We start from the raw sequence: 114,150 nt of genomic DNA, 5'->3' as shown, positions 1-114,150 counted from the left end.
GCGGTTATTTCTTCAGGCCTCGCGACCCACGTCGTGGCAACTGTCAAAGACGCAGCATGGAATGGATTCTACAGATCCGAGGCGAAAAAATCCGCTCACTTCGTCACAACTCGACAACTCCATCGGCACTCGGTCGCGCATCATCTGGCGCCGGCCGGCGCCGGATCCTGCCGATCGCCTCCCCGAGTCGAGCCGCCTGGAGGTGCTACACTGGGCTCCTCATGCGCACGTCCCCTCTTCTGTTGTTCGTTCTTGCCTCGATGGCCGTCGACGCCACCGCGGGCAGCATTGTGGTGGCTGGCGGGATCGCTGCCGGACCCTGGCTGGCGCCCTATGGCGTGCTGCCACCAGCGATCGTATATGACGCCTTCGGCCGTTGCCTGGCGCCGCTGAAATGTCCGGACTACGAGCAGATGCGACGTTTTCTCGAGCGCTACGAACGCAACTACGGGTCGCGCTCGGCACCCGACAAACCGGTGCTGGGCGTTCCCGTGCCTTTACGCGACGTGCCGCCGACGCCGGCAGCGCATATCCAGCCGGCTTACCGCGCCGTCAGCCAGATCCGTCCGGAATTCGAGCACACCGGCAAGCAACTGGATACGCGAGCCGGAATAGCCAAGGACAAATAGTCGTCATTCCGGCAGATGAAGGGCGAAGGTGGACAAGCCTTCGCTCTTGCCACAGCCGGCCGAGGGCCGGAGAAGGCGCGGAATCGCCGACGATGGAGAGCAAGAGGGTGAGACGAAAATTTGCTGCCGCGGGAGCCGTCGTACTGGACGGTTTTCTGGAGCCGGCGAGATGAATCCCGTTCTGCAAGCGGCACTTGGTTACCTTTCCTTCCTGGCTCTGGCCTGGAGTCTTTCCAGCCAACGGCGCGCCGTGCCTTGGCGAACCGTCGCCGGCGGTATGGGCCTGCAGTTCGCGCTGGCCTGGCTGATCTTTCACCTGCCCACGGTGCGGGAGGTGTTCGCCTCGTGCAATGATGTTCTGCTGGCCATCGCGGCAGCCAGCCGCGAGGGAAGCAGCCTGGTTTTCGGATTTCTCGGCGGAGCCCCGCTACCGTACGTGGAAACCGTGCCCGGTGCCAGCTTCGTTCTCGCCTTTCAGGCTCTGCCGGTGGTGCTGGTCATGAGCGCGTTGTCGGCGGTGCTGTATCACTGGCAGATATTGCCTTTCCTGGTGCGCGGCTGCGCGGCGGTGCTCGAGAGAATACTGGGCGTCGGCGGGGCGGTCGGCATGTCGAGTGCGGCCAACGTCTTTGTCGGCATGGTCGAAGCGCCGTTGTTGATTCGTCCCTATCTGGCCGACGTCAGCCGGGGCGAACTGTTCGTCATCATGACGGCCGGGATGGCTGGCGTCGCCGGCACGGTAATGGCACTGTACGCCAGCATTCTCGGCCCGGTCATACCTGACGCCCTGGGCCACATCGTCGCCGCCTCGTTCATCAGCGCTCCGGCGGCGATCGTTTTTGCCGTGATCCTGGTTCCTCCCGAGGGCGGACCGACCGGACGGCACTTGCGACTGCCGCGAACCGACCACAGCACGATGGAAGCCATCACCCGCGGTACCGGCGAAGGCGCTACGTTGATGATCAACATTGTCGCCATGCTGGTCGTCCTGGTGGCGCTGGTGAGCTTGCTCAACCAGTTGCTTGGTCTTCTGCCGACGGTGGCTGGCGGCCCCCTGTCGTTACAGCGCCTGCTCGGCTGGTTGATGGCTCCGCTGACCTGGATGGCAGGAGTTCCCTGGGCCGAGTCGGCAGTCGCCGCTTCACTGCTGGGAACCAAAACGGTGCTCAATGAACTGCTGGCCTACCTCGACATGGCGCGCCTTGCTCCGGAAGCGCTGACGCCGCGCAGCAGAATCATCATGACCTATGCCTTGTGCGGTTTTGCCAACCTGGGCAGTCTCGGGATACTGCTTGGTGGAATGTGTGCCATGGCACCTCAGCGGCGTGCCGAGATCGTCGAACTTGGACCGCGGACCCTGATCTCCGGAACGCTGGCGACGCTGTCCTGTGGTAGCGTGGTCGCGATGCTGCTCTAACACCAGCCGCCGGATCTCAGTCCTGAGCGCTGACCCCAGCCGACTCGAAGCTGGCCATCTCGTTGAGAAAGGCGGCGGCGGCGCGCACCAGTGGCCAAGCCAGCGCGGCGCCGGTTCCCTCGCCGAGGCGCAGGCCGAGGTCGAGCAGCGGTTCGGCCTGCAGGGCGCGCAGTTGTGCCAGATGGCCGGGCTCGGCCGAGCGATGACAGAACACGCAGTAATCCCGAATCGCCGGCGCGATCCGCATGGCAACGAGGAGCGCCGAGGTGACGATGAACCCGTCGATTAGCAGCAAGATGCGACGCTCGGCGGCGGCGAGCATGGCGCCAGCCATCATGGCGATCTCGAAGCCACCGAACTCGGCGAGCACGGTCAACACGTCGGCCTCCGGTGGCAAGGCGGCGCGTTGTGCCGCCTGAGCCAGCAGTGCCCGCTTGCGTGCCAGACCGGCGTCACCGAGGCCGGTACCGCGCCCGACGCAGTCGGCCAGTGGCGTACCGGTGAGCAGGTGAGTGAGCAGCGACGCCGCGGCCGTGTTGCCGATTCCCATTTCGCCGAAGCCGATCGCCCGGCAGCCCCGGCCGGCGAGGTCGCGCGCTATGGCCACGCCGCGCGCCATCGCCGCATCGCGTTCGAAGGTGGTCATCGCCGCCTGCTCGAGATAGTTGCGCGTTCCAAAAGCGATCTTGGCATCGACCAGGCCGGCGCGCGGGCCGAAGTCGTGCGCGACACCGGCGTCGATAACCAGCAGTTGCAGGCCGCAGTGGCGAGCGAAGACGTTGATCGCGGCTCCGCCAGCGAGGAAGTTTTCGACCATTTGCCAAGTCACTTCCGGGGGAAAAGCTGAAACGCCGGCATGCGCGGCACCATGGTCGGCGGCGAAAACCAGCAGGTGCGGTTGCTCGAGACGCGGCGTCAATGAGCGCTGAACCTGACCGATCTGCCGTGCCAGACCTTCGATCTCGCCGAGCGAACCGAGAGGCTTGGTCTTCCCGTCGATGCGCTCTTGCAGGCCGGGAACGGTGGTGATTGGCGAAATGGAAAAGTGCATCGGCGGCGAGTCCGGAAAAAGACGCCGATTATACGCATCCCGGCGCATGCTAAGCTTCGGCCCATGCGAGAACTGATCATCGGCGGCGCCCGTTCGGGAAAGAGCCTGCTGGCCGAACGCCGGGCCGGCGAGAGCGGCCTGCGGGTCGTATACGTCGCGACGGCGCAAGCGCTCGACGGTGAGATGGCGCGACGTATCGCGCAGCATCGCGAACGTCGATGTGCCGACTGGCAGTTGGTCGAGGAGCCGCTCGAACTGGCAGTGGCGCTGCGCCGGCACGCCGCGCCCGGGGTTTGCCTGTTGGTCGATTGTCTGACTCTGTGGCTGTCCAACCTGCTTTTCGCCGGTGACGCCGCAAGCCCGGCGGAAGCCGGTCAGGCGCGACGCTGCCCGCTGCTCGAGAGGGCGATACGGGATCTGATCGAAACACTGCCGCAACTGCCAGGGCAGGTGATCCTGGTATCGAACGAAGTCGGCGCCGGCGTCGTGCCGATGGCGGCACTGTCACGTCTGTTCGCCGACGAACAGGGGCGGCTCAACCAGCGCGTTGCGGCGCTGTGCGAACGCGTGACGCTGGTAGTCGCCGGGCTGCCTCTCAGCCTCAAGGTGTCGGTTCCCGGTCAATGAGATCGGTGTTATTGTTGGGCACCGCCTGACAACTTTGCCAAACGAGGAGTCCAGACCAATGTACAAGCGAATCATGGTTGCCGTCGATGAGAGCTTCATGACTAGCCAGGTCATGGAAAGCGCGATCAGTCTGGCCAAGGCCACCGGCGCCAGGATGGCCATCTGTCACGCCATCGACGAAACGATTCTCGCCCAGCGCGAAGTGGCGATGATGCTGCCGAACAGCGTCGGCAAGACCGAAGCCAGGCTGCGCCTTGGCGCGCAGGGCTTCCTCGGCCGCTTGCTGGAAGCAGCGAAGGCAGCCGGCATCGACGCGGAAGTCAAGCTCGTCGAATCGGAGGAGAAGCACGTATCGGACATGTTGATCAATGCGGCGGCCGACTGGCAAGCCGACCTGCTGGTCGTCGGCACCCACGGCCGGCGCGGCATCGAGCGTTTCTTTGTCGGTAGCGTTGCCGAGCGCCTAGTACGCAAGGGTCAGACTTCCTTGCTTCTGGTGCGCGGTGAAGACCCGGACGAGTAGTCCGCCCGGGCGCGAACCGCGGGGGGCGTGTGCCGGCCACACGAGTTGGCAACGACCCACCGCCGTGGCGCCGCTCGATGTGACGATGGCAAGGCCTACCGGGTCGCCGCGTCCACGACCACCAGTGCGGTCATGTCCACGACCCGACGAACCGTCGAGGTCGGCGACAGAACGTGCACCGGGCGCGCCACCCCGAGCAGGATCGGGCCGACGGCCATGCCGTCGCCACCGGTCATCTTGAGAAGATGGTGGGAGATGTTGGCCGCGTCCAGATTCGGCATCACCAGCAGATTGGCCTCGCCGGACAGCGGCGATTCCGGATCGGCCTGTTGGCGGATGGCTTCGGAAAGTGCACTGTCGGCGTGCATTTCGCCGTCGATTTCCAGATCGGGTGCCTGCGCACGAATGATGTTCACCGCGGCGGCCATCTTGCGCGCGGAAGCCGTCTGCGACGAGCCGAAATTGGAATGCGACAGAAGAGCCACCTTCGGCTTGATCCGGAAGCGACGAACGGCTTCCGCCGCCATCAGGGTGATCTCGGCAAGTTGTCCGGCATCGGGATCGGCATTGACGTGCGTATCGCAGAGAAACAGTGCGCGGCCAGGCAGCAGAAGGTGGGTCATGGTCGCCAGCGTGTTGCACCCCGGTGCTTTGCCGATGATCTCGTCGACTTGCCGCAGGTGGTGGCCGAAACGGCCGGAAAGACCACAGATCATCCCGTCGGCGTAACCCAGGCGGACCAGCATGGCGCCGATGATGGTGTTGTTGTTGCGCAGCCGAGTCTTGGCGATGTCGATCGTTACCCCCTGTCGCTTGCGCAACTGGTGGTAGGCCGTCCAGCATTCCTTGTAACGGCTATCGCTGTTCGGGTCGACGAGGTCGAAGTCCTTGCCGATTCGCAGCTTCGAGCCAATTCTTTCGAGGCGTGAGGAGATGACGTCGGGGCGGCCGATCAGTATCGGTCGCGTCAGTCCCTCGTCGAGAATGGTTTGTGCCGCGCGCAGCATCCGCTCCTCCTCGCCATCGGGATAGACGATCGACGTCTTGCGCCCGCGCTTGGCCGCCGAGAAAACGGCGCGCATGCCGACACCGGTGCGATAGACGAACTCCCTGAGCCTTTCCCTGTACGCCGCCAGATCGGCGATTGGCCGCGTCGCGATGCCCGATTTCATTGCCGCTTCAGCGACTGCCGGTGCGATGGTCGTGATCAGGCGCGGGTCGAAGGGTTTGGGAATCAGATACTCCGGCCCGAACGACAACTCCTGTCCGGGATAAGCCATGGCCACTTCATCACTCACTTCCTGGTGCGCCATGGCTGCCAGCGCCCTGACGCAAGCCATCTTCATCGACTCGTTGATGCCGGTCGCCCCGACATCGAGCGCGCCGCGAAAGATGAACGGAAAACACAGAACGTTGTTCACCTGGTTCGGATAGTCCGACCGCCCGGTCGCCATGATTACGTCGGGGCGGACCTCGCGGGCGAGTTCGGGCATGATTTCCGGGATGGGATTGGCAAGGGCGAAGACGATCGGCTGCTCGGCCATGCTGGCGAGCATCTCTGGCTGCAGAAGACCGGCCGCCGACAGCCCGAGAAAGACGTCGGCGCCGACTAGCGCCTCGGCCAAGGTTCGGGCGCCGGTTTCACGAGCATAGCGCGCCTTGGTCGGCTCCATGTCGGCCTCGCGCCCGACGTAGATCACCCCTTTCGAGTCGCAGACGATGATGTTTTCGCGCCGAACGCCAAGCTCGCACCACAGGTTGAGGCAGGAAATGGCCGCCGCACCGGCGCCCGAACAGACCACCGTTACCTGCCCGATCTGCTTGCCGGTGACTTGGAGGGCGTTCAGGATGGCGGCCGCCGAAATGATCGCCGTGCCATGCTGATCGTCATGAAAGACCGGGATGGACATCCTCTCCTTGAGCTTGCTCTCAATATAGAAGCATTCCGGAGCCTTGATGTCCTCCAGATTGATACCGCCGAGCGTTGGTTCCATCGCGGCGATCATGTCGATCAACCGGTCGGGGTCGCTTTCCGCCAGTTCGATGTCGAACACATCAATCCCGGCGAACTTCTTGAACAGGCATCCCTTGCCTTCCATCACCGGTTTCGCCGCCAGCGGGCCGATGTTGCCTAGCCCCAGTACCGCCGTACCGTTGGTGATCACGCCGACCAGGTTGGCGCGCGAACTGTAGAGGCTCACCGATCCGGGGTCGTCGACGATCGCATGGCAGGCGTAGGCGACGCCCGGCGAATAGGCCAGCGCCAAGTCGAGCTGGTTGCTCAGGGCCTTGGTTGGCTGAACGGCGATCTTGCCTGCCGTCGGGTAACGATGATACTCGAGAGCTGCTTCGCGAAGATCGGCCTGAGGTTGGTCGCGTTGGTCGTTTGCCATGGTGCCTCCTGACGCAGTGTTCATCAACGTAAAAACGCGACACTCTAGCCGACTCGCGCCGTTTACACAAAACTGATGTTTTTCGGATAGCCCTGACGCATGACCCGGCCGAATCCCAGGTCTGTCCCGGTAGCATTCGGCTTGGCCGTTTGCGCGGTCATGCGTCGCGGATGCTAAAGCGGCGATCGCCCGGCAGACCGAGCGCCAAGCTCCCGGCCGTAGTCGATTCATGCCCTGTTCGGGCGATGGCCGCCGACGGCCGGCATGGGCTAGCGCGCGTTGTGGTCCGTCGCCTTTGGCCTTGCCGTTCGCCAGCTTGAGTTAGAATGCCAGCTGGCCGGCAGCCTGAGCGGCTATCGATCGACGTCGATCGCTTCTGGAGAAACGACATGCAACCGCAAGCCTTCGATCTCAATGACATCGTACACGAGCCCTCCGACGAACAGCTCGACGCACTTATGGAAGCCGTCGCCGTGGCAGCGCGCCGGCATTCGCAGTCGGCGCGCGAACAGTTGATGCTCCGTTTGCGGGCCGAGATCATGGCCATCAAGCTGCCCAGCTGCCGCGTGAAATGACCGTCGGCGACAAGCCGCGGCTGATCGTCGTCGCCGGTCCGAACGGTTCAGGCAAGACTTCGATCACGCAGCAGTTGTTGATGCACGAGTGGATGGGTGGGTGCGTCTATGTCAATCCCGACTTCATCGCGCGCGACGAGTTTGGCGACTGGAACTCGCCCGAGGCGGTCATCAAGGCCGCACAGCGAGCGACGACCATTCGCGAGCACTGTCTGACGACCGGCCTCAGCCTGGCTTTCGAGACGGTCCTCTCGGCGCCCGACAAGCTGGATTTCCTCGGCCGCGCCAAGGAAGCGGGATTCTTCGTCAGACTCTTTTTCGTCGGCACCGACGATCCGTCGATCAACGCCAAACGGGTGGCCATGCGGGTGATGGAAGGCGGGCACGATGTCCCGATTCCGAAGATCATCGCCCGTTACACCAAATCGTTGGCCTACTGCTACTTTGCCGCCTGGCTGGCCGACAGAACCTACGTCTACGATAACTCGGTGGACGATGCGCGCGCCCGACTGTTGTTTCGCGCCTCGCAAGGACAGTTGGTGAAGACCTATGGCGAGATCAACCCATGGGCCAGGGAAATCGCGCAACGGCTGCTGCCGGTAGTGTCCGAGGAAACGCCCACGGCACCGTGATCCGCTGCCGCCGCCCCGAGTTGCTGGTAACCCGGGCCATGGCCTCAGGCCGGCGGCGCATTCTTCGTACGTGGTGCCGCCTCGGGTCCGTTGCGCACCAAAGCATAGTCCGTACGGCGCACGCCGCGCAAAAGCATTTCCGTCTCGTCGGTGGCGATTCCTAGAGCCTCGAGGCTTTCCGCGGCCAAGCGCAAACTGGCCTCGAGCGTTTCGGGGAAAGCCTGGCTGACGCCAACCCGGTGCAGTGCGTCGCAGGTGACGAGGTCGCGGGCGCGAGCGACGATCGTCATTTGCGGTACCTGCGCGCGGATCAGCGCCGCCGCACGAACGGCCGCTGCCCCGTCGTCGATCGTCAGGACCACCAACTCGACGCGTTGCAGTGAGGCATTGCCTAGCAGCTTCGCGTTTGCGATGTCGCCGTAGAACACCGGGTGACCCTCGCTGCGCCATCGGGCGACGAGAACGGCGTCGGTATCGAAGGCGACGTAGGGGATGCCGCTGCTGGCCAGAATTGTTCCGACCGTATGACCCACGCGGCCGTAGCCGGCGATCACCACTCGGGGTTCGGCTTCGTCACCCTGCGCCTGGTAGTCGAAGCGTTCATGCACGCCGCTCGGCGGCGGTGCCAGGCGGCGCGCCAGCTGGTAGCCGATCTTGGCCAGCAGGGGCGTCAGCAGCATGGTCAGCGAAATCACCGCGACGGCCATCACGAAGACCTGATCCGGTATTACACCGAGGGCCTTGGCGGCGCCAAAGACGACGAAGCCAAACTCGCCGCCCTGGGCGAGCATGAAAGCCACCCGTATGGCAGTGCTACGGCCGCTCCCGAAGGCCAGGCACAAGACGTATAGAACGGCGATCTTGAGCGTGATGACGGCGAGCACATGCAGGCCGAACTCGACAGGATGGCGCGCCAACTCACCAACGTCCACCGACATGCCGACGGCGACGAAGAACAGGCTCATCAGCAAACCCTTGTGAGGCTCCATCGTCGCCTCGATTTGCAGGCTGTAGCGCGAGGTCGACAGCATCATCCCCATCAGAAAGGCACCCAGTGCCATCGACATGCCGGCGCGATCCATCGCCCAGGCGGCGATGAAAACGGCGGCCATGGCGACCAGGAAAAATGCCTCGCGGTTGTTCTGGCGCGCCAGGTAGTCGAGCACGCGGGGTACGAGGTAGCGGCCGCTGAGAACGACCAGCCCGACCATCGCGGCGGCAGCGCCGATCTGCTCCCACAACGGCAGTTCCTTAGGCAATGGACCGCTGTCGGCAAGCACCGGAACCAGCGCCAGCAGTGGCACGACGGCGAGATCCTGCATGAGCAGAATGGAGAAAGCCGTTTGCCCGTGCCGGCTGGCGATATCGCCCTGGTCGCGCAGCAACTGAATGACGAAGGCGGTGGACGACAGCGCGAAACTGGCGCCGATCAGCAGCGCCGTCGACCAACTCGCCTGAAAGAGCCGGAAATAAGCGGCGATGACCAGCGCCGAGACGACGATCTGCAGCGAACCGAGCCCGAACAGCGTACGCCGCAGATCCCACAGACGGCGTGGTTTCATTTCCAGGCCGATCAGGAACAGCAGCAGCACGACGCCGAGTTCGGTGAACTGGCGCACGCCGTCGACCTCGGTGGTGACGAAAGGCCCCGGTGTATGCGGTCCAACGATGACGCCAGTGACCAGTAGCCCGAGAATCGATCCGAGGCCGAAATGCCGGAATACCGCAACCGCGATCGACGCCACGAAGAGCAGCAGGACCGCCGAGTAAACGAAGGAGTGAGGATCCATAGTGCGGCCAATAGTAGCGCGCTTTTGCATTTTTCGCCTCGCACAGCGGTCGTCTCGCGTGCATCGCAACTCATCGGCCAGGGCTGGCCGATGGTAGCGTTACGCCGCGAAGAGAGGCGTCGATGTCTCCAAGCCGCTCAACAGCCTCGACGTTTCAGTGTTGGGCGCCAGTGCCTGGAAGCGGTGGTATTGGCCGACGCTGAGTCAGAGGCCAGTCGCGTCGCTGCTCAGGGTCCAGTTACCGCCGACGAGCGGGCGCACGACGTCGAGCGGAGAAGAGAGAAGCGGGCTCGGTTCCAGCAGGTCGGCGTTCAAAAGAACGCGTTGGCCGTACGGTACAGGGAGCGCTAGCCGGCCGACAGAGAAACTCTCCCTTTACCGCGCCACTCGTAAGAAAATCCACGCCTCCTCGAGCCTCCACAACGAGCCGGAAACACGCCATCGGCGCGATGCGCCAACAGCGTGCGGGAAATCCGCGCCCTACGTCGAAACTCTTGCTCTGCTTGGTGTTCTGGTGCCGCTGGACGGAATCGAACTGTCGACCTTTTCATTACGAATGAATTGCTCTACCGACTGAGCTACAGCGGCACGGGTTGGGTTGCTACCCGATGCAGAGTCGCGATTATAGCAGTCGGCCCTTTCTCTGCAAACACCCAGGATCTTGATTGTTGGCAACCAATGGAACTGTCCGCTTCCGTGGCACATGACTTGTCCGATTTCCCTGTCTCGAGCGGTGGCGGCGGATGGCGCGCGCCAGCTCGGTTACCCCCTCGGCGCCAGTTCCCGCGGCAGTCGGTCCTTTAAAATCCCAGCGCTGACCAGTCATTTGGCAGAACCCGGACAGCTTACCGGTTCCCGACACGATAGTTGGGCGGCGCTTGACTAGCGCTCGTCGTTATGTCATTTTCGACCGCCGTTGTTGGGGTGGGTAGAGGGACGATGAGACTAGGACCATGGCGTTTCGCCTGCGCCGTGCTTGCCCTGACCGTGCTCGGGGTGGGTGCCCTGCGGGCGGAGCCGAGAAACTTGGCTGACGGGTTTTCGGGGCTGCCCAAGGGGGCGTTGCTTGTCGTCATGCCGCCGGACATCGAGTTGCTGTCTTTGTCGGCAGGTGGTGTCACCGAACCGCGGGCGGATTGGACGGAAGCCGCGCAGCAACACGTTCACAGCGCGCTAAGCGCGAAGGCTGCCGTGCTTGGCCTTGAGGTCCGGAGGCTGGCCGAGGACGAAGCCGACGCCCTGGCTGAGGTCAATACGCTGCAGGCCGCGGTTGCTCGTTCGATCGCCATTCATCACCTGGGGGGCCTCAACCATACGTTGCCGACCAAGGAGGGCAAACTGGACTGGTCGCTCGATGAGGCCGTGTTGCCGATTCATGCCGCAACGGGTGGCGACTATGCCTTGTTCATCTGGATGCGTGACAGTTACGCGAGCGCCGAGCGCAAGGTGGCCATGGTGGCTTTGGCGCTGCTTGGTGTCGGCATCCCGGGCGGGATTCAGGTCGGCTACGCCTCGCTGGTCGACCTGCGTAGTGGCCAGGTGCTCTGGTTCAACCAGATCGCGCGTCGTACGGGCGACCTGCGCGAAGCCGAGCCGGCGGCGAACGTGGTTTCCGCGCTGCTGAACAACTTTCCGACCACGCAATGAACCGGCGGCGCCTGCTCGCGGCCGGTGCCGCCTGCTGTGCCAGTGCGCTGACGCACCGGGGCTGGGCGGAGACGACGTTCGACTACGAGGTTCCGGAACGTCTGACGCGACCCGAAGTGGCTTCCGACGAAGGTGGGCTATGGGCGATGATGGAGCGCGAAGAACGGAAGCTGCGGCGGAGCCCGTTCGTCGTTTCCGACGCGAAGCTGACGACCTACCTGCAGACGGTGGCTTGCCGACTCGGTGGCGAACATTGCCCGGATATCCGGGTGCATCTGGTGCGCACTCCCGTGTTCAACGCCAGCATGGCTCCCAACGGCCTGCTGCAACTGGGGACGGGCCTGCTGCTGCGAGTCGAGAACGAGGCGCAGTTGGCGGCTATCGTCGGACATGAAATCGGCCACTACCTGCAACGCCACTCCGTCGACCGCTTGCGCGACATCCGGGCGAAATCCGCTTTCAGCCAGTTTCTCGGGCTTTTCGGGCTGGCCGGTGCCGTTGGGCAATTGGCCGTGCTGGCCAGCGCCTTTGCCTACAGTCGGGATCACGAGCGCGAAGCCGATCGCATCGGAGCGTTTCTGATGTATCGAGCCGGCTATGACGTGGCGGAAGCGGCTCGGGTTTGGGGCAACCTGCTCGACGAACTGAAAGCGGGACAGGGGCAGGGTCCGGAGTGGCGCAATCCGTTGTTGGCCACGCATCCCGCACCACCCGAGCGCCGTGAGGCGCTGGCTCGCTATGCCGAAGCGATGCCTGGCGGCAGCGACGCCAATGAGGCCTTTGTCCTGAACACGCAGCGCTTTCTCGACGACTGGCTGCAGGACGAGGTGAAAAGAGGGCAGCACGCGGAGAGCCTTGCCCTGTTATCGCGACTGATGGCCCGCCAGGACGCCACAAGCCTGATGCACCTCTATCGCGGCGACGTCTATCGTCTGCGCGGCGAGACGGGAGATCTGGAACTGGCGCTGGCCGATTACCGCCGCGCCAGCCAATCGACCGATCCTCCAGCGCAGGCTTTTCGAGGCATCGGCCTGGCCAGCCGTCAGCTCGGTCAGCAGGCCGACGCGGTCGAAGCGCTCGACCGCTATCTCGCGCTCGCGCCCAACGCACCCGACGCCGCGCTGATCAGAACCTATGTCGCGGAACTCCGTCAATGAGCAAGTTGTGCGTCGTCGCGCTGGTCGTGCTGCTCTCCGCCTGCGCCAGCGTCAAGAAGATCGAAGCCGGCAGTCGCGCCCTCGGCGATCGCCTGACGGTCGATATCTCGGGCAACTGGAACCACCTGGATTACCCGACCATCAAGCCCGCGCAGATATGGACGATGGAAGGGGTGACGGTCGACGAGTTCCTCATCTACAGCGGCGTCAAGGACGGCCAGGCAATGCATCCGGGGAATCCGGTGGGCAGCCAGAAGAAGGACATCGTCTTCCGCAGCCGCATGCAGATCGAAGAAGTCGTTGCGATGTTCGAAGGCGTAATGACCCGCGATGGTTCCAGCTTCAAGCTGCGGCAACTCGAACCATACCCCTTCGGAGGCGTCAAGGGTTTTCGCTTCGAGTACGAGCGAACCCGCAAGGTGGATAACGTCCAGCAGCGAGGCATCGGCTTCGGGGCCGTCGACCGTGGCGAGCTTTTTGCAATGATCTACCAGGCGCCGCGGCTGACATTTTTCCCTCGCCACAGAGACCGTGTCGAAGCGATCGCCAAGAGCGCCGTCATCAAGACGTCGCCTTGATGCCATTCTCGCCAATGCCCGGGAACATGGGACCGACTGCCGAGGCGATGCCGTCACGCGCTCGAGCCTGGGCGAGGAAGATCGAGGGTTCCGCCATCCGTGCTTCGGATGTCCGGTGAACAGCAGCGATTCGATCGACGACCGCCGCTACACGCGGTAGGAGCCGGTGTAGACTTGGTGCATCGCCATTCTGGCGCGTCGCGCGCGAACCTGCCATGCTCAAGCGAATCAGCGTTCAACAACTTACCCTCGGCATGTACCTGAAAGGCTTTTGCGGTTCCTGGCTGGATCACCCTTTCTGGCGTACCTCCTTCGTGCTCAAAGATCCGCAGGACATCGAAGCGATTCGTGCCAGCCGCATCGCGGAAGTGTGGATCGATTGCCGCAAGGGGCTCGACGTGGCACCGGACACGGCGGTCGCTTCGGCCACCGAATCCGACGCCGAGGTCAATGCCGAACTCGATGCCGCCGCCTGGGAAGAGCGGCAGACCGAGCGCGTTCCGAGCACAGTCGAGTTTTCACGGGCGGCAAAGATCGTCGCCAAGTCGCGCCAGGCCGTTACCGCGATGTTCGAGGAAGCGCGTATGGGGCGGGTCGTCGATACCAGTGGGGCGCAACGCATGGTTGACGAAATCGCCGACTCGGTCAGCCGTAACCCCGGCGCGCTGATCAGCCTGGCCCGTCTGAAGACGGCCGACGATTACACCTACATGCATTCGGTCGCCGTCTGCGCGCTGATGATCGCCTTGTCCAGGCAGCTCGGGCTCGACGAAGGCCAGACGCGCTCGGCGGGAATTGCCGGCCTCCTGCACGATCTGGGCAAGGCAGCGCTGCCGCTCGAAGTGCTCAACAAGCCCGGCAGGCTGACCGAAGAGGAATTCGCGATCGTCAAGTCGCACCCCGAAGAAGGACACCGGATGCTGCTCGAGGGCAAAGGCGCCGACGCTGTGGCGCTCGATGTCGTTCTGCACCACCACGAGAAGGCCGACGGTTCGGGCTACCCGAAAGGCTTGGCCAGCGGGCAGATCAGCCTGTTCGCCAAGATGGGAGCGGTGTGCGACGTCTACGACGCGATCACCTCGAACCGGCCTTACAAGGCTGGCTGGTGCCCGGCCGAATCGCTGCGCCGGATGGCCGAATGGAGCGGCGGGCATTTCGAGCCGAAGATTTTTCAGGCCTTCGTCAAGAGCGTCGGCATTTATCCGATCGGTTCGCTGGTCTTGCTGAGCTGCGGCCGCCTGGGCGTCGTCACCGAGCAGAGCGACAAGTCGCTGCTCCAGCCGCGCGTCAAGGTCTTTTTCTCGACCCGTTCCAACGCTCGCCTCCTGCCCGAGATCATCGACTTCGCGCGCCCGCGCTGTCCTTTCAAGATCGTCGGCCGCGAAGACCCGGCCAAGTGGAACTTCCCCGATCTGAACGAGATCTGGTCGGGCCTGCCGGCCGCTCCCTCGTCCTGACTCGCTGCCCGTCGGTGAGCAACGGTTATTTGTGGTAGCTGCGGCTACCGCTGCCGGCGGCGCGCGTGCTCGAGGCCGCGGCTTCGCGGTCGAATAGGCTCCATCCCTGGTACTGTGCATTGCCAAAAAGCGCGATCGCCAGCAGGCCGGCAATCCAGTTGGTTTTGATCATCTCAATCGTCCTTCGTCCCGAGGTCGCTCTCGCTCCAGCGCCGAGCTTCGAGCGCGTTGCGCCGCCAGCGAGAGACGAGCGGGAAAATGGCCAGAAAGACCAGCAGCAGCACGAAGTTGGACCACGCCGCCGGATTGCGGACGACCTCCAGCTTGTCGACCACGGCCATCGCGTTGTCGGTTCCCAATTCGTACTCGACGACGAGGTAATAGGTCCCCGGCGGCACGTCCTTGAAGACCATCTCGTCGGACCGCGACCCTTCGGACCAGCTCTCGCCCTCGTCCACCCCCTCGTAGTGGCTGACTTCCTGTTCGCCGTGGTAGGCGTCGCCACGATTCTTTTCGATCAGCGTCGTGTCGAGCGACAACCAGTTGTTGCTGACGTCGGTGGCGTGCCTGACGAGCAGCGCTCGGGCGCGCCTCTCGAGGACGAACTCCTGGCTGGTCAGGGTCGCTTCGTCGTTCTGCGGCGAGAGCACCATCTGCTGGCGAAGCACCAGCTGTGAAGCGAATATAAAGGCAAAAGCCATTTGCACGATGGTTGCCGCCAAAGCGAACTGCCAGAACAGGCGACACGTGCGACGATGCGTTTCCGTCAGCGGGTTCGGCTGGTTGGCATAGACGCCGGTCTGTTGCGGCGGCGACGCCTTGATCTGAAAAGCTGCGCCGACCTCCGCTGCCGCAAGATATTCGGCGCGCGACCAGCTCGCCTCCTTGGCCGTCACTTCGCGCGACAGCATCAAGGGCGGGCAGACATAGTCGTCCACCGCGCAGCTCTCGCCGACGCTGACTCGCCAGTAGAACTCGCCGACGACATAGGTCACCTCGGCCTGGCCGCTGTTGAAAAGCTTGAACTCCTTCCCCTCGTACTTGAACTTCGCCTGCCCGCGGCTGACCGACGGAGGGTTGGCGAGCGTGCGCGCGAAATTCCAGTGACCCTGATCCTCGATCAGCCAGGCGAAGCCGTCCTGCGCGTTGAACAAAAGATATTCCGACCACACGTAGTCCTGGCCGGCCGAGCTCGTGCTGCGGCGCAGGAAACCGATCACCAGCCAATCGACGCCCTGCAGGCGGCCCTGGCTGCCGAGCGGCAGCCAGGGCGTTTCGCGCAGCGCCTGCGCCGCCCTCATAAGCAGCTTGACGTTCTCATTATCGACGCCGACGATCGAGCCGCAGGCGTCGCAGGCGATGCTTTGGATGGCCGGCGAATGGATTTGCAGCGGCGAGGCACAGTGCGGACAGGCGAAAACCCGCGCGCCGACCTGCGGCACCGCGTCGCCTGACGGCCCGGCCACCGCTTTCAGATTTTCCAGCTTGAGGTCGGCGAAGCTCACCGGCTGGCCGACGAACACCAGCGGTGGCGTTTCGCTGTAGTCGATGGTCGCGAAACGATCGGCACTGCGCAGGTCGACCGTGTTGACCTCGTAGCCGGCAGCGACGCGGAACGGCAGCTCGCCTTCGCCGGCGATGCAGCGTGCGGTTTCGAGGTCGGTCACCGTGAAGCGCCGGCCGTCGATGTTCACCGCCATCTCGGGCGCCAGATCGGCGAAGGCCGGCAAAGGCTGGCGGACCTCGACCTGGGCGCTTACGATGTACTCGCCGGCCGCTTCGGCCAACCACGCGCTGCGGCCATCGTCGAACAGGATGTGCCACTCGTTCCAGAAGCCGGCATCGTAGTGCAACTGGATACGGCCGACCACGAGGAAGTGCCGGCCGCGGAAAGTTCCCTGACTAGCGATCTGGAGGCGCGAGGTGTCTTCGAGCAGGTCGGCCATCCGGCCGAGGTTCTTCAGATCCTCGCCGCGGCGCAGCAAAGTGCTGCGACAGAAATCGCAGACGACGTAGATCGACGTCGCCGCGCGGAAAAGGACTGGCGCGCCGCAGGACGGACAGGTGGCTCTTTTCACGACGGGCCTGTGGCCGAGGGCGCCAGCGCCGCGGTGTCACCCGGCACGCCGGGTCAGATCAGCCTACCCAGCAGTTCGGCCTTCTTGGCGTCGAACTCGGCCTGCGAAAGGACGCCTTTGGCGACCAGTCCGTGCAGCTTTTCGAGCGTCGCGACGATTTCGTCGGTGTTCGCGGCGGCCGCCGGCGACGCCGGCGCAGCGGCCTGCATGCCCTGCGTCATCGCCGCACCCATCGCCTGGCCGATGCCCAGTCCGGCGCCGAGACCGGCACCGATACCGGCCACACCACCCTCGTTCTGCGCCGCCAGCGGAATGCTGTTCGCCACCTGGTACTGCGTGTAGCGTCCAAGGTCGCCGATCATGTTCATGCCGATGCGCGAATCGAGGACTTTCTGCAGTTCCTCCGGCAGCGAGACGTTCTGTACGACGAAACTGTCGAGCGCCAGCCCGTAGCGCTCGAAGACGGGTCCCAGCCTGTCCTTCAGGCTGCGGCTGAACTCGTCCTGGTTGGCCGCCATGTCGATGAAGGGAACGCCGGATTCGCCGAACAGATCGGTCATCGAAGCGATTACCAGATTGCGCAACTGACCGTCGAGGTCGGCGACGGTGTAGCGTTCGCGCGTCCCGGAAACCTCGCTGTGCAGCTTGCGCGGGTCGGCGATCTTGTACGAATAGATGCCGAAGGCACGCATGCGAACCATCCCGAATTCCTTGTCGCGGATGGTGATCGGATTCGGCGTTCCCCACTTGCAGTCGAGCTGCAGGCGGGTAGAGAAGAAATAGACGTCCGACTTGAAGGGCGACTCGAACAGCTTGTCCCAGTTTTTGAGATAGGTGAGCACCGGCAGCGTGCGTGTCGTCAGCTTGTACAAGCCAGGTCCGAAAACGTCGGCGATCTGCCCCTCGTTGACGAAAACGGCCATTTGCGACTCGCGCACGGTCAACTGGGCGCCGTACTGGATTTCGCAATCCTGCATCGGGTAGCGCATGGCGAGAACGCCGTCGCCCTCCTCGGTCCACTGGATGACATCGATGAATTGTTTTCTGATGAAGTCCATGAGGGCCATGCCGTTCTCCTGAAAGGAAGCGTGGGTGGGGGCGCGGTGGCCATCAGGCAGGCGCGCACCGCGGGGGGTGATCAATAAGTCATGCAGGCGGCGTTGATCAGGCCGACACTGAGGGAGACGACGGCCAGAAATACGGCCGGTGCGGTCTTGCCGGCGGGGATGTCCTGGTTGAGTTGCGGCAGCGTCAGCCGGGCCGCCAGATAGGCCAGGATCTGGATGACGCCGGCGATCGCCCCCCAGGAAGCGAGGTCGACCAGTGTATCGCTATGCGCGATGACATTGGCCACCGGCATGGCGAACCCGAATAGCGCGCCGGCCAGGCTGATCGCCGCGGCGGTGTTGCCGGCACGGATCAAAGCCACCTCGTGGTAGGGTGTGACGTTCAGGTAAACGAGCAGAAACAGCGCCAGCAGGACGATCGCCACGGCAAAGTAGGCGAGAAAGGCGGGCAGCATCGTCAACAGGTGCGTGGGCATGGATAGTCCTCCCGTCGGCAGGCGCACTGGCAGCGGATCAAGGGGAAGCGGCAAAGCGTGCCAGCCCGTCGAGGATCAGATTGTCCACCAACTGGCATGGGATCTTCAAGTGGCGCACCAGCCGCCCGGCCGCCCCGCCGGTCAGCAGGCAGCGCGCGCCGGGCTGGCCGGCAATGATGGTATACGTCCGCTCGATCGCCCCGAGCTGTGCTTGCAGGCAGCCGCTGGCGATGGCGTCCTGCGTATTGCGCGGCTCGCGTTGGAAGGCGCCCTCGACGAAGGGCAGTTGGGCCGTATGATTGGCCAGCGCCATGCGCATCAGGTCGAAACCGGGAAGAATCAGGCCGCCGCGAAATAGCCCGTCGGCGTCGAGCAAGTCGATGGTCGTTGCCGTTCCGGCACTGACCACCAGGCAGGCCTCGGCGACCATCGCGCGCGCGCCGATCAACGCCGCCCAGCGGTCGGCACCGAGCTGCGCCGGACAGTCGTAGCTGTTGCGTACGCCACAGGCGGCAGCACTGGGGTGCAGAAAAGTGATCCGAGTGTGGCGTGGCGCCAGCAAGGTGCTAAGCGTTTCGCCGACCGCCGCTCCCGCGACGTTGCAGATCACGACCGGCGAATCCGCCGGCCACTCGTCGGCCGCCTCGCTCAACCAGGCGACGTCGGCGGTCGCCAGGACGCCGCTGTCCAGCCAGCCGCCCGCGTGGTGCACGCCCCACTTGAGGCGGCTGTTGCCGACGTCGATGGCGACGATCATGCGCTACGCAGCGACAGGTCGCCGGATAGGCAGCGTTCGACGCCGACCGGCGTCCGCAGCAGCAGTGCGCCGTCGGTGTCGGCTCCCAGGCAGATCCCTTCGCGGTCCACAGGGCCACCGTCGAGCAGGCGCACCCGACGATCCTGCCAGACATGATGCGCCTGCCATTCGTCACGCAATATCGGGAAACCGCCGGCCGAGAAATCGTCCAGCACGGCCGCCAGCTCGCTCAGCAACCGCGCCAGCAGCCGATGGCGGTCAGGCAGCGGCGACAGCGCCTGCGACAGCGCGGCCGGCGGATGCCGCAGCGGTTCGTCGCCAGCGGCCGGCAGGTGCAGGTTAAGGCCGATGCCGATCACCGCCAGCAGGCTCCCCGGCTGGGTATCGAGTTCGACCAGGATGCCGCCGAGCTTGCCGCCGTCGAGCAGAATGTCGTTCGGCCATTTCAGGCCGATGCGCTCGACGCCGACACCCTCGAGCGCGCGCGCCACGGCGACGCCGACCGCCAGCGACAGGCCCGCCAGTTGCGCCACCGGACATGTGAAACGCCAGAGCAGCGAAAATGTCAGGCTGGCCTCGGGCGACGACAGCCAGCTTCGGCCGCGCCGGCCACGCCCGGCGGTCTGCTGGTCGGCAACCAGCAGCGTACCCGTCGTGGCGCCCTGGGCGGCGCGTTCGAGCAGCAGCGTACTGGTCGATACGCATTCCGGCAGGGCTTCGACGGTGAAGCGGCGTGCGGCCGCGCCGAGCAGGCGGTACACTCGGGCGGCGTCGATCCGGCAGGAAGATACAGGGTCGTTCATGGTTGGCTCATCGGGCGCGGCTGGCGCGATTATCGCCGATTATCGTGGCAGCAGTGCCTCTCGATCGTCGGCCGCACTCGCGCCGTCGAGTCCGAGTTCCTGGATCTTGCGGGTGATGGTGTTGCGGCCGATGCCCAGCGAATGCGCGGCCTCGATCCGGCGTCCACCGGTGTGGACCAGCGCGCGGTGGATCAGCACACGTTCGAAAGCGTGCGTCAGCTTTTCGTGGACGTGCCCGGGATCGTTGCCCAGCAAGCGGTCGACTTCCTGCGCCAGGGCGTGTTCCCATTCACCGGCCGCTGGCGAGGGCACGACGCCGCGCAGTTCGGGCGGCAAGTCGGCGACTTCGACGAGTTGGCCGGGAGCCATCACCGTCAGCCAGTGACAGAGGTTCTCGAGCTGCCGGACGTTGCCGGGAAAATCCACCGCGCACAGATGCCTCATTGCCGTATCGGACAAGCGCTTGCCTTCGACGCCCAGTTCCTGGGCACTCTTCTGCAGAAAGTGGCGGGCGAGGATCGGAATGTCCTCGCGCCGCTCGCCGAGACTCGGCAAGCGGACGCGGATCACGTTCAGGCGATGGAAGAGGTCCTCGCGGAACAGGCCCTGGCGCACGCGTTCCTCGAGATTCTGGTGCGTTGCGGCGATGATTCGCACTTTGGTTTTCAGCGGCGAGTGTCCGCCGACCCGGTAGTAGTGACCGTCGGACAGCACGCGCAGCAGTCGGGTCTGCAGTTCCGCCGGCATGTCGCCGATTTCATCGAGGAACAGTGTCCCGCCCTCGGCCTGTTCGAAGCGGCCTTGCCGTTGCGCCGCGGCGCCGGTGAAAGCGCCGCGTTCGTGACCGAACAGTTCGGACTCGAGCAGGTCGCGCGGAATCGCCGCCGTGTTGATGGCGATGAACGGCTTGTCGGCGCGCGGACTGTGGCGATGTACGGCGCGTGCCACGAGTTCCTTGCCGGAACCCGACTCGCCGGTGATCAATACGGTGGCGCTCGACTGGCTGAGTCGACCGATGGCCCGAAACACCTCCTGCATCGCCGCAGCCTGGCCGAGGATTTCCGGCGTCAGCCCCACCTCGTTCGGCGCACCACTCTGGTGCAGGCTCTCACCGATAGCGCGCCGAATCAGTTCCAGCGCCTGATCGACGTCGAAGGGCTTCGGCAGGTACTCGAAGGCGCCACCCTGGAAGGCGGAAACGGCGCTTTCGAGGTCGGAATAGGCGGTCATGATGATCACCGGCAAGGCCGGGAAACGATCCTTGAAAAGCTGCAGCAACTCGAGCCCCGACTGTCCCGGCATCCGGATATCGGACACCAGCACCTGCGGCGGCTCCGCTCCGGTGTCGAGTTGCGCCAGCGCTTCGGTCGCCGAAGCGAAGCTCCGGAACGGGATCTTCTCCCGCGACAGCGTCTTCTCGAGCACCCAACGGATTGATTTATCGTCGTCAACGATCCAGACCGGTTTCATCGATTCCTCAGCAGGCTTGGCAATGGTCAAGGGCTGTAAGCAAGAAACCGGCCAGCCATCTCAGGCAAGCGGCAGGCGAATCGTGAAACAGGTGCAGCCCGGCCGGCTGTCACAGTCGATCGTTCCCTGGTGTTGCTCGACGAAGCTCTGGGCCAGCGTCAGCCCCAGGCCGCTGCCACCTTGACGACCTGACACCAGGGGATAGAACATGCGTTCGCGAATGTCGTCGGGAATTCCCGGTCCGTCGTCGATCACCTGCACTTCGAGCGCCAGGCGGTGGCGGCGCTTGAACAAGGTCATCTGACGGGCGACACGCGTACGCAGCGTGATCTGACCGCGGACGGCGAAGCTGCCGTCCGGCTGCCGCTGGATCGCCTGCGCCGCGTTGCGGGCAATGTTGAGGAAAACCTGGATCAGTTGTTCGCGGTCGCCGACCAAATCCGGCAGGCTGGTATCGTAGTCGCGACGAACGGTCAGGATGGTCGGGAACTCGGCGGTGAGCAGACTGCGCACCCGCTCGAGAATCTCGTGGATATTCACCGGGCCCGGCTGCATCGGACGATGCGGCGACAGCAGGCGGCGCATCAGATCCTGCAGGCGGTCGGTCTCCTTGATGATGACCTGGGTGTACTCGCGCAGACTCGGGTTGTTGAGCTCGTGCTCGAGCAACTGGGCGGCGCCGCGGATGCCGCCCAGCGGGTTCTTGATCTCGTGCACCAGGTTGCGTATCAGTTCGCGGCTGGCGTGTTGCTGCTCGACCAGGCGCTCCTCGCGGGTTGCCCGGAGTTGCTGGTCGATCGGCCACAGCTCGACGAGCAGACGGGCGGTCGGCGTGTCCGTCGGGTTGACCGTGCAATTCAGTTGGCGCAACTCGCCGCCGGCGACGCGCAAACCGATGTTCTGCCCGGTGTATGCCCAACCTTGGTGCAAGGCGCTGTCGAGCGCGGCGAGCAGGGCCGGCGGGCATTCGGCGACGCTGGCCAAGGGGCAGCCGGCGAAAACCCGGCCGCTGATTTCCAGCAGGTTCTCGGCGGCCGGATTCAGATAGCGGATGGCCAGGCTATCGTCGAGCAGGACGACGGCCGACGATAGCAGGTCGAGGCCGCCGAACGGGTTTTCCGAGGTTTCGCTCACCGCCGGAGCGCCTGCGCGGGTCGTCGGCAGTCAGCGCAGATTGCCGATCTCCTTGCGAATGGCTTCGATGTTGCGCTGGTGCACGGCGAGCTTGTCTTTGTACGGCTGCAGCCGCTCCTGCACCTTGCCGCCGCTGATCGCGCCGCCCTGCATGCGCTCGTTCGGCAGCACCACGGCTTCCTGTTCGGCAAGCTCCTTCTTCGCCTGCTCGGCATTCGCCTGCTCGGCGGCCAGCTCGGTTTCGAGAATTCGCCGGCGGTCGGTGTCGCGCGCCTTCTGCGTCTGATCGTCCACCTTCGGGAAATTCCCCGGCGTCGGGGTCGACGAGGCCTTGGGCGCCAGTTTGGAGGAGGGGGCCAGATTGACCGGATCGAGAATGATCTTGCGGCAGTTCTTGGTAGGCACGTTCGAGTAGGTGACGCGCCCATCCACTTCGCACTTGAAAATGTCCTGCGCCAGGGCCGGCCATGCCGGCAGCGACAACAGCACGAACGTCATGCCCAGGTCTCGTCGTTTCATCGTCGTCCCATTTCCTATTGGCAACTCGAGCCGCCCATCGAGCGGCCGCCGCGCTGGCGTACGCCGACTCTCCGATCAGACGGCAGTGTATTGGATGACCGAAACGAATACAAACGCCCGGCAGGCGCGATCGGCAGACAAAAAAAAAGGGACGGGCGGTGCCGTCCCTCGTTTCGACGCTGCCCGCTCAGCAGCTATAGTACAGGTCGAACTCGACCGGATGGGTCGTCATGCGCACCCGGTTGACCTCTTCCATCTTCAGTTCGATGTAAGCGTCTATCCAGTCGCTGGAGAAAACGCCGCCGCGCGTCAGGAAGTCGCGGTCCTTGTCGAGCGCGGCGAGGGCTTCCTCGAGGCTGGCGCAGACGGTCGGGATTTTGGCATCTTCTTCCGGCGGCAGATCGTAGAGGTTCTTGTCGGCCGGGTCGCCGGGGTGAAGCTTGTTCTGGATGCCGTCCAGGCCGGCCATCAGCAGGGCCGAGAAGCACAGGTAGGGATTGGCGATCGGGTCCGGAAAGCGTGTCTCGATGCGTCTTGCCTTGTCGGAAGCGACGTGCGGCACGCGGATCGACGCCGAACGGTTCTTCGCCGAGTAAGCCAGCTTGACCGGCGCTTCGTAATGCGGCACCAGGCGCTTGTAGGAATTCGTTCCGGGGTTGGTGATGGCGTTCAGGGCTTTGGCGTGCTTGATGATGCCGCCGATATAGAAGAGCGCCAGTTCCGACAGGCCGGCGTAGCCGTTGCCCGCGAACAGGTTCTTGCCGTCCTTCCAGATCGACTGATGGACGTGCATCCCCGAACCGTTGTCGCCGACGATGGGCTTCGGCATGAAGGTGGCGGTCTTGCCGTACTGGTGCGCGACGTTATGCACGACATACTTGAGAATCTGCGTCCAGTCCGCACGCTTGACCAGCGTGTTGAACAGGGTGCCGATCTCGCACTGACCGGCGGTGGCGACCTCGTGGTGATGCACCTCGACCGGGACGCCGATAGTTTCCAGCGTCAACACCATCGCCGAACGGACGTCGTGCAGGCTATCGACCGGCGGGACGGGGAAGTAACCGCCCTTGACTCCCGGACGATGGCCGGTGCCGCCCTCGCCTTCCGACTTCTCGCCGTTCGTCCAGGCCGCTTCCTGCGAGTAGATCTTCAGATTGCAGCCCGACATGTCGACGCTCCACGATACCGAGTCGAAGATGAAGAACTCGGGCTCCGGGCCGAAGTAGGCCGTGTCGCCGATGCCGCAGGCTTTCAGATAAGCCTCGGCGCGCTTCGCCACCGAGCGCGGATCGCGGTCGTAGCCCCGGCCGTCGGCCGGGTCTACGACGTCGCAGGTCATGACCACGGTCGTCTCGTCGAAGAAGGGATCGATGTAGGCGGTGCTCGGATCGGGCATCAACTGCATGTCCGAGGCCTGAATTCCCTTCCAGCCGGCAATCGACGAACCATCGAAGGCATGGCCGTTCTCGAACTTGTCCTCGCTGAAGGCGCTGACCGGCACGGTGACGTGCTGCTCCTTGCCACGAGTGTCCGTGAAGCGGAAGTCGACGAACTTCGCCTCGTTGTCCTTGACCATCTTGATCACGTCTTGCGGGCTTGTCATTGCGGAGTCTCCAGAACAGATGCCGGGGCAACCGGCGACAGTAGAAAATAGGTGCGCGGGGCAACTAGCAGAAATCGTGCCAGACCATTCCCGGCCGGGTTTTCATTGTGCCACAAGCCTTCCCGGCGTTCTCGGGGATTTTTGCCGAGCACCACTTTGGTGCGTGGAAAGTCCCGCCGCACCGTGGCGGTGCGAAGGCCTTCCGCCCGGCGGCGGTGCGAACGAAACAGGCATTCTATGTTCTATACTCTCGATTTCGCCGCCCCTTACTCGAGGCAATTCGCCAAGCGCCATGGGAAAACTGACCGATCTCCTCAAACTCGCGCAAGATCGCGCCAGCCAACTGGGCCTGCCCTATGCGGGCGCCCTCACACCACAGGAAGCTTACGCCGTCTGGCAACTGGCGCCCGGTGCCAAGCTGGTCGACGTGCGCACGCGTGCCGAGTGGGATTGGGTCGGGCGAATCCCCGGCGCCATCGAGATCGAGTGGCAGAGCTATCCGGACAACCGGCCCAACGCGCATTTCCTCGCCCAGTTGAAGAAACAGGTCGATCCCGAATCGTTGCTGATGTTCGTCTGTCGCAGCGGCGTGCGCTCGCACCAGGCCGCCGCGCTCGCCAGCCAGGCGGCCCAGCTCGCCTGCTACAACGTGCTGGAAGGTTTCGAAGGCGACAAGGATGCCCGTGGCCAGCGCGGCAACGTCGGTGGCTGGCGCCTTGCCGGGCTGCCGTGGCACAACTGAAGCGAAGCGTTTGCCGCCGACGGCGCGGCGGCCCTTCCGACACCGTTTCGAGTCCCCATTCATGCAAACCGCGACCATCCGTTTCGATACCTTCAACCAGTTGCCGGACGAAGCCTGCCATCGGCGCATCCGCGCCGCGCGCGAACGTCTGGGCAAGCGCGCCGTTCTGCTGTGCCATCACTACCAGCGGGCCGACGTCTATCAGTACGCCGATCTGACCGGCGACTCGCTGAAGCTCTCGCGCCTCGCGGCGCAGGCCGAGGCGCAGTACATCGTTTTCTGCGGCGTGCATTTCATGGCCGAAGTGGCCGACATCATGTCGGCACCCGAGCAGATCGCCATCCTGCCCGATCTGGCGGCCGGCTGCTCGATGGCCGACATGGCCAACCTGGCCAAGGTCGAACGCTGCTGGCGCGAACTCGGCGAAGTGCTCGACGTCGAGCAGCAGGTGACGCCGGTGACCTACATCAACTCGGCCGCTGACCTCAAGGCTTTCTGCGGCGAGCACGGCGGCATCGTGTGCACCTCGTCGAACGCCGGAACGATCGCCGGCTGGGCCTTCGCGCGGCGGGAGAAAATTCTCTTCTTTCCCGACCAGCACCTCGGCCGCTGGACCGGCTACCGGATGGGCATTCCGCTCGACGAGATGATGGTCTGGGACCCCGACCTCGAAATGGGCGGCCTGAGTGCCGAACAGATCCGGCGCGCCAAGCTCCTGCTCTGGAAGGGGCACTGCTCGGTGCACCAGATGTTCCAGCCGGCGCACATCCTGCGTTTCCGCAACCAGCATCCGGACGGACTGGTCATCGCGCACCCCGAATGCCGCTTCGAAGTCTGCCAGCAGGCCGACCATGTCGGGTCGACCGAACACATCGTCCGCACGATCAAGGAAGCGAGCCCCAACACGCGCTGGCTGGTGGGCACCGAACTCAACCTGGTCAACCGGCTGGCCGAGGAGGTCAAGCCGGAAGGCAAGATCGTGCAGTTCATGGCGCCGACCGTGTGCATGTGCTCGACGATGCAGCGCATCGACCCGCAGCACCTGGCCTGGACGCTCGAGAACCTGGCCGACGGCACGGTGGTCAACGCGATCACGGTGCCGGAACACGAAAAGGGGCTGGCCAAACTGGCGCTCGACAGGATGCTCGCCGTTTCCTGAAGCGACTTTCCCGGCCCGCGCATGTCCGACGACTACCTCCACCGTTTCCTGTTCGACGAGCTCGACATCTGCGGCGCCGTCGTCCGTCTGGGACCGGCCTGGCGGCAGATGACTGAGCGGCGCGCCTACCCCGCGCCGGTGATTCGGCTGCTCGGCGAAATCAGCGCCGTCACCGTTCTCTTCGGTAGCCAGCTCAAGCAGCCGGGGCGGCTGACTCTCCAGTTGCGCGGCAACGGCCCCGTCTCGCTGCTGCTGGTCGACTGCGATGAGCAATTGCGGTTGCGCGGCATGGCCAGGTGCGCCACGCCGCTGGTCGGCGAGACGCCGCCCGAACTGCTGGGCGACGGCCAACTGCTGCTCTCGCTCGACCTGCCGTCGCTGCGCCAACCCTACCAGAGCATCGTTCCCCTCGCCGGCGAAAGCCTGGCCGAGATCTTCGAGCACCATCTCGAAAAGTCGGAACAACTGGCGTCGCGCTTGTTCCTCGCCGCGTCGCCCGAGTGCGCGGCCGGGCTTCTGCTGCAGAAACTGCCCGCCGCCGAGACGCGCGACGCGGACGGCTGGGCGCGCTGCACGGCGCTCGCCGCAACGCTGCAGGCCGCCGAGCTGCCGTCGCTGCCGGCCGAGCAACTGCTGCGGCGCCTCTTTCCCGAAGAAACGATACGTCTCTTTCCGGCCCGGCCGGTCGCTTACCACTGCCCCGAGGACTGGGAAAAGGTGCGCTCGATGCTGCGCGCACTGGGCCGCAGCGAGGTCTACGCCGCCTTGCGCGAGCAGGGCGAGCTCGTCATCCAGGACGAAATCTGCCAGCGCGAGTACCGTTTCGACGCCTCGGCGATCGACCGGCTGTTTGCCGGTCCGGCGACCGACCTGCCGCCGACCGTTCACTGACCGGCGGGCGGTGGGCGGTGTCCTCGGACCCTTTACGGCGCGCAGGCCGAGCGGTTCGCCATGGACCACCCCCCCACCCATAGGCCATCAATGACGTCGTCCGAACGCCGGCTGGAAGAAGATTTGATCGCGCAGCTCGAGGAGCTGAAATACGGTTACCGCGAAGACATCCGCGACCGCGCCACGCTGGAAGCGAACTTTCGCGAGAGGTTTCAACAGCTCAACCGTGTCAAGCTCACCGACGAGGAGTTCCAGCGGTTGCTGGAGGAAATCGTCACCCCCGATGTCTACGCCGCGGCACAGACGCTGCGCAGCCGCAACAGCTTCACCCGCCAGGACGGCACGCCGCTCAACTACACCCTGGTGAACATCGGCGACTGGTGCAAGAACACTTTCGAAGTCGTCAAGCAACTGCGCATCAATACCGACAACAGCCATCATCGCTTCGACGTCATCCTGCTCATCAACGGCGTACCGGTGGTGCAGATCGAGCTCAAGACGCTCGGCATCAACCCGCGCCGCGCCATCGAGCAGATCGTCGACTACAAGAACGACCCCGGCAACGGCTTCACGCGCACGCTACTGTGCTTCATGCAGGTGTTCGTGGTCAGCAACCGCGACTCGACCTACTATTTCGCCAACAACAACGCGCGGCACTTCAGCTTCAACGCCGACGAGCGCTTCCTGCCCATCTACCAGTACGCCGCGCCCGACAACGCCCGGATCAGCGGGCTCGAACCCTTCGCCGAGGCCTTCCTGGCCAAATGCACGCTCGGCCAGATGATCAGCCGCTACATGGTGCTCGTAGCCAGCGAGCAGAAGCTCTTGATGATGCGGCCCTACCAGATCTACGCCGTCAGGAACATCGTCGAGTGCATCGACAAGAATCTGGGCAACGGCTACGTCTGGCACACCACCGGCAGCGGCAAGACACTGACCAGCTTCAAGGCGTCCACGCTGCTCAAGGCCAACCCGGCAATCGAGAAATGCCTCTTCGTCGTCGACCGCAAGGACCTCGACCGGCAGACGCGCGAGGAATTCAACCGCTTCCAGGAAGGCTGCGTCGAGCAGAACACCAACACCGGCGAACTGGTCCGCCGCCTGCTTTCCGACGACGCGGCCGACAAGGTCATCGTCTGCACCATCCAGAAACTCGGCCTGGCGCTGGACGAAAACAGCCAGCGCAACAGGAGCCGCGAGAAGCGCGGACTGGCCACCTACACCGATCAGCTCGAAACGCTGCGCGACAAGCGCATGGTCTTCATCTTCGACGAATGCCATCGCTCGCAGTTCGGCGACAACCACCGGACCATCAAGGAGTTCTTCCCCAAGGCCCAGCTCTTCGGCTTCACCGGCACGCCGATCTTCGAAGAGAACGCCAGCTACAAGCGCATCGAGGGTGAGGTCCAGACGCTGCAGACCACGCAAGACCTTTTCCAGCAGTCGCTGCACGAGTACACCATCACTCACGCCATCGAGGATCGAAACGTTTTGCGCTTTCACGTCGATTACTACCGGCCCGACGGCAAGAACCCGCCCAAGCCGGGCGAGACCCTCGCCAAGCGCGCCATCGTCGACGCCATCCTCGCCAAGCACGACACCGCCACCGGCGGACGCCGGTTCAACGCCATTCTCGCCACCGCTTCGATCAACGACGCGATCGAGTACCACACGCTCTTCGCCAGTGCCCAGGCCGAGAAGCGGCACGCCGACCCGGCCTTCGTGCCGCTCAATATCGCCGCCGTCTTTTCACCACCCGGCGACGTGAGCGCCGACGTCAGGCAGATTCAGGAGGACCTGCCGCAGGAGCAGGAAGACAACCAGCACGACCCGGAGACCAAGAAGAAGGCGCTGCGGAAGATCATCGCCGACTACAACGCCCGCTTCGGCACCAACCATCGCATCGACGAGTTCGACCTCTACTACCAGGACGTGCAGCAACGCATCAAGGACCAGCAGTTCCCCAATGCTGACCTGCCAAGGAAGGGGCGCGAAAAGCTCGACCTTACCATCGTCGTCGACATGCTGCTCACCGGTTTCGACAGCAAGTACCTCAACACGCTGTACGTCGACAAGAACCTCAAGCACCACGGCCTGATCCAGGCCTTCAGCCGCACCAACCGCGTGCTGAACGACAGCAAGCCCTACGGCCACATCCTCGACTTTCGCGGCCAGCGGGACGCGGTGGACGCCGCCATTGCCCTCTTCTCCGGCGCCAAGGCCGATCAGGCGCGCGAGATCTGGCTGGTCGACCAGGCGCCGGTCGTCATCGACAAGCTCAAGGAGGCCAGGCAGGCTCTGGAGTGCTTCATGCAATCGCAAGGCCTCTCGGGCAAGCCCGAAGAGGTGGCCAAGCTCAGGGGAGACGAGGCCCGCGTCGCCTTCGTCAAAGCGTTCAAGGAGGTGCAGAAGCTGCAAACCCAGCTCGACCAGTACACCGACCTGACGCCCGAGCAGGAAGCGGTCATCCAGACCATCCTGCCGAGGGACGAGTTGAACGCCTTCCGCGGCCAGTACCTGGAGACCGTGCAGCGCCTGCGCGCGCAGCAGGTCAAGCCGGGGGGAGCGAGGAACGAGGAGATCGACCAGCTCGACTTCGAGTTCGTCCTCTTCGCCTCGGCCACCATCGACTACGACTACATCATGAAGCTCATCGCCGACTTCTCGACCAAGAAGCCCGGCAGGGCGACGATGAGCCGCGAACAATTGGTCGGCCTGATCGCCGCCGATGCCAAGTTCATCGACGAGCGCGACGACATCACCGAGTACGTGATGAGCCTCAAGGCCGGCGAAGGCCTGGACGAGTTCGCCATCCGCGCCGGCTACCAACAGTTCAAGGCCGCCAAGGCCGCCCGCGAGCTGGCCGAGCTCGCCACCCGGCACGGCCTGCCCGCGGCGGCGCTGCAGAGCTTGGTGGACGGCGTGCTCGATCGCCGCATCTTCGACGGCGAGCAACTCACCGAACTGCTGGCGCCGCTGGAACTGGGCTGGAAGGCGCGCACACGGAAGGAGCTGGCCTTGATGGCCGAGCTGGTGCCGCTGCTGAAGAAGCGTGCCGGGGGGCGAGAGATTTCCGGTCTGCAGGCTTACGAGGACTGAGGCGTGGCAAAGCAGAGCAAGACAACGGTGGTGCCGAGGCTGCGGTTTCCGGAGTTTCGGGAGGCAATGGCATGGGAGGTTACTCCGATGGGACGCCTGATGAATCTGGAGTACGGAGAGTCATTGCCGGAACACTGCAGGCGTCCCGATTCAATCCCAGTAATGGGATCGAATGGTATCGTGGGATACCACGATGAAGCCCTAGTCAAAGGCCCCGCGATTGTTGTCGGACGAAAGGGATCTGTCGGCGAAGTTAATTGGGTCGACAAAGAGTGTTTTCCGATCGACACCACCTATTATGTCGAGAATAGGCAGCCATCAAGCACGTTGATGCAATTTCTGTATCGACTACTTCAGCTTGCCAAACTGGATCAGCGGCGTGATCCGGGTGCGGTGCCGGGCCTAAGTAGAAACGTGGTGCATTCTCTCCAAACCGCGATTCCAGGACGACCTGAGCAACAAAAGATCGCCGACTGCCTGAGGTCGCTGGACGAGGTGATTGCCGCTCAGGGGCGGAAAGTGGCGGCTTTGAAGACTTACAAGCAGGGTCTGATGCAGCAGCTTTTCCCCCGCGAAGGCGAAACCGTCCCCCGTCTCCGCTTCCCCGAGTTCCGCGATGGGCCAGCGTGGCGTGAGACGAGATTGAATTCACTTGGCGAGCTTGTCTCGGGACTCACGTACAGCCCAAACGACGTGCGTGATAGTGGATTGTTGGTTCTGCGCTCTTCGAACGTCCAGAACGGCGAGATCGCAATCGACGATAACGTGTACGTCACTCCAAGTATCAAGGGTGCGAACCTCGCTAGGCCGAACGACATCCTGATATGCGTTCGGAACGGATCAAAGGCGTTGATTGGCAAGAGCGCCTTGATTCCAGAAGGGATGCCTCCCTGCACACATGGGGCGTTCATGACGGTGTTTCGTGCGAGCGCCCCGCATTTTGCATTTCACCTCTTGCAGTTGGCGTCATTTCAGAAGCAGGTTGCAGTCGATCTCGGTGCAACTATCAACTCGATCAATGGAAGCCAACTCCTGAAGTACCGCTTTATCGTTCCTGAGAAGGACGAGCAGAAGCGAGTAGCAGAGTTGCTATCGTGTTTGAGTAGTTGGATCGGCGCTGAATTCAAGAAGCTCGCAACATTGAAGGCCCACAAGAAGGGCCTCATGCAACAGCTATTCCCGCAGCCGGAGGAGGTCTAGCGCATGGCTGTCACGCCCTTCGCCGATCTGCCCGGACTCGCGCAACACGTCCGCACCGAGCTAGAGAAAAGGAAGTTCGCCCTACTCTACGCCCACAACGGCACCGGCAAGACGCGGCTATCCGTGGCGTTCAAAGACCTGGGCAAAGACGGCGATTCGCGCGACACGCTGTACTTCAACGCCTTCACCGAAGACCTGTTCACCTGGGACAACGACCTGGAGAACGATCGCGAGCGGGTGCTGAAGATCAACAGGGATTCGCGCTTCTTCGCGGGCCTGGGCGAACTGGAGATGGACAACCGCATCCGCCCGCTGCTCAGCCGCTACGCCGACTTCGATTTCCGCATCGACACTACCCAGTGGAAAGTGAGCTTTTCGCGCGACGTGGCTACCGCCAGCGCGAGGACGATGGTCGAAGGCATCAAGGTCTCGCGCGGCGAGGAGAACATTTTCATCTGGTGTTTCTTCCTCGCCATCGTGCAGTTGGTACTCGACGGCGCCGAAGCCTACAAGTGGGTAAAGTACGTCTACATCGACGATCCGATTTCTTCGCTGGACGAGCACAACGCGATCGTCGTGGCCAACCATCTGGCGCAGTTGCTGCTGAAAGCCAAGAACCCGCCCAAGACGGTGGTCTCCTCGCACCACACCTTGTTCTTCAACGTGCTGGGCAATGAGTTCGGCAGGAAGGCGCACCGCCATTTTCTGAGCAAGGGGACTGGCGAGACCTATCTGCTGCGCGACACTGGCAACACGCCGTTCTTCCACCATGTCGCCGCGCTGCGCGAGCTGTGCGAAGCGGCGACCTCGGGCGAACTGCGCACGTATCACTTCAACATGATGCGTGCCGTCATGGAGAAGACCGCCAGTTTCCACGGCTACGGAAATTTCGCCGACTGCATACAGCCTGATGAGGATGACCCGGACAAGACCCTGTACACCCGCGTGGTCAACATCATGAGCCACGGCAACTATTCGCTGTACGAGCCGGCGGACATGATGGACGAGAACAAGGCCATCTTCAGGAAGGTACTGAGCGATTTTCGCAAGCAGTTTCCGTTCAATCCGATGCTATTCGACGACCCGAACAACGAGGCACCGGCCGTATGACCGAATTGATCCTCTACACGACTGAAGACGGGCGCAGCCAGATCAAGCTGCGGGCCGAGCAGCAGACGGTTTGGCTGACTCAGCTTGAAATTGCCGACCTGTTCGATGCCACCAAGCAAAATATCTCGCTGCATCTGCGGAACCTCTTTGAGGACGGGGAGTTGAGCGAGGTTTCAGTTGTCAAGGACTCCTTGACAACTGCCGCCGATGGCAAGCGCTACCGGATACAGCTCTACAACCTGGAAGCCATCCTGGCCGTGGGCTACCGGGTGCGTTCGCCGCGCGGGGTGCAGTTCCGCCGCTGGGCCTCCACGGTGCTCAAGGAGTACTTGCTCAAGGGCTTCGTGTTGGACGACGAGCGCCTGAAAAACCCTGACGGCCGCCCGGATTACTTCGACGAGATGCTGGCGCGCATCCGGGATATCCGCGCCTCGGAAAAGCGCTTCTACCAAAAGGTGCGCGACTTGTTTGCCCTCTCCAGCGACTACGACAAGAGCGACAAGACCACGCAGACCTTTTTTGCCACGGTGCAGAACCTGCTTCTCTACGCCGTGACGCAAAAGACGGCGGCAGAACTGATCATCGCTCGCGCCAACCGGAACGACGCCAACTTCGGCCTGTTGCATTGGCAAGGCGCCAAGGTCCGCAAGCAGGACATCGTGATCGCCAAGAACTACCTGACCGAAGACGAGATCGACACCCTGAACCGTCTGGTGGTCGTCTTTCTGGAAACGGCGGAACTGCGCACCAAGCGCCGCGAGGAAATCCGCATGAGCTTCTGGCGCCAGAACGTGGATCAGATCATCAGGAGCAATGGCTTCCCGGTGCTCACGCATGCGGGCACAGTCAGCCACGAACACATGGAGCGCACTACGAGCGCGCTGTACCTTGACTACGACCAGCGCCGCAAGAAGCAGGAAGCCCGGCAGGCTGACGAGCAAGACGATGCCGAACTGAAGGCGCTGGAAAACACACTCAAGAAACGCCTCAAGCCATGACCGAACAAGACCAGAAACAACTCGGCAAGATCCTCTGGAACATTGCCGACCAGTTGCGCGGGGCGATGAACGCCGATGATTTCCGCGATTACATGCTGTCGTTCCTGTTCCTGCGCTACCTGTCGGACCACTACGAGCAGGCGGCCAAGCGGGAGCTGGGGGCGGACTATCCGACGAGCGACACCGTCGCGGCGAGCGGCGACGCCAAGCCGCCGCTGGCGCTCTGGTACGAGCGGAACACCGCCGACGTCGCCGAGTTCGAGAAGCAGATGCGCCGCAAGGTGCACTACGTGATCAAGCCCGACTATCTTTGGGGCAGCATCGTCCGTCTGGCCAGGACACAAAGCGGGCAACTGCTCGATACGCTGCAAAAGGGTTTCAAGCACATCGAGGAAGACTCCTTCCAGAGCCACTTCCAGGGCCTGTTCTCGGAGATCAACCTGGCGTCCGACAAGCTCGGCCGCAAGTACGAGGAGCGCAACGCCAAGCTGTGCTCGATCATTTCGGAGATCGCGCGCGGCATGTCGCTGTTTTCCACCGACACCGACACGCTGGGCGACGCCTACGAGTACCTGATCGGGCAGTTCGCGGCGGGCTCGGGCAAGAAGGCGGGCGAGTTCTACACGCCGCAGCAGATCTCCAGCATTCTCTCGGCGATCGTCACGCTCGACAGCCAGGCGCCCGAGAGCGGCCCGCGCAAAAAGCTGGCGAGCGTATTCGACTTCGCTTGCGGCTCAGGTTCCTTGCTGCTGAACGTGCGGCAGCGCCTGAGGGCGGCTGGCGGCACGGTCGGAAAAATCTTCGGCATGGAGAAGAACATTACCACCTACAACCTGGCGCGCATGAACATGCTGCTGCACGGGATGAAGGACACCGAGTTCGAGATCTACCACGGCGACACGCTGACCAACGATTGGGACTTTCTGCGCGAGACCAATCCGGCAAAGACACCCCGCTTCGACGCGGTGGTGGCCAATCCGCCGTTCAGCTACCGCTGGGAGCCGAGTGAGGCGATCAGCGAGGACGCGCGCTTCAAGAACCACGGCGTCGCGCCGAGGAGCGCGGCGGACTTCGCCTTCCTGCTGCACGGGCTGCATTACCTGAAGGACGACGGCGTGATGGCCATCATCCTGCCGCACGGCGTGCTGTTTCGCGGCGGCGTGGAGGAGCGCATCCGTCGCAAGCTGCTGAACGATGGGCACATCGACACGGTCATCGGGCTGCCGGCCAATCTCTTCTACTCGACGGGTATTCCGGTCTGCCTCCTGGTGCTGAAGAAGTGCAAGAAGCCGGACGATGTGCTCTTCATCAATGCCGCCGAGCACTTCGTCAAAGGCAAGCGTCAGAACCAGTTGAGCGAAGAGCACATCGCGCGCATCGTGCGGACCTACCAGTTCCGGGACGGGCAGGAGCGCTACGCCCGCCGCGTGACGATGAACGAGATAGCAGACAACGCCTACAACCTGAACATCTCGCGCTACGTCAGCACCGCGCCAGAGGAAGTGGAGGTCGACCTGGCGGCTACACACGCCGAGCTGGTCAGGATTGAGGCCGAGATCCGCGAGGCGACCGCGAAGCACAATGCGTTTCTGCGCGAGCTGGGCCTACCCCTGTTGCCCTAGGAGCCTGTCGGACCGAGGACTGATCGACGGCGCCACCGTGAAAGCCCCGCCGTCCTCGCCATGCTCCCCTGGCGGCGGCGGCAGCCGTCCGACCGCCCATGTGTTTGGCGTGGCGCGAAATCGAGGCGGATGTGGCTCTGCAGCGGCGCGCCGATCAGCCAGCCGACCGGGTTCTGGGCGAGCTTGGCCGGTTGTTCGGCGCTCAGCTCGGCCAGAGCCGGTACGGCCGCCAGCGTTGCGGGCGGCACCGGAAATGCCGGAAGATTGGCCTTTTCCGATGTTTTCAAGGAAGCCTTCAGCTGGCCTCTTTGACTGGCGGAATCTTCCAGCTGCCGTCCAGGAGCGACGGCGCCGTTTCCTTCGGCCAGTACAGGCGCATCATCAGGATGAACTCTCCCTTGGGTGCCGGCAACCAGTTCGATTCCTTGTCCTTGCCCGGCGATTCGTTCTGGATGTAGAGATCGACCGATCCATCCTTGTTCGATTTCAGCTTGTTGCGCTGGCTCAAGGTGTAACGATTCAGCGGATTGTCGACGAAGAAGTAATCGGCGTCGTACATCGTCAGCGACCAGAAGCCATCGACGGGAGGGAGGTGGCCTTTCTCGAAGCGCATGACGTACTTTTTCTCGCCGGTGTATTTCGCGGCGACGTCCGGACCGGTGGACGTCGGGTAGACCGCATCCTGCGGCCGGTTGGCGCCGAGACCGATGGCCGTGACGAGCGCGCGCTGCACGTAATTGGTACCGTACTGGCCGACCTTCGTGGAGAACGCCCAGCCGTCTTCAAGCTTGAAGTCGCCGGCGACGATGCCGGCCTTCATCCAGTCCATGATCAGGTCCTGGGCCGGCTTGGGAGCGCCGGCAAGGCCCTTGGCCACGGCGGGATCGAGCTTCGCCGCGTCGAAATCCTGTCCGGGGACGACGCCGATCTTGGCCAGTTTGGCGACCATAGGCGCATCTTCGGCCGCTGGCGGATTGGTCTTCAGCAGTTCGGCGAAGAGCTTGAAGTAGGCGGCGGCGTCGAGCGCGTCGACTTGTTCCCGCACGGCCGTCTTCATGTCCTGCGCCGGGTCGACCGTCGCGGGTGGCGGCGTGTAGGGTTTGCCGTAAGCCGACAGCGGCACGACCGAGATCTTGTCCTGCAAGGCGTGCACTGCCTTGTAGTCCGCCGGGGTGCCGCTGCTGTAGATGCGCCCGAGAATCCATACGATGCCCGTCGGCGCCTTGTATTCCGTGACGTCGGCGGGCAGTTCGCCGGTCCAGCCCGGTCCGGTGATGGCGTAGGTTTGCGCCTTCGTGCCGGTCGTCCGCTTGCCGGGAACCTGGAACACGTTGGTCCAGCCGTCCAGCATCGGGAAGAGGAAATAACGCCCTTTCATGTCCGGGATGCTCAGGATCCAAGGTTCCTTGGAGACGTCGATCCAGGTCGTCGTGTAAAGCGTGTCGGCATTCGGTGCGGTGACATCCCGGTAAGAGGCATCCGGATAGCTGCGCTTGCGAAGGAATTGCCCCATCGGTGCGCGGTTGTCTTCCGGCGCGGCGACGTTGGTCATCACCCGGCGCGTCATCTCCATGGTGACGAGCGGATAGGCATAGACGTAGCTTTCGATGGCGATGGCTCGCGCTTCGGCCTCCTGTGCTGCCGCTTTCGCCGCCGCTTCAACCGCCTTCGCCTTCGCCTTGGCTTCCATGGCTACCCGGTCGACCTGGGTCTCCGCTTCCTTGCTGCACGCGCCGAGCAGCGCGACGGTGAGCGCAGCGATCCCGGCTGCGGCAAATCGGATTCGAGACGTCATCGTTTGATCTCCTGATGGGAAATGTCGGGGCAACGAGTGGTACGTTGTTGGTTAGTTGCTCGCACTGGGTGCGAGCACGACCGGGGAAATTCTTTCATGTTGGTAAGGGCTTTGGCAATAGTTCCCGCTGGAGTCGGAGTCGTATTCGCGCTTCGAGCGCGATGCAACGAGCTGCCGGTCAGGAGGATCAGCTGGTTGAGGCGGATCCCGAATACGCATCCCAAGCTTGACGGCCAGGTATCCGGCTTCGTACACTTCCGAGGCTCCGTTGGATTTCCTGTCCGCTTTCAGAAGGAAACATGACGACCATGTCCATGCCGCCAGTAGTCGAAGCCTACACGGTGCAGGATTACCTGCATTGGGAAGGCGATTGGGAGTTGATCCACGGCCAGCCGGTTGCAATGGCCCCTTCGCCAAGCTTCGATCATCAGCAGGCAAGCGCCGCCGTATTTCGGCAACTTGACGAATCGCTCGACGATTGCCCGCACTGCCAGGCGGTGTTTGAAATAGACGTGGAATTTGCGCAGGACACCGTCGTCCGACCCGACGTGCTGGTGATCTGCTACCAGCCTGAAAGCGAACGGTTGACCCGCGCTCCTGATCTGATTTTTGAAGTCATCTCGCCCAAGACCGCCCGCCGGGATGAAGTGGTCAAATTCGATCTGTACCGCACGGAAGGCGTGTCCCACTACGTGCTGGTCTACCCGGAAGCGAACAAGGCCAAAGTATGGCGGCTCGTCGAGGGGGAGTATCGCAAGATAGGCGACTTCCACGACGAAACCCACTGTTTCGAACTGTCCAAATGCGCCTTCGATTTCGATTTCAGCCGCCTGTGGAAGCGCAAGAGCGGCCGGGCTTAGACGCCGCCCCGGTGGCACGTCGATGCTCTCGCCCGGCGCTCAAACCGAATGCTCGGCGCGCCATCGACAGCGATCCTGATCCCAGGAAGTCGCCTGATTCGAGCCTCTAATTTGCTGATTTGATGTGGTGGTAAACCTTTCTTTCAGGAGTTCGTGAACATGATCAAGCACTGGATACTGGCCATACCGATCGGCGCTTTCGCGTTGACCGCCTGCGTTTCGCAGCAGACCTACGACAAGCAGGTCCAGCAAACGCAAGAGGCAGTCGCTCTCGAACAGCAGTACCTGACGCTGAGCCGGCAGTTGCAGGCCGAGGTCACCGCCGACCAGGTACAGATCAAGCGGCTCAACGATCGGCTGGTAGTGACTTTCGTCGATGAAGTCCTGTTTGCCCCGGGAAGCGCCGAGCTGCACGCCAACGGCCATTCGACCATCGGCAAGGCTGTTCCGACGCTGGCTACCCTGGGCGGTCATTGGATAAGTGTTCAGGGTTACACCGACAGCGAACCGATCGGACCGGCGCTGCGTCATCGCTACCCGACCAACTGGGATCTCTCCGCGGCGCGGGCGGTAGAGGTCGTTCGCTACCTGCAATCTCAGGGAGTCGATCCCGGAAATCTGGTGGCCGCAGGTTACGGTCAGTATCAGCCCGTGGCGCCGAATGACACCGCGCAGGGACGCGCGAAGAACCGGCGAATCGACATCGTCTTGCGTTCGAAATAGTCGCCACTGTTTCGCCCTCGCTGGCCAGACAGGCGGCGGCGAGGGCAACGGCGGCAATACGGATTTGGCGAGAAAGGAGGGTTGACGATGCCTCGAAAGGGTGCATGGCGGGCAGTTTCCGCCGCTTGGCTGACAATTCTGGCAGCGATGCCCGTACTGGCGCAGGAGCGAATGTTCGACGGGCAGTGGCGTTTCAGCGTCACCCCGTATCTGTGGTTGCCAACGATCTACGTCGATACTTCGCTCAAGGGCCCGGTCGGCATTGCTTCGATCGATACCGCGATGCATTCCAACCCCAGTACGTATCTCAAGAATCTGTCGTTTGCCGCGATGATCAGCGGTGAGGCCCGCAAGGGTAATTGGTCGGTGTTCACCGACTACATCTATCTGCGCTTCAAGGACCAGGACACGGCGATCAGGGCGGTTAATGGCCCGGCAGGAAGGGTCGTCGGTTTCGCCGAAAGGGGTAGCGAGATCGACATCACCGGCAACGTGTGGACACTGGCTGGTAGCTATACGGTCTGGCGCGAGGGTGCGAAACACCTCGACGTCTTCGCCGGCACGCGCTATCTGGGAATGGACGCCGACCTGGATTGGCGTGTCGCCGGAACACGCGGCGTCTTGCCTGGCGTTCAGGGTGGCGCGTCAGGGGAATTCAGCAAGTGGGACGCCATCATCGGTATCAAGGGCCAGATCCCGCTCAGTGGCGATGGGCGCTGGTTCATGCCGTATTACTTCGACGTCGGCAGCGGTTCCGGCAACACGACCTGGCAGGCTCTGATCGCCGCCGGCTATCGCTTCGACTGGGGGAACGTGACGCTTTCGCTACGCAACCTGTCGTACGACTCCAGTGGCCGCCACAATGACAGTGTCGACGCGCGCTTCACCGGCTTGGCGCTGGGCGCGAGCTTTCTATTCTAGGAAGGGAGAAACAGCAAGATGAGGAATGCGCATTACATCCTTCTCGTCGCGGCGGCGGCGGCCGCTGGCTACTCGTGGGCGCAGCAATACCCGGTGCTCGACATGATCGCTGACAGGGTCGTTCAGAAGTACGAACAGTCGAGCTGCCAGCAACTCTGGGAGCAGAAATCGCAGCCGACGCCTGCACGCGAACAGGAGATCCTCCAGAAGCTGCGTGACGATCCGGCAATGCGTACCGAGTTCATCAACCGGGTCGCGGCACCCATCGTCAACAAGATGTTCGAGTGCGGAATGATTCCATGACCATCCGCGCGCCGTCTGAGCGTTTGTCATTTTCTGGAGGAAATCGATGAGTCCATTTCGCCATCGCGTCGGGCGCGCCGCGCTGCTCGTGCTAGGGATCGTCATGGCGGCAGGCGCTGCCGCGCAGTCGTCGCAGGCGGCCAAACCAGCCAAGACCGCGCCGGCCGCGAAGGCTGCCGCGCCGTTCAAACCGATTTTGGAACCGCGCGCCATCGAGTTGCTGAAGACGATGAGTGAGCGATTGGCGGCAGCGCGCGGGCTGGCGTTTACTGCGCTCGTAACCTACGAACACCCGAGTCGGCTTGGCCCGGCACTGGCGTTCACGACGCTATCAGAGGTGTTGATGCAGCGCCCGGACAAGCTGCGCGTCGTCACTCCCGGTGATGGTCCGGCGTCGGAGTTCACCTACGACGGCAAGACGATGACCGCTTATGCGCCGGCTGAGAACATGCTGGCCCTTGCCGACGCGCCAGCCACCATCGACGAGGCGCTCAAGGAGGCGTTCAGCCGCGCCGCGATCTATTTTCCCTTTGCCGACGTGTTGCTTGCTGATCCGTACAAGAACATCGCCGACGGGCTGATCAGCGCCTTCTATATCGGGCAATCGAAGGTCGTCTCTGGAATTCGCACCGAGATGGTCGCGTTCGCCAATAACGAGGTTTTCGTGCAAGTGTGGATCGGTGTGGACGACAAGCTGCCGCGTCGGCTGCGCGCGGTTTACCGCCGTGATCCGCTACGCCTGCGTCACCAGCTGGATATGACCCAGTGGCAGATCGACCCGGTCATTCCGGCGGGGGCTTTCACCGCGGCCAGCCCGGCGGGAGCTCTGGCCATTCCTTTCGACCATCCGGTGAAACCGGCTGCCGGCCTGCAGCCGCCACCAGCGGGGAAGTCACGTTGAGGAGACAGGTATGAAAACGTTCTCTCTTGTTTTGGCCGGGTTGCTCGGTGGCTTGCTGGCCGCCGGCGAGGCAGCCGCCTGGGGTAGCGCCAACCGCTTTGGAGGCAGCACCGAGCACGTTGCCGGCCTGGGCACCGAGCATACCAACGCCTGGGGCGGCAGTTCGGAGCACGCCTTTGGCGGCGGCAGCGAACACACGAACATGTATGGCGGCAGTACCGCCGGGCGTTACGGGGAAGGCGCCGAGCATACCAACGTGTACGGCGGCACGACCGCGGCACGCTACGGCGAAGGTGCCGACCACACGACGCCTGCCGGCGCGACGGCCTATCGTCCACCGGTTCCGCCTGCACCGGCACCTTACTATCCTTACCATCCGCCGGCTGCTGTCCCTTACTATCCGGCTTCGGGATGCTACGGCTGCGCGGCGGCGGCCGGTGCGGTCGTCGGCGCCGCTACCGGTGCCGCTGTCGCCTCGGCGAACGCCACTGCGGCAACCAGCAGCGCCTACTCGTCGGGCTACGCCGCCGGCAGCGCGAACACGGCCGCTTCCTATGTCGCGCCAACGCCCGCCTACGTGATCGGGAACAGCTACGCCGCGTTGCCGCCTGGCGCGACGCTCGTCCAGAAATACGGTACGACGTATTACCTGCTTGGCAACACCTGGTTCATGCCGGCGTATGGAGCGAATGGCGTGTACTACCGCGTCGTTCCGGTGCCCTGACCGAAAGCTAGGGAAGCGGTGTGAGAGAGCCTGGAACTTGGCGTACGTTCCAGGCCGGAACCGAGCGCGATTACGCGCGCTGTTCTGTCTCGCCTGCGGTTCGTTGAATCCTGGGCGATGAGCAGCGGAACCTGGCGATGCCGCGCCGAAAGCGACTTGCCCGGACGCGGCGATAAGTCGTCGAGCAGGTTCAGGAAAACGATTTGCGGCGCGACCCAGATTTCTCGATGACCGTTGCGGGTCGCAGAGACACGCTTTCTCCAATGAGCGTCTCCGTTCCACTGGGCGTCGAGAGCGCGTGATAGTATGGCCCGGCCGATTCCGGATAGCGAGCCGTGGCCTGCCTCCGCTTGCCCTCATGGCCATGAAGTCAAGCTGCTTGCCCTGTCGCTGGTAACCATGGCTAGACGAGCCATGCCCTACGTTGAAAAGCAGGTGATCGTGGAGTTTTCGAACGCCTGTTGGGCACTTCCCAAGGCGCCGCCGTTTCGTTGCGCCAATAGTCTAGGAGGGTGGAAATGCGGATTAATGATGTCGATCTTGCCAAGAAACTGCCGGCCATCGCGGCCGCGATTCTGGCCACGGCCATTGTCCTGGCAGTGGGTCTGTTTGCGCACGCCCTGAAGGCCGGGTTGGAAGCCTCAGAAATTGAGCACCTCCAGCGCGAGGTCCGGCTGATCAACGACGGAATCGCCGCTTTCAATGAAAGCGTTGAAGAAGGTGCCCGCAGGATCGGCCGGGTGTTCGCCGCCGAGTATGACGGACAGTTTGCTCTGGCCACAGACGGAGGAGCGGCCGATGGTGCCAAGTCCGCGCCGCTCCTGCGCATCGGCGAACGGGTCGTGAACGGCGATCACGCGCCGTCGGACCGCTTGCTGGGCAAGACCGGAGCGGTGTCGTCGGTCTTTGTTCTCAAGGGCGGCGAATTCATTCGCGTTGCTACGTCGATAAAGAACGAGCAGGGCGAACGCGCCGTCGGCAGCGCGCTGGCCGCCAGCCACCCGGCAACCGGCAGGTTGCTGGCTGGGCAGGACTGGACCGGACGGGCGACGCTTTTCGGAAAGGAATGGATGGCGAACTATTGGCCTGTCAAAAGCGTTTCCGGCGAAGTCATCGGTTGTCTGGCCATCGCGGTCGATTTCAACGACGGTTATGCCGCTCTCAAGGAACGACTCAAGAAGGTCAAGATCGGCAGTACCGGGTACGTCTACGTCGTCGATAGCCAGCCCGGAAACAACCTGGGCAGCTTCGTCATCCATCCGACTCTCGAGAAGAAGAACGTCTTCGACACCCGGTCCGCCGATGGCCAGGCGATTTTTCGCGACATGCTCCAAAACAAGAACGGCGTGTTGCGGTACCAGTGGCTCAACAAGGAGGCGAACGAATCTGCGCCCCGAGAGAAGATCGCCGCGTACGAGTCCTACGCTCCGTGGCACTGGGTCGTCGCGGCTGGCTCGTACACCGAGGAATTCATGGGTCTTTCCCGCACCTTGCTTTTTTGGGTCAGCGTCGGCGCCGTGGGCGTATTGATCGGGCTCAACATCGCGCTGTTCTTCGTTATCCGGAACCTCGTGACGCGGCCGCTGGCCCGGCTGACGAGCTCGCTGGCCGAACTGGCGTCCGGCAACGGCGACCTTACGGCGCGGATTTCAGTTGCCGGAAAGGACGAAGTCGGCCGTGTCGGCACCACTTTCAACACTTTCCTCGACACTTTGCAGGGAATGGTGAAACGAACGGCGGAAACGGCGAGCGAGGTATCGTCGGCGGCTCGACAACTGGCGGGAGTTACCGAAACCGTGAACCGGAGCATCAACGCTCAGAACGAGGCGGCGTCCAGCACGGCGGCGGCCGTTGAACAAATGGCGGTGAGCATTGCCTCGGTATCCGACGGCGCGGCCGCGGTTCGCGACCAGGCACAACGCAGCCTCGAACAGACCACGCGTGGCAACAGCGAACTCAATGCCGTGGTCAGCGAACTCCACGAAGTGGGCACGGCGGTGCAGCGGATCACTCAAACGGTGCACGGCTTTGTCGAAAGTGTCGCCTCGATCACGGCGCTTACGCACGAGGTCAAGGAAATTGCCGACCAGACCAACCTCCTGGCCTTGAACGCGGCCATCGAGGCGGCTCGAGCGGGGGAGAGCGGGCGGGGGTTTGCCGTTGTCGCTGACGAAGTCCGTAAGCTGGCGGAAAAGTCGACCCGGTCGGCACAAGAAATCGACAAGGTCACTGCCCATCTGGGCCTGCAGTCGGAAGCCGTCGATGGTGAAGTCCGGAAGGGCCAGACGGCTTTGCAAACCGGATTGGAGAATCTCAAGCAAGTGACGACGCGGCTGGATCAGGCGAGCCAGACCGTGAGCACCGCATCGAGCGGCGTCTCCGGAATCACGGAAGCGGTTAACGAACAGCGTTCGGCCGGTGGCGAAATTGCCCAGCACGTCGATAATATTGCCCGCATGAGCGACGAAAGCTGTGCCGCACTTGCCGAAGCAAAGGAATCGGTGCAACGGCTCAACCAGCTCGCCGCCGCGCTTACCGATCAGGTCCGCCGCTTCAAGGTGTAGCTTGGGAGGTCGTTGGCCTGGATTGTCAAAGGGTCGAAAGCGCATCGATGCGTCGATGCCGTGAGCCAGTCGCAGGTCGGTGCGCGTAAGGAGTCAGCGAAGCCTTCCTGTTGCCCGTGCCTGTTCGCGACCTTCATCACCGACAACCCAGGCAAGACCGTCAAGCGCTCACAAGCTTCGGGACGTGAAGACGCCGCTCGAATGTTTGACCCAGGTCGCGCCACTGGGCCGGGTCACCTTGAAGCTAGGCGTTACCTTGGAGGCCTGGTAAGTTCAGGCTAAGTCACGAACCGACCTGGCCGCCCGGCCAGGCCATCCGCCAGGCGCGCGGACGTGACAGTCGTGGGCTGGGCGAGGTCGGGAGGCTTGCACGAAAAATCCCGCAAGACATGGCGTCGAGCGGGGTTGTCGTCATGCGGGACAGGGAGTCGTCGGCGGTCTGACGCAGCGAAGCTCGCTTCGCCCGATCTCCCGGCTCATGGTTGCGTCGTAGTCCGGCTACCGTCCTTGTTCATGTTGTTCATGATCACGCCGGTAACCACGGCGCCCACGGCCGCGCCGACGAGAACGCTGCCGACGTTGCTACCGTCGTGGCGATCGTCGTCACCGTAGTACTCGCGATAGCGACCGGCGTAACCTTCCCGGCGGTAGTCATAGCGGTCGCGCTGGTATTCACGGTGTTGCTGAACCACAGCACCGGCAACAAAGGCGCGCCGCTCGCGTTCATGCCGATTGAGATCGCGCGCCAATTCCCGGCGCTCGATTCTCTTGCCATCGTGCCGCCAGTGGTCTCCGGCCAGGACCTCGGCAGAGCCCAAGGCCCCGCTGCCGAGCAAGGCCAAAATCACTCCCATGCAGGGAAGCGGTCTCGAGAGTTGCGATTTCATCATTGTCTTTCCTCGCGCGGTGGTGGAGTTCAATGGATCTCCTTTACGACGTCAAGGAAGAGCTTGGGATCGTTTCCTTTGCAGGCCTTGTAGATCTCGCCGACCAACTGGGTAACGCCCGCCTGATTGAACGGATACCGCTTGGCGTCGATGCCGTCACGGCCGTTCAGGTAGCCATGCGTCCAGGCGACGAAGGCAAAAGCCCTATCCTGCGCCCCCTTGAGCATCTTCGTGTCCTTGTTCAATTTCGGATCGGCGGCGGCGAAGATGTCCAGCAGGTTGCCGCAGGTGGTGGTTTCGAAGTGGATTGCCTGGGGTTTCTTGCTCTCGGCGGCGAAGACGGTGGACGAGGCGCAGAAGGCGAGCAGACAGCAGGCAGCGGTTCTTATCTTCACAGTAACTCCTATTCTGTTGGTCGGGGTGATGGACGTCGATCTAAGTCGGGACTTCCTATCGAACCGAGTATACCGAACGCGCTCCTGCGGCACGACGTCGTCCGCCACTCAATTTCGATCTTGCCGTTGCTGCTTCGCCTTGCTCAGGTACTGCAGTATGCCCAGCAACGCGGCGCTGGTCAGACCGAGCATCAGGATGCCGTTGAGTGCCTCGAGCGGACCGAGGAGTTTCCGTTGGGCGCTCATCACGACGTCGCCGTAGCCAAGCGAGGTGAAATTGACCGCCGAGTGGTAGACCGCTTCGTAAAACTCGTGGAACTCGCCCAGCCAGTAGAACAGCGTGCCCCAGAGCACGATCTGCAAGAAGTTGCCGAGCATCATGATCAGCATTGCCATGAGCAGCGTAAGGATGCCGGCCAACAGTCCGTTGCCGGGCCCGGGTTCATCCGCCTGGCGCGTTGCGTAGCGCAAACTCCAGAACGAGAAGCTGATCTGCACGATGAGACACCCCATCATGGTCAGCAAACCGATCGCCAGGTTGATCAGGATCATGCGGCACTCCCTTGTCAGCCGTTATCAAAGAAGCACGCCTCGCTTCTCGAGGCACGCCATCGAGCAAGCAGACGATTGCTCAAGCATACAGCGCGGCGCCGAGGAACAGGTCGACGCCCCCGGCGCCCGTGCCCGCCTGCCGCCGATAGCGCTTCGCTACGCCGCCCTGGGGCGTCTGGCCGCCCGGCGACTGGACATGAATTTCACCTCTTCACAGCACCAAAAAAGCGAGGCCCATGCCCTGCCAATGATGGAAGGGTCACGCTGTCATGACGCTCTTGTTCACCAGCGTCAAGCCGAGCCGGCCGGTCGGGGGGCTTCTCATCCAGGTCGTCTGGAAGCTCCGTCGCCGTCGCCCGCCCAGCTCTCGGCTACGACCCTTCCGCTCCCGTTGCCAGCCGACGCAGGTCGGCATCGTCTTGCCAGCAGCGCCGTTCGACGCTGGAGAACGCGTACTCGCGGCTTTCCTCTCGCGTCTGTTGCAGGAAAGCCTCCAGGGTGCGCTTGAGGTGTGCCGGTGCCGGCGGCATGGTGCCGTAGAAAAGGACTTCCTCTCGTCGCCCGATGAGCAAGGTCGGGAAGTTCTCGACATCCAGATCGCCCAGTTCATCGGCCTGGCCTTCGATGTCCAGCCAGTGGAAAGCGACCGCCGGAAACTGGCCGGCGACACTTCTGAAAGCGGCCGCGTATTCCCGGCAAACGCCGCACCAGTCGGCACACAGGCAGACGACCCGGAATTCCGGGGCCGCTGTCACGGTGTGCGGCACATAGAAAGTGGCGAGTTCGTGCGGCGCGTCACTTGCGTTAGCCGGTACGCCTGACCCGAATCGAGACGAGTGGTGGTTCGCCGCACGCCAAGCGACTTCCGGTGGCGTGTCATCCGCCGGACTGAGCGCCCATCAGGCGCTGTATGTGAGCAATCAGTTGTTCTTCCGGGTAAGGCTTGCCGAGCATGACGTTGACGCCTGCCGCCGCCGCCTCGTCGCGCAATTGTTCACTGTCGGAAGTCACCATGATGATTGGCACATGCGCACTTCGCGGATCGGCGCGAACCTGACGCGCCAGCTCGAAGCCGCCCATGCCGGGCATGTCGACATCCGTCACCAGAACGTCGGGGACCGATTCGGCGATTTGGCGTGCCGCATCCAGCCCATCTTCGGCCATCCGAACTTGATACTGATGCGCGCCGAGCAGGCGGCCGGTCTTGATTCGTACGACCTTGGAGTCATCGGCCACCATGACCACCGTTTCCGCCGGTCCCTTCGCCTTGGCCGCCGCTGTCCGGGTAGCCGCGGCACGAGCCTGGCGTTCGGCGTCCTCGGTTGCCTTACGCGCCGCCTGGAGGCGAGCCTCTCTGGCTTGTCGCTCGGTTTCCCGAAGGATCGCCGCTTCGACGGCCAGGCGCTCCGTCTCTTCGAGGCGAAGCGCTTCCTCGACCGCCTGGCGTTCTGCCTCAAGGCGGGCCGCTTCCTCGGCGGCCTGGCGCTGGGCTTCGCGGCGAGCGGCCTCCTCGGCGGCCTGGCGCTGGGCTTCGCGACGAGCGGCCTCCTCGGCGGCTTGGCGCGCGGCTTCGCGACGAGCGGCCTCCTCGGCGGCCTGGCGCTGGGCTTCGTGACGAGCGGCCTCCTCGGCGGCCTGGCGCGCGGCCTCGCGACGAGCGGCCTCCTCGGCGGCCTGGCGCGCGGCTTCGCGGCGAGCGGCCTCCTCGGCGGCCTGGCGCGCGGCCTCGCGACGAGCGGCCTCCTCGGCGGCCTGGCGCGCGGCTTCGCGGCGAGCGGCCTCCTCGGCGGCTTGGCGCGCGGCCTCGCGGCGAGCGGCCTCCTCGGCGGCCTGGCGCTCGGCTTCACGGCGAGCGGCTTCCTCGGCGGCCTGGCGCTCGGCTTCGCGGCGAGCGGCCTCCTCGGCGGCCTGGCGCGCGGCCTCGCGACGAGCGGCCTCCTCGGCGGCTTGGCGCGCGGCCTCGCGACGAGCGGCCTCCTCGGCGGCCTGGCGCTCGGCTTCGCGGCGAGCGGTCTCCTCGGCGGCCTGGCGCTCGGTCTCGCGACGAGCGGCCTCCTCGGCGGCCTGGCGCGCGGCCTCGCGGCGAGCGAGATCGTCGGCGGCTGACGGTTGCGCTGCCGAAGTGGCTGCCTCGGCAGTTGCCGAGCGATTCCGGGCAGCAGACCGGCGGGAGACGAACAGACGGAACAGTAAGAAAGCCACGAATACACCAGCGGCGATCAACAACAAGCTCTCGATGGCGGACATTGACGTGATCCTTGGTTCCAAGTATCGACAACGATCGAAGCGTGCTGAGGCACGCTCTTCCAGTGTACTGCTTCCGTGCCCGATGGGTAAGCACTACCTGCAGCGGAGCGGCCGGCACAGCGAGATACCGTTCACCCGCCTGCCACTTCACTGGCCCGGCCGCCACCAGGGCGATCCTCTGGCTGGCCCAGAGCTACCGGGCGCCAGCGCCGCCTTTCGGCCAGAATATCATGGCTCTCGGAGTGGCCTTGCGTTTCGACCTGGACAAGACCCATGAAAACTCTGCCTGCCGGACATCGCCCCCTCCTTCCAAAGGGAAGGCGCCTGCCGTGCTAAATGACGCGAGGCTCGGAAGTTTGGCGGTGACCCGACACAGCCCCACGCCGTGCGCATTTGGAGCAACGCGTACCGGACAGATGACTTGCGGCCATTCATTTTGGGGCTTCCAGTTGACCGTCATAGGCAAACTCGGGAATACTCATCCCTCAATCGTTGCCGGCCGCGACATTCGGGCGGTGTGGCTGGGCAATATGGGTTTCAGGAGCGACTCGCCGACCCGTCGGCCGGACTGGCGGTCGGCACCTCCCGAACATCGGGAGATCTCCCTCATACCAGCCGCCAGATGCCTGCCACTTCGTGACGAGGGGAGGAGACGATGGGCGACAAAGCTCAGAAGCCGTTACCGCGAAGCAAGAAATCCGTCGCGCTTTCCGGTGTGGTGGCCGGTGACACAGCGGTCTGTGCCGTCGGTCGTGCGGGCAATGACCTGTACTACCGTGGCTTTGATGTCATTGCTCTGGCTGAGCATGCCACTTTCGAAGAGGTGGCCTACCTGCTCCTCTATGGCCGCTTGCCCACTTGCACGCAGCTCAAGCAATATCGAAAGAAGCTCAAGACATTGCGCGGCTTGCCGGTCATGCTGCGGCCAATGCTGGAAAATCTTCCGGCGTCGGCGCACCCGATGGATGTCTTGCGCAGCGGTTGCTCGGCACTCGGGACGATACTGCCGGAAGCACAGGACCATAACCCCGGCGCGGCGCGCGAGATAGCCAACCGGCTGATCGCCAGCTTCGGGTCGATGCTGCTCTATTGGTATCACTGGTCGCACAATGGTCGTCGTATCGACACCGAGACCGACGACGAGTCGATTGCGGCTCACTTTCTGCACCTCTTGCACGGCAAGCCACCGACGGCGCTGCACGCCAGTTGTCTTGACAAGTCACTGGTCCTTTATGCGGAACACGAGTTCAATGCCTCGACCTTCACCGCGCGGACGATTACCGGTACCGGCGCCGACTTGTACGCGGCGATCAGCGGAGCTATCGGCGCTCTCAGCGGCCGCCTGCACGGCGGCGCCAACGAGGTCGCTTTCGAGATACAAAGCCGCTACAACGACCCGGCGCACGCGGAAAGCGACATTCGCCGCCGGATTGAAAACCGCGAGATCATCATCGGCTTCGGGCACCCGCTGTACACTATTGCCGACCCGCGCCACAAAGTGATCCGCGCCGTCGCCGAACAACTGTGCGTCGATGGCGACAATAGGGTGCTGTTCGACATCGCGAGCCGCATCGAGGCCGTGATGTGGGAAGAAAAGCGAATGTTTCCCAACGTAGACTGGTTCTCGGCCGTGGTTTACCACATGCTGGCCGTCCCGACGCCCATGTTTACACCATTGTTCGTCATTGCCCGAACCAGCGGCTGGGCCGCCCATGTCCTCGAGCAACGAGTCGACGGCAGACTCATCCGTCCTTCTGCGCGCTATATCGGACCCGAGGCGCAGAACTTCATCATCATCGAGCAAAGAACGTGAAACCCCATCCATGTCTACACGCCTACCTGCCGCCCGCCCGGAGCCGGACAAGATCCTGGTCGATATCGCCGATTACGTCCTCGACTACAAGATCCCGGCGCGAAGCTCGTTCGAGACGGCACGTTACTGCCTGATCGACGCGCTGGGCTGCGGGCTCGCCGCACTCGACTATCCGGCCTGCACCCGCTTGCTGGGACCAGTCGTTGCGGGCACCGTGGTGCCGCACGGGGCGCGAGTCCCGGGCACCGGATTCGTTCTCGACCCGGTGCAGGCGGCCTTCAACATCGGCACCATGATTCGCTGGCTCGATTTCAACGATACCTGGCTGGCGGCTGAATGGGGTCATCCGTCGGACAATCTGGGCGGAATTCTCGCCACGGCCGACTGGCTGTCGCGCACTCGGGTGGCCGGCGGAGAAGCGCCGTTTGTGCTGCAACAGGTGCTCGAGGCAATGGTCAAAGCCTATGAGATACAAGGTGTCCTGGCGCTCGAAAACAGTTTCAATCGCGTTGGTCTGGACCATGTCGTGCTCGTCAAGGTGGCGACCGCTGCGGTGTGTACCGGCCTCATGGGTGGCGGGCGACAGCAGATCATCGACGCCGTTTCGCAGGCCTTCGTCGATGGCCAGCCCTTGCGCACCTATCGGCACGCGCCGAACACCGGCTCGCGCAAGTCGTGGGCGGGCGGCGATGCCACCGCGCGAGGCGTGCTACTCGCCCTTTTTTCGATGAAGGGAGAAATGGGTTACCCCGCGGTGTTGACCACCCGCACCTGGGGCTTCTACGACGCCTTATTCAGGGGACGAGAGTTCCGCGTCGGGCGGCCCTACACCAGTTACGTGATGGAGAACATTCTGTTCAAGATCAGTTTCCCGGCGGAATTCCATGCCCAGACGGCCGTCGAGTGTGCGGTCAGGCTGCATCCGCAGGTCTCCGGTCGACTACCCGAAATCGAGAAACTGGTCATTCGCACGCACGAATCGGCCATACGGATCATCGATAAGAAAGGACCTCTGCATAATCCGGCCGACCGCGACCATTGCCTGCAGTACATGGTCGCCTTTGCGCTGATTCATGGGGAACTGACGGCCGACGCCTACGAGGACGGCGCGGCGTCGGATCCGCGTATCGACACGTTGCGTGCGAAGATCGAGGTCGTCGAGGATGCGCGCTTTACGGCGGACTACCTGGATCCCGACAAACGCTCGATCGCCAACGCCGTTCAGGTTTTTTTCGCCGATGGCAGCCGCACGGCCGAACTGCTTGTCGAGTATCCGCTCGGGCATCGCCGTCGACGTCTCGAAGGAATACCGGTGTTGGTCGAAAAGTTCAAGAAACACCTCGCACGCCGTTTTTCCGAGGAGCGGCAGGAACGTATCCTCAGGTCGTCGCTCGACATGCAGGGCCTGGGGAACCTGGCGGTGCACGATTACCTTGACCAGTATGTCGTCTGACAGGCGTCGCCGCCGGTGTCCTGGTCGTGCTTCGCCGGTTGCGCGGCTCCGCTCCGGAGCGCGCCACGGCGGAAGCAGAGAGGAAGAAAAATGAGAGGAAATGTTGGCGCCGTGGTGCTGATCGTTCTCGGCCTGCTCGGCCTGGCCATCAACCTGGGAGCGCTCGACATCGATTTTGCCCGCCTGCTGCGAACCTGGTGGCCGGCGCTGTTGATCGTTCTGGGAATCGGGATGTTTCTCGCACCTGGAACCGATGATCGACGCAAGCCGGATTGATCGCCGATCGTCGTCAGAAGCGCCACTACGCGAAAGCCTCAAGCAAGGTCAGAGGCCAATGCCCGTCTGACGGGGCGTATCGAGCGCGGGACACGGCGGTGGCAGGAACGACGCCTGCCGCCGCCGCCGTGCCGAAAACCTACTGCTTCGCCGACTTGATGTCGCCGTTGGCCCCGAAACCCATCGTATAGCCCATCGAAACGTGATGGAAACGGCCGCTGGCGCGATCGGCATGGACAGCGATACCAAACGGCGTTGCCTTGCCTTCGGCGAGTGCGCCGGAAAGCTTGCGCGTGAAGGTGACGGTGTAGGTATCGCCCGCCTTGCTGCCTTCCGCCTTGACGCCCGCCGTACCGCCTTCCATGTTGCGTTTGTCGGTCACCGAGCCATCGGCCGCCTTGGCGCCCTTGGCACTTCTCCACTGCATGAGTTCATAGGCGCCGTCCTTGGTGTACTTGGTCTTCTTGTCGTCGGCGCCAGGCATGGTGCGCGCATCGCCGTGGCAGGTCGCCCAGCAACCGATCTGAGCGCCCTGCGTCACCTTGTCGTTGGCGAACATGACGGCAACCTTGACGTCGTTCTCCTTGTCGACCGGTTCGACGGCACCCGAGGGCGCCTTGAAGGTCAGGCGGATATAGGCGTTTTCATTGTCGTACGCGCTCTGCACACTCACCGGAAAGCTCATCGTCTTCGGCGCACCCTTGGGTTCGAGATCCTTGCCGGCGAGGCGCTTCATGTCGAAGTTGAGGCCGCCCTTTTCCTCGTGGCAGCCGACGCAGGTTTCACCCTTGTTGATTCCGGTACGACCGCTGTGATCCGACTTCTTCATGACCCACTCGATCGGCGTCACGGCGGCATGAAACACCTGAATGTCGCGTTTCGGAACCTTGCTCCAGTCCGGCGCAGCCGCCTGCGCAATCTGCGAACCACAGGCCAGAAAAGCGCCGAAGAAAGCAAGGGAAACGCTCGTCTTTTTCATGTCAAACTCCGCTCAAGAAGGGTTGTTTTATGGCCGGCCCGAGGTGGACGGGCTTTCTTGCCCCGTCCTGGCCGGCAGGTCAGGTTTAACTCTTGCCCGTCGCTCCACTTTGCTTAGGCGTCGGGGTCTTCCGGCATGTTCTTCGGCTTGCGGTGCGCGATGCCCTTGTGGCAATCGATACAGGTCTGCTTTTCGTCCAGGCCGATCTTGTGCATTTTCGACGCGCGTGCTTTCTGTTTTTCGATGTCCATCGCCGCGAACGAGTGACAGTTGCGGCACTCACGCGAGTCACTGGCCTTCATTCTGGACCACTCGTTGGTTGCCAGTTCGAGGCGCTTGGCTTCGAACTTTTCGGGCGTCGCGATGGTGCCCATCACCTTGCCGTAGAGTTCCTTGCTGGCGGCGATCTTGCGCATCATCTTGTGCCCCCAGTCCTTGGGCACATGACAATCGGAACAATAGGCGCGAACACCGGTGCGGTTGCTGTAATGAATGGTCGTCTTGTATTCCTGATAGACGTTGTCATTCATCTCGTGGCAGCCGATGCAGAACTCGAGCGTGTTGGTCGCTTCCATGGCCGTGTTGAAACCACCCCAAAAGAGGACGCCGGAGACGAAGCCGACCGACAGCAGGGCGAGTAGCGAATACTTGGCGCTTGGACGTTTGAGTGTCGCCCAGAAACCGGAGCCGTTGTCGGGCACGATGCTTCCTCCTTGAATTCTCACTGCCATCCGACGAGCGCCGAGGCTGGCCGAAGTCTAGCGGATTAGCCGTGGCGGACGGTTTGATCTAGGTTAACTAATTCCGGAAATGGCGCGGGCCGGCCGTGCCGGCAGGATTTCAGGGCTGAACCTGATCGATCAGCAGGCGCAGATTCTGGCTTCCCGGCTTGACGCTCTCGAGTCGGCCGAACAGGTCGCCGCTCGAACTCTGTGCCGTGCCGGCCTTGGCGACACGTGCCTCGACAGTCACCGACGGGAAATCCGACAGCTTCTTGCCGCCCGCCATCGCCATCGAGTCGTCCAGGCGAAAGCGCAGCGGCAGATCGGCGACCGTCGCCCGCAGCGCGGCGAGCGGCATGCGCGATCCCGTCGCGGCGCGCGCAAAGACGAACAGCACGTCGGTTGGCTTCGCCTGTCCGGCCAGCTTGCCGGACAGCGCCACTTCGCCGCTGACGGCGCTGGTGCCGACGGTCGGTGCCTTTCCCGGTGGGCCATTTGCCTTCTGGCCGGCGGCAATCTCGCGTGCCTTGGCGACCGCGGCGGCGAGCGCCTCCGCCTCCTCCGAGCCGGGCGGGAGCTGCGTCAGCAGGCGCCCCCAGTAGTCGGCCGCGGCCACGAACTGGTGACGGTCGCTGGCCGCTGCACCGGCCAGCAGTAGCGCCTGGGGTTCGTCCGGATCGATCGCCAGCGCTCGCTCGACCAGTTCCAAGGGTTTGCCCTGCAAGTCACCGCCCCGGCTTCGGCTGAGGACATCGGCGTAGTCGGCGAGCAGCGTCGCATCCTGGTCGACCAGGGGGCCGGCGCGGCCATAGGCGGCGGCGGCTTCGGCAAAGCGCTCCAGAACCTTGTACGAGCGCGCGAGCATTACCCAGCCCTGGCTGTCGTCGGGATTCCTCTTCAGTTTTTCGACCAGGCCGGCGACCATTTCCTCGATCTGTTGTGGCGCCAGCCGCGCCTGCCGTCGCAGCGGATCGAGGGCGCGCGGGTTGCCGAGCAGCGCGTAGCCGGCGGTAGCCGCCAGCGGGAGCACGATGAGCAAGGCGAGGGCCGTCCTGCGGCTCCCTGTGGCGCTCCTCGCGGGCATCGACGACGGCTCGACGGCAGACGGATCAACTTCGTCGAGCAGGCGACGCTGGAGTTCGTTGCGCGCCGTTTCGAAATCAGCTGGCGCCAGCAGACCGTCATCCCGTTCGCGCTCGAGTTCCCTGATCTGGTCACGAAAGATCGCCAGATTCGCCTGGCGGCGGTCGGTGCCGCTCGACGAGCGCGGTGTGCGCCAGAGTGGAGGCAAGAGAAGGGCGAGGACGGCGGCGACCAGCAAGGCCGCGGCGATGACGAAACCTGTCATGAGAGTTTTTGGTCCGAATCTTGGTCCTGCAGCAGTGCCTCCGCCTGCGCCCGTTGATCGGCGGTGAGCGGCGGGTCGACGATCGCACGGTTGCGGCGACGCAGGTAAAGCACCAGCGCGCTGAGGCCGACGACGAACAACAGGCCCGGACCGAACCACAGCAATAGCGTCGTCGCCTTGAGCGGCGGTCGGTAGCGGACGAAGTCGCCGTAGCGGCTGACCATGAATTCCATGATCTCGGCATCGCTCCTGCCGTCCTGGATGAGGCTGCGGATCTCGCGTCGCAGGTCGTTGGCCAGCTCGGCATGCGACCCGGCCAGCGATTCGTTCTGGCACACGAGGCAACGCAACTCGCTCGAAATCGCGACCAGGCGCTTTTCGGTCAGTTCGTCCGCCGCGAGCGGCTGCGCTTCCCCGGCGCGCAGGCTGCCCGAGGCGATGCTCGACAGGGCAAACAGCCAAACGATGAGCCAGTACCTCATCGCGACAGTTCGCCGAGCAGCGGCAGAATCTTGCCAGAGAGGACGTCGGGCGTGATCGGACCGGTGTGCTTCAGGCGGATGATGCCGCCGCGGTCGATGACGTAGGTTTCGGGGACGCCGTAAACGCCGTAGTCGATCCCTACCCGACCGTCGATGTCGAGCACTGACAGCGTGTAGGGGTCGCCGTGCTTCGCCAGCCAGGCAGCCGCACGCTCGACGACCATCGGCTGTTCCATGCCAGGGGCGAGCTTGTCGATATCGGTTGCACCGTCACCGCGCACCTCCTTATAGTTGAGACCGATCAAGGGAACGATGCGGCGTTTCGCCAGTTCGACCAGCAGCGGATGTTCCTGGCGACACGAAACGCACCACGACGCCCAGACGTTGAGCAGCCAGACCTGGCCGAGCATATCCTGCGGTGAGAAGGTCTGGCCAGGCGCAGCGAGCTGCGGCAGGGTGAAGTTTGGCGCCGGTTTGCCGACCAGCGGCGAAGGAAGGTCACGCGGATTGAGGTTGAGCCCGACGGCGAGCAAGGCGACGAGGAAGAAAAAACCGATCAGTGGCCAGAGAAACCTGTTCATCCGTTGTCCCTCACACGTTCTCGGCCAATGGCGCGGCGACCGGTGCCGGCGAGCGGAGTTGCGCCTTGACCCGATAGCGGCGGTCGGCCATCGCCACCAGACCGCCCAGGGCCATCAGCACGCAACCGCCCCAAATCCAGTCGACAAAGGGCTTGTGGTAGACGCGAACGGCCCAAGCGGCATCCGGCCTCGCCCGGTCGATCGGTTCGCCGAGCGAGACATAGAGGTCGCGCAGGAAACCGCTGTCGATCGCCGCCTCGGTCATCGGCATCGACGATGCGACGTAGAAGCGCTTTTCGGGGAACATCTTGCGGATCGTCCGGCCATCCCTCAGCAGATCGATGTCGCCGACGAGCGCGCGGTAGTTCGGCCCCTGTTGCGGACGCACGCCGTTGAAGCGGAAGGTGTAGGCGCCCACGCTGACCGTGTCGCCGACCTCCATCTTGACGTCCTTTTCGGCTTGGTAGGCGCCCACCATCGTCACCCCGACGATGAACACGGCAATCCCGAGATGCGCCAGGTGCATGCCGAAAAAGCTGCGCGGCTGCCGGTACACGGTGGCCAGGAACGAGCGGCCGGCACGTGTCGATTGCACGCGTGCCACGACGTTGAGCAGTGCGCTGCAAACGATCCAGGCCGCCAGCAGCAGACTCAAGGCGACCAACGGCTTCCACTGGCCAAACAGGAAAGGCGCTCCGGCACCGACCAGCGCCGCCGTCAGGAAGGCCCAGCGCAGGCGGCGCGTCAGTTCGCCGACGCTGGCCTGTTTCCAGCGTGCAAAAGGCGCCACGCCGATCAGGAACGCGGCTGGCAGCATCAGCGGCACGAAGACCGCGTCGAAATACGGCGGGCCGACCGACAGCTTGCCGGCACCCAGCGCGTCGATGAGCAGCGGATAGAGCGTGCCGAGCAATACCGAAGCACAGGCGACGACCAGAAGTACGTTGTTGGTGAGAAGCAGCGACTCGCGGGAGAGCAGGCCGAAACGCCCGCCGAGACCGACTCTCGGGGCCCGCCAGGCGAACAGCGCGAGCGAACTGCCGATCACCGTGACCAGGAAGGCGAGGATGAAAATTCCACGCCGGGGGTCGGTGGCGAAGGCATGAACCGAGGTCAACACGCCGGAACGAACCAGAAAAGTGCCCAGGAGCGACAAGGAAAACGCCGAAATGGCCAGCAACACCGTCCAGTTCTTGAAGCTGCCACGCTTTTCGGTCACCGCCAGCGAGTGTACCAGCGCCGTGCCGACCAGCCAGGGCATGAACGAGGCGTTCTCGACCGGATCCCAGAACCACCAGCCTCCCCAGCCGAGTTCGTAGTAGGCCCACCACGATCCGAGCGCGATGCCGAGGGTCAGAAAAACCCAGGCGGCGGTCGTCCACGGTCGCGACCAGCGTGCCCAGGCGGCGTCGAGTTGGCCGGAAAGCAGCGCCGCAATGGCGAAGGCGAAAGCGACCGAGAAGCCCACGTAGCCCATGTACAGCATCGGCGGGTGGAAGATCAGGCCGGGGTCCTGCAGCAGCGGATTGAGGTCGCGCCCCTCCTCGGCGGCGGGCAGCATCCGTTCGAAAGGGTTGGAGGTCAAGAGAATGAACAGCAGAAAACCGGCGGCGACCAGCCCGAGAATGCCGAGCACGCGCGCCACCATGTGCTCGGGAAGGGCCCGTGACAGCCGGGCGACGGCCAGCGTCCACAGCACCAGCATCAGCACCCACAGCAACAGCGAGCCCTCGTGGCCGCCCCAGACGGCGGCCACGCGGTATTCGAGGGGCAGCAGCGTGTTCGAATGCTGCGCCACGTAAACGACCGAGAAATCGTTTTGCACGAAGGCGGTGGTCAGGCAGCCGAAAGCGAAAGCCAGCAGTAGCGCCTGCGCCATGGCCGCCGGGCGGGCCAGCGCGATCCATTGCCGGCGATCGGTATGCGCACCGACCAGCGGCAGCGTGCCCAGGGCGAGGGCGACGCAGAGTGCCAGGATGAGCGCGAAGTTGCCAAGTTCCGGAATCATGATCGTATCGTCCGCATCATTGCCTGATCGTCCTGGCGGCGGCTTCGGCAGCCGCCTTGTTGGCGGCCGCCCGTTCGTGCGCGTCGCCAACCGCCTTGGCCGCCTCCGGTGGCATGTAGTTCTCGTCGTGCTTGGCGAGGACCTCGGTGGCGTTGAAGACGCCGTTCTCATCGAGCTTGCCCTGGGCGACCACGCCTTTGCCTTCGCGGAAGAGATCGGGCAGAATCCCTCTGTAGGCGACTGTCATGTCTTTGTCGGTATCGGTGACGACGAAACGCAGCGTCACGCCGTCGGCCTCACGCTGCAGCGAACCGGTCTTGACCATGCCTCCGATGCGAAAATTCTTGCCCCTCGGGGCTTCGCCGGCGGCCACCTGAGTCGGCGAGAAAAAAAACACCAGGTTGCTCCGGAAAGCGTTGAGCACCAGGGTTGCGGCAAGGCCGAGAATCGCCAGACCGCCGACGATCAGCGCGAGGCGCTTGTGACGAGGTTTCAAGTGTTGCTCCTGCCCGTAGGCACGATCATTGGCCTGCTGTCGGCCGGCGTCTCCGATCTCTCGACGCGGAACTGCCTCTTGAGGCGCGCGATGAGCTTCTTCCGACCCCGCCGCAGCAGCACTGGTTCCGCCACCATCAGCAGCGCCATGACGATGACCGATCCCCAGACATAAGGACCATGCTTACCCATCGCCAGAAAGTCGGCCACGTTGTTCCAGTGCATGCGCCTACTCCTTTTCGCCCAGCACGCTGCGTACCCAGTCGGTGTGACGCTCGCGCTCGAGCATGATCGTCCGCACGCGCATCAGGGCAACGGCAATACTGTACATCCAGCAGCCCAGCGCGCAGAGGATCATCCCCCACAGCATCATGGCCGCCATACTCGGCGCCTTCGTCAGGCTGACCGAAGCTCCCTGGTGCAGCGTGTTCCACCACTTTACGGAAAAATAGATGATCGGAACATTCACCACGCCGACCAGGGCGAGAATCGCGCCAGCCTTATCGGCCCGGCGCGGGTCGTCGATCGCCGCCTGCAGCGCGATAAAGCCGATGTAAAGGAAGAGCAGGATCAGTTCGGAAGTCAGCCTTGCGTCCCAGACCCACCAGGTACCCCACATCGGCTTGCCCCACAGCGCGCCGGTCCATAGCGAGAGAAAAGCGAAGAGCGCGCCGGTCGGCGCCAGCGCCGAGGCCATCATTCCCGACAGGCGGGTGTTGAAGGCCAGCCCGGTGCCGGCCCAGAAAGCCATCACCAGGTAAATGAACATCGACATCCACGACGCCGGTACATGCAGGAAGATGATTCGATATCCTTCGCCCTGCTGTTCATCGGTCGGTGCCAGCAGAAAACCGATGGTCAGGCCCGCCAGGCCGAAGATCGCCGCCAGCGCCCAAAACCATGGAATCAGCTTGCCGGCCAGCGGGTAAAAGGTCTGCGGGCTGGCATACTTGAACCAGTTGATCACTCTTTCACTCATGCGTCGCGTGGGCTCATTCGAGGGCAATTCTCAGTGCCGCGGCGGTCGGCCACGGGGCAAAAAAAACACCGCCGAGCGTCAGGGCGCCCAACAGTGACAGGTGGGCCTGCGCGCCAAGGCCGCTCAACGTGGCATCGACCGCTCCGGCGCCGAAAATCAGAACCGGGATGTAGAGCGGCAGGACCAGCAGCGAAAGCAGCACGCCGCCGCCACGCACTCCCAGCGTCAGCGCCGCGCCGATCGCGCCGATACCGGACAGCGCCGGCGTACCGATCAACAGCGACAACGCCAGTATCGCCAACGCGTCGTTCGCCAGATCGAACTGAATTCCCAGCACCGGCGCCAGCAACACCAGTGGCAGGCCGGCGACCAGCCAATGCGCGATCACCTTGCCGAAAACGATCAGCGCCAGCGGCTGCGGCGCCAGTGCCAGTTGCTCGAGCGTGCCGTCGCGATGGTCGTCGGCAAACAGCCGCGGCAGCGACAGCATCGTAGCCAGCAGGGCGGCGACCCACAAAACGCCCGGCGCGAGCCTGCGCAACTGATCCGCCTCCGGCCCGACACCGAGCGGAAACAGACTGACGACGATGATGAAAAAGAACAGCGCCGCGATGATGTCGGACTGCCGCCGCATGGCCAGTCGCAAATCGCGGCCAATGACGGCGCGGATCGATACTAGCATCTTGCCGATGAGTCGCGAACGTCGGCCGCATCACCGTTGCCCAGCCAAAGCTCGCGCAAGGCAGCGGCCGGCACCGCCACGGGCTGGTGGGTGGTCAGCACAGCCAGGCCACCGCGCTGCAGATGGGCACCGATGAGCCCGGCGACGAGGTCGACAGCCGCCTTGTCGAGCGCCACGTAAGGTTCGTCGAGCACCCACAAGGCGCGCCTCTCGTGCACCAGGCGGGAGAGCGCGGCGCGGCGTTTCTGTCCCTGCGACAGATAGCGACAGGCCAGATCCTCGCGGCCGCGCAGTCCGACCCGTTCGAGGGCATCGACCGCCGTGTCCTCGTCCAGGGTTTCTTGCGCCAATCGGGCTGCCGACACGATGTTTTCGAGCGGTGTCAGTTCCTCCTTGATGGCGTTCTGGTGGCCGAGATAGCACAGCTCGGCCCGGAACTCCTCGCCAAGTTGGCCGATCGGCCGACCACGCCAGAAAATCTCGCCACCCGCCGCTGGCGTCAGGCCGCACAACATGCGCAGCAAGCTCGTCTTTCCCGACCCGTTTTGGCCCTGCAGATAGAGCATCTCGCCACCATCCAGTCGAAAGTTGATGCCGGCGAACAGGCGACGTTCGCCGCGCACACATTCCAGATTCGAAACTTCAAGCATGGGCAAAGTCGCGGAGATGACCGAGGGCGTATTGTGAAGGCGGGAGTTTAGCCCCTGATTGACGGAAATCAAAAGCGATTCAAAGGCTTTTGGTATTCTGGCGAAACCTTTTCGGGGAGCATGGCCGTGCAACCGGGTTGTCTGGATCTGTCGCTGGCGCGGGGTGGTCGACGGATCGTCGCGGCCACGGTCGCCCCGAGACGCTTGCCGGTGGCGCCTGCGCCGCCTGCGCCGCATGGATTTTCTACCGTACGCGGCCTCGACATGGGGAGCGAAGCCTTGGTCGAGCACCGATACCCCCTGCGGCTGGCACTCGATCCCTGCTCGCCTATCACGTGAAAGCGGACGAATGCACGAGATGTCGCTGGCCATGGAAATCCTCCAGATCGTCGAAGACGCCGCTCGAACCCAGAATTTTCGGCGAGTTCGCCTGCTTGTGCTTGAGATCGGCGATTTGTCGGCGGTCGAGGCGGAAGCCATCGCCTTCTGTTTCGACGCTGTGAGCCGCGGCACTCTGGCCGAAGGCGCTAGGCTGAGCGTAATCAGGGTGGCCGGCCAAGGATTATGCTTTAATTGTAACAATACTGTGCCGCTCGCGACATGGCACGACCCTTGCCCGACCTGCGGCGGCTACCCGGTTCAGCCAACCGGGGGGACCGAGATGCGAGTCAGGGAACTCGAGGTCGAATAATTATTAAAAGGGGACAGCAAAAATGTGTACGACTTGCGGTTGTGCCGTCGGGAAGACGCGCGTCGCTCTCAGCGCTTTGTCCGAGCACGAAAACGCGCCTTCGGGCAAGGTTTCACACGCCGATCCCGGGCTCCTGGCAGAGCAACGAGGGCAAGCCCGTTCGGCGATGAGCTATCGGCCGGTCGCTGGTCGCGACAGGCAGCCGCTCGTCACGCACGGGCACGACGACGCGCCGGCGCACCGACACCCGGCGGCAGCCGATTTCGATCAGGAAGCCGTCGGTATCGACGCGCCGGGGATGACGGCGTCCCGGATGGTGCGCATCGAGCGCGACATCCTGGCCAGGAACAACGGCTACGCGGCGGAAAACCGCCGACGTTTTGACGCGCAAGGGATCTTCGCGCTCAATCTCGTGTCGAGTCCCGGCTCGGGAAAAACCAGTCTGCTCTGCCGGACTATCGACCTGTTGAAGACCAAAGTGAGCATCGCCGTCGTCGAGGGTGACCAGCAAACGAGCCGCGACGCCGAGCGCATCCGCGCCACCGGCGCTGCCGCGCTGCAGATCAATACCGGCCGGGGCTGTCATCTGGACGCCCACATGATCGGCCATGCGCTGGACGAGCTTGCGCCCGCCGACGACTCGTTGCTGCTCATCGAGAACGTCGGCAATCTCGTCTGTCCGGCGGCCTTCGATCTCGGCGAGGCGCACAAGGTAGTCATCCTGTCGGTCACCGAGGGAGAAGACAAGCCTCTGAAATATCCAGGAATGTTCCGCGCCGCATCGCTGATGCTGCTGAACAAGATCGACCTGTTGCCGCACCTGGCTTTCGACAGTGATCTGGCGGTCCGTTACGCGCGGCAGGTCAATCCGGTGCTGCAGGTGATTCAGCTCTCGGCGATGAGTGGCGAAGGCTTCGCCGAGTGGCTGGACTGGTTGATGGCCGGCTGTGCGGCCCGGCAGGAACGGCGAAAGGACATGGCGGCGACGCAGCGGCGACCGGCTGGCGGGGTCGAAGCACCACTCGCTGCCGGCGCGCGAGGCTGACATGTCGAACGCCATCGTTTGCCAGAACATCCGGGTCAGCGGAGTCGTGCAGGGCGTCGGTTTCCGCCCCTTCGTCTGGCGGCTGGCCAAGGAACTGGGCCTCACCGGCTGGGTTCGCAACGACTCGCGGGGCGTCGAAATCGAGGTTCGCGGCTCGCCCGCCAAAGTGAAAAGCCTCACCGAACGCCTGGAGCGGGAAGCTCCGCCACTTGCCCGCATCAATTCAGTGACTGCCCGCGAGGCTGTGCCGGCCAATCTGTCTGACGAGTTCGTGATCATCGACAGCCGCAGCGGCCGGGCAGCAACGATGATCGGACACGACACGGCGGTCTGCCGTGACTGCCTGGCCGAAATCTTTGATCCGACAAACCGGCGCTGGCGCTACGCCTTTACCAACTGTACCAACTGTGGGCCACGTTACACGATCAGCCGCGGTCTGCCCTACGATCGGGCACGCACCAGCCTGAAACCGTTCGCCATGTGCCCCAAGTGCCAGTTCGAGTATCGGCGACCGGCGGACCGGCGTTTTCATGCGGAGGCCAATTGCTGCCCGAAGTGCGGCCCGCAGATTTTTTTGCTCGATGCCGAGGGACACCGGCTGGCCAATGATCCGATCGCCGGTGCCCTGGCCATGCTGCGGCAGGGAAAAATCCTTGCCATCAAGGGATTGGGCGGCTTCCACCTGGCGTGCGACGCACGCAACGCCGTGGCCGTTGCCGTCCTGCGCGAGCGTAAGCACCGGGACGAGAAGCCGTTCGTGGTGATGCTGGCGAACGCCCCGTCGGCCGCCCAACTGGTTCAGATGGGAATCGGCGAGCCGGGACTGATGACCCTGCCGACGCGGCCGGCCATCCTGCTCAAGAAACGCGGCAGTTGCGACCAGGCGCTGACCGGCGTGGCGCCTGGACTGGCTTGGCTGGGGGTCATGCTGCCGTACACCCCGATCCAGTTCCTACTTTTCCACGAAGCGGCGAAACGGCCGCCCGGCCTCGGCTGGCTGGAGAGATCTCAGGATCTGGCGCTGGTCATGACGAGCGCCAACCCGGGCGGCGAACCGCTGGTGACCGGCAACAGCGAAGCCTTGCTGCGGCTCTACGGCATCGCCGACGCCTTCCTGATGCACGACCGCGACATCGTCACGCGTTGCGACGACAGTGTCGCGCGGATCACCACCGGCGGCCTGCAGTTCATCCGGCGGGCGCGCGGCTACGCACCGCGGGCCATCAAGATGCCGGTTTCCGGGCCGTCGGTAATGGCCGTCGGGGCCTGGTTCAAGAATACGATCTGCCTCACCCGCGGCGATGAAGCCTTCGTTTCGCAGCACATTGGCGATCTCGACAATGCGGCAGTGTGTAATTTTCTCGAGGAATGTGTCGAACAGCTCGTCAAGCTGCTTGGCGTCGAACCGGCGATTGTCGCGCATGATCTTCACCCGGACTTTCATTCGACCCGCTTCGCCGCCGATTTTGCCGAGCAACGTCGACTGCCGCTGCTCGGCGTCCAGCATCATCATGCGCACGCCGCCGCCGTGCTGGCCGAACACGGCATCGAGGCGAGCACCTTGGCCCTCTCGCTCGATGGCGTTGGCATCGGCACCGACGGCACGGCGTGGGGAGGCGAACTGTTGCGCGTCGATGGCGCCAGCTTTGAACGCCTTGGCCATGTCGTGCCATTGGCCTTGCCAGGTGGCGACCGGGCGGCCAACGAACCCTGGCGCATGGCGGCCGCGGTGTTGCACCAACTCGGACGAGGCGACGAGATCGTCCACCGTTTTGCCGCTCAGCAAGCCGCGCCGGCCGTCGCCCAAATGCTCGCCGACAACATCCACTGCCCGCCGACGACCAGCATGGGCCGCATGTTCGATGCTGCCGCCGGCTTGCTCGGCATCAAACCGACGATGGCCTACGAAGGACAGGCGGCGATGCTGATGGAAGGGCTGGCCCAACGCTACGGCGATACGCTGCCGCTCGACCAGGGTTGGCGAATCGAAGCCGGCTGTCTCGATCTGCTGCCCTTGTTCGCTGCTCTCTGCGACGAACGGAATGCCGAACGCGGTGCCGCGCTCTTCCACGCCACGCTCGCCGCTGCGCTGGTCGATTGGCTGCGGGTCGTCGCCCCGGGCGAAAAAGCTGTCGCCGGCAGCGGCGGCTGTTTCCTCAATGAAGTACTCGTGCGCGCTCTGCGCGCCCGCCTGGGGGCGCAGGGCGTTCGCCTCATCGAGGCTCGCCAGGTGCCGCCCAACGACGGCGGGTTGGCCGTAGGTCAGGCGTGGATCGCCTTGCAGCATCTGGTTGGCCGGTCGAGGAGCACGGACCAGTGTGTCTAGCGCTTCCCTGCCGGATCGTCGAACTCCGGCCAGACGATAGGGCCTTGGTCGAGCTCGACGGCGTCGGCAAGGAGATTTCCCTGGCCCTCGTGGACGACGCGGCGGTCGGAGATTACGTCATCGTCCACGTCGGCTACGCGCTGAGCCGGCTCGACCCCGAAGAGGCCGCAAAGACCCTGGCACTGTTCGCCGAACTCGGCGAAGCCGCACGGCAAGAGCGGGATGCCGATCCTGCCGGTCGATGAGATTCATCGACGAATTCCGTGACGGCGAACTGGCCAGCGGCCTGGCGGCGGCCATTCGGCGAGTCGTCCGGAGGGATCGCGAGTACCGCTTCATGGAGTTCTGCGGTGGCCACACGCACACTATCTCGCGTTACGGACTCAGCGATCTGCTGCCGCACCAGGTGCGCATGATTCATGGTCCCGGTTGTCCGGTCTGTGTGTTGCCGATCGGTCGCATCGACATGGCCATCCGCCTCGTGCGCGACGCCGGCGTCATGCTGTGCTCTTATGGTGATCCGATGCGCGTACCGGCCTCCGGCGGCCTGTCGCTGCTCAAGGCGAAAGCCGGACCGGGCCGGGCTTCCGGCAGCGATATCCGGATGATCTACTCGGCGGCCGACGCGCTGCTCGTCGCACGGCAGAACCCGCAGCGGCAAGTGGTGTTGCTGGCCATCGGCTTCGAAACGACGACGCCGCCGACGGCACTCGTGATCAAACAGGCACAAGCGCTCGGTCTCGGCAACTTTTCGGTCCTTTGCTGCCACGTGCTGACGCCGCCGGCAATCGCCAGCATCCTCGATTCTCCCGAGGTCCGGCAGGGGGGAAGCGTCGGAATCGACGGGCTGGTTGGTCCGGCACATGTGTCGACGATCATCGGCACACAACCCTACGAGTTTGTCGCCGAGCAGTACCGCAAGCCGGTGGTTGTCGCCGGTTTCGAACCGCTCGACGTGATGCAGGCTATTCTGATGCTGATCGAGCAAGTCAATGCCGGTCGGGCGCTGGTCGAGAATCAGTTCTCGCGCGCCGTCACACGCGAAGGCAATCGCAAGGCGCAGAATCTGATGGCCGAAGTCTTCGAGCTGCGCCGCTCTTTTGCTTGGCGAGGGCTCGGCGACTTGCCCTTCAGTGCGCTACGGATCCGCCGCGAATTCGCCGAATTCGACGCCGAACGGCGTTTCGCCATCCGCTACGAAGCCGTCGCCGACCACCCAGCGTGCGAATGCGGCGCGATTCTGCGCGGAGTCAAGCGGCCGTCGCAATGTCGCCTCTTCGCCAGCGTCTGCACGCCGGAAAACCCGGTTGGCTCGTGCATGGTGTCATCGGAGGGAGCTTGTGCGGCGCACTATTCCTTCGGTCGGTTCGCCGACCTGGAAAGGGTGTCGTGAGCCGAACGCACAAGGCTTACGTCCGTCCGCTGGACCTCCGGCAAGGGCGTATCGACATGACCCACGGCAGCGGTGGCCGGGCGACGGCGCAACTGATCGAGGAACTGTTCGTCCGCCGCCTCGGCAACGCCTACCTGGGACAGGGCAACGACGCCGCCGTGCTGCCGATGCCGCCTGGCCGGCTGGTGATGTCGACCGACGCTCACGTCGTGTCGCCCTTGTTTTTCCCCGGCGGCGACATCGGCTGCCTGGCCGTGCACGGCACGATCAACGACCTCGCCGTGGTCGGTGCCACACCACTCTATCTCGCCGCCAGCTTCGTTCTGGAGGAAGGCTTCCCGCTCAGCGATCTGGCACGCATCGTCGAATCGATGGCCGCCGCGGCTAGCGCGGCGGGGGTGCCGGTAGTCACCGGCGACACCAAAGTGGTCGAAAAAGGCAGCGGCGACGGCGTCTATATCACGACCACCGGCGTTGGCGTCGTCACCGAGGGGGACGAGTGGTCGGGCGACCGTGCCCGGCCCGCCGACCGAATCATCGTTTCCGGCAGCATCGGCGAACATGGCATGGCGATCATGGCGCAACGTGAAAACCTTGGCTTTGCCGCCGCCATCGCTTCCGATACCGCCGCACTGCACGGCCTGATCGCCGCCATGCGTGCCAGCGGCGCCGCCATCCGCGTGCTGCGCGACCCGACGCGCGGCGGCGTGGCGACGACGCTCAACGAAATCGCTTGCCAGTCGGGAGTCGGCATGATGTTGCAGGAAAGCGCGTTGCCGGTGCGGCCCGAAGTCGCCGCCGCCTGCGAGTTCCTCGGCCTCGACCCGCTGTACGTGGCCAACGAAGGCAAGGTCGTCGCCATCGTCGCGCCCGAGGACGCCGAGCGCTTGCTGGCCGCGATGCGCGCTCATCCCCTCGGCCGGCAAGCCGCGGTGATCGGCAGCGTGCATCAGGATGCGCACAGCTTCGTGCAGATGACTACCGCCTTCGGTGGCCGACGCATCGTCGACTGGCTGACCGGCGAGCAATTGCCGCGCATTTGTTGACCGGCCGCCGCGCGGCGGCCGGCGCTACCTCGCGTTGCGCCTGTCGCGCGCGAGCTTCGGTCAGACGCTCTTCCTCGAGTGCTTGCGCACGCGCGACAGTGCGCTCTGCAGCGATCGGCACTCGCCACCCGGGCAGGCCCGCCTGGAGGAGAAAGCGGTCGATGACTTTCGGCATCGCCTCCGGTCGTCAGTCGCCGGAAGACCTTGACCAGCAGTTCGACGACTCTCGTCTCGCCGACGACCGGCCAGGGAACCAGCGTCCGCTTGAGAATCGTTTGGCGGAAGCCCTCCGCCTGTTCTTGCTGACCTCGGCGCGGTGATCGGAAACGAAGCGGTAGAGGACGATGCTCTCGTATTCCAGCCCCTTCGCTTCATGGATCGAGAACAACACGGCGTCGCGAAGTACTTCCTCGCCTCTGCCTTTTCCTCGTCGCGCATGACCAGCACGGCGAACCGCGTGGACTGGCGAATCTTCTGGTGGGGTTCGCGCTTCGTGCCGTCCTTGTCGGCCATCAGGGCCACCCTCCCGGCGTCGCCGCCGACGGACGGCACCAGAAGGTTGCTCTCGCGGTCGATCGAACCGAAGCGCCGGTGCTTGATCTTCAGCAACTGGTTGGCGACGCGCGTGGCTTTACGAGTGCGGCGGGAACGTTTTTTCGGACAGTCGGGTAAGATAAGCCAAGGCCGACCGATTCAAAGGAACGTAATGATGGGAACGAAACATGAGCAACGCGGCACAGAAGTCAAGGCGCAGGTGGCAGTGGCTGCCTTGTCGGGAGATAATATTCCGATCTGGCAGGCAGATCAGGAGCCATCGCGGCTGGGAAGCAAAATCCTGCCTGTGCCACGGGGCCGAAAACGGACTTGACGAGGCGTCGACGATGATCACCATGTACGTTCGATGCCGCCTTCAACAGGACGTGTCGAAAGTGCTTTGAGAAATGGACGCCACACGCGTAAAGACTCGGCTTCCTATCTGTCGGGCGCATTGGGTCCCGATGACAGCCTCACCTTATCGTCCGGGCGCCCTGTTCCGGCGTGAACCGGCGGTTCGGTCGGCCTGCTTTCCTTCTCTCGCCCGCTTTCCACGAGGAAAGCGATGACCACGAACGCCGATGCCTCTGTCGAAGCGGGGTTGACAGCGTCTTCGACAACAATTTCGGCCGAGTTGTTTGCCATACCCTTGGAACGGGGATTGCATCTCGTCTACGCCCCACTTCGCCGGGTTGCTTTTGTGGCGAACGCGACGCTGATCAATGCGCTAGCAGATATTCGAGAGGGGCGTCATGAATCCACGGCTGGCACAGACCGTGATCTGCTTGACTTTTTCCGCGGTCTGCGACTGATCGACTCGGCACCTGAAGAGACGCCGTCCGGAGAGTTGGCGGGGGAACCGAAACCAACGTCGGTCACGCTATTTCTGACAACGGCCTGCAATCTGCGCTGCACGTATTGCTACGCCGCTGCCGGTGATTCAGCGACCACCGCGATGCCGATGCATGTGGCGAAACGTGGGATCGACTTCGTCGCTCGGCATGCGCATCGCCAACAACAACCGTTTTTTGGTGTCGGCTACCATGGGGGCGGGGAACCGACCGTTCTTTGGCGGACGATGACCGGTTCGTTCGCGTATGCCGAGCAACGTGCCGGTGAAATCGGCATTGCGGTGCATGGATCATTGGCGACGAACGGCATGCTGAAGGATGAGCAGATTGACTGGATCGTCGAGCATTTGCACGGCGCCAGCGTATCGTTTGACGGTTTGCCGACGGTCCATGACCGGCACCGGGTCACCCGCCGGGGCGATGGCAGCAGCAAGCGCGTCATCGCCACGCTACGACGATTTGACGAGACCGGGTTTGATTATGGTGTCCGGGTGACCGTGACGCGCGAAACGATCGCCCAGTTGGCGGATTCGATCGAGTTCATCTGTCGCCAGTTTTCCACCGAGCACATTCAGATTGAGCCGGCGTACCTGCTCGGCCGCTGGCAGGGGGCGGCTTCCGCAGAAACCGCGGAGTTCGTTGCGGCATTCCGTGACGCCCGCAGCCGGGCGAAACATCATGGGCGAAAGATCACGTTTTCTGCCGCACGGCTCGATACCCTGACCGGCCATTTTTGTGCAGTCTCGCAGGACAATTTCTGCCTGACTCCCGGAGGGAAGGTTTCGGCGTGTTACGAAGCGTTTTCGGAAAACGACCCGCGCGCGGAGATCTTCCTCTATGGTGAACCCAGCGCTGACAAGGGCTATCGCTTCAACCTGGAAACGCTGCGCCACTTGCGTGCGCAAGTGGCGCAGAACAGAAGCTTCTGCGCAGGATGCTTTGCAAAATGGCATTGCGCTGGCGATTGTTACTACAAGGAATTGACGATTCGGCAGAATGGCATTTTTGCCGGTTCCGCCCGTTGTGAGATCACTCGCGAACTGCTCAAGGACGAGATCCTGGATCGCATCGAGGCAAGCGGCGGTTTGTTTTGGCATCAACCTGTCTGATCGAGGAACGGAGATAGCCCATGAAAACCCTACCGCCGCGCTTTGACCTGGCGCGATTGCCGGAATGCGAAGCACAACAGGCGGCGATGGTTGTGCCGATCGCCCAGCTCAAACTCGATACCACCATGAACCGTCGAGGTTTCCTGGGTGCCGGTCTCACCGCGAGCACGCTGGCGGGAATCTTGGCCAGCGGATGCGGCGCGTTGAGCGTGCAAGCGGGTTGCCGAGGCAGCACGCACGGCGGGAGCGTCGGCGCGTTGGCGATCACTCCTGACGGCCGTACGCTCATTTCGGCGGGCGGCTTTAACTCGGATTCGGTGAAGCTGTGGTCGCTGCCGCTTGGGGCGCACTTCGATACTTTGATTGCCGACGCGGGCCAGAATACGTCGCTGGCCATCGCCGCCGACGGCAGCACCCTGACCGTCGGCAGCAGCAAAGGAATCAACCTATGGAACCTGCCGGAACGATCCTCGTCGCCAATCACGAAAATCCCGATGCAGGCAGTGGCGATGAGTCTGGACGGCGGCACTCTGGTGTCCGCTGGCCCGGATGAGACGATCAAGCTGTGGAATCTGCCACAAGGCAGTCTGCGCAAGATACTGCGTACTCATCCAGGCGGAGCGAATATCCTTTTGATCACGCCGGATGGCAGTCTGCTGGTCTCGCGCAACCGGCAAAAGACCCTGCTCTGGCGACTTCCCGAAGGTGAGTTGTGGAAAGAGCTGCCGGCAGCGGCGAACGGCGGCGGACCGAACGAACAGTCGTTGGCCATCAGCCCGGATGGCAAACTGCTCGCGGCTGGCGGCAAGGCGATCACACTTTGGCGTTTGCCGGATGGGGAATTGGCGCAGACCTTGGCGGGCGAGGCGGGGATCTGGTCGCTGGCGATCAGCGAGGACGGGAAAACACTTGTTGCTGGCAGCGGTGACGGCTTGATCCAGCTCTGGCAACTTCCGGGCGGAAAGCTGGTGAAGAGAATTGCAGCTCATGGCAAAAGTATCGTGCGCGCGCTGGCAATCAGCCGGGATGGCCGCCTGCTGGCATCCGGCGGCGCGGATGGGGCGATTCTTCTCTGGCGGCTTCCGGACGGCGAAAAGCTCCAGTGTCTGGTTGATCTCGCGATCAGCGATGCGCAGGTTAGCGGAATGACGTATCAACTGCGCCACGAATCGGGACGCATGATCACTTATACCCTGCCCTGTGGCAGCGCGATTCCTGCCGGCGCTACGTGCACCTGCCACTGTGTTCCCGGTTCCGTCAGCAGGCCACGGACCACGCCTGTCGTCAACACGCCTCTGCGGAGCGGCGGTACGATCTGCACATGCAACAAGGTGTGTACCTGCAATTTGATTCCGGTTTGCCAAGCGCACCGCTTGCTTCATCCTGATCCATTCGTGCGCGGCATGGCGGAGCAGCTATTGCTGGCCATGGGCGCAGGGCAATTCGGCTATCTCGATTGGGCAATACGGCAAGCTGACTCGACGCTTGCGAACAGAATCCGTCAATTGAAGCGCTCCATCGCCTGCGGTGTTCAGCCAGAGCGCGGTCAATGGCCCACATCGGGCCCATGCATTGCGCGGCTCGACGATGAGGATGAGGTGGTCGCGATCATGGCGGCGCAAATGATCGCCTTGTGCGGACAGCGAGGCAATCTGTCAGCCCGGTTGTGGCGGCGCGTCAACGTGCTGCTCGCCGATGCGCGGGCACGACCGTGGTTTGTCCGATACGCTGTCGATGCCTACCAAGTGGCCAAGCGTCGACCGGAGGTCGCGCGATGACGACGAAGGCACCCGAGTTCGCGCTTGCTCGTCTGCCGGCTACGAGCCCGAGCCACAAGGCAGTCATCGTGCCGGTTGCCCAGCTCAGGCTGAACACCCGGATGAATCGGCGAGGTTTCTTCGGTGCTGGCGCGATTACGTTGGGTGTCCTGGGAGCGACCGCCATCGTGCCGAAAAGCGAAGCGGCGCTGAACGCTCCGTGTTCGGGCAAACCCGCGCATAAGGATTACATCCATGCTTTGGCCTTCGACCCTGGAGGCAAGATGCTTGCCTCCGCCAGCAACGACTGGACGGTAAAGGTCTGGCAGGTGCCGAAGGGGGATCTGCTGTACACCTTGAACGAACATCGAGGCGGCGCGCGCGCGCTGGCCTTTGGCCCGGATGGCCACATGCTGGCTTCCGCAGGTTACGATAAAGGACTTCTGCTGTGGGATCTGCGAGCGGGAAAACTACTCAAGCGCATCGAAAACGCTCACGCGGATACGGTCAATGCGCTCGTCTTCAGCCCGGAGGGAGGACGGCTGTCTTCCGCTGGGTACTATGACGAAATCAAGCTATGGAGCGTGTCGAACGACTCGATCAGGCAGACTCTGTCGTCGGGAGCGACGAATACGACCTGGTCCCTGGCGTGCAGTCCGGACGGCAAGGTGCTGGTTTCTGCCGGCGATGATCGGACCATCAAGATCTGGCGCCAGGCCGACGGCACCCTGCTGCGAACACTCCAAGGTTTTGCCGATTCCGAGAGGACGCTCGCACTAAGCGCTGATGGGAAGCTGCTGGCGTCCGGCGGGGGCGACAAGGTGATTCGCTTATGGAACCTGCGCGATGGCAAGTTGCTCAACTCATTGGCCGGCCACACGGAGTTGGTGTCCACGCTGGCGATCTCTCCCGATGGGAAAACCCTCGTTTCCGGAAGCTGGGATACGAGCGTCAAGGTATGGAGCGTGCGCGATGGCAAGTTGCTACGCACACTGACCCACCACACGGAGATGATCTACGCGGTGGCGGTCAGTGCTGACGGCACGATGCTCGCCTCGGCTGGTCGCGACAAACAGATCGCGTTGTGGAGCCTGCCGAGCGCTGTTCTGCTCGGGTGCCTCTTCGATCCCCACCAAGGCACCGGAACCTCGTCGGATTCTCCTGGCGTGGGTGCTGACGGAAAGTCCTGGGTTGAACCATGCACTCCGAAGCCCATACCGTGGGGAGCGGTGTGCACTTGCAACTGCATCCCGACTCGATGAAGGCAAAGAGGCGGTGCGCGCCCTGATCGGTGACGTTGCGAGGGGTAGGCGGCGACCCCAAGAGAGACAGAAAACCACAAATCAGAGGGCGGTGTACGGCTCCTTCGTAACTCATTGCGCGTAATCGATTATTACAGGCGTGCCACGACTTTGGCATCGATATTGTGGCCCTGCGGGAACGGCCCTGCGTCTTGCCGATCAATCTTCAGCCAGCATGACGACGCCGCCACGTCGACGATCGCCGGCGCCGCAGAGCCGGTCGTCGAGGCTGGCGACGCAGTTGACGCCGCCGAAGAACAGGTTGGGCGAGTCAAAACACGTCGCTCCCGGCCAGGCGGCTTGCAACGCGTCGGCGGCGTCAGCGGCAAGACCACAATTCTCGAACCAGAGTTTCTCGCCTTCGACATGTAGACGCGCGGCATTTACCGCTTCATCGAGCGACCGGTGATAGACCAGCAGGTTGAGCAAGGCCTGCAGAATGGCGCTGCGAATCCGGTTCGAGCCTCCGCTGCCGAGCGCCAGGCAGGGTCTGTCGCCGGCAACGACGATGGTCGGCGACATCATGGTGCTCATCCGGCTCCCGGGCGCCAGTCGATGGAAGCCACCGGGGTTGATGTCGTCCTCGCCGAGGAAATTGTTGACGTGGATTCCCAGTCCCGGCAAGGCTTCTCCACAGCCCTCGCCGTTGCTGGTCGTCATCGCCGCCGCCATGCCCTGGGCATCGATCACCGAAACGTGCGTTGTCGCGCCGAGCGGATTCTCCCGCCGCCGAGTCTGTGCTCGCGCTCGCTCGACCCAGGCCGGAATACCCGCGCCAGCCACCAGGTCGTGGATCCACCCGGGATCGCTGCGCAGTTGATCGTCGTAGCCCGACTGCCGGAGATCCGACACGCTGGCCATCAGCGTCGTTAGCGCGACCAGGTGCTGGCGCCCGAGAAACGTTTCCTGGCCGAGGCCAAGGAGTTCGGCGATGCGCAGCCCGGCGCCGATCAGCCCGCCGCCGGCCGAGGGTGGCGGGTTGGTCAGCACGACGTGCCGGCCGAAAGGAACGCGCAGCGGTTCGCGTGCCACCGGCTCGTAGGCGGCCACATCCTGCGCCGTGATCAGAGCGCCTTGTGACGGGCCGAAGTGCGTTACCAGCGAAGACCAGTATTGCGCGACCAGCGTGTCGGGGCTGCCCTCGCCGAGCGCATGCAGAAAGTCGCCGAGTTCGGGGTTGGCCAGGCGATCGCCAGCTTGCAGCATGTGCTCGCCGGGGAAAAACAGGCGTGCCACGGCAGGCGTTCGGCCGACGATCGGCGTAATCACGGCGGCGATCTTCGCGATCTGGGCGCTGACCACGAAGCCGTCGCGCGCCCACTTCGCCGCCGGAGCGACGATCTCGCGCAGCGGCAGGCTACCGGCGCGGCGGTGCAGGTCGAGCAGGCCGACGAGTTCCCCAGGGACGGCCGCCGCCCCCTTGCCGACATGGAAAATCTGCGTCGTCTGGCCGAAATCGACGGCCACCGGCGCGAAGTCGAGTACCGGCAGCGCGGCCAGACCAAGGCCCGGCGCGGCGGCAAAGAAGTCGAGCACCTCGTAACCATCCTCGGCGTTACCCCACAGGCAGGCCCCCCCGCCGGCAAGCGAGGTGAGTGGCAGCTCGGTGACGGTGGCCGCGAGTTTGGCGGCGACGATCGCGTCGACGGCGTTGCCGCCGCGGCGCAGAATTTGCGCGCCCGCGATTGCCGTATGCGGGTCCGACGCCGCGATGACTCCACGAATGCCCATCCGTGCAGCATACGCGATGGTGCGCGGCGAGGGAAGCGGCCAGGCGAGCCACGCGGGGGGGGTCCGCGCTCGCCGCGGGGTGGGCGGGCGGTGGCCGGCGCGACTTCAGGCGACCGGTTTACCGCTGCGGCAGAAGGCCGCGACGGCGGCGGGAATCCGCTCGAGCGCCATCGTCTGTTCGGCAGCGCCGCGCTTGATCGCCTCCTTCGGCATGCCGAAAACGATGCAGCTCGCTTCGTCTTGGGCAATCGTCCGGGCGCCCGTGTCGCGCATCTCCTTGAGGCCGCGCGCGCCATCGTCGCCCATGCCGGTCATGATGATGCCGAGAGCGTTGGCACCGGCCGATAGCGCCACGGAGCGGAACAGAACGTCCACCGACGGCTTGTGGTGGTTGACCAGCGGACCGTCGGCCACGTCGACCTGGTAGCCGGCGCCGTTGCGCCTGAGAATCATGTGTTTGCCGCCGGGGGCAATCAGTGCCCGCCCCGGCGTGACGCGATCGCCGTCCCGCGCCTCGCGGATTTCGATTGCGCACAGCTCGTCGAGGCGCTTGGCGAGCAAAGCGGTAAAGCGCTGTGGCATGTGCTGGACGATGACGATGCCGAGGCAGGTAGTGGGCAGTCGGGTCAGCACCGCTTCGAGCGCCTGAGTGCCGCCCGTGGATGCGCCTATCGCAATGATCCGTTGGCTGCTGCCCATCGCCGGCAGACGCTCGGCGGCGAGCACCACGTCGGCGGAAATCTTCGGTCGCAACGGGGAGTCCGACGCGCCGTTGCGCAGCGCACCGCGGCGAACGACTCTCTCGGGGAGTGGGGGCTGGCCGTCCGGCAGCGGCGTGACCGGCCGGTTGTCACTCACGGGAGGCGGCGTTTCGACCGGGCGGCCGCGCCAGGCGGGAGACGGCGCGCCGGGCCTTGGCAAAATCGGGTCGCGCTGCGATGGCCGCCTGCAGTGCGTTCAGCGCCTGCTGGTCGTGGCCGAGGCGAAGCAGCAGGCGGCCGAGGTCGTACCAGGCGCCGGCCAGCGTCGAACCGCGGCTGCGGGCCGCGCGCAGACACTGTGCGGAGGCCTGCAAGCCGTCGTCGAGTGGCGCCGCTCCGCTGACGCCCGCCTGCGCGTCGCCGGCCGCCGCGAACACCTTCAGCGCCTGCTCATGGCGCTTGGTGCGGTAGTACACCAGGCCGAGAAACTGCAGTGACACGATGTCGTCCGGGATCGCCTGCAGGATGCTGCGAGCGATCCACTCCGCCTGCACGAAATCGCCGTTCTGATAGAAGCTGCCGAGAAGGTCGAAAAGCGCATCAATCATGAACCAGGCTCCATAGTGCACCACCACTTCCGACAACCGCTACCGCTTCCGCCGTCAGCATGACGGAATTTCGGCAGCGAGCGATCAACCAAGTTCCACCGGCACGAAAATTCTTGCTTTTTCGCGCTCGACCAGCAACGCGACGCGTTTGCCCGCCTTGTCGAGCAGTGTCTGCAATTGCGCGACATCACGCACCGGGTGACCGTTCAAGGAAACGATGACATCGCCGCGGCGGATACCGGCCCGCGCTGCCGGACCGCTCGCCTGCTCGACCAGCAGGCCGTCGGAAGCGTCGGTTGCGCGACGTTCCTGCGGCGACAGCGGGCGCAGATCCAGACCGAGCCGGGACTTCTCCGCTTCGCCACCGGATATCGAGGCGCGTCGTTCCACCGGGGTTTCGCCTACCGAAAGCGTCAAATCCCGGCTTGCTCCCTTGCGCCAGATCTGCAGCGAGACCCGGGTTCCCGGTTTGAGCGCGCTGACCATCGGTGGCAGGTCTGCCGAGCGGGCGACCTCGATGTCGTTGAACCTGAGAATGATGTCGCCCGCTTGCAGACCGGCGGCGGCAGCGGGGCTGCCTTGCTCGACGGCGCTGATCAGCGCGCCGGTCGAGCTCTTGAGGCCGAAAGATTCGGCCAAGGATTGCGAAACCTCCTGAATCGTCACCCCCAGGCGGCCGTGACTGACCTTGCCGTGCTGCAGCAACTGCTCCTTGACGTTCAACGCGACGTCGATCGGGATGGCAAACGACAGGCCCTGATAACCCCCGCTGCGGCTGTAGATCTGGGAGTTGATGCCGATCACTTCGCCGTCGAGGTTGAGCAAGGGCCCCCCCGAGTTGCCTGGATTGACCGCGACGTCGGTCTGAATGAAAGGCACATGGCTGTCGCTTGGCAGCGAGCGTGATTTGGCCGAAACGATGCCGGCCGTCACACTGTTCTCGAACCCGAACGGCGAACCGATGGCGACCACCCATTCGCCGACGCGGATTCGCGACGGATCGCCCAGACGAACGACCGGCAGCTTGGTAGCGTCGATGCGCAGGAGGGCGACATCGGTCAACTTGTCGAGACCGACGATTCGGGCTTTGAATTCGCGCTTGTCGGTCAGCTTGACGGTAACGTCGTCGGCTCCGTCGACGACATGCGCGTTGGTCAGAATCAGTCCCTCCTGGCTGACGATGAAACCCGACCCCATGCCGCGGGACGGAGCCCCGCCGTGTGGCGAGGGTACGCCGAAGCGGCGGAAGAACTCGAACAGCGGGTCGTTGGGGTCGATTGTCGTTGCCTTTTTCGCGCGGCCGCTGGAACTGATGTTCACGATTGCCGGGCCGCTGTCGTCGACGATCGCGCTGAAATCGGGCAGACGCGGCGCCGGCCTGGCTGCCGGGGCGCCGGCCGCAGAGGGGACGGCGGGAAGCGCGTCGGCGGTACCCACGGCGTGGCCACCGAGTGTCGCGTAGCCCGCGCCCAGCGCGGCAATCAGAGTAATGGCGAGCAGACTGCGTTTGAAGGTGGTGTCGGGCATGTTTGCCTCCTATATCCTCGTAGACCGGAAGCGCTCCGCTTCCCATGGCCGCACGATAGACGAGCCCGACTTAAATCCGACTTAAGGCGACGGTGGGCGGGAAAATTGGACGCGAGCGCGCACGCCGCCGAGCTTGGCGTCGCCGAGAAGGACTTGTGCCCGGTGCCGCCCGGCGATCGTCTGTACGATCGCGAGGCCGAGCCCGCTGCCGGGTTCGTCGGTCTGCGCTCGGCGATAGAAGCGGTCGAAGACGCGTTCGCGCTCCTCGGGAGGAATGCCGGGCCCCGAGTCGCAGACCTCGACGAAGGGTCCGCTGTCGTCTTCGCCGGCGGCGACATCGACCGTGCCACCGGGTGGCGTATAGCGAATCGCGTTGTCAACCAGGTTGCTGACCAGGATCAGCAGCGCATCGGCTTCTCCAGTGACGACGCCGGAACGCTCGGTGGGGCGTACGCCGAGGTCGATTTGTCGGGCTTCGGCGAGCGGCAACTGGTCGGCGACGACAGTGGCTACCAGGTCGGCAAGCGGCACCGGCGTCAGCGGTCGCTCGCCAGCGCGCGGTTCCTGGCGCGCCAGGGTCAGGAGCTGCTGCACGGAATGCGTGGCGCGCTCGATTCCGCGTCTAAGCTCGGCAAAAGCGTCGGCGCGCGCCACGGCGTCGCTCGCCCGTTCGGCCAGCTGGAGCTGCAGGCTCAGGGCGGCGAGCGGCGTGCGCAACTCGTGCGCGGCGTCGGCGATGAACTCACGCTGCGTCTCGAGTGCGCGCTGCAAACGGGCCAGGAGATCGTTCAGCGCTTGCAGCAGCCCTTGCACTTCGACCGGCGCTCCGCTGGTCGGCAGTGGATCGAGCGCCACCGCCGTGCGAGTCGTCACCGCACGTGCCACGGCGGCCAGGGGTCGCAGACCGCGCCCGACGAGCACCCAGATCAGCACACCGAGCATCGGAAGCATGAGCAGGAAAGGCGCGACGGTTCGCAGTGCGGCGGCCAGCGCCAACTGATCGCGGACGTTCAGGGCTTGCGCCACCTGTATCGTCTGCCCCGCCTGCTGCAAGCCGAAGACTCGCCAGCGGCCGCGGCCGGTGTCTATCGTCGCGAAGCCGAGCGGCACCTGGGGCGGTAGATCCTGGCGCGGATGCGAGAGGTAGATGCGGGTTCCGTCCGCTTGCCAGATCTGGATCGAGACGTCCGGCGCGTCGTCGTCGATCTCGAACTGTCGCGAGTGCCCGCTCTGCACGGCCGGATCGCGAAACGACAGCGCCAGTTGTCGCAACTGATAATCGAACATCGCATTGGCTTCGTCGCGCGCCGTCCGGTAGGTGGCGAGCGCACCGAGCAGCGTGGTCAGCGTCATGGCCGACAACAGAGCCAACAGCAGTTGGCGTCGGATCGACGTCATCGGATACGCGGTACCAGGTAACCGACACCGCGGATGTTCTTGATCCGTTCGGCGCCGAGTTTGCGCCGCAGAGCATGGATGTGCACTTCGACGGCATTGCTTTCCACTTCCTCGCCCCAGCCGTAAAGCCTTTCCTCGAGCCTGGCCCGGGAAAGCGGTACGCCGGGCTGCTCGAGCAAGGCCTGCAGCAACGCAAACTCACGCGCCGAGAGAGCCACCGGCTGACCGTTCCGTGTCAGTTCGTGGCGCAGCGGATTCATGCGCAGGTCGCCATGCTCTATCGTCGGCTCCGCCCGGCCGGCGCGCCGGCGCAGCACGGCGCGCATGCGCGCGGCAAGTTCGTCGAGGTCGAACGGCTTGACGATGTAGTCATCGGCGCCGCCGTCCAGCCCCCTGACGCGATCAGCGACGGCGTCGCGGGCGGTGATCACGAGCACCGGAACGCTGTTGCCCGAACGCCGCAAGCCGGCGAGCACGTCGAACCCGGATTTTCCCGGCAGGCCGAGGTCGAGCAACAGAATGTCGTAGGGCGTCGTCGCCAGCGTCGATTCGGCCGCCTGGCCGTCGCGCAGCCAGTCCACGGCGTAGCCGTCCTGGCGCAGCCCCTGCTGAACGCTTCGGCCGATCATGGGATCGTCTTCGACGACTAGGACGCGCATGGTGCTTTGTCAGTGTAGGGATTGGCCGATCGGCCCAGACCGCTTGCCCAGCGAGTAACGCATCCAGATAGCCTAAGCGCGGTGTCAAGCGGCTGTCAATCGGTGATTCCGCGCGTGTAGGAAACAAGTAATCTGTCCGGTTTGTCTTGGTCTGCAGGAGGAATCAGATGAAGCGGACGGAATTGCGGCAGGAGATCAGGAAGATGCGGTTTGAAGAACCGTATCGAGGATGGGAAGTGGGTCGGCTGACGCAGGTGGAGGTGGCGAGTCTGCTGGGGGAACGCGAGCGGACATTCGGACGGTATTTGTCGCGTTATGAAGAGGGCGGGATGGAGGGGTTGATTGATCGGCGGCTGAAGCAGGTATCGCAGCGCAAGGCGCCGGTGGACGAAGTGATGGCGCTGACGGCGAGCGGCCGCAGGAAGTACGTGGGCTGGAGCTTCTATGCCTGGTATCGGAAGGATGAGGGAACGCGGAGCTACACCTGGGTGAACAGCCGGTTGCGCCTGCCGGGCGTATGGGAAGTCATTGAATCGCGGGGACTCTTCTCGAGTTTCTACTCTGGCCGTGGGAGCCACTACTGGCAGACGCCGGAAGGCGGGGGCAAGGTGGACAAGCAACACCTGACGCAATTCGGGCAAGCCATGAAGCGCCTTGGAATCGAGATGATCGCCGCCTGCTTGCCGGAAGCGCGTGGGCGTTCCGAGCGCCTGTTTCGCACCCATCAGGATCGCCTGCCGCGGGAACTGGCGCTGGCCGGGGTCACCGACATGGCGGGCGCCAACCGCTACTTGACCGAAGTCTATCGGCTAGCCTTTAACGTCGAGTTCATGCCACCAGCGATGGCAGGAGGCAGTGCCTTCGTCGGCTGGATCGGCGGTGCGCTCGACGACATCGTGCGCGAGCGGTTCGAGCACACCGTCGGCAACGACAGCTTCGTCAGCTTCGAGGGGATGAAGTTACAGATCCCCGCCGACCGCCATCGCTGCCACTACGTCAAGGCCAAGGTGACGGTGCGGCGCCGTACGGACCGCACGCTGGCGATCTTGCAAGGCCCACGCAAGTTGGTCGACTATGACCAGGCCGGCAACATCATGCCTCTGAATCTGAAGGTGGCTGCGTAGGTCCGCCGCGGCCACCCGGCGCGGAGCAATCCGGGCTACGCCCTCCACCGCTTTCCCCGCCCCGGTCAAAGCGGAGAATTCATGTGCTACAACACCGGACAGATCTATTTGTTGCCAACACGTCGCGAATCCGGGCAACCGGCGAAGGTCGCCTGCCTCGACATTGACGAACCTGGGCGGTGCGAAACGGGCGTGTGTGTCAACAAGCGGATAACGCCGCTCTACCACGTCGGCCGTTTACACGTGCCATCCGATCGGCTCGTTCCTGCGCGGCCCATGTGGCGATCAGCAGTTCGTCCAGGCTCACGTTTTTCTCGAAGAAGCAATAGGCACCTGTGTCTGCCACTCGTCGGAAATCTGCCTTGTCGAGGTGACCGGTAATGACGATGGCTTCGCGCCCGACGTCCGGCCCGCAGTGCTTCCCTATAAACTCGTACACTTGGGTTATGGGTGCATCCAAAATAAGGTCTTGGACGATCACGCCGACATCGTGGCCAGCGATCATTTGCTCGGCTTCCTGCAGGCCACTGGCAACCAGCACCTCGACGTTCCACTTGGCAAGAAAGTCGCGGAACTGGTTGCGAATGGTGGCTTCGTCGTCGACTATCAATACTTGGCTCATCGCGTCTGACCTTTAATAGGAAGGCTGAGCACGAAGCTTTCTCCGCTGCGCTGCCCGGATGGCGAAGCCAGTTTGAGGGAACCCCCGATGCGCTCGGCGAGCCTTCGCGATAGCGCCAGACCCATGCCCATGCCCTTCTCGGTCGGTTTGGTGGTGAACAGCGGTTCGAAAATGGCTTCGCGGTCCTTTTCGGGAATTCCCCTACCGGTATCGCTGACCTCCACGACGACCCAATCCGATCGCATGGACGCCCGCAAACTCAGCTCACCCCCGTCCTCCATGGCGTCTCGCGCGTTCGCGATGAGGTTGAGCAGGATGTCCTGGAGATCTGCCGGATTCACCGGGATCCTCGGCAGGTCCGGGGCGATGTCGATGGACAAGGAAATGCCGTGATTCCTCAATTGCGCAGCGACAAAATCCGTCGCACCTCGGATTGTCTGCCCAATGTCTATCAGCTCGCCCTCCGGAAGGCAGTCCTGTCGCGCAAAGCCGTTGAGGTATCTCAGCGCGACTTCCAGCCGGCCGAGGCCTTCACGCAATTCAATCAAGCGTTGTCGAAGCGAAGCCGACTCCCGGACATCCGACTCATCTTCCAGAAGCCTTACCGCGTTACTGATGATCTGCAACGGCTGGCGCGCTTGGTGGCTGAAGGACGTGGCGAACTCGCCGAGGGTCGCCAAGCGCTCGGAGCGCAGAAGGAGCCGATCCTGAGCCTCCGCCAGACTCATGCTGGTTCCGAAGAAGTCGGCAAACACGGTCAACGGCCTTAGTTGGTCGATCGATATTGCCCTCTGATTGAAGCGGTTGTCGACGTAGAGGACGCTTGGCAGGGTATCGAGTCCGGAAAACGGGATCAGCGCGAAGCAGTCGCAGTCGACCAGATCAAGGAAGCATTGCGGAATCGAACAGGGAGACGGGAGGAAACCGGCTGAGGTCATTATCTCGGCCTTGCCGCCTTGCACGCGGTAGACCGCCGCCGGCTCGGCACAAGTGGCCCAAGGGAGGGTCGTGCCCGGATCTTCTTCGCTACCCAAGGTCAAGCACTGATCGGTGATGGTTTCATGGAAGCCTTGCTTGCTACTCTCCTTGATATTGAGTTCCAGGAGGTCGTCGAAAGACATCTGTTTGGCATGGTTCCAGAGCGTATGCGCGTCCTCGCGCGTCTTCGGCCCGACGGCACAGATACCGGAAACCGTCCGTTGCTTGGGGTCGCAGGTGAACAGCGCCGCCCGGTTGAAGCGAAGACCGTCATGGCTGGTGACGGTGGTCAGGGCAAGCCACCTCGACTGCTCGCGTCGGTCGTTGAGCGGCAGGCGGTGCTGGTCACGAACCAGACGGACGTTGGTTTCGGCGATGCTCAGCAGCGCTCTGACGATTTCCTGGTTTGCTTCGTGCGCGGCGAGGGTCTGCAAGGAAAGGCTCAGCATGGAAGCGATGGAACTAAGCAGGTTTTCGTCCACCTGTACGAAGTCCGGCTTGTTCCGCTGACGAGTAAGACGAATGACGCCTATCGGTTCGCCGCTGTCGGCAAGGAGCGGTGCCGCCAGAAACTTGGCGCCGTGTTGGATGTCCGCTTCCACGGAGTCCTTGACCGAAATCTCAGGCTCTTCGACCGGGTTGAGGCGTAGCGATCGCCGTTCCTTGATGACACGCCCGGTCTTGCCTTCGCCCTCGGCGTAGGCCAAGCGCCCGATCTCCCTGGCAAGACTCGGTGCACTGGTCGCTCTCAGCTCATAGAGTCCAGATCGCTCGTCCCTGAGAAAGAGGGAGCAGCCGTCGCCGCCAAGCACACGGTCCGTACTTCGGGTCGCCTCCTCCAACAAACGCTCCCGGTTCAAGGTCGACGCCAGGAACAAGTCCTTGATGGCCGAGATCTGCGCGGAGAGCTCTCTGACTCGGACGGTCTCGAGGATCTGAACAAAGCTGGAAGCGAACTCGACGAGCAGTTGCTCGTCGTCGCTGGTGAAGCTCTGGTTGTAACGGTGGACCGGGAAGCGGATCACGCCAAGGGCAGGCTCGCTCTCCTTCGTAGACAACAATGGGGCCGCGAGGTACTGGCGCGTCGGGCGGCGCCCGTACTCCTGGTCCTTGTCCAGCCATTTCAGCTTCGGGTCAATAGCCTTCAGTTCGGCCGGATCGGTCAGGTTCTTTACCCGTAGCGGCCGCTTCTGACTGGCGACCCAACCTGTCAGTCCTTCGCCGGGCTGGTAATAGGCCTTGTCGACTTTGTCTTTCAACACGTCGCTCGTCGTCGCTCGGAGTACGTAGTATCCGGTTTTCTCGTCGAGCAAGAAAACCGCGGCGTCGGAGCCGTCGACCAGATCCGGCAATTCCTTGGCTGCCGTATCCAATACCTCGCGCAAAGACGATCTCGCGGCTAGGCTAGCCATCAGCTTCTTCAAGCCTTTCGTACGCTCGAGGTTCGCTGTGCGTTGGATCAAATCCGCCAAAGCACGCACGACAGGCTGCAGAAAGTCCTGCACTGCCGGAGGGAAGGGCGCCGAGTCGAGAGTGCCGGTCAGTTTGAGGACGCCCAGCGACTCCGCAGCGGCGGTGGTCAGCGGCATGGCCAGGAAGGGTTGGGCGTGATCCCGCCCAAGTTCCTTGCCCAGGCCGTATTTGTCGCTGTGGTAAGCGGGCGGGACGAGTTGTCTCCGTTCGTTTTCGTCCCACATATTGCGCAGCAGCAGAGGGCGGCGCTGTTCGAACACCCATCCGGTCAACCCTTCCCCCGCACAGTAGTAGGCCTGCCCGTAGGTTCGCTTCGGGTTTTCCTGTGTCGAACGGGCGCTGACGATGAAGTTCTTTTCCACCTCGGTATAAGGGATCAACTCGTTCGCGCCAGTCGTCAGCTTCCCGTTGAACTGCTGGACAAACTGAGGCAGCAGGTAAACCGAACAGTCGCGCGCGCCGACCGTCTTGGGAACCTCGACAATGATGGCGTCGAGCAGCTTGTCGAGGTCCTGCATGAGCGCGATTTCGAGCCATCTGACGACGTCGTCGCTTCCCACCCATGTGCTGGGCGACAGTTCCGCCCGAGGCGGCGACCTGGAATTCATCGCGGACTTCCCAGCACCGCAGCGACGTTAGCCGGCAAGCTTCGTTCGAGTGCCTTGCAGCCGCGCGGCGAGTAGTCGTAGATAAGCACCCGACGGTGACGGAGGTCAAAAGGAATGCTGTCCTTCGATTGGGTGAGCAGGAGAACGGGTTTGTTAAGTGTGTCGCAGATGCCCACCTCATACAGCACATTGGGATTGCAGCCGGTCAAATCCGCGAGAATGAAGTCGGACTCGCCAATCTGGTTCAGGATATCTTGCATGATGACGTTTGAACCGAAAACTTTGTCGCCCCGTCGGCAGGCCAGCCCGCACTGCTCGGCCAGGGTCGGACGAATGAAGTCCTCGTACACCACATCGAGATCGGCATCGTCAAACGGCATCACGACAAAACACGTTTTGGGCGTGTCGCCAGTCGCTCGAAGGGGGGGCTGCGATGATTGCTGCCTTGGCGGGATCCGTTCGAAGAAGCTTAGGTTCTCGTGGTCGTCGAGAGTCGATTGTCCATCCGCCACCGTCACCTTACGTGTTTCGAGCGCGAGAGCTTGTCGGCTGTCTTCCAGAGAACCGGGCAGGCAAGCCAACTGGGTGCCGAGTTGCTGCAGTCCTGAGTGATAGTCCTGAGTGAAGTCTACGTAGGTTTCGCGGGCCAAGGCACCCGGCAGGTCGCAGTTCTGACTCATCAGCAGGATCACCCGAGTTCGCCCTTCGACTTCCTGCTGCCGCGCAACTTTGAGCTCCTCCTTGGCCCAGCGGGAATTCAGGTAGCCGGGTGACAACACGGCAAGAAACATCGGCGCCGACTCGATCGCTTCGCGCAGCGTCGCCGCCCAGGAGTCGCCAGGCGTCAATAGCTCGTCGAAGGAAACCGGTATCCCTGATTGCTCGAGGTGAGATGCCAAGCGCCGAACGAAGGCGCGGTCGGGATCCGCATAGCTGATGTACAGCGGTTCTTTCTTGGCCATCGGACACTCCGCGACGAAAGCCGAGGGAGAAGCTGCAGTGAACCCCCTGCGCCTTGAGTTAAAAGAAAAGAATGGGCTCGGGCGGCGATACGACATCAAGCACCGCCGAACGTCGGCTCCCCGCTTGGCCTTTGCCGAGTTCGCCGATAGATCTCTCTCCTCTTGACCTTCCACAGCATACTACCATGGTCGACAAAATGGGAACGGCCCTACGTCTTGCCGATCAATCTTCAGGCAGCATGACGCCGCCGCCCCTGCCGGCAAGCGGGGTGAGCGGCAGTTCGGCGACGACGATCGCGTCGACGGCGTTGCCGCCGTGGCGCAGGATCTGCGCGCCCGCGATTGCCGTATGCGGGTCCGATGCCGCGATGACTCCACGAATGCCCATCCGTGCAGCATACGCGATGGTGCGCGGCGAGGGAAGCGGCGAGCCGAGCCAAGCGGAGGTTTTCCGCGCTCGCCGCGGGGGTGGGCGGGCGGTGGCCGGCGCGACTTCAGGCGACCGGTTTACCGCTGCGGCAGAAGGCCGCGACGGCGGCGGGAATCCGCTCGAGTGCCATCGTCTGCTCGGCGGCGCCGCGCTTGATCGCTTCCTTCGGCATGCCGAAAAACGATGCAGCTCGCTTCGTCTTGGGCAATCGTCCGGGCGCCCATGTCGCGCATCTCCTTGACGCCGCGCGCGCCGTCGTCGCCCATGCCGGTCATGATGATGCCGAGGGCGTTGGCACCGGCCAACAGCGCCACCGAGCGCAACAGAACGTCCACCGACGGTTTGTGGTGGTTGACCACCGGGCCATCGGTCGGCCCGGGGGCTAAAGTCAAATCTGGTGTATGCGATTCTGTAAGCATGAGTTGAATCAGGCGGCGAGTCGCTGCTGTTCCTTGTCATCTTGGAGCGCCGGAACGCCGTCCTTGAAGACTGTTCCGGCGAGTAATTCATCGATGCGCTCGACACGGCGAATGCGGCGCCAGGATTTCTCGGCTTCCTGGACGAGCTTGAACGCCAAGCCCAGGAAAGTGCTGCGCGAGACGCAGTTCTTCGTGCGCGTCGTCCGGTGGCGCACGGTGGCAAACGTCGATTCGATCGGGTTCGTCTTTCGCAGGTGTATCCAGTGCTCGGCCGGGAAGTCGTAGAACGCGAGCAGCGCGTCGCGATCGCGCGTGAGTTTGTCCGTCGCCTTCGGATATTTCGCGCGGTAGGTCTTCAGGAATTGCTCGAACGCGACCACCGCCTGCGCACGGGTCGGCGCCATCCAGATCTCGTGCCGCCCGGCCTTGGCCTTGGCGTGCAGCGACTTGGGCAGGGCGTTGAGCACGTTGGCCGTCTTGTGCACCCAGCAGCGCTGGCGGCGCGTTTCGGGAAAGACTTCGTCGAGCGCCGCCCAGAAACCGAGCGCGCCGTCGCCGGCCGCAAGGCGCGGGCCAGTCGTCAGGCCCTGGCCGACCAGGTCGCGCAGCACATCGAGCCACGACTCCTTCGATTCGCGCAGGCCGTCGCCGATCGTCACCAGTTCCTTGCGGCCGTCAGGCGTGACGCCGATGATCACCAGCAGACATGCCTTCGCATCGTCTTCCTGGCGCAACCCGGTGTGGATTCCGTCCGCCCACCAATAGACGTCGCGGGACGACGACAAATCACGCTTCATCCAGTCGGCGTACTCGGCCGCCCACTCTGCTTTGAGGCGCGAAACGACGTTCGGGCTCAAGCCCTTGGCCTGGTCGCCAACGAGCACCGTCAGGGCTTCACGCATGTCGCCGGTCGAAATGCCTTTCAGATACAGCCACGGCAGCGCCGCCGACATCCGCGCCGAGCGGCGCACGAACGGCGGCACCAACGCCGAGTTGAACTTCACGCCCGCGCCCAAGCGGTCACGCACCTTCGGTACCTTGACCTCGACATGGCCAACCGACGTGAGCACCTCACGGGCCGGCAGGTAGCCATTGCGCACCACCGCCCGCTGCCCGTGCAACGTCCTCACCTTCCCATATTCGGCCAACAGTTCCTGCACTTCGACCTCGATCGCTTTCTGGATCAGCTCTCTTGCTCCGCGCCGGATCAGAGCCTCCAGCAACAGTCCCATTTCCGATTGCTCGGTGTTTTCCTTCTTCGTATCCTTCATCGTGGCGTGCCCTCGCTCGTTGCTGAAAATCGTTCTCGACAAACCATTGTCAGAACAGGCACGCCGCCTCTTCAACCCCCTGCCAGCCGACGAGGGTCATACACCAGATTTGACTTTAGCCCCCATCGGTCACTTCGACCTGGTAGCCGGCGCCGTTGTGTTTGAGCATCAGTGGTTGCCGCCGGGCGTCGAGCAACAGAATGTCGTAGGGCGTCGTCGCCAGCGTCGATTCGGCCGCCTGGCCGTCGCGCAGCCAGTCCACGGCGTAGCCGTCCTGGCGTAGCCCCTGCTGAACGCTTCGGCCGATCATGGGATCGTCTTCGACGACTAGGGCGCGCATGGTGCTTTGTCAGTGTAGGGATTGGCCGATCGGCCCAGGCCGCTTGCCCGGCGAGTAACGCATTCAGATAGCCTAAGCGCCGTGTCAAGAGGCTGTCAATCGGTGATTCCGCGCGCTGAACGGATTAGGGCCGCCGATTGACTCCGGTTGACGGAGCCACATATACTCGGCTCCGCCAACCGATGATTTCGCCAATGCGCTTTCTCCCGTGTCTTTTCTGCAAGCACACCAATCCGGCGGAGGCCAGCTTCTGTAACGAGTGCGGTTCGCCGCTGCACTTGCAGCCCTGCGAGCAGTGCGGTGCGATCGACAAGCGCAGCGCGGCAAGCTGTCACAAGTGCGGAGCCGAGTTCCCGCCGTACGTGACGAGCGAGCTATCGGCCGAGTCGGTGGCCGACGAGATTGATGCGGTACTGGCAACGTTAGACGCGCCGTATTCGGATGGATCCTTCGACCGTTCCGGAGCCGACCGGGGGCGAGTGCCGGTACCCGAGTCGGTGGCGCAGGCGCTCGCGCTACTGCACGAAGGGTGGCAGCCCGCCGGCCAGGCGGGTGGCGAAAACGCGACGAGGCCAGGATTGGCCGATCGACCGCCGCCCGCCGAGCCGGCGTCGGTCGACGAGAGACTGGCTGTCGATCGGGAGCCGAGCGCCGTCCGGTCAAGCCCGGCGCGCTGGCTTGCTTTGGCGGCGCTGATGCTGCTGCTGATGGTCGGGGCGGTGTATCACGACTGGCAAGCGTCGCCGCAGCGCGCCGAAACGCCCGCCGGTGTTACCGGATCGCCCGTCGTCGGCGGCGCGGCAACGAAACCGGAGACCCCGCCGGACGCGGCGTTTCCAGCTTCCGGCCGGCCGGCCGTGGCGAGCGTCGCTGGTGCTGACCGGGATCTGCCGCCGGTGCCACCGGCGGCCGGCACGGCGAAGCCGGCGCGTCCCAGGCCGGCGGCCGACGTCGCGACGAAGCCCCGCCCTGAGCCGCCGCGGCTCGGGGAGTGTCCGGACGCCGTTGCCGCGTTGGGTCTTTGCAACGTGAATACAAATCAGGGGAGACCCTAAATGAAGAAGATGATCTGGTGCGCGCTGTTGCTGGCCGGCGCGCTGGGCCATGCCGCGGTGCTTCTCGCGGCGCCGGACTACAAGATCGTGACCGCTTCCGAGCGCGGCACCTACATCAAGATCGGGCGTGATCTGGCGCAGTTTGTCGCGCCGCCGGCGGACATCGGGCTCGAGGTGCTGTCGTCGGCGGGATCGGTCGATAACGTCCGGCGCTTGCGCTACGAGCCGGGGGTAAAGCTCGCCCTCGTCCAGTCGGACGTCTATCAGTCCTTCCTCGACATGGCGGCCAGTGGCAACGCCGAGGCCGGCGCGATGATCCGGCCACTGCGCGTCATCCTGCCGCTTTACAACGAGGAGATCTACTTCATCGTCAGGGCCGATTCGGAGCGCAACTATGTGCACGAAATCCGCAACGCCAGGATCAATGCGGGCGAACTGGGCAGCGGCACGGCGCTGACCACGGCGACGCTGTACCGTCTGATGTTCGGCGAGGCCCTGCCCGAGGCAAGCACGAGCTTCCTGTCGAACGAGGAGGCGCTGGTCAAGCTGGTCACCGACAAGACGATCGAAGTCGTCGCGGTGGTCGCCGGCCAACCGGCCAAGCTGCTTGCCGACATGAAGCCCGAGGCGCGCCAGCGTATCAAGCTGCTCAAGTTCGACGGCAGCCACGCGACCAGCAAGGCGGTCCTCAAAACCTACTTTCCGGCCACCGTACGCGCCAGCAACTACCCGAACCTGTTGTCGGCCGATCTGCCGGGGTTGGCGGTCAAGGCTTTCCTGGTGACTTACGATTTTCGCGTGAAGGGCACCGAGGAGCACTTGCGCCGCTTCACGCGGTCGCTGTGCGGGAACTTTTCGACGCTGCGCGAGAAGGGGCACCCGAAGTGGCGCGAGGTCGAGCTGGCGCTGCCCGAGCTTGGCCGCGGCTGGAGCTACTACGCGGCGTCGGCGCGTGAGCTGCGTTCCTGCCTCGGTGACGAGGCGCGGGCGCGACCGCAGGCGACGCCGTCGGCCAAAGCGTGTTCGCAGCAGGAACGGCTGCTCGGGCTGTGCCAATAGGCCACCCCGGGGAAGCGACCGGGGTGGCCGTGCCAGGCGGTGTCGGCGGGCCTTTCCGGCGGTGCTGGCCAAGACCGTCGAGCATAGCGGGAACATGGCGATGAACACCGGGAAACCGGATTTCTCGGCCGCCTTCGCTTGCCCGGACGACCGCCTGGCTTGGTCGGCGACCAAATGGGAAAGATACCGCGGCCGCGATGTCATCCCGCTCTGGATCGCCGACATGGACTATCCGGTTGCGCCACCGATTCAGCGGGCGCTGGCGGCACAGGTGGAGCACGGCAATTTCGGCTACATGTCGGCGCCGCGTGAGCTGGCCGGCGAACTGGTCGCCTACCATGCGCAACGCTATGGCTGGCCGATCGAAGCCGAGTGGATCGTCTGGCTGCCGGGGCTGGTGCTCGGAATCAATCTCGCGGTCCGCACCTGCTGCGGCGAGGGTGAGTCGGCCTTGAGTTTTTCGCCGGTTTACCCGCCTTTTCTGAGCGCCGCGCCGACGCAGGGGCGGCGCACGCTGGCCGTCCCGCTGGCGCTCGATGAAAGCGCGGCACTCCGTGGCGAGCTGCGTTACAGCGTCGACTTTGCCCGCCTGGAAGCGACCCGGCAACCCGACACACGGCTGTTGCTGCTGTGTCACCCGCACAATCCGGTGGGCAGCCTGTTCTCGCGTGACGAACTCGATGCGCTGGCCGATTTTTGTGTTCGGCACGATCTGTACGTCTGTTCGGACGAGGTCCATTGCGACCTGATTCTCGACGGCACGACGCCGCATCTGCCGTTCGCACGCCTCCTCGGCGAACGCTCGCCGGCGCTTCTGGCACGCAGCATCACGTTGCACGGACCGGGAAAGGTCTTCAACCTGGCCGGCCTCGGAATCGCCTGGGCGATCATACCGGACGCCGGGCTGCGCAAACGCTTTCGCGCTGCCAGGCAGCGCCTGGTGCCGGACCCCTGTTGTTTCGGCTATACGGCATTGCGGGCGGCGCTGCGCGACGGTGAGCCGTGGCGGCAGGCGCTGCTCGTCAGGCTGCGGCGCAACCGCGACCTGGTTTCGGCAGCGCTCGAGGCGATGCGCTTGCCACATACTCATCCCCAGGCGACCTACCTGACGTGGATCGACGCCCGCCGCCTGGCAGCCGTGGTCGGCGATCCCGCGCGGTGGTTCGAGCAGCAGGGAGTCGGCCTGTCGGACGGGGCCGACTTCGGCGCTCCCGGATTCGTGCGGCTCAATTTCGCGACCGGCGACGCCGTGCTCGACGAAGCGCTGCGACGCTTGCGGCAGGCCGTTTTTCGCTTCGCTGCCGGCGGCCGGGGCGAGCCGGCGTAAACGACCTGCGGCCGCGCTGATCGGTGAAACCACGGCGATCAGCAGGGGCGGCCATCGGCCACCCGGGTAAATCCGAAACCGCCACCGCCGCTCGGCTGGATGCAGATCGTGACGCCCAGCGAGCGCGCTGCGCGGTCGAGGTCCGGCGGGAATCGTGCGAAGGGGATGGCGCGCTCGACGACCGAGCGGATGAAAGCGATTTTCTGCTCCTGGTCGCCCGCGTTGAGCACCGTAAAGGACTTCAGGCTGCCGTCGGGGTGGATGCGGAACTGTACCGCCGCGTTCTTCACACCGCGGCTTCTCGGGTCGTGGCGCACGAATGCGGCGCTGCGGTTGAGCCGCTTGACGACTCCGTCCACGTAGAGGTCGAGGCTGAAGGGTTCGGGCGGCGGCGTGTGCGGCCGCCGTTCGAGGAGGGCGCGGCCTTCTTCGTCCTGGCGTGCCTGATGGCGGGCCGTTTCCCTGGCCATCGCCAGCGAGCGCTGGGCCAGCGAAGGTCTGGGCGCGGCCTTCGCTTCGTTCGCCAGTTCGTCGAGGAAGCGGTTCATTTCCTGCTTCTCGGTGGCCGACCAGCGCGGCGTGTCGGCGGCCGCCGGCGCGGCAGACTTCGGCACAGTGAGTACTCGGCGGCGCGGTGTTTCGTTACGGGCAGGTTTGACTGCCGGCCTGGCGGCTGTCTTCGGCGTCGGAGCGACCGAGGCGGGTGCCGGCGGTGGGGGGGATTCCGCCGGCGGCGTCGACAGGCGGGCCGTGAAGCGTGAGTTTGCGCTCGTTCGGGGCCTACTAGGTTCCTGCTGCGGAAAGAACAGCGCCAGCGCGTGCAGCAGCAGCGACGCGGCGACGGCCCAGGCCAGCGCACGTCCTGGTCCGGGAGGCGTGGCCTCGGCAACCAGGGAGAGTCGCATTGACGCTCAGCTTCCGGCGTTACGAGCCAGACGGCGCCGCGGTGGCGAAGACGGCTGGGCCGGTCGCTCCGCTCCGGCGACCTGGCGGGCCAGCCGGACAACGCGAGCAACGTCGTCCCGCGCGCTCGCCATGGAACGTCGGAAGCTCGTGTTGCCGGTCCTCGACCTTCACTCCTTCACTTCATGCCGCCAACTGGCGCAAGCGCTCGCGGTTTTCGAGATCCTGCCTGCGCGTTGTGCGCCGCGCCGCTCGCACCTGGTTGGGCCACTCGACGGTGAGAAACTGTTGGAAGTCAAGCTGATGCACCTGGAGGCCATGCTGGTGATGACGTGGAGCGTCGGCGGCATTGATCTGGATTGCCCGAATCTGCCTACCGGATCGCCAGAAACCGAGAGAGCTCGCGCAGGAACCCCCGTAACTTGTTATTTTTATGGTGCCTCCGGTCGGAATCGAACCAACACCAGATGATTACAAATCATCTGCACGACCTTCATGCTACGGAGGCAAAAGGGCCCAGCGGGGCGCAATTATAGCCTATGCGGATCAACCGGACCAAACCAAGCCTTGTCCAGCGTGTTGTGAACCTGAACGAGGGGAACGAGCTCGAAGGAGGAAACCTTGTGCAGCGGCGTTTCAGGACTCTGACGACCCGCGCCAACCGTCAGACTTCGCTAACCCCTCCTGCAAAACCGCGTCACACCCTTCCTCTCGCGGCCGCACCTTCAGGCTCGCCCACCGAACTGGAGGCTACGGCCACCAATGCTCCGGCGAAACGTCGAGGGCTGCCGGCGTGCGAGATTCGGACGCTCCGGCTGCCACAAGGGGATGCCAGCGCCGCCGCCATTGGCCGGTTTCCGGGTGGCTGCGGCTTCACAGGGCATAAGGCGTCGGGTCGGGGCAAGCCGCGGCAGCGAAGCCGGCGCGCCGCAGGCGACACGAATCGCAGACACCACAGGCGCGGCCGTCCGGAGTCGCTTGATAGCACGACACGGTGAGCGCGTAATCGACCCCGAGCGCCAGGCCGCGGCGGATGATCTCCGCTTTGCCGAGCGCGATCAGCGGCGCATGGATCATCATCCGCGCTCCCTCGACCGCGGCGCGGGTCGCCAAGTTGGCCATCGTCTCGAAGGCAGCGATGTACTCTGGCCGGCAATCGGGATAACCCGAGTAATCGACCGCGTTGACGCCGACGAAGATGTCCCGGCTGGCCAGCACTTCGGCCCAGGCAAGCGCCAGCGAGAGCATCACGGTATTGCGTGCCGGCACGTAGGTCACCGGAATCCCCGGCTGCACGCCGCCGACTGGAACGGCGATGCGCTCGTCGGTCAGCGCCGAAGCGCCGAAAACGTCGTGCCCCAGGTGCAGAACGCGATGCTCGCACGCGCCGAGCGAGCCGGCGACGCGCTCGGCAGCCTGCAGCTCGGCATGATGACGCTGGCCATAGTCGAGCGACAGGCAGTAACAGGCGAAACCGTCGGCGCGAGCGATCGCCAGCGTGGTGGCCGAGTCGAGCCCGCCGGACAGGAGGACGACCGCGGCGGGCTTTGAAATGGGTGTCGGCATGGCTTGGCGACTATACCGCTTTCCACCGGCGGCGGGCAATTTCGGCGGCAAAGCGAGCGCGAAGCGTCATCGCCGGTACGCCTGTCGCTGACCCTCGAGCGAGTTTCTCAAAACGTCGCTTGACCTGGCCGACGGTCGCCCGCTGGCGGTCGCCACGACGACCCTCGCGATCGAGCGCAAGGAGTAGAATTTCTCGTCTCGCGTCCTTCGACAGGAGCCATCGCATGATTCAGCTCAAGGTCAACGGTCGGCCGCAGCCGATCGACGTCGCTCCCGATACGCCTCTCCTCTGGGTTCTCCGCGACACGCTCGGCTTGACCGGGACCAAGTACGCCTGCGGGCAGGCGCTTTGCGGCGCCTGCGTCGTGCATGTCGATGACCGCCCGGTGCGCGCCTGCGTGACGCCGGTGTCGGCGGTCGCCGGGCGGGCGGTGACGACGATCGAAGCCGTTGACCAGTCGCGGATCGGCCGGGCGGTGCAGGCGGCCTGGCGGGAACTCGACGTCGTGCAGTGCGGCTACTGCCAGTCCGGGCAGATCATGAGCGCCACCGCACTGCTGGCCGGCAACCGGGCGCCGACCGATGCCGACATCGACCACGCGCTGGCGGGCAACCTGTGCCGCTGCGCGACCTATCAGCGCATCCGCGCGGCAATTCACGCCGCCGCCAGATCCCTCGCCTAGGAGCGCCGCATGGACGACCCGACTATCGAAAACCGTCGCCGCCGCCGCTTTTTGCAGGAGGCCGGCGGTTTGACGCTCGCTTTCTGCCTGCCGGCGAGGGCGGCCCCGCCGGCCACCGGGCAAACCGCCTCGGTAGCGGTGCCTTTCGCACCGAATGCCTTTCTGCGCATCGCGACCGACGACAGTGTCACCGTGATCGCCAAGCATCTCGAGATGGGGCAGGGCAGCTACACCGGCCTGGCGACGATTCTTGCCGAGGAGCTCGACGCGGACTGGCAGACCGTCCGCGTCGAGGGGGCGCCGGCCGACGCGACGCGTTACAACAACCTGTTCTGGGGCCCCAGCCAGGGGACCGGCGGCAGTACGGCGATGGCCAATTCGTGGGACCAGCTTCGCCAGGCGGGCGCCACCGGCCGGGCGATGCTGGTCAGCGCGGCGGCCAGGCGCTGGCAGGTGCCGGTGACCGAAATCGCGGTCCGCGACGGCGTCGTCAGCCACGCGGCGACGAAGCGGCAGGCGCGTTTTGGCGAATTGGCGGCGGACGCGGCCAGGGAAGCGGTGCCGGCCGAAGTGGTGCTCAAGCCGATGGGCGAGTTTCGCCTGATCGGCCGCCACGTGCCGCGCAAGGACAGCGCCGACAAGACGAGCGGCCGGGCGATCTTCACTCAGGACATCCGGCTGCCGGGGATGCTCGTCGCCGTGGTCGCGCATGCGCCGCTTTTCGGCGCCACCGTGCGCCACTTCGATGCTACCGCCGCCCGGCGCGTCCAGGGCGTCGTCGATGTCGTGCCGATCCCCTCGGGGATCGCCGTGCTGGCACGCGATACCTGGAGCGCGAAGAAGGGGCGCGACGCGCTGCGCGTCGAATGGGACGAGAGCCGGGCTTTCCGGCTCGATAGCGCAGACATCCTCGCCCGTTATCGGGAGATGGCGAAGTCGCCCGGCGTCGTCGCGCAGCGGACTGGCGACCCCGAACAGGCTTTTGCCGGTGCCGACAGAATCATCCTCGCGAGCTACGACCTGCCCTATCTTGCCCACGCGGCGATGGAGCCGATGAACTGCGTCATCCGCCTTGGCGAGGAAGGTTGCGAGGTGTGGAATGGCGAACAGTTGAACACCGGCGACCAGGCACGGTTGGCCGAAATGTTTGGCCTGCCGGTGGAGCGGGTGAAGATCCATATGCTGTATGCCGGAGGCAGTTTTGGCCGGCGGGCCAATACCGAATCCGACTATCTGGTCGAAGCCGCCCACATCGTCAAGGCGATCGGCGGCCGGGCGCCGGTCAAGCTGGTCTGGATGCGCGAGGACGACATGCGGGCTGGCTATTACCGGCCGCTCTTCCATCATTCGCTCGCCGCCGCCATCGATGCCGAAGGTCGGCTCATCGGCTGGCGACACCGTTTGGTCGGCCAGTCGATCCTCGCCGGTTCGTCGTTCGCCGCGCTGACCCGCCAGGACGGCATCGACCCGCTGTCGGTCGAAGGCGCCGCCAATCTCCCCTACGCGATCGCCAACCGCCTGGTCGAGCTGCACACTCCGAAAGACATTGGCGTGCCGGTGCTCTGGTGGCGTTCGGTCGGCTCGTCGCACACCGCCTATGCGACCGAGGTCTTTCTCGACGTGCTGGCGCGAGCCCTGGGCAAGGACCCTCTCGCCTGGCGTCTCGAACTGCTGGCCGAGCATCCGCGCCACCGCGGCGTCCTCCAACTGGCGGCCGAGAAGGCGGACTGGGCGAGGCCGCTGCCGGCCGCCACTTCGGGCAGCCGGCGGGGTCGCGGACTTGCCGTACACGAGTCCTTCCAGTCCTACGTCGCGCAGGTCGCCGAAGTGACGGTGGCTGCCGACGGCTCGGTCAAGGTCGACCGCGTCGTCTGCGCGGTGGACTGCGGCATGGCGATCAACCCGGACAACATCCGGTCGCAGGTCGAAGGCGCCGTCGGCTTTGCCTTGTCGGCGGTTCTGCACGGCGAGATCACACTGCGCGCCGGGGCTGTCGTCGAGGGCAATTTCGACACCTACCCGATGCTGCGGATCGGCGAGATGCCGCGCGTCGAGGTGTACATCGTTCCCTCGGCGGCGAAACCGACGGGCATCGGCGAGCCGGGCGTTCCTCCCCTGGCGCCGGCGGTCGCCAACGCGATCGGCGCGGCGACCGGCCGCTTTCCGGAGCGCCTGCCGCTACGCCGCGCAGACTTGCGTGCCTGAACGTGGACAGCACCGATCGGCAGGTGCTCGCCACCGTACGCCGCTGGGCGGCTCAGGATCAGCGTTTTGCGCTGCTCACGGTGGCCCGCACCTGGGGCTCGGCACCGCGCCCGGCCGGCGCCTGGTTGGCCTTGCGCGATGACGGCCTGGTCTGCGGGTCGGTTTCCGGGGGCTGTGTCGAGGACGATCTGATCGCTCGCATGCTGGCCGGCCAACTGGCCGGTGAGCGCCCGTTCACGCTGCGCTATGGTGTCACACGCGACGAAGCGCTGCGCTTCGGGCTGCCCTGCGGCGGGACGCTCGAACTGGTGGTCGAACCGGCGCCGGCCAGCGCGCCGCTGGCCGAACTCGACGCCAGGCTGGCGCAGGGCCGACTGGTCGTGCGCACACTCGACCTGAACACTGGCCAGGTCAGCCTGGGCGATGCGACGCGCGGCCAATGCCTACACTGGGACGGCCACTGCCTGCGCACCGTGCATGGCCCGGTCTGGCGCCTGTTGATCATCGGTGCCGGACAGACGGCGCGCTACCTGGCCGAAATGGCACAGGCGCTCGATTACGCGGTGACGATCTGCGACCCGCGGCAGGAGTATCGCCGGACCTGGGACGTCGCGGGCGCCAGCCTGGTCGAAGGCATGCCGGACGATGTCGTTCAGACGATGCGCCCCGATCCGCACCTGGCCGTCGTCGCGCTGACCCACGACCCGAAGCTGGACGACCTGGCCTTGCTCGAGGCATTGAAATCGCCAGCTTTCTACGTCGGCGCGCTGGGTTCACGTAGCAACAACGCCAAACGGCGCGAGCGCTTGCGGCAGCATTTCGACCTGGGCGCGGACGAAGTCGCCCGCTTGCGCGGTCCGGTCGGAATTCCGATCGGCAGTCGCACGCCGGCTGAAATTGCCGTCTCCATCGCCGCCGAACTGACCGCCGCCAAACACGGAGTGAAGCTCCAAGCGTTCGCCGGTACAAGCTGCCCGGGCGACCTGACGGCGGTCGCCAGCGCGGCCGCCGCTGGCGGCGATCGGGAGGCGCGCTAGATGTTGTCGGACAGCGGTGCGGTGGTCGGCGTCTTGCTGGCCGGCGGGCGATCGACGCGCTTCGGCGCCGACAAGCTGCTGCAGCCGCTGGCGGACGGCACGCCGATGGCCTTGGTGGCGGCGCGGCGCCTGATCGCCGTCTGCCCTCATACCGTCAGCGTGCTGCGCAGCGAGCAGTCGGCTCTCCATCGCTTGCTGCGCGAACTTGCGATCGACGTGCGTACCGACCGGGCGTGCGAACTGGGCATCGGCAGCAGCCTGGCCTGCGCCGTACGGGCCAGCCGCGACGCTGCCGGCTGGCTGGTCGCCCTGGCCGACATGCCTTTCGTCGACGAGGCGACCGTGCGCGCCGTCGCGGTCGCCTTGCACGAGGGCGCCGAGATCGTCGCTCCCGTCTACGGTGGCCGGCGCGGTCATCCGGTGGGCTTCTCCCGCCGCTGCTTCGCGGCGCTGGCCAGTCTGCGGGGTGACACCGGCGCCCGGCGACTGCTCGACGATGAGGCGCGTTCGTTGATGCTAATCGAAGTCGACGACCCGGGCATTCTGTGCGATATCGATCGCCCGAGCGACTTACGGACTGCGGCTGGCGAGCCGCCATCGGGCTAAGCTCGGGCGTCGTCTGCGGCGCTCGCGATGGCGAGGGGGTTTCGGTATAGTTGAACGTCGCGCCCCGCCACGCAGGAGTATCGAATGCTGGAATTCACCGTGAACAACCGCGCCGTCGCGCTCGACGTCGAACCGGAGATGCCCCTGCTCTGGGTCTTGCGCGACCACCTCGACCTGCCCGGGACGAAATACAGTTGCGGCATCGCCGTTTGTGGCGCCTGCACGGTACTCCTCGACGGCGAAGCCGTGCGCGCCTGCGCGCTGCCGGTGTCTCGCGTCGCCGGCCGGCAGGTGGTGACCATCGAGGGTCTGGCGCAGGACGGTCTGCACCGTGTGCAGAGGGCTTGGATCGAACACCAGGTTCCGCAGTGCGGTTATTGTCAGACCGGGATGATCATGTCCGCCGTCGCACTGCTGGCCAAGAACCCGCGGCCTAGCGACGCCGAGATCGATGCGACGATGAGCAATCTGTGCCGCTGCGGCACCTACGCGCGGGTACGCAAGGCGATTCATGCCCTGGCAACGCCGCCGGCGGGAGGATGAAGGCCATGACGACAGCACTGTCCCGCCGTGATTTCCTGAAGGTTTCCGCCGCGCTGGGCGGTGGGCTGGCCCTCGGGTTCTGCCTCCCGCCGACGGTCGGTGCCGCCGGCGGAGAATCAGCGAGTGAAGTCAACGCCTGGATCGTCGTTCATCCCGACGACCGCGTCGTCATCCGCATCGCGCGCTCGGAAATGGGTCAGGGAACCTATACCGCGCTCGCTCAACTGGTCGCCGAAGAACTCGATTGCGACTGGGCCAAGGTCAGTGCCGAGTTCGCGTCGCCGAACGAACACATCCGCCGGCAACGCGTCTGGGGCTCGATGTCTACCGGCGGCAGCATGGGCGTGCGCTCGTCGCAGGATTACGTTCGGCGGGCGGGCGCCAGTGCGCGCCACCTGCTGATCGAGGCGGCGGCAGCGCGCTGGCAGGTGCCGGCGAGCGAGTGCCGCGCGGTCGCCGGGGTCATCACGCACGTGCCCAGCGCCCGGACGTTGCGCTACGGCCAGGTGGCGGCCGAGGCGGCGCGCCTGACGCCGCCGGTCGAGGTCAAGCTGCGCGATGCCAGGGACTGGAAAATCGCCGGTCGATCGCTGCCGCGCCTCGACATTCCCGACAAGGTTCTCGGCAAACCCGTTTTCGGCGTCGATGTGTCGCTGCCCGGCATGTTGCACGCGTCGATCGCCCAATGCCCGGTCTTTGGCGGCCGGGTGCGGCGGATCGACGCGAGCGCCGCGCAAGCGATGCGCGGCGTCAAGAAGATTCTGCGCGAGGAAAACTTCGTCGCTGTCGTCGCCGATAGTTGGTGGCGCGCCAACCAGGCGCTGAAGAAGGTGACGATCGACTGGGACAGCGGCGAGCATGCGCTGGCCAGCAGCGAAACGATTTCGGCCATGCTGCGCGCCGGGCTCGACGATCCGGCCTTGCCGCAAGCCCGCACGCTGGGCGACAGCGCGGCGGCGCTGGCCAGCGCGGCGAAGGTGGTCGAGGCGGAGTACCAGTCGCCCTACCTCAACCACGCGACGATGGAGCCGCAGACCTGCACCGCCTGGTTCCGGCCGGATGGTTTTCTCGAAGTGTGGACCTCGACGCAGAACGGCGAGGCGTCGATGTCCGCCGCCGCGGCGGCGGCCGGTTTGCCGCTGGACCGAGTCGAAGTGCACAAGATGATGCTGGGCGGCGGTTTCGGTCGCCGCGGTGGCCCGCAGGACTTCGTCACGCAGGGAGTGACGATCGCCAAGGCGCTGCCCGGCGTGCCGGTGAAGATGATGTGGTCGCGTGAAGAGGACATGCAGCACGGCTTCTACCGACCGGCGAGCCTCGTCCGCCTGAAGGCCGGCCTCGATGCGCAGGGCCGTCTGGTCGCCCTGCACACGCGCATTGCCTGCCCGTCCATCCTCAATGTCCTGATGCCGGGCTCGCTCAAGGACGGGATCGATTTCACCGCCGTGCGCTCGTTCAGCGACCTGCCGTACGCGGTGGCCAATCAGCGCGTCGACTACGCGCTGCGCAACGGGCATGTGCCGGTCGGTTTCTGGCGCGCACCCGGGCAGCAGAACGTTTTCTACCGCGAGTCCTTCATCGACGAACTGGCGATCGCCGCCGGCAAGGATTCGTTGGCCTATCGACTGGCCATGTTGAAAGCCGACGACAAGAACCGCCTGGTCCTCGAAGCCGTGGCCAGGGCGGCGGCCTGGGATAAGCCGACGGCGCCAGGCGTGTACCGCGGCCTGGCAATGGCCGACGGTTTCGGCAGCTACACGGCGATGGTCGCCGAGGTGTCGGTAGACGCGCAAGGCCAGGTGAAGGTGAGGCGTATCGTCGTCGCCATCGACTCGGGCCATGTAGTGCACCCCGACAACTGCCGTGCGCAGGCCGAGAGCAACGTCGTGTACGGGCTCGGCAGCCTCCTCTACCAGGAGAACAAGGTGAAGAACGGGCGGATCGTCGAGTCGAACTTCCACGACTTCCGCCTGCCCAGGATTCACGAAATGCCGCAGGTCGACACCGTCCTCGTGCCGACCGGTGGCTTTTGGGGCGGGCACGGCGAGCCGGCGATCCTGCCCCTGGCGGCGGCGGTGTGCAACGCCATCTTCGCGGCCACCGGCAAGCGAATCCGCTCGCTGCCGCTGAGCTTGCACAACTTGCGTTCGTGACCGCGAAGAGGACCGTTGCGGGGCGGCGGCAACGGCATGGCGGCCGGCAAGCGGCAGCGCAATTCGAGGCGCACGCTTTACGCAATGCAGTGCATAATGGGTCGCTGCGGGAACGACGTGAATCGCCGGCCGCGCTCGGCAAGCTGCCGGACGGTCGATGGCTCGGCCGATGATCGTCCGGCCTGGCGCCGACTCCTCTCCCGGCGGCAACGAGGCCGTTTCACCCGCCTCGCCGGCGCGACATTGAGGGACTCCGCCTTGGACAGCATGCACGACAAGCCAACCTTCCTTACCCGGCCCTACCTGCCCCCGCTGGAAGCCTTTCTGCCCTATTTGAGAGAGATCTGGGACAGCCGCTGGCTGACCAACGCGGGTCCGTTTCACGAGAAGTTCGAGGAGGCGCTGAGGAAGTATCTGGGCGTCCCGCACGTCTGTCTGTTTGCCAACGGCACGCTGGCATTGATGACGGCGCTGCAGGCGCTGCGCATCACCGGCGAGGTCATCACGACACCGTACACCTTCGTCGCGACGACGCATGCGCTGCTGTGGAACGGCATCAAGCCGGTGTTCGTCGATATCAGGCGCGATACCTGCAACCTCGACGAAACGCTGATCGAGTCGGCGATCACGGCGCGCACCACGGCCATCCTGCCCGTGCACTGCTACGGCAACCCCTGCGCCAGCCAGCGCCTGCAGCAGATCTCCGATACCTACGGCCTGAAACTGATCTACGACGCGGCGCACGCGTTCGGCGTCTCGGTGGACGGCAGGTCGCTGCTCGAGCAGGGCGACCTGGCGGTACTGAGTTTTCACGCGACCAAGGTGTTCAACACCTTCGAGGGCGGGGCGATCGTCTGCCACGACGCCAAGCTCAAGCAACGCATCGACTATCTCAAGAACTTCGGTTTTGCCGACGAGGTCACCGTCGTCGCCCCCGGCATCAACGGCAAGATGAGCGAGTTTCAGGCGGCGCTCGGCTTGCTGCAGCTACAACACGTGGACCTCGCGATCAGCGCGCGCCTCGCCATCGACCGCCGCTACCGTCAGGCGCTGGCAAATGTTCCGGGAGTCCAGTGCTTGGCCAGCGCGGAAGGGGTGAGCCCGAACGGCGGCTATTTCCCGCTGTTGATCGGTGCCGCTTATCCTCTTTCGCGCGACCAGCTCTACGAGACGCTTCGCCGTCACGGCATTCACGTGCGGCGCTATTTCTACCCCCTGATCAGCAATCTACCGATGTACCGCGGCATGGCCTCGGCCGGGCCGGCCAATCTGCCGGTGGCGACGCGAACGGCCGAACAGGTGCTGTGCCTGCCGATCTACCCGGATCTCGACGCCAAGACGGTCGATCGCGTGATCAACATCGTCTCTTCTCCCTGCTGATTTCCGAGCGCCCCCGATGGACGAACTCCTGAAACTCATTGCCACCGCACTCAAGCTGCCGATCGGCGACATAGCTCCCGCCACCTCGATGAAAACCTGCGCCGCCTGGGACTCACTGGCGCATATGGAGATCGTCATCGGTATCGAAGAGCACTATCGGATCGTTCTCGACGGCGACGAGATCGCCGACATGGTTTCGGTCGCCGCCATCGTCGACCAGTTGCGCAAGAGAGGCTTGCTCGACCATGGAGCTTGACGGCGCGGTCGCGGTAGTCACCGGTGCGGCGCAGAACATCGGCCGCTGCATCGCACTGACGCTGGCCGGCGAGGGTTGTCGGGTCGCCGCGCTCGACCTCAACCGAGAACTGCTCGGCCAATTGCCGGGCGAACGGCTGCGCGCCTTCGTCTGTGACGCGGCCGATCCGGATCAGGCAGCGCGGACGGTGGAGGCGGTCGTCGCGGAGCATGGGCGGATCGACATCCTGGTCAATGCGGCCGGCTGGATTTGCAGCGCACCGCTGTACAACCTGCTCGACCGCAAGGCCGGGCGTCATGACCCGGGGCTTTGGGACAAGGCCCTGCGCCTCAATCTCAGCTCGGTTTTCGTGATGGGTTCCTGCGTCGCCGAGCAGATGATCCGCCGTCGCACACGCGGCGTGCTGATCAACATCAGTTCGATTGCCGCGCGTGGCAACGCCGGACAAAGCGCCTACTCGGCCGCCAAGGCAGGCAGCAACGCGCTGGCGCTGACCTGGGCAAAGGAACTCGGCGGGCTGGGCATCCGGGCGCTGGCGATCGCTCCCGGTTTCATCGATACCCCGTCGACACACTCGGCAATGAGCGATGAACGCCTCAGGGAATGGGTCGGCCGGATACCGCTGCGTCGCCTGGGGAGCGCCGAGCAGGTGGCGCAGGCCGTGGTATTCGCGGCGCGCAACGATTACCTCACGGGAACCGTCATCGAACTCGACGGGGGCCTGAAGCTCTGAGTCGCCCACGGGTGTCGCCGCGACCTGTCGAAAGGGCAGGAAATCCAACGGCACCGACGAGAGGATATGAGCCCTCATCAAGCAGCGTCTATCTCGCGTTTGGACACGGGGGCCGTTGCAATCAGGCGTCATGGCGGGCTCGGTTCGCCCGGATGGGCCAGTGTATCGCGCACGGCCCTGGCGCCGATGATGAAGGCGATGAGCACATCTCGCCACCACAACAGGACAGAGGAGCGGAAAGACCTCATTCAGTGTCAATCGCTGTGGCACAGGTTGCGAAACTTTCGCTGTCGCCGATCGGTACACCCGGGATCTTCCGATACCCGTCGCTCAGGATGCCCGGGAGGATCTGCGCGGCTCGTTGCACGACCCGCTCGTCCTTGCCGCTCTTGAAAAACGGGTAGCCGACCAGTCAGCGACCTTCAGCGAGCCAGTGCCGCCAGTTCGCTCAAGGACCGGGCGTTCTCCACACGATAGCTGTCGCCGGCCAAGCGTACGTTCTGCAGATGCTGTTCGATGTTTTCGGGCGTCAGACGTAGTCCGAAGTCGGGCGTGCCACGCTCGAAGATGCGCTGCAGGATCTCGTGCCCCAAGCTACTCTTGAAATGTCCGGCTTCCCAATACCAGCGCACTTCAGTCGTGCGGTCGCCGGGCCCCGGTACGGGCTCACGCGCGAACGCGTGGTAGCCACTGAAGTCCCACAACTGCGCGGCGGCGCCGCCCTCGGTGGCGACCAGATCGGTCAGTTTTCGCTTCCAGTCCTCGACCAGGGGCCAGCAACCCGTGCTCCGGAGTATCTCCAGAAGATGGCCGTGATAGGGGTAGATCACTATGGTGACAGCAATCTGCCGACGACCTGCGGTGCGCAGAATGCCTGCCACGTCGTCGAAAGCCGGTGAGGTCTGCGAACCGCTCAGGAAGAGATTCTTGGGTCGTCGCTTGTAGGCGCGCAGGTTCTCCATGTCGCGTTGCCTGAAAAGGTTGAAGTATCCTTCGTGGCGGGCAATCTGCCGGTAGTCGTGACTGGGGTTGAAACCGGCGGCGGTGAGATGCGCCGCCTCCGGCCTGCCTCGCAAACGCAGGGTATCCAGACTATGCACCACAGCGTCCAGCGATGCCAGGGTCGACGCCCGGTCATGCATGACCTGCCACCAACGCCAGCGATTCGGGCCGCCTTCCGCCATCAGCAGCCGCTTTTCGATCGGCGCCGGATCATCGTCGCGCGCCTCCGGGGCCGTCAGGAAATCCATGAAGTCGACTCCCAGAACAATCAGTTGCGGCTGACCAGCCGCCAACACATGGTCCAGCAATCGGCTCGCCGTCCGCGTGCCGGCACCCGGCAGCGCGAGATTGTAGACTGGACGGTAGGTCGACGGCCAAGCCGGGTCATCCGGATCGAAGCCCAGTTCGGCCCGCGAGTTGCCGAGAACAAGGGTTCGCGGTTGTGCCAGCAACACTTGATAAGGCTTGATCAGCGCTCCCTGGGTCGCGGCGTGGGGCTTGTTCTCGCCTGCCCGATAGGGCCGATAGAGACCATAGGGGTCCACCCAGTAGTTAACGGCGATCGTCCCCAGGACGGTGGCCAGCAGGGCGACCGTCCACAAACGAAGATAATTGGCCATGGCTCAGAATTGGTAGTAAAGGAATTCGGTCGCCTGAGACAGCGATAGCACGCCGGCCGCCGCGATGCCCGCCATCATCCAGGCCCAAGCGGCGTTGGGCTTCCACTCGAGCCTCGACTCGCTGGACGCCGGATAGAAATCGAGGCCCGGCCTGTGCAGACGCATCAGCTCTTGGGTATTGGGCAGAAACAAGGCGATCGACAGCAACGCCACTGACCAGATCCAGGTGGCGGCGAAACGGCTGCCACCACCGAGATAAAATTCGACCCCCCAAGCGCGCAGGCTGTCCGCCGCGCCGCCGAGCACGGGAAGGAAGGCGAGGGGCAAGCTGAAACCCTGCATGCCGAGCATTCCCTGCAACATGTTGAGCGCTCCGCCGAGCGTGGTGGCGCGGAAAAACACCCACGCCACCACCACCGCAAAGAAGGTGAGACCCCAGCCGGCCAGCCGTTCGATGCGTCCGACTGCGATAGCGCGCGCCGGACCACTTTCGCGCAGCGCGCGCCAAGCGTGGTTGATTACAAGATAGACGCCGTGCAGTCCGCCCCAGAGAACAAAATTCCACGAAGCGCCGTGCCAGAGCCCGCCCAACAGCATGGTCGCCATCAGGTTTGCCTGACGGCGGAACGGACCCTTGCGGCTGCCACCCAGCGCGATGTAGAGGTAGTCACGAAGAAATCTTGACAAAGTCATATGCCAGCGACGCCAGAAATCGCTGATGCTGGTGGCCTTGTATGGCGAGTTGAAATTGAGGGGCAGGACGATGCCAAATATTCGGGAAAGGCCGATGGCCATGTCGGAATAGCCGGAAAAGTCGAAGTAAAGCTGGGCCGTATAGGCCAATGCACCGCCCCAGGCAGCGAAAAAATCCAGCTTCTGATCGCTGTTCGCCAGCAGAAAGGCCGCGTTGGCGTAGGGAGCGACGCCATCGGCCAGCACGGCCTTCTTGAACAGGCCAAGGCTGAAAATTGCCAGACCGATCGTCACGTTGTCCACCGACAGGCGGTAGGTTTCGGGTCGCGCGAACTGAGGCATCATTTCCTTGTGGTGCAGTACCGGCCCGGCGATCAGATGCGGGAAATAGGTCACGAAGAGCAGATAGTGGATGAAGCTGTATTCACGCGCCTTGCCCGACCAGACGTCCACAAGAAACGCGATCTGCGTGAAGGTGAAGAAGGAGATGCCTAGCGGCAGCAGAATTTCCTGCAGCGGCCAGTGCGTAGAGAGCAAATGGTTGACCGTGTCCAGGAAAAAATTCGCGTACTTGTAGTAACCGAGCAAGGCCAAATCGGCGCCGATCCCGACGGTCAGAATCAGGTTTTTGCTATGGCCGCCGCGCTCGTGCTGCCTGGTCAGCGCATAGCCGACACCGTAGTTGAAGAGGATGGAGAGCAGCAGCAGCCCGACGTAGGCCACGTTCCAGTAGCCGTAGAAAAACAAGGACGCGGCACCCAGCCACGAGGCGGCGAGCCGGGGGCTGTGCTTCCCAAGGGCAAAGAACAGCAGTGCGACCAGCGGCAGGTAGATGAGCAGAAATGGGTACGAGTTGAAGAGCATCGGGTGTCATCCGCAGAAACAAAGGTCGATCGATGGCTAGTCAAGCCGAAGTCGTCTTTATAAGCGCCCTCAGCCTGCCGCTGTGTTAAGTCCGCCACAAAACGGCCGAGACGGTACCCCGCGTGTGTTTGCCGGCCAGCAAACGAGGTTGCGCACGGCGACAGGGTGTCGGAGCGGCAAACCGGAAATCACAGCACTGGTTTCGGGATGGAAGCCCAGCCGAGTTCCTCCGCGCTCCGCCGCCGGCGCGAGTCCGGCACTATCGACGGGGGGTCAACGTTTAGCCAACCGCCAGCGCTTCCCGAACGGCCGCCACACGCGCTACGTGCAGGCGGGCGGCGATCTGAGCCGGTTCACGGCAAGCGCGGGCGATCGCCGCGGCATCGACGCGCCGCACCTGTGCCAGTGCCTGCCGAAAGATCGCCGGTGCCGGATAGGCCACCTCCTGCCAGCCTAGGCGGCCATGGTAGTCGCAGGCGCAGGCGGCGAGAAGCTGCTCGAAGCGGGCGGGCCGGCGCAAGGCGTCGGTGGCTTCGAATAGCCTGACGATGGCCGCTGCGGTCAACTCCGGGCCGCGGTGGATCTGGCCGTGATGACGCGCCACCATCAGCGCCAGATCCCGGCATTCTGCCGGCACCTTGAGACGTGAGCAGACGGCGCCGACCAGCGCCACGCTGCGTTCTTCGTGACCGGGATGGCGCGGCAGATCGGTCGCCGGTGTCGTGCCCTTTCCCAGGTCGTGCAACAGCGCAGCAAAACGGACGGCCAGCGGACAGCCGCGTTGCGCCGACTGATCGACGACCATCATGACATGCACGCCGGTATCGACCTCCGGGTGGTAGTCGGCGCGTTGCGGAACGCCCCACAGGCGATCGACTTCGGGCAACAGGCGCACCAGCGCGCCGCCGTCGCGCAGCACCTCGAACATTCGCGAGGGGCAAGCCTCCATCAGGCCTTTCGCGAACTCCTGCCAGACCCGTTCGGCGACCAGATGGTCGAGTTCGCCGTTGTCGACCAACTGACGGATCAAGGCCATCGTTTCTGGCGCCACCGTAAAATCGGTGAAGCGGGCGGCAAAACGGGCCAGACGCAGAACGCGTACGGGATCCTCGACGAAGGCCGGGCCGACGTGGCGCAGGACTCGCGCGGCCAAGTCGTCGACGCCGTGGTAGGGATCGACCAGCGACCCGTCGGCGGCCCGCGCGATGGCATTGATGGTGAGGTCACGGCGCGCCAGATCGTCAGCCAGACTCACGTCGGGCGCCGTGTGAAAGACAAAACCTTTGTAGCCGGGCGAGGTCTTGCGCTCGGTACGCGCCAAGGCGTACTCGTCATGCGTGGACGGATGAAGAAATACTGGAAAGTCCTTGCCTACCGGCCGGAAACCGCGCGCCAGCAACTCCTCCGCAGTAGCTCCGACGACGACATAATCACGGTCCTGAACCGGCAACCCGAGCAACTCATCGCGCACGGAGCCGCCGACAGCGAAGATCTGCACCGCGAAATCTGCGCCGGTTCGCTCTCTCGCTCAGCGACCGGCGCGGTAGCGATAGCGGTCGAGGCGAAGCTGAACCATTTCGTCCGGTGAGAGATAGGTCGGCGCCACCGCTTCCAGTGGCGTCGGCCGCCAGCCAGGATAGTCGTGCGAGCCGTCGCTGACGCTGTCGACTTCCATCGAGCGCAGGTTGTCGGGCGACAACGGCGGATTCGGCAGCAGCCACATGAGGCCCGCTTGCAGGTAAGCCCAGCCACCGGTTCCGAGGTCGATGATCCGGCGTTGCTTGCCGACCAGGTGCGCCGTGTAGTCGACGAGTTCGCGCAGCGTATAAATCCGCGGGCCACAGAGTTCGTAGGTTTGCCCGATCGTCGTGCGATCGGTCAGCGAATCGGCAAAGACGCCGGCCACATCGCCGACGAAGACCGGCTGGAAACGTGCCTGTCCGCCGCCGAGTGGCAGGACCGGCGAAAGCTTGATGAGCTTGGCGAACAGGTTGAGGAAGGCGTCATCCGGTCCGAAAATGACCGATGGTCGAAACACCGTCACGTCGAGTTCGCCCATCGCCGAGCGGATCACGGCCTCGCCGTCGCCCTTCGAGCGCAGATACTCCGAGGGTGCATCGAGCGAAGCACGCAGCGCACTCATGTGAAGAAGGCGGCGGACCCCGCTCTGTCGCATGGCGGCGACGATTTTTCGGGGTAGTTCGACATGGGCCGCAGCAAACCCCTTGCCGTACGGTAGACGCGAATCGCTATCGTGAAGGACGCCGACCAGATTGATTACCGCATCCTGCCCCGGCAAGAGATCGGCAAGCGCCTGCGGATCGTGCACATTGGCTTCGACCATGCTGACCGTCGGGAGCATGATCAGCTTCTTGGTGTTTTCACGCCGGCGGGTCGGAATCGTTACCCGGACGCCACGTTCGGAAAGGCGGCTGGCAATCCAACCGCCGACAAAACCACTCCCGCCGATCAACAAAACGTTCTCGAGTTCCATAGCGCCCTAGAGAGGAAAAAAGTGTCTGAAAACGATCATTCTAAGGCAATTCCTCGCCCTTCGCTTCACCGGCGGTGCGCGCTCCGATGACCCCGAGCCGGCTCTTGATGGTTTGCGGTCTACCGTCGAACAAGGCCGCGTAATAGACCGAGTTGCTCATCACTTTCTTAACGTAGTCGCGCGTTTCGCTGAAAGGAATGGTTTCGGCATAGACAGCGCCTTCCAGCGGCCGCTCCGCGCGCCACCGGCGTGCCCGCCCAGGGCCGGCGTTATAAGCCGCCGAAGCGAGTACCGGCTGGTTGTCGAGGCTATCGAGGACCAGGCGCATGTAGGTGGTGCCGAGCAGCAAATTGGTTTCGGTGTCATTGACCCGGCTCTGCTGGAAGTCCTTGAGGCCGATCTTGTTGGCCACCCAGCGGGCGGTGGCCGGCATCAGCTGCATCAATCCCGACGCTCCGACGGTCGACTTGGCGCTGGTGATGAAACGACTCTCCTGACGCATCAAGCCATACACCCAGGCGTCGTCGAGCGCCTGGCTGCGCGCTGCCGGCCGGACCTGCTCGCCGTAGGGTGCCAGGTAGCGCAGCGAGTAGTCGTGTTCGTGGCGCGTACGGTCGGCAGCGGCGATCGCACGATCGTACATGCCAGCCCGCTGGGCAATGTCGGACGCCGCAAGCAGCTCGCGATCGCTCATCGTGCGCAACGCCCAGTTCCACTCCTTGACGCCTTCCCCTCGAAGGTTCAGGCGAAAGAAAGCGAGTGCGCGTTGCACACCGGGGTTGGCGTTCACCTGCAACAGCTCGTCCCGGCTCGGCGGCGACGCCTTGGGCGGAGTCATCGTCGGCCGCCCGAGTTCGTCGTTAGCCAGATTGCCGTAGAAGTCGGGCTGCCCGGCGATTTTCATAAACAGCGCGTTGGCTTCCTCGAGCCGCCCCCCGGCGCGGTAGGCGCGACCCAGCCAATACACCCAGGCGGGTTGCGCGGCCAGCGCCGGCGGCATTTTTTCGATGGTGCTGCGAACACTGCCCCAGTCCTGCGCGCGCAGGGCGGCACGTACCTTCCACTGCGCCGCTTCGTCGGAAAGCGGCGCCTCGCCGGCTTGGCGGTACCATTCCATCGCCTCGGGCAGGTGTCGCTGTGCGCCCTGCCAGCCGATCTGACTCCAAGCCCAGCCTTTTTCGCCGGCGCTCAACGACGGCGCGATGCGGTTCAACTGTTCGGCCGCCATGCGGGGGTCGTTGCGCGCGATGCGCTGGATGGCCAACACCGCTAACTCACGAGTCATGCGATTGGCCGCCACATCGCCCGACAATCGGGTCAGCCAGGGCAGCGGCGTCTCGGCTACCGTCTGGGCCAGCTTCCTGTCGGGCGTCTGACTCGGCGGCAGGTAGTTCATGCTGTAGATGGCGGCGGCGATCTTATTGGCTTCGAACTGGCGACGGATGCGCGCCCAAACGGCGTCGGCGAGCACCCGCTTGTCGACGATCAGCGCTTCGAGGACCGGATAGCAGGACTCCGGGGGTTCAGCAAGCGTCAGCCAGAGCGGCAAGGCATCGTCGAGCGCACTCGCATCCCCTTGCGCCCGCCGGCTCTGCAAGGCATAGCACACGAGGTCCTGCTCGGGCTGAGCGAGTTTCGGATACTCGAGGTCGAATGCCCCCCATTGCTGTTTCTTGCCCTGTTGCCGCAGCCAGTCGATGCGCAGTTTCTCGGCGACGTAGGTGTTTTCGTGCCGCGCCAGGAAGGCGGCTACGGTTGCCGAGTCAACGTCCTTGAGATCAAGGAGAAGCCGCCAGTAGTCCACATAGGCTTCGAGTTCATAGCCTTGCAGCATTGGCGCGAGACGTTCGAGTCTCGATCGGTCGCCGGCCCGCAGCGCGTCCCGCGCCGCCAGAAACTGCTCGTCGGCGCTCGGCGCGGCGGCGGCAAGTTGGGTGAAAAACAGCGAAACGAAGACAGCAAAGCCTGTGTGGTAAAGCTTCATGGTAAGCTGAAAGTCTGGATAATACCGCTTTCGAGCATAACACATGGCCATCGAAGTGAGGCCGGGAATCACGCTGGACGGTGTCGTCGGCACTGGGCTGAGCGAACGAGGCGCGTTGCGCCGGGTACTGATAGAGCGCCGACGCGCGCTGCCGACCAGCGAGTGGGAGCGTGCTTCCAACCGCATCTGCACACACCTGGAAACGGCTTTCCCGGAACTTGCCGCGATGCGCGTGGCGTTCTGCTGGCCGGTGAAGCAGGAGGCCGACCTCAGGCCGCTGATGGAGAAATGGGCGCAGGCTGGCCGGAAGGGCTTCCAAGCCCTGTTGCCTGTGGTGATCGGCAAGAATCGGCCGCTGGCTTTTCGCGCCTGGACGCCGGACACCCCGATGGTCGCCGACCGCTATGGCATTCCAACACCGGCCGCCGGCGATTTCCTGTTGCCAGAGGCGCTTCTACTTCCGGTCAACGGTTTCGATGCGGCCGGCCACCGTATCGGTTATGGCGGTGCCTACTTCGACCGCACGCTCGTGGCGCTCCACCCGCGGCCGCTGGCGCTCGGCGTTGGCTTCGAACTCGCCCGTCTGGACTCGATCGAGCCCACGCCACATGACCAACGGTTGGACGCGATGGTCACCGAAGCCGGAACGTTTGCCTGTGCCTGAGCCAGGAGCAGCACGCTGGCCGTGCGGCTCGGTCGTGTCCGCAGCTCAGACGTCGAGATGGGCGTATAGCTGAGTGGTCAGGTAACGCTCGCCGAAGGAGGGAACGACCACCACGGTCAATTTGCCGGCATTGGCCGGCCGCCGCGCGACCTCGAGCGCGGCCCACACGGCCGCGCCGGATGAAATACCGACCAGCAGTCCCTCTTCAGTCGCCATCCGGCGGGCAATGGCAAACGCGTCATCGGCCTTGACGCGCAGCACTTCGTCGTAAATCGTGGTGTTGAGAATTTTGGGAACGAAACCGGCACCGATCCCCTGGATCGGATGTGGTCCCTTGGCGCCACCCGAGAGTACGGGTGACGCGTCGGGCTCGACGGCGATGACCTGTACGCCGGGCCTCCTTGCTTTCAGGACTTCGCCGACGCCGGTGATGGTTCCGCCAGTACCCACCCCCGAGACGAAGATGTCGATCTGGCCGTCGGTGTCGCGCCACACCTCCTCGGCGGTCGTTGCCCGATGAATTGCCGGGTTGGCCGGGTTCTCGAACTGCTGTGGGATCAAATAACGCCCATCGGCGGCCGCCATTTCCTCGGCGCGGCGAATGGCGCCGCCCATCCCGTCGGGCCCGGGTGTCAGCACCAGTTCCGCACCGTAGGCCTTGAGCAACAGCCGGCGTTCGCGGCTCATCGTTTCGGGCATCACGAAACAGCAGCGCAGACCGCGTGCCGCGCAAACCATGGCCAGACCGATGCCGGTATTGCCGGAGGTTGGCTCGAGAATCACCGTTTCCGGACCAATCGATCCGGCCGCCTGTGCCGCGTCGATCATCGCCGCGGCAATGCGATCCTTGACACTGTGCGCCGGATTGTAGAACTCGAGCTTGACGGCGATGCTGCCGTCAATATCTGCCGCCAAGCGGTTGAGCCTGACCAGCGGGGTGTTGCCGATCAGTTCGGTGACACTGCTCGCGATGTTCATGGGCATGGTAAAAACCTCCGCAAAACGATTGGAAATGAGTCAGATTTAAGCCGCCGAGAGCGCTAACCGCCAAAGTTTCCGACATCGGCGTGCTCGCTTTGACATCACGCGGCCGGCATTTGTGTCAGACAATGAAACTTGTTGCCCCAGTTGGAAGAGTAGAGGCGACGCGCCGCCTTAGGCCAAAAAAAGTCGGTAAGCGGGGTTGCTGCTTTCGTTCCAGTGCGCGTAACCCAGCTGTTCGAGAAAATCCTCGAAATCACTCATCTCGTTAGGGGGCACCTGCATTCCGACCAGCACGCGACCGTAGTCCGCTCCATGGTTCCGATAGTGGAACAGGCTGATGTTCCAGCCGGCGCTCATGCGACTCAGGAAGTTCATCAGCGCGCCGGGGCGCTCGGGAAACTCGAAACGGTAGACAATCTCGTCGCTGATTTGCGGCGAGTGCCCGCCGACCAAGTGACGAATATGGCCTTTGGCCATTTCGTCGTCGGTCAGGTCGAGCGTCGGATAGCCGTTGCGGCGCAAATGATCGAGCAGTCCGACCGATTCAGCGCGCGACGCCACCTGCACTCCGACAAAGATGTGTGCGGCGCGCGGGTCGTTGTAGCGGTAGTTGAACTCGGTTACGTGGCGCGACCCGATCAGGGCGAGAAACTGCTTATAGGCGCCGGGTTTCTCGGGCAGAGTGACGGCAAAAACCGCCTCTCGCTGCTCACCGATTTCGGCTCGTTCCGCCACGAAGCGGAGGCGATCGAAGTTGAGGTTGGCGCCGGAGGCGGTGGCGATCAGCGTCCTGCCGGTAAGCCCGTGGCTCTCGGCATAGGCCTTGGCGCCGGCTACCGCCAGAGCCCCGGCCGGTTCCAGGATGGCTCGCGTGTCCTCGAAAACGTCCTTGATGGCGGCACAGATGGCGTCGGTATCGACCAGAACCATTTCATCGACGTACGTCTGACAAAGGCGAAAGGTTTCCTCGCCGACGTACTTGACGGCTGCGCCGTCCGCGAAAAGTCCGACATGCGTCAGTCTGACGCGCTTACCGGCTCGCAGTGAGCGCGCCATGGCGTCGGAGTCAGCCGCTTCGACCCCAATGATCCGGGTTTCTGGCCGCAGGCGCTTGATGTAGGAAGCAATCCCCGATATCAGGCCGCCGCCGCCGACACAGCAGAAAACGGCATCGATCGGCAGCGCGTGCTGGCGCAAGATTTCCATACCGATCGTGCCCTGGCCGGCGATCACCTCGGGGTCGTCGAAAGGATGGACGAAGGTCAGCCGCTCGGCCGTCTCGAGTTCGAGGGCGTGCGTGTAAGCATCGTCGTAGGATTCGCCCGCGAGAACCACTTCCCCCCCCCGCACCTGCACCGCTTGTACCTTGATCTGGGGGGTTGTCGTCGGCATGACGACGACCGCTCGGCATCCGACTTTGGCGGCCGCAAGCGCCACTCCCTGCGCGTGGTTGCCGGCCGAGGCACAGATGACCCCGTGCCTAAGTTTCTCGGTCGAGAGATGGACGATCTTGTTGTAGGCGCCGCGCAGTTTGAACGAGAAAACGGGCTGCATGTCTTCGCGCTTGAGCAGGATGCGGTTGCCCGTCCGCGCCGACAAACCAGGCGCGTAATCGAGCGGCGTTTCGATGGCCACGTCGTAGACCCGTGCGTTGAGAATTCTCTCGAGGTAGTCGGTGTGCATGGCCGTCGACGCGCTTTACAAAGGGGGGAGACGAGTTTGCCGGTGCCCCGCACTCCGGGCCGGCAAGAACTGGCGCGGGGAACGCACGCACAGAGCGATTTTGGTCGCCGAATCGAGAACGGTGCACAAGCGCGGACGCCGATCAGAAAGGGTTTTCGTCCGGTTCGATGGCGACGATATCGACGCTTCCGGTTTGCTCGTCGATATG

104 protein-coding genes, 2 tRNA genes and 3 pseudogenes (1 of these 109 running past the window's edge) are annotated in these 114,150 nt (G+C 64.1%); 53 read left to right on the top strand and 56 right to left on the bottom strand.

Annotated features, from left to right (window positions below; all coding sequences use genetic code 11):
- Positions 1-221: 221 nt before the first annotated feature.
- Together Q1M07_RS16035 and Q1M07_RS16030 are read left to right on the top strand one after the other, a co-directional pair.
- Positions 222-629, top strand: coding sequence for a hypothetical protein (locus tag Q1M07_RS16035; RefSeq protein WP_300455250.1), 408 nt, complete (start codon positions 222-224; stop codon positions 627-629).
- Positions 630-798: 169 nt separating this feature from the next.
- Positions 799-2,046, top strand: a complete 1,248-nt coding sequence (locus Q1M07_RS16030) for a nucleoside transporter C-terminal domain-containing protein (RefSeq protein WP_300455247.1) — start codon at positions 799-801, stop codon at positions 2,044-2,046.
- Positions 2,047-2,062: 16 nt separating this feature from the next.
- Here Q1M07_RS16030 and cobT read toward each other — a convergent pair whose 3' ends face one another.
- Entirely contained in the window at positions 2,063-3,097 is a 1,035-nt protein-coding gene (gene cobT, locus Q1M07_RS16025) for a nicotinate-nucleotide--dimethylbenzimidazole phosphoribosyltransferase (RefSeq protein ID WP_300455244.1), read from the bottom strand.
- Positions 3,098-3,160: 63 nt separating this feature from the next.
- On the opposite strand from cobT, the gene cobU reads away from it, so the two are divergent.
- Together cobU and Q1M07_RS16015 are read left to right on the top strand one after the other, a co-directional pair.
- Entirely contained in the window at positions 3,161-3,724 is a 564-nt protein-coding gene (cobU, locus tag Q1M07_RS16020) for a bifunctional adenosylcobinamide kinase/adenosylcobinamide-phosphate guanylyltransferase (RefSeq protein ID WP_300455242.1), read from the top strand.
- A 58-nt stretch (positions 3,725-3,782) separates the two neighbouring features.
- Complete coding sequence (locus tag Q1M07_RS16015) at positions 3,783-4,247, top strand: universal stress protein (protein ID WP_300455240.1); 465 nt, start codon at positions 3,783-3,785, stop codon at positions 4,245-4,247.
- Positions 4,248-4,342: 95 nt separating this feature from the next.
- Here Q1M07_RS16015 and Q1M07_RS16010 read toward each other — a convergent pair whose 3' ends face one another.
- Entirely contained in the window at positions 4,343-6,640 is a 2,298-nt protein-coding gene (locus Q1M07_RS16010; protein ID WP_300455237.1) for an NADP-dependent malic enzyme, read from the bottom strand.
- 389 nt (positions 6,641-7,029) lie between these two features.
- On the opposite strand from Q1M07_RS16010, the gene Q1M07_RS16005 reads away from it, so the two are divergent.
- The gene (locus tag Q1M07_RS16005) at positions 7,030-7,215 is read left to right on the top strand and encodes a hypothetical protein (protein WP_300455234.1); all 186 of its coding nucleotides are present in this window, start codon (positions 7,030-7,032) and stop codon (positions 7,213-7,215) included.
- Entirely contained in the window at positions 7,212-7,847 is a 636-nt protein-coding gene (locus Q1M07_RS16000; RefSeq protein WP_300455231.1) for a zeta toxin family protein, read from the top strand. Before Q1M07_RS16005 ends, Q1M07_RS16000 begins: the two co-directional genes overlap by 4 nt.
- Positions 7,848-7,891: 44 nt before the next feature.
- On the opposite strand, the gene Q1M07_RS15995 is transcribed toward Q1M07_RS16000, so the two are convergent.
- Together Q1M07_RS15995 and Q1M07_RS15990 are read right to left on the bottom strand one after the other, a co-directional pair.
- Positions 7,892-9,637: a cation:proton antiporter gene (locus tag Q1M07_RS15995; protein ID WP_300455228.1), complete on the bottom strand. Its 1,746-nt coding sequence runs from the start codon at positions 9,635-9,637 to the stop codon at positions 7,892-7,894.
- Positions 9,638-10,149: 512 nt separating this feature from the next.
- A tRNA-Thr gene (locus Q1M07_RS15990) sits at positions 10,150-10,225 on the bottom strand.
- A gap of 351 nt (positions 10,226-10,576) precedes the next feature.
- Here Q1M07_RS15990 and Q1M07_RS15985 point away from each other — a divergent pair.
- The 4 genes from Q1M07_RS15985 to Q1M07_RS15970 all read left to right on the top strand — a co-directional run bounded on the left by Q1M07_RS15985 (position 10,577) and on the right by Q1M07_RS15970 (position 14,476).
- On the top strand, positions 10,577-11,284 hold the full coding sequence (locus Q1M07_RS15985) for a hypothetical protein (RefSeq protein WP_300455225.1): 708 nt from the start codon (positions 10,577-10,579) through the stop codon (positions 11,282-11,284).
- Positions 11,281-12,441 (top strand): M48 family metallopeptidase, encoded by a 1,161-nt coding sequence (locus tag Q1M07_RS15980; protein WP_300455222.1) that lies wholly within the window; start codon positions 11,281-11,283, stop codon positions 12,439-12,441. Before Q1M07_RS15985 ends, Q1M07_RS15980 begins: the two co-directional genes overlap by 4 nt.
- On the top strand, positions 12,438-13,019 hold the full coding sequence (locus Q1M07_RS15975) for a hypothetical protein (protein WP_300455220.1): 582 nt from the start codon (positions 12,438-12,440) through the stop codon (positions 13,017-13,019). The genes Q1M07_RS15980 and Q1M07_RS15975 overlap by 4 nt, the downstream gene beginning before the upstream one ends.
- A 215-nt stretch (positions 13,020-13,234) precedes the next feature.
- Positions 13,235-14,476 (top strand): HD-GYP domain-containing protein, encoded by a 1,242-nt coding sequence (locus Q1M07_RS15970; protein WP_300455217.1) that lies wholly within the window; start codon positions 13,235-13,237, stop codon positions 14,474-14,476.
- Between the two features lie 25 nt (positions 14,477-14,501).
- Here the strand turns inward: Q1M07_RS15970 and Q1M07_RS15965 are convergent, their stop codons facing one another.
- From Q1M07_RS15965 to glnA, 10 genes are all read right to left on the bottom strand, one after another.
- A complete protein-coding gene (locus tag Q1M07_RS15965) occupies positions 14,502-14,648 on the bottom strand; it encodes a hypothetical protein (RefSeq protein WP_300455214.1) in 147 nt (48 codons plus the stop codon).
- Between the two features lies 1 nt (position 14,649).
- Positions 14,650-16,554: a DUF4178 domain-containing protein gene (locus Q1M07_RS15960; protein ID WP_300455211.1), complete on the bottom strand. Its 1,905-nt coding sequence runs from the start codon at positions 16,552-16,554 to the stop codon at positions 14,650-14,652.
- 53 nt (positions 16,555-16,607) lie between these two features.
- Complete coding sequence (locus tag Q1M07_RS15955) at positions 16,608-17,621, bottom strand: SPFH domain-containing protein (RefSeq protein WP_300455208.1); 1,014 nt, start codon at positions 17,619-17,621, stop codon at positions 16,608-16,610.
- A 71-nt stretch (positions 17,622-17,692) separates the two neighbouring features.
- Positions 17,693-18,097 carry a DUF350 domain-containing protein gene (locus Q1M07_RS15950; RefSeq protein WP_300455205.1) on the bottom strand — a complete coding sequence of 135 codons (405 nt, stop codon included), beginning with the start codon at positions 18,095-18,097 and terminating at the stop codon, positions 17,693-17,695.
- 37 nt (positions 18,098-18,134) lie between these two features.
- Positions 18,135-18,854: a type III pantothenate kinase gene (locus tag Q1M07_RS15945; RefSeq protein WP_300455202.1), complete on the bottom strand. Its 720-nt coding sequence runs from the start codon at positions 18,852-18,854 to the stop codon at positions 18,135-18,137.
- Positions 18,851-19,657 carry a biotin--[acetyl-CoA-carboxylase] ligase gene (locus Q1M07_RS15940; RefSeq protein WP_300455199.1) on the bottom strand — a complete coding sequence of 269 codons (807 nt, stop codon included), beginning with the start codon at positions 19,655-19,657 and terminating at the stop codon, positions 18,851-18,853. The genes Q1M07_RS15945 and Q1M07_RS15940 overlap by 4 nt, the downstream gene beginning before the upstream one ends.
- A gap of 39 nt (positions 19,658-19,696) precedes the next feature.
- Entirely contained in the window at positions 19,697-21,127 is a 1,431-nt protein-coding gene (gene ntrC, locus Q1M07_RS15935; RefSeq protein WP_300455196.1) for a nitrogen regulation protein NR(I), read from the bottom strand.
- Positions 21,128-21,187: 60 nt separating this feature from the next.
- Positions 21,188-22,261: a nitrogen regulation protein NR(II) gene (gene glnL / locus Q1M07_RS15930; RefSeq protein ID WP_300455194.1), complete on the bottom strand. Its 1,074-nt coding sequence runs from the start codon at positions 22,259-22,261 to the stop codon at positions 21,188-21,190.
- 30 nt (positions 22,262-22,291) lie between these two features.
- A complete protein-coding gene (locus tag Q1M07_RS15925) occupies positions 22,292-22,780 on the bottom strand; it encodes a DUF4124 domain-containing protein (RefSeq protein WP_300455191.1) in 489 nt (162 codons plus the stop codon).
- Between the two features lie 187 nt (positions 22,781-22,967).
- Complete coding sequence (gene glnA, locus Q1M07_RS15920) at positions 22,968-24,383, bottom strand: type I glutamate--ammonia ligase (RefSeq protein ID WP_300455188.1); 1,416 nt, start codon at positions 24,381-24,383, stop codon at positions 22,968-22,970.
- Positions 24,384-24,675: 292 nt separating this feature from the next.
- Between glnA and Q1M07_RS15915 the strand changes: the two genes are divergently transcribed.
- The 8 genes from Q1M07_RS15915 to Q1M07_RS15880 all read left to right on the top strand — a co-directional run bounded on the left by Q1M07_RS15915 (position 24,676) and on the right by Q1M07_RS15880 (position 35,204).
- Positions 24,676-25,125 carry a rhodanese-like domain-containing protein gene (locus Q1M07_RS15915; protein WP_300455186.1) on the top strand — a complete coding sequence of 150 codons (450 nt, stop codon included), beginning with the start codon at positions 24,676-24,678 and terminating at the stop codon, positions 25,123-25,125.
- A 61-nt stretch (positions 25,126-25,186) separates the two neighbouring features.
- Complete coding sequence (gene nadA, locus Q1M07_RS15910) at positions 25,187-26,284, top strand: quinolinate synthase NadA (RefSeq protein WP_300455184.1); 1,098 nt, start codon at positions 25,187-25,189, stop codon at positions 26,282-26,284.
- A 21-nt stretch (positions 26,285-26,305) separates the two neighbouring features.
- Positions 26,306-27,175, top strand: a complete 870-nt coding sequence (locus tag Q1M07_RS15905; RefSeq protein WP_300455181.1) for an Hsp33 family molecular chaperone HslO — start codon at positions 26,306-26,308, stop codon at positions 27,173-27,175.
- Between the two features lie 90 nt (positions 27,176-27,265).
- Positions 27,266-30,274 (top strand): type I restriction endonuclease subunit R, encoded by a 3,009-nt coding sequence (locus Q1M07_RS15900; protein ID WP_300455178.1) that lies wholly within the window; start codon positions 27,266-27,268, stop codon positions 30,272-30,274.
- 3 nt (positions 30,275-30,277) lie between these two features.
- On the top strand, positions 30,278-31,474 hold the full coding sequence (locus Q1M07_RS15895; RefSeq protein ID WP_300455175.1) for a restriction endonuclease subunit S: 1,197 nt from the start codon (positions 30,278-30,280) through the stop codon (positions 31,472-31,474).
- A gap of 3 nt (positions 31,475-31,477) precedes the next feature.
- Positions 31,478-32,584: an AAA family ATPase gene (locus Q1M07_RS15890; protein WP_300455172.1), complete on the top strand. Its 1,107-nt coding sequence runs from the start codon at positions 31,478-31,480 to the stop codon at positions 32,582-32,584.
- Entirely contained in the window at positions 32,581-33,582 is a 1,002-nt protein-coding gene (locus tag Q1M07_RS15885) for a virulence RhuM family protein (RefSeq protein WP_300455169.1), read from the top strand. The genes Q1M07_RS15890 and Q1M07_RS15885 overlap by 4 nt, the downstream gene beginning before the upstream one ends.
- Entirely contained in the window at positions 33,579-35,204 is a 1,626-nt protein-coding gene (locus Q1M07_RS15880) for a type I restriction-modification system subunit M (RefSeq protein ID WP_300455166.1), read from the top strand. Before Q1M07_RS15885 ends, Q1M07_RS15880 begins: the two co-directional genes overlap by 4 nt.
- Here Q1M07_RS15880 and Q1M07_RS15875 read toward each other — a convergent pair.
- Both Q1M07_RS15875 and Q1M07_RS15870 read right to left on the bottom strand, forming a co-directional pair.
- The gene (locus Q1M07_RS15875; RefSeq protein WP_300455163.1) at positions 35,201-35,491 is read right to left on the bottom strand and encodes a hypothetical protein; all 291 of its coding nucleotides are present in this window, start codon (positions 35,489-35,491) and stop codon (positions 35,201-35,203) included. The two genes, Q1M07_RS15880 and Q1M07_RS15875, sit on opposite strands and share 4 nt — an antisense overlap.
- 8 nt (positions 35,492-35,499) lie before the next feature.
- Positions 35,500-36,999, bottom strand: coding sequence for a DUF1254 domain-containing protein (locus Q1M07_RS15870; RefSeq protein WP_300455160.1), 1,500 nt, complete (start codon positions 36,997-36,999; stop codon positions 35,500-35,502).
- 299 nt (positions 37,000-37,298) lie between these two features.
- On the opposite strand from Q1M07_RS15870, the gene Q1M07_RS15865 reads away from it, so the two are divergent.
- The 7 genes from Q1M07_RS15865 to Q1M07_RS15835 all read left to right on the top strand — a co-directional run bounded on the left by Q1M07_RS15865 (position 37,299) and on the right by Q1M07_RS15835 (position 43,995).
- Complete coding sequence (locus tag Q1M07_RS15865; RefSeq protein ID WP_300455157.1) at positions 37,299-37,859, top strand: Uma2 family endonuclease; 561 nt, start codon at positions 37,299-37,301, stop codon at positions 37,857-37,859.
- Positions 37,860-38,018: 159 nt separating this feature from the next.
- A complete protein-coding gene (locus Q1M07_RS15860) occupies positions 38,019-38,582 on the top strand; it encodes a flagellar motor protein MotB (protein WP_300455153.1) in 564 nt (187 codons plus the stop codon).
- A gap of 87 nt (positions 38,583-38,669) precedes the next feature.
- Entirely contained in the window at positions 38,670-39,503 is an 834-nt protein-coding gene (locus Q1M07_RS15855; RefSeq protein WP_300455150.1) for a hypothetical protein, read from the top strand.
- An 18-nt stretch (positions 39,504-39,521) separates the two neighbouring features.
- The gene (locus tag Q1M07_RS15850) at positions 39,522-39,806 is read left to right on the top strand and encodes a hypothetical protein (RefSeq protein WP_300455148.1); all 285 of its coding nucleotides are present in this window, start codon (positions 39,522-39,524) and stop codon (positions 39,804-39,806) included.
- A 46-nt stretch (positions 39,807-39,852) separates the two neighbouring features.
- Positions 39,853-40,707, top strand: a complete 855-nt coding sequence (locus Q1M07_RS15845; protein ID WP_300455145.1) for a DUF2092 domain-containing protein — start codon at positions 39,853-39,855, stop codon at positions 40,705-40,707.
- Positions 40,708-40,717: 10 nt separating this feature from the next.
- Positions 40,718-41,431 (top strand): hypothetical protein, encoded by a 714-nt coding sequence (locus Q1M07_RS15840; RefSeq protein ID WP_300455143.1) that lies wholly within the window; start codon positions 40,718-40,720, stop codon positions 41,429-41,431.
- Positions 41,432-41,949: 518 nt separating this feature from the next.
- Positions 41,950-43,995: a methyl-accepting chemotaxis protein gene (locus tag Q1M07_RS15835; RefSeq protein ID WP_300455140.1), complete on the top strand. Its 2,046-nt coding sequence runs from the start codon at positions 41,950-41,952 to the stop codon at positions 43,993-43,995.
- A 476-nt stretch (positions 43,996-44,471) separates the two neighbouring features.
- Here the strand turns inward: Q1M07_RS15835 and Q1M07_RS15830 are convergent, their stop codons facing one another.
- The 5 genes from Q1M07_RS15830 to Q1M07_RS15810 form a co-directional block, all read right to left on the bottom strand.
- Positions 44,472-44,882, bottom strand: coding sequence for a hypothetical protein (locus Q1M07_RS15830; RefSeq protein WP_300455137.1), 411 nt, complete (start codon positions 44,880-44,882; stop codon positions 44,472-44,474).
- A 29-nt stretch (positions 44,883-44,911) separates the two neighbouring features.
- Positions 44,912-45,277: a hypothetical protein gene (locus Q1M07_RS15825; RefSeq protein WP_300455134.1), complete on the bottom strand. Its 366-nt coding sequence runs from the start codon at positions 45,275-45,277 to the stop codon at positions 44,912-44,914.
- Positions 45,278-45,385: 108 nt separating this feature from the next.
- The gene (locus tag Q1M07_RS15820; protein ID WP_300455131.1) at positions 45,386-45,829 is read right to left on the bottom strand and encodes a potassium channel family protein; all 444 of its coding nucleotides are present in this window, start codon (positions 45,827-45,829) and stop codon (positions 45,386-45,388) included.
- Positions 45,830-46,200: 371 nt separating this feature from the next.
- Entirely contained in the window at positions 46,201-46,584 is a 384-nt protein-coding gene (locus Q1M07_RS15815) for a thioredoxin family protein (protein WP_300455128.1), read from the bottom strand.
- A 121-nt stretch (positions 46,585-46,705) separates the two neighbouring features.
- On the bottom strand, positions 46,706-47,068 hold the full coding sequence (locus Q1M07_RS15810) for a response regulator (RefSeq protein WP_300455125.1): 363 nt from the start codon (positions 47,066-47,068) through the stop codon (positions 46,706-46,708).
- Between the two features lie 120 nt (positions 47,069-47,188).
- On the opposite strand from Q1M07_RS15810, the gene Q1M07_RS15805 reads away from it, so the two are divergent.
- From Q1M07_RS15805 to Q1M07_RS15790, 4 genes are all read left to right on the top strand, one after another.
- Positions 47,189-47,935 (top strand): hypothetical protein, encoded by a 747-nt coding sequence (locus tag Q1M07_RS15805; RefSeq protein ID WP_300455122.1) that lies wholly within the window; start codon positions 47,189-47,191, stop codon positions 47,933-47,935.
- Between the two features lie 796 nt (positions 47,936-48,731).
- Entirely contained in the window at positions 48,732-49,889 is a 1,158-nt protein-coding gene (prpC, locus tag Q1M07_RS15800; RefSeq protein WP_300455120.1) for a 2-methylcitrate synthase, read from the top strand.
- A 10-nt stretch (positions 49,890-49,899) separates the two neighbouring features.
- The gene (locus Q1M07_RS15795; RefSeq protein ID WP_300455117.1) at positions 49,900-51,342 is read left to right on the top strand and encodes a bifunctional 2-methylcitrate dehydratase/aconitate hydratase; all 1,443 of its coding nucleotides are present in this window, start codon (positions 49,900-49,902) and stop codon (positions 51,340-51,342) included.
- 90 nt (positions 51,343-51,432) lie between these two features.
- On the top strand, positions 51,433-51,618 hold the full coding sequence (locus Q1M07_RS15790; protein WP_300455114.1) for a DUF5668 domain-containing protein: 186 nt from the start codon (positions 51,433-51,435) through the stop codon (positions 51,616-51,618).
- 139 nt (positions 51,619-51,757) lie between these two features.
- Here the strand turns inward: Q1M07_RS15790 and Q1M07_RS15785 are convergent, their stop codons facing one another.
- The 11 genes from Q1M07_RS15785 to ccmA all read right to left on the bottom strand — a co-directional run bounded on the left by Q1M07_RS15785 (position 51,758) and on the right by ccmA (position 60,544).
- On the bottom strand, positions 51,758-52,597 hold the full coding sequence (locus Q1M07_RS15785; RefSeq protein ID WP_300455111.1) for an ethylbenzene dehydrogenase-related protein: 840 nt from the start codon (positions 52,595-52,597) through the stop codon (positions 51,758-51,760).
- A gap of 113 nt (positions 52,598-52,710) precedes the next feature.
- Entirely contained in the window at positions 52,711-53,298 is a 588-nt protein-coding gene (locus Q1M07_RS15780; protein ID WP_300455108.1) for a NapC/NirT family cytochrome c, read from the bottom strand.
- Between the two features lie 139 nt (positions 53,299-53,437).
- Positions 53,438-54,667 carry a c-type cytochrome biogenesis protein CcmI gene (ccmI, locus tag Q1M07_RS15775; protein WP_300455105.1) on the bottom strand — a complete coding sequence of 410 codons (1,230 nt, stop codon included), beginning with the start codon at positions 54,665-54,667 and terminating at the stop codon, positions 53,438-53,440.
- On the bottom strand, positions 54,664-55,149 hold the full coding sequence (locus Q1M07_RS15770) for a cytochrome c-type biogenesis protein CcmH (RefSeq protein WP_300455102.1): 486 nt from the start codon (positions 55,147-55,149) through the stop codon (positions 54,664-54,666). The genes ccmI and Q1M07_RS15770 overlap by 4 nt, the downstream gene beginning before the upstream one ends.
- Complete coding sequence (locus Q1M07_RS15765; RefSeq protein WP_300455099.1) at positions 55,146-55,730, bottom strand: DsbE family thiol:disulfide interchange protein; 585 nt, start codon at positions 55,728-55,730, stop codon at positions 55,146-55,148. Before Q1M07_RS15765 ends, Q1M07_RS15770 begins: the two co-directional genes overlap by 4 nt.
- 10 nt (positions 55,731-55,740) lie before the next feature.
- A complete protein-coding gene (locus Q1M07_RS15760; RefSeq protein ID WP_300455096.1) occupies positions 55,741-57,738 on the bottom strand; it encodes a heme lyase CcmF/NrfE family subunit in 1,998 nt (665 codons plus the stop codon).
- A 16-nt stretch (positions 57,739-57,754) separates the two neighbouring features.
- Positions 57,755-58,234, bottom strand: a complete 480-nt coding sequence (ccmE, locus tag Q1M07_RS15755; protein WP_300455094.1) for a cytochrome c maturation protein CcmE — start codon at positions 58,232-58,234, stop codon at positions 57,755-57,757.
- Positions 58,231-58,458: a heme exporter protein CcmD gene (gene ccmD / locus Q1M07_RS15750; RefSeq protein WP_300455092.1), complete on the bottom strand. Its 228-nt coding sequence runs from the start codon at positions 58,456-58,458 to the stop codon at positions 58,231-58,233. Before ccmD ends, ccmE begins: the two co-directional genes overlap by 4 nt.
- A gap of 4 nt (positions 58,459-58,462) precedes the next feature.
- Positions 58,463-59,212 carry a heme ABC transporter permease CcmC gene (gene ccmC, locus Q1M07_RS15745; protein ID WP_300455089.1) on the bottom strand — a complete coding sequence of 250 codons (750 nt, stop codon included), beginning with the start codon at positions 59,210-59,212 and terminating at the stop codon, positions 58,463-58,465.
- A 13-nt stretch (positions 59,213-59,225) separates the two neighbouring features.
- The gene (gene ccmB, locus Q1M07_RS15740) at positions 59,226-59,894 is read right to left on the bottom strand and encodes a heme exporter protein CcmB (protein ID WP_300455087.1); all 669 of its coding nucleotides are present in this window, start codon (positions 59,892-59,894) and stop codon (positions 59,226-59,228) included.
- A complete protein-coding gene (ccmA, locus tag Q1M07_RS15735; RefSeq protein ID WP_300455084.1) occupies positions 59,888-60,544 on the bottom strand; it encodes a cytochrome c biogenesis heme-transporting ATPase CcmA in 657 nt (218 codons plus the stop codon). The genes ccmB and ccmA overlap by 7 nt, the downstream gene beginning before the upstream one ends.
- 235 nt (positions 60,545-60,779) lie before the next feature.
- Between ccmA and hypA the strand changes: the two genes are divergently transcribed.
- The 10 genes from hypA to Q1M07_RS15685 all read left to right on the top strand — a co-directional run bounded on the left by hypA (position 60,780) and on the right by Q1M07_RS15685 (position 72,558).
- The gene (hypA, locus tag Q1M07_RS15730; protein WP_366984159.1) at positions 60,780-61,235 is read left to right on the top strand and encodes a hydrogenase maturation nickel metallochaperone HypA; all 456 of its coding nucleotides are present in this window, start codon (positions 60,780-60,782) and stop codon (positions 61,233-61,235) included.
- Positions 61,236-61,257: 22 nt separating this feature from the next.
- Positions 61,258-62,280: a hydrogenase nickel incorporation protein HypB gene (gene hypB / locus Q1M07_RS15725; protein WP_300455078.1), complete on the top strand. Its 1,023-nt coding sequence runs from the start codon at positions 61,258-61,260 to the stop codon at positions 62,278-62,280.
- A gap of 1 nt (position 62,281) precedes the next feature.
- The gene (gene hypF, locus Q1M07_RS15720; protein ID WP_300455075.1) at positions 62,282-64,606 is read left to right on the top strand and encodes a carbamoyltransferase HypF; all 2,325 of its coding nucleotides are present in this window, start codon (positions 62,282-62,284) and stop codon (positions 64,604-64,606) included.
- The gene (locus tag Q1M07_RS15715; RefSeq protein WP_300455072.1) at positions 64,597-64,851 is read left to right on the top strand and encodes a HypC/HybG/HupF family hydrogenase formation chaperone; all 255 of its coding nucleotides are present in this window, start codon (positions 64,597-64,599) and stop codon (positions 64,849-64,851) included. Before hypF ends, Q1M07_RS15715 begins: the two co-directional genes overlap by 10 nt.
- Positions 64,848-65,999: a hydrogenase formation protein HypD gene (gene hypD / locus Q1M07_RS15710; protein ID WP_300455069.1), complete on the top strand. Its 1,152-nt coding sequence runs from the start codon at positions 64,848-64,850 to the stop codon at positions 65,997-65,999. Before Q1M07_RS15715 ends, hypD begins: the two co-directional genes overlap by 4 nt.
- A 56-nt stretch (positions 66,000-66,055) precedes the next feature.
- Entirely contained in the window at positions 66,056-67,045 is a 990-nt protein-coding gene (gene hypE, locus Q1M07_RS15705) for a hydrogenase expression/formation protein HypE (RefSeq protein ID WP_300455381.1), read from the top strand.
- Positions 67,046-67,206: 161 nt separating this feature from the next.
- Entirely contained in the window at positions 67,207-67,365 is a 159-nt protein-coding gene (locus Q1M07_RS15700; protein ID WP_300455066.1) for a hypothetical protein, read from the top strand.
- Positions 67,366-68,144: 779 nt separating this feature from the next.
- Positions 68,145-69,539 carry a radical SAM protein gene (locus tag Q1M07_RS15695; RefSeq protein ID WP_300455064.1) on the top strand — a complete coding sequence of 465 codons (1,395 nt, stop codon included), beginning with the start codon at positions 68,145-68,147 and terminating at the stop codon, positions 69,537-69,539.
- A 20-nt stretch (positions 69,540-69,559) separates the two neighbouring features.
- Positions 69,560-71,317 (top strand): WD40 repeat domain-containing protein, encoded by a 1,758-nt coding sequence (locus Q1M07_RS15690; RefSeq protein WP_300455061.1) that lies wholly within the window; start codon positions 69,560-69,562, stop codon positions 71,315-71,317.
- A complete protein-coding gene (locus tag Q1M07_RS15685; protein WP_300455059.1) occupies positions 71,314-72,558 on the top strand; it encodes a WD40 repeat domain-containing protein in 1,245 nt (414 codons plus the stop codon). The genes Q1M07_RS15690 and Q1M07_RS15685 overlap by 4 nt, the downstream gene beginning before the upstream one ends.
- Before the next feature lie 198 nt (positions 72,559-72,756).
- Here the strand turns inward: Q1M07_RS15685 and Q1M07_RS15680 are convergent, their stop codons facing one another.
- From Q1M07_RS15680 to Q1M07_RS15655, 6 genes and pseudogenes are all read right to left on the bottom strand, one after another.
- On the bottom strand, positions 72,757-74,328 hold the full coding sequence (locus Q1M07_RS15680; protein WP_300455056.1) for a gamma-glutamyltransferase: 1,572 nt from the start codon (positions 74,326-74,328) through the stop codon (positions 72,757-72,759).
- A gap of 105 nt (positions 74,329-74,433) precedes the next feature.
- Positions 74,434-75,087 (bottom strand): annotated as a pseudogene (locus tag Q1M07_RS15675) (chemotaxis protein CheB); the annotation flags it as partial.
- Positions 75,088-75,178: 91 nt separating this feature from the next.
- Positions 75,179-75,637 (bottom strand): tetratricopeptide repeat protein, encoded by a 459-nt coding sequence (locus tag Q1M07_RS15670; protein ID WP_300455053.1) that lies wholly within the window; start codon positions 75,635-75,637, stop codon positions 75,179-75,181.
- Between the two features lie 84 nt (positions 75,638-75,721).
- Positions 75,722-77,164 carry a DegQ family serine endoprotease gene (locus Q1M07_RS15665; protein WP_300455050.1) on the bottom strand — a complete coding sequence of 481 codons (1,443 nt, stop codon included), beginning with the start codon at positions 77,162-77,164 and terminating at the stop codon, positions 75,722-75,724.
- 81 nt (positions 77,165-77,245) lie between these two features.
- Positions 77,246-78,562, bottom strand: coding sequence for an ATP-binding protein (locus Q1M07_RS15660; RefSeq protein WP_300455047.1), 1,317 nt, complete (start codon positions 78,560-78,562; stop codon positions 77,246-77,248).
- Complete coding sequence (locus tag Q1M07_RS15655) at positions 78,559-79,221, bottom strand: response regulator transcription factor (protein ID WP_300455044.1); 663 nt, start codon at positions 79,219-79,221, stop codon at positions 78,559-78,561. Before Q1M07_RS15655 ends, Q1M07_RS15660 begins: the two co-directional genes overlap by 4 nt.
- Positions 79,222-79,403: 182 nt before the next feature.
- Between Q1M07_RS15655 and Q1M07_RS15650 the strand changes: the two genes are divergently transcribed.
- Positions 79,404-80,345, top strand: a complete 942-nt coding sequence (locus Q1M07_RS15650; RefSeq protein WP_300455041.1) for a transposase — start codon at positions 79,404-79,406, stop codon at positions 80,343-80,345.
- 199 nt (positions 80,346-80,544) lie between these two features.
- Here the strand turns inward: Q1M07_RS15650 and Q1M07_RS15645 are convergent, their stop codons facing one another.
- From Q1M07_RS15645 to Q1M07_RS15615, 7 genes and pseudogenes are all read right to left on the bottom strand, one after another.
- Positions 80,545-80,967 carry a response regulator gene (locus Q1M07_RS15645; RefSeq protein ID WP_300455038.1) on the bottom strand — a complete coding sequence of 141 codons (423 nt, stop codon included), beginning with the start codon at positions 80,965-80,967 and terminating at the stop codon, positions 80,545-80,547.
- Positions 80,964-84,026, bottom strand: a complete 3,063-nt coding sequence (locus Q1M07_RS15640) for a GAF domain-containing protein (RefSeq protein WP_300455035.1) — start codon at positions 84,024-84,026, stop codon at positions 80,964-80,966. Before Q1M07_RS15640 ends, Q1M07_RS15645 begins: the two co-directional genes overlap by 4 nt.
- Positions 84,023-85,084, bottom strand: coding sequence for a toll/interleukin-1 receptor domain-containing protein (locus Q1M07_RS15635; protein WP_300455033.1), 1,062 nt, complete (start codon positions 85,082-85,084; stop codon positions 84,023-84,025). The genes Q1M07_RS15640 and Q1M07_RS15635 overlap by 4 nt, the downstream gene beginning before the upstream one ends.
- A gap of 127 nt (positions 85,085-85,211) precedes the next feature.
- A complete protein-coding gene (locus Q1M07_RS15630) occupies positions 85,212-85,376 on the bottom strand; it encodes a hypothetical protein (protein ID WP_300455030.1) in 165 nt (54 codons plus the stop codon).
- 106 nt (positions 85,377-85,482) lie between these two features.
- A pseudogene (locus Q1M07_RS15625) lies at positions 85,483-85,786 on the bottom strand (CheB methylesterase domain-containing protein); the annotation flags it as partial.
- 59 nt (positions 85,787-85,845) lie between these two features.
- Positions 85,846-87,108, bottom strand: coding sequence for an IS256 family transposase (locus tag Q1M07_RS15620; protein WP_300455027.1), 1,263 nt, complete (start codon positions 87,106-87,108; stop codon positions 85,846-85,848).
- Positions 87,109-87,295: 187 nt separating this feature from the next.
- Positions 87,296-87,448, bottom strand: a pseudogene (locus tag Q1M07_RS15615) (response regulator); the annotation flags it as partial.
- 194 nt (positions 87,449-87,642) lie between these two features.
- Here Q1M07_RS15615 and Q1M07_RS15610 point away from each other — a divergent pair.
- The 3 genes from Q1M07_RS15610 (at position 87,643) to Q1M07_RS15600 (ending at position 90,889) form a co-directional block, all read left to right on the top strand.
- Positions 87,643-88,503 (top strand): zinc ribbon domain-containing protein, encoded by an 861-nt coding sequence (locus tag Q1M07_RS15610; protein WP_300455024.1) that lies wholly within the window; start codon positions 87,643-87,645, stop codon positions 88,501-88,503.
- Entirely contained in the window at positions 88,504-89,562 is a 1,059-nt protein-coding gene (locus Q1M07_RS15605) for a TAXI family TRAP transporter solute-binding subunit (protein ID WP_300455021.1), read from the top strand.
- A gap of 100 nt (positions 89,563-89,662) precedes the next feature.
- On the top strand, positions 89,663-90,889 hold the full coding sequence (locus tag Q1M07_RS15600; RefSeq protein ID WP_300455019.1) for a PatB family C-S lyase: 1,227 nt from the start codon (positions 89,663-89,665) through the stop codon (positions 90,887-90,889).
- 38 nt (positions 90,890-90,927) lie between these two features.
- On the opposite strand, the gene Q1M07_RS15595 is transcribed toward Q1M07_RS15600, so the two are convergent.
- From Q1M07_RS15595 to queC, 3 genes are all read right to left on the bottom strand, one after another.
- A complete protein-coding gene (locus tag Q1M07_RS15595) occupies positions 90,928-91,794 on the bottom strand; it encodes a hypothetical protein (RefSeq protein WP_300455016.1) in 867 nt (288 codons plus the stop codon).
- A 432-nt stretch (positions 91,795-92,226) separates the two neighbouring features.
- Positions 92,227-92,300, bottom strand: a tRNA-Thr gene (locus tag Q1M07_RS15590).
- A 365-nt stretch (positions 92,301-92,665) separates the two neighbouring features.
- On the bottom strand, positions 92,666-93,358 hold the full coding sequence (gene queC, locus Q1M07_RS15585; RefSeq protein WP_300455013.1) for a 7-cyano-7-deazaguanine synthase QueC: 693 nt from the start codon (positions 93,356-93,358) through the stop codon (positions 92,666-92,668).
- A 224-nt stretch (positions 93,359-93,582) separates the two neighbouring features.
- On the opposite strand from queC, the gene Q1M07_RS15580 reads away from it, so the two are divergent.
- From Q1M07_RS15580 to Q1M07_RS15540, 9 genes are all read left to right on the top strand, one after another.
- A complete protein-coding gene (locus Q1M07_RS15580; protein ID WP_300455011.1) occupies positions 93,583-94,041 on the top strand; it encodes a 2Fe-2S iron-sulfur cluster-binding protein in 459 nt (152 codons plus the stop codon).
- A gap of 9 nt (positions 94,042-94,050) precedes the next feature.
- The gene (locus Q1M07_RS15575) at positions 94,051-96,246 is read left to right on the top strand and encodes a xanthine dehydrogenase family protein molybdopterin-binding subunit (protein ID WP_300455008.1); all 2,196 of its coding nucleotides are present in this window, start codon (positions 94,051-94,053) and stop codon (positions 96,244-96,246) included.
- Positions 96,247-96,248: 2 nt separating this feature from the next.
- Positions 96,249-97,283 (top strand): XdhC family protein, encoded by a 1,035-nt coding sequence (locus Q1M07_RS15570; protein WP_300455005.1) that lies wholly within the window; start codon positions 96,249-96,251, stop codon positions 97,281-97,283.
- On the top strand, positions 97,284-97,889 hold the full coding sequence (locus tag Q1M07_RS15565) for a nucleotidyltransferase family protein (protein WP_300455002.1): 606 nt from the start codon (positions 97,284-97,286) through the stop codon (positions 97,887-97,889).
- An 84-nt stretch (positions 97,890-97,973) separates the two neighbouring features.
- A complete protein-coding gene (locus Q1M07_RS15560) occupies positions 97,974-98,432 on the top strand; it encodes a 2Fe-2S iron-sulfur cluster-binding protein (protein ID WP_300454999.1) in 459 nt (152 codons plus the stop codon).
- Positions 98,429-100,585: a molybdopterin cofactor-binding domain-containing protein gene (locus Q1M07_RS15555; RefSeq protein WP_300454996.1), complete on the top strand. Its 2,157-nt coding sequence runs from the start codon at positions 98,429-98,431 to the stop codon at positions 100,583-100,585. Before Q1M07_RS15560 ends, Q1M07_RS15555 begins: the two co-directional genes overlap by 4 nt.
- Positions 100,586-100,852: 267 nt before the next feature.
- Positions 100,853-101,965 carry a DegT/DnrJ/EryC1/StrS family aminotransferase gene (locus Q1M07_RS15550; protein ID WP_300454993.1) on the top strand — a complete coding sequence of 371 codons (1,113 nt, stop codon included), beginning with the start codon at positions 100,853-100,855 and terminating at the stop codon, positions 101,963-101,965.
- A gap of 16 nt (positions 101,966-101,981) precedes the next feature.
- Positions 101,982-102,221: an acyl carrier protein gene (locus tag Q1M07_RS15545; protein WP_300454990.1), complete on the top strand. Its 240-nt coding sequence runs from the start codon at positions 101,982-101,984 to the stop codon at positions 102,219-102,221.
- Positions 102,211-102,954 carry an SDR family oxidoreductase gene (locus tag Q1M07_RS15540; protein ID WP_300454986.1) on the top strand — a complete coding sequence of 248 codons (744 nt, stop codon included), beginning with the start codon at positions 102,211-102,213 and terminating at the stop codon, positions 102,952-102,954. Before Q1M07_RS15545 ends, Q1M07_RS15540 begins: the two co-directional genes overlap by 11 nt.
- Before the next feature lie 422 nt (positions 102,955-103,376).
- Here the strand turns inward: Q1M07_RS15540 and Q1M07_RS15535 are convergent, their stop codons facing one another.
- The 5 genes from Q1M07_RS15535 to Q1M07_RS15515 form a co-directional block, all read right to left on the bottom strand.
- The gene (locus Q1M07_RS15535) at positions 103,377-104,576 is read right to left on the bottom strand and encodes a hypothetical protein (RefSeq protein WP_300454983.1); all 1,200 of its coding nucleotides are present in this window, start codon (positions 104,574-104,576) and stop codon (positions 103,377-103,379) included.
- Between the two features lie 3 nt (positions 104,577-104,579).
- A complete protein-coding gene (locus Q1M07_RS15530) occupies positions 104,580-106,133 on the bottom strand; it encodes an MBOAT family protein (RefSeq protein ID WP_300454980.1) in 1,554 nt (517 codons plus the stop codon).
- 280 nt (positions 106,134-106,413) lie between these two features.
- The gene (locus Q1M07_RS15525) at positions 106,414-107,631 is read right to left on the bottom strand and encodes a multifunctional CCA addition/repair protein (RefSeq protein ID WP_300454977.1); all 1,218 of its coding nucleotides are present in this window, start codon (positions 107,629-107,631) and stop codon (positions 106,414-106,416) included.
- 30 nt (positions 107,632-107,661) lie between these two features.
- A complete protein-coding gene (locus Q1M07_RS15520) occupies positions 107,662-108,627 on the bottom strand; it encodes a complex I NDUFA9 subunit family protein (protein ID WP_300454974.1) in 966 nt (321 codons plus the stop codon).
- A gap of 40 nt (positions 108,628-108,667) precedes the next feature.
- On the bottom strand, positions 108,668-110,611 hold the full coding sequence (locus Q1M07_RS15515; protein WP_300454971.1) for a lytic transglycosylase domain-containing protein: 1,944 nt from the start codon (positions 110,609-110,611) through the stop codon (positions 108,668-108,670).
- A 43-nt stretch (positions 110,612-110,654) separates the two neighbouring features.
- Here Q1M07_RS15515 and Q1M07_RS15510 point away from each other — a divergent pair, with 43 nt between their 5' ends.
- Complete coding sequence (locus Q1M07_RS15510; RefSeq protein WP_300454968.1) at positions 110,655-111,275, top strand: 5-formyltetrahydrofolate cyclo-ligase; 621 nt, start codon at positions 110,655-110,657, stop codon at positions 111,273-111,275.
- A 45-nt stretch (positions 111,276-111,320) separates the two neighbouring features.
- Here the strand turns inward: Q1M07_RS15510 and cysK are convergent, their stop codons facing one another.
- From cysK to Q1M07_RS15495, 3 genes are all read right to left on the bottom strand, one after another.
- Positions 111,321-112,253 (bottom strand): cysteine synthase A, encoded by a 933-nt coding sequence (cysK, locus tag Q1M07_RS15505; RefSeq protein WP_300455379.1) that lies wholly within the window; start codon positions 112,251-112,253, stop codon positions 111,321-111,323.
- A gap of 177 nt (positions 112,254-112,430) precedes the next feature.
- Positions 112,431-113,942 (bottom strand): threonine ammonia-lyase, biosynthetic, encoded by a 1,512-nt coding sequence (ilvA, locus tag Q1M07_RS15500; RefSeq protein ID WP_300454965.1) that lies wholly within the window; start codon positions 113,940-113,942, stop codon positions 112,431-112,433.
- A 142-nt stretch (positions 113,943-114,084) separates the two neighbouring features.
- Positions 114,085-114,150 carry the final stretch of a hypothetical protein gene (locus Q1M07_RS15495; RefSeq protein ID WP_300454962.1) on the bottom strand. The gene runs 1,446 nt beyond the window's last position, so the window shows 66 of its 1,512 coding nt (coding positions 1,447-1,512); its start codon lies off the right edge, out of view — the gene reads right to left on this strand; the stop codon is at positions 114,085-114,087.

This window comes from Accumulibacter sp., from assembly GCF_029255285.1.
In the GTDB taxonomy this organism is placed as follows: Bacteria; Pseudomonadota; Gammaproteobacteria; order Burkholderiales; family Rhodocyclaceae; genus Accumulibacter.
The sequence above is the reverse complement of the archived record's forward strand: the minus strand, read 5'-3'. Positions and strand labels throughout refer to the sequence as shown.

Coding starts and splice junctions, on each gene's coding strand:
- Q1M07_RS16035 (WP_300455250.1), top strand. CDS start 222: ATGCGCACGTCCCCTCTTCTGTTGTTCGTTCTTGCCTCGATGGCCGTC.
- Q1M07_RS16030 (WP_300455247.1), top strand. CDS start 799: ATGAATCCCGTTCTGCAAGCGGCACTTGGTTACCTTTCCTTCCTGGCT.
- cobT (WP_300455244.1), bottom strand. CDS start 3,097: ATGCACTTTTCCATTTCGCCAATCACCACCGTTCCCGGCCTGCAAGAG.
- cobU (WP_300455242.1), top strand. CDS start 3,161: ATGCGAGAACTGATCATCGGCGGCGCCCGTTCGGGAAAGAGCCTGCTG.
- Q1M07_RS16015 (WP_300455240.1), top strand. CDS start 3,783: ATGTACAAGCGAATCATGGTTGCCGTCGATGAGAGCTTCATGACTAGC.
- Q1M07_RS16010 (WP_300455237.1), bottom strand. CDS start 6,640: ATGGCAAACGACCAACGCGACCAACCTCAGGCCGATCTTCGCGAAGCA.
- Q1M07_RS16005 (WP_300455234.1), top strand. CDS start 7,030: ATGCAACCGCAAGCCTTCGATCTCAATGACATCGTACACGAGCCCTCC.
- Q1M07_RS16000 (WP_300455231.1), top strand. CDS start 7,212: ATGACCGTCGGCGACAAGCCGCGGCTGATCGTCGTCGCCGGTCCGAAC.
- Q1M07_RS15995 (WP_300455228.1), bottom strand. CDS start 9,637: ATGGATCCTCACTCCTTCGTTTACTCGGCGGTCCTGCTGCTCTTCGTG.
- Q1M07_RS15985 (WP_300455225.1), top strand. CDS start 10,577: ATGAGACTAGGACCATGGCGTTTCGCCTGCGCCGTGCTTGCCCTGACC.
- Q1M07_RS15980 (WP_300455222.1), top strand. CDS start 11,281: ATGAACCGGCGGCGCCTGCTCGCGGCCGGTGCCGCCTGCTGTGCCAGT.
- Q1M07_RS15975 (WP_300455220.1), top strand. CDS start 12,438: ATGAGCAAGTTGTGCGTCGTCGCGCTGGTCGTGCTGCTCTCCGCCTGC.
- Q1M07_RS15970 (WP_300455217.1), top strand. CDS start 13,235: ATGCTCAAGCGAATCAGCGTTCAACAACTTACCCTCGGCATGTACCTG.
- Q1M07_RS15965 (WP_300455214.1), bottom strand. CDS start 14,648: ATGATCAAAACCAACTGGATTGCCGGCCTGCTGGCGATCGCGCTTTTT.
- Q1M07_RS15955 (WP_300455208.1), bottom strand. CDS start 17,621: ATGGCCCTCATGGACTTCATCAGAAAACAATTCATCGATGTCATCCAG.
- Q1M07_RS15950 (WP_300455205.1), bottom strand. CDS start 18,097: ATGCCCACGCACCTGTTGACGATGCTGCCCGCCTTTCTCGCCTACTTT.
- Q1M07_RS15945 (WP_300455202.1), bottom strand. CDS start 18,854: ATGATCGTCGCCATCGACGTCGGCAACAGCCGCCTCAAGTGGGGCGTG.
- Q1M07_RS15940 (WP_300455199.1), bottom strand. CDS start 19,657: ATGAACGACCCTGTATCTTCCTGCCGGATCGACGCCGCCCGAGTGTAC.
- ntrC (WP_300455196.1), bottom strand. CDS start 21,127: ATGAAACCGGTCTGGATCGTTGACGACGATAAATCAATCCGTTGGGTG.
- Q1M07_RS15925 (WP_300455191.1), bottom strand. CDS start 22,780: ATGAAACGACGAGACCTGGGCATGACGTTCGTGCTGTTGTCGCTGCCG.
- glnA (WP_300455188.1), bottom strand. CDS start 24,383: ATGACAAGCCCGCAAGACGTGATCAAGATGGTCAAGGACAACGAGGCG.
- Q1M07_RS15915 (WP_300455186.1), top strand. CDS start 24,676: ATGGGAAAACTGACCGATCTCCTCAAACTCGCGCAAGATCGCGCCAGC.
- nadA (WP_300455184.1), top strand. CDS start 25,187: ATGCAAACCGCGACCATCCGTTTCGATACCTTCAACCAGTTGCCGGAC.
- Q1M07_RS15905 (WP_300455181.1), top strand. CDS start 26,306: ATGTCCGACGACTACCTCCACCGTTTCCTGTTCGACGAGCTCGACATC.
- Q1M07_RS15900 (WP_300455178.1), top strand. CDS start 27,266: ATGACGTCGTCCGAACGCCGGCTGGAAGAAGATTTGATCGCGCAGCTC.
- Q1M07_RS15890 (WP_300455172.1), top strand. CDS start 31,478: ATGGCTGTCACGCCCTTCGCCGATCTGCCCGGACTCGCGCAACACGTC.
- Q1M07_RS15885 (WP_300455169.1), top strand. CDS start 32,581: ATGACCGAATTGATCCTCTACACGACTGAAGACGGGCGCAGCCAGATC.
- Q1M07_RS15880 (WP_300455166.1), top strand. CDS start 33,579: ATGACCGAACAAGACCAGAAACAACTCGGCAAGATCCTCTGGAACATT.
- Q1M07_RS15870 (WP_300455160.1), bottom strand. CDS start 36,999: ATGACGTCTCGAATCCGATTTGCCGCAGCCGGGATCGCTGCGCTCACC.
- Q1M07_RS15865 (WP_300455157.1), top strand. CDS start 37,299: ATGACGACCATGTCCATGCCGCCAGTAGTCGAAGCCTACACGGTGCAG.
- Q1M07_RS15860 (WP_300455153.1), top strand. CDS start 38,019: ATGATCAAGCACTGGATACTGGCCATACCGATCGGCGCTTTCGCGTTG.
- Q1M07_RS15855 (WP_300455150.1), top strand. CDS start 38,670: ATGCCTCGAAAGGGTGCATGGCGGGCAGTTTCCGCCGCTTGGCTGACA.
- Q1M07_RS15850 (WP_300455148.1), top strand. CDS start 39,522: ATGAGGAATGCGCATTACATCCTTCTCGTCGCGGCGGCGGCGGCCGCT.
- Q1M07_RS15845 (WP_300455145.1), top strand. CDS start 39,853: ATGAGTCCATTTCGCCATCGCGTCGGGCGCGCCGCGCTGCTCGTGCTA.
- Q1M07_RS15840 (WP_300455143.1), top strand. CDS start 40,718: ATGAAAACGTTCTCTCTTGTTTTGGCCGGGTTGCTCGGTGGCTTGCTG.
- Q1M07_RS15835 (WP_300455140.1), top strand. CDS start 41,950: ATGCGGATTAATGATGTCGATCTTGCCAAGAAACTGCCGGCCATCGCG.
- Q1M07_RS15830 (WP_300455137.1), bottom strand. CDS start 44,882: ATGAAATCGCAACTCTCGAGACCGCTTCCCTGCATGGGAGTGATTTTG.
- Q1M07_RS15820 (WP_300455131.1), bottom strand. CDS start 45,829: ATGATCCTGATCAACCTGGCGATCGGTTTGCTGACCATGATGGGGTGT.
- Q1M07_RS15810 (WP_300455125.1), bottom strand. CDS start 47,068: ATGGTGGCCGATGACTCCAAGGTCGTACGAATCAAGACCGGCCGCCTG.
- prpC (WP_300455120.1), top strand. CDS start 48,732: ATGGGCGACAAAGCTCAGAAGCCGTTACCGCGAAGCAAGAAATCCGTC.
- Q1M07_RS15795 (WP_300455117.1), top strand. CDS start 49,900: ATGTCTACACGCCTACCTGCCGCCCGCCCGGAGCCGGACAAGATCCTG.
- Q1M07_RS15790 (WP_300455114.1), top strand. CDS start 51,433: ATGAGAGGAAATGTTGGCGCCGTGGTGCTGATCGTTCTCGGCCTGCTC.
- Q1M07_RS15785 (WP_300455111.1), bottom strand. CDS start 52,597: ATGAAAAAGACGAGCGTTTCCCTTGCTTTCTTCGGCGCTTTTCTGGCC.
- ccmI (WP_300455105.1), bottom strand. CDS start 54,667: ATGACAGGTTTCGTCATCGCCGCGGCCTTGCTGGTCGCCGCCGTCCTC.
- Q1M07_RS15770 (WP_300455102.1), bottom strand. CDS start 55,149: ATGAGGTACTGGCTCATCGTTTGGCTGTTTGCCCTGTCGAGCATCGCC.
- Q1M07_RS15765 (WP_300455099.1), bottom strand. CDS start 55,730: ATGAACAGGTTTCTCTGGCCACTGATCGGTTTTTTCTTCCTCGTCGCC.
- Q1M07_RS15760 (WP_300455096.1), bottom strand. CDS start 57,738: ATGATTCCGGAACTTGGCAACTTCGCGCTCATCCTGGCACTCTGCGTC.
- ccmD (WP_300455092.1), bottom strand. CDS start 58,458: ATGCACTGGAACAACGTGGCCGACTTTCTGGCGATGGGTAAGCATGGT.
- ccmC (WP_300455089.1), bottom strand. CDS start 59,212: ATGAGTGAAAGAGTGATCAACTGGTTCAAGTATGCCAGCCCGCAGACC.
- ccmB (WP_300455087.1), bottom strand. CDS start 59,894: ATGCTAGTATCGATCCGCGCCGTCATTGGCCGCGATTTGCGACTGGCC.
- ccmA (WP_300455084.1), bottom strand. CDS start 60,544: ATGCTTGAAGTTTCGAATCTGGAATGTGTGCGCGGCGAACGTCGCCTG.
- hypA (WP_366984159.1), top strand. CDS start 60,780: ATGGATTTTCTACCGTACGCGGCCTCGACATGGGGAGCGAAGCCTTGG.
- hypB (WP_300455078.1), top strand. CDS start 61,258: ATGTGTACGACTTGCGGTTGTGCCGTCGGGAAGACGCGCGTCGCTCTC.
- hypF (WP_300455075.1), top strand. CDS start 62,282: ATGTCGAACGCCATCGTTTGCCAGAACATCCGGGTCAGCGGAGTCGTG.
- hypD (WP_300455069.1), top strand. CDS start 64,848: ATGAGATTCATCGACGAATTCCGTGACGGCGAACTGGCCAGCGGCCTG.
- hypE (WP_300455381.1), top strand. CDS start 66,056: ATGACCCACGGCAGCGGTGGCCGGGCGACGGCGCAACTGATCGAGGAA.
- Q1M07_RS15700 (WP_300455066.1), top strand. CDS start 67,207: ATGACTTTCGGCATCGCCTCCGGTCGTCAGTCGCCGGAAGACCTTGAC.
- Q1M07_RS15695 (WP_300455064.1), top strand. CDS start 68,145: ATGACCACGAACGCCGATGCCTCTGTCGAAGCGGGGTTGACAGCGTCT.
- Q1M07_RS15690 (WP_300455061.1), top strand. CDS start 69,560: ATGAAAACCCTACCGCCGCGCTTTGACCTGGCGCGATTGCCGGAATGC.
- Q1M07_RS15685 (WP_300455059.1), top strand. CDS start 71,314: ATGACGACGAAGGCACCCGAGTTCGCGCTTGCTCGTCTGCCGGCTACG.
- Q1M07_RS15680 (WP_300455056.1), bottom strand. CDS start 74,328: ATGGGCATTCGTGGAGTCATCGCGGCGTCGGACCCGCATACGGCAATC.
- Q1M07_RS15670 (WP_300455053.1), bottom strand. CDS start 75,637: ATGATTGATGCGCTTTTCGACCTTCTCGGCAGCTTCTATCAGAACGGC.
- Q1M07_RS15665 (WP_300455050.1), bottom strand. CDS start 77,164: ATGCCCGACACCACCTTCAAACGCAGTCTGCTCGCCATTACTCTGATT.
- Q1M07_RS15660 (WP_300455047.1), bottom strand. CDS start 78,562: ATGACGTCGATCCGACGCCAACTGCTGTTGGCTCTGTTGTCGGCCATG.
- Q1M07_RS15655 (WP_300455044.1), bottom strand. CDS start 79,221: ATGCGCGTCCTAGTCGTCGAAGACGATCCCATGATCGGCCGAAGCGTT.
- Q1M07_RS15645 (WP_300455038.1), bottom strand. CDS start 80,967: ATGAGCCAAGTATTGATAGTCGACGACGAAGCCACCATTCGCAACCAG.
- Q1M07_RS15640 (WP_300455035.1), bottom strand. CDS start 84,026: ATGAATTCCAGGTCGCCGCCTCGGGCGGAACTGTCGCCCAGCACATGG.
- Q1M07_RS15635 (WP_300455033.1), bottom strand. CDS start 85,084: ATGTCGTATCGCCGCCCGAGCCCATTCTTTTCTTTTAACTCAAGGCGC.
- Q1M07_RS15630 (WP_300455030.1), bottom strand. CDS start 85,376: ATGGGCATTCGTGGAGTCATCGCGGCATCGGACCCGCATACGGCAATC.
- Q1M07_RS15620 (WP_300455027.1), bottom strand. CDS start 87,108: ATGAAGGATACGAAGAAGGAAAACACCGAGCAATCGGAAATGGGACTG.
- Q1M07_RS15610 (WP_300455024.1), top strand. CDS start 87,643: ATGCGCTTTCTCCCGTGTCTTTTCTGCAAGCACACCAATCCGGCGGAG.
- Q1M07_RS15605 (WP_300455021.1), top strand. CDS start 88,504: ATGAAGAAGATGATCTGGTGCGCGCTGTTGCTGGCCGGCGCGCTGGGC.
- Q1M07_RS15600 (WP_300455019.1), top strand. CDS start 89,663: ATGAACACCGGGAAACCGGATTTCTCGGCCGCCTTCGCTTGCCCGGAC.
- Q1M07_RS15595 (WP_300455016.1), bottom strand. CDS start 91,794: ATGCGACTCTCCCTGGTTGCCGAGGCCACGCCTCCCGGACCAGGACGT.
- queC (WP_300455013.1), bottom strand. CDS start 93,358: ATGCCGACACCCATTTCAAAGCCCGCCGCGGTCGTCCTCCTGTCCGGC.
- Q1M07_RS15580 (WP_300455011.1), top strand. CDS start 93,583: ATGATTCAGCTCAAGGTCAACGGTCGGCCGCAGCCGATCGACGTCGCT.
- Q1M07_RS15575 (WP_300455008.1), top strand. CDS start 94,051: ATGGACGACCCGACTATCGAAAACCGTCGCCGCCGCCGCTTTTTGCAG.
- Q1M07_RS15565 (WP_300455002.1), top strand. CDS start 97,284: ATGTTGTCGGACAGCGGTGCGGTGGTCGGCGTCTTGCTGGCCGGCGGG.
- Q1M07_RS15560 (WP_300454999.1), top strand. CDS start 97,974: ATGCTGGAATTCACCGTGAACAACCGCGCCGTCGCGCTCGACGTCGAA.
- Q1M07_RS15555 (WP_300454996.1), top strand. CDS start 98,429: ATGAAGGCCATGACGACAGCACTGTCCCGCCGTGATTTCCTGAAGGTT.
- Q1M07_RS15550 (WP_300454993.1), top strand. CDS start 100,853: ATGCACGACAAGCCAACCTTCCTTACCCGGCCCTACCTGCCCCCGCTG.
- Q1M07_RS15545 (WP_300454990.1), top strand. CDS start 101,982: ATGGACGAACTCCTGAAACTCATTGCCACCGCACTCAAGCTGCCGATC.
- Q1M07_RS15540 (WP_300454986.1), top strand. CDS start 102,211: ATGGAGCTTGACGGCGCGGTCGCGGTAGTCACCGGTGCGGCGCAGAAC.
- Q1M07_RS15535 (WP_300454983.1), bottom strand. CDS start 104,576: ATGGCCAATTATCTTCGTTTGTGGACGGTCGCCCTGCTGGCCACCGTC.
- Q1M07_RS15530 (WP_300454980.1), bottom strand. CDS start 106,133: ATGCTCTTCAACTCGTACCCATTTCTGCTCATCTACCTGCCGCTGGTC.
- Q1M07_RS15520 (WP_300454974.1), bottom strand. CDS start 108,627: ATGGAACTCGAGAACGTTTTGTTGATCGGCGGGAGTGGTTTTGTCGGC.
- Q1M07_RS15515 (WP_300454971.1), bottom strand. CDS start 110,611: ATGAAGCTTTACCACACAGGCTTTGCTGTCTTCGTTTCGCTGTTTTTC.
- Q1M07_RS15510 (WP_300454968.1), top strand. CDS start 110,655: ATGGCCATCGAAGTGAGGCCGGGAATCACGCTGGACGGTGTCGTCGGC.
- cysK (WP_300455379.1), bottom strand. CDS start 112,253: ATGAACATCGCGAGCAGTGTCACCGAACTGATCGGCAACACCCCGCTG.
- ilvA (WP_300454965.1), bottom strand. CDS start 113,942: ATGCACACCGACTACCTCGAGAGAATTCTCAACGCACGGGTCTACGAC.